This is a genomic window from Arthrobacter sp. NPDC058192 (assembly GCF_042883665.1).
In the GTDB taxonomy this organism is placed as follows: Bacteria; Actinomycetota; Actinomycetes; order Actinomycetales; family Micrococcaceae; genus Arthrobacter.
The window spans coordinates 55,838-145,208 of sequence record NZ_JBHVVJ010000014.1 but is presented as its reverse complement, the minus strand read 5'-3'; the positions used below and the strand labels follow the sequence as shown (position 1 = coordinate 145,208).

Below are 89,371 nucleotides of genomic sequence, written 5' to 3'. Positions count from 1 at the left end.
ACGCGGCGCCACTACCGTCAACCACGCCGTTACGCGGAGGTTTTCAAATGAGGCAACGTATCCGGCTACGCGGAGGTTTTCTACGAGTCAACGCGCCTCGTTGACAACGCAGCGTCCGTGCGTAGGCTTGTGGCGAGCTGAGTCGATGGCCTGATTTGGCCCCGCCCGGGCATCCCACCTGCGCGCAGCCGAATGGCAGGCAGCGTTTGCCCGGCATTGACGCCTACCGGCGTTGCCACATCACCGGTGTCGTGAAAGGCGAAGGTAATGGGATTCTGGGATGCCCTGTGGCTCATGTTTTGGTTTGTCATGTTCGTGGCGTATCTGATGGTCCTTTTTCTCGTCATCAGGGACATCTTTTCGGACAGCCTGCGGCCGGGCTGGGTAAAAGCGGTGTGGGTGCTCGGCGTCCTACTGTTTCCGCTCCTGGGCTGCATTGGTTACATGCTGTTTTACGGACAGCAAATGACCATACGTCAGTCAGCACGGCAGGATGTGGCTAAGGACGACATGGCCGATTACATCCGCCGGACCGCCAATGCCAATCCATCAGAACAGATCGCCGCGGCGAAGAAACTCCTTGACGAAGGTACGATCACCGGCGAGGAATTCCAGATGCTCAAGGCCAGGGCACTGGGGTAAGCGCCGACGGCGGCCTGCCGACGTGCCAGCGAGTTCGTCCCGGTGGTGGCGAGCGGCTAAGTCCCCCCAATACAGGTCTTATGGTCCTAATTGCGGCGGACCGGGCGAGACTACCTTGTCGTTAGGGGAATGCCAGCAGGGCTTCCTCGGAACGAAAGGATGGCTCCCGTGGAGCAATTCTGGAGTATCGTCTGGCTGTTCTTTTGGTCATTCGCGTTCATCGCGTATTTATTCGCACTGTTTGCTGTTATCGGCGACATTTTCCGCGATCATGAGCTCAACGGCTGGCTCAAGGCTGTGTGGATAATTTTCCTGATCTTCGTGCCGTTCCTTACAGTTCTTGTCTACCTGATCGCGCGCGGGCGCAGCATGGCCGAACGGCAGGCCAGGAGTGCGCAGCGGGCAGAAAAAGCAACCAACGAGTACATCCGTTCCGTTGCCTCTGCGTCGCCGACCCAGGAAATCGTCAAGGCCAAGGAGCTCCTCGATGCCGGCACTTTGACCCAGGGTGAGTTCGAGGCCATCAAGGCCAAGGCGCTGAGCCAAGCCTGACCGGTGCGTCGTTATCCGGTGGGGTAAGCCGGGGCCGAGCGCGGCCTGGAGCGACGCGTGCGGCTCGCTTCTGACGGCGCTGAGTCCCAATATCGTCGTGCTCTTCATCGGCTGGTCCGTCATTGAAGGGGCCGGGCGGTCCCGAATCTGCGGTGGTCAAGGGAGCCACGAGCACACCGACGTCATCTCGGACGCCCACTGAGCTGGCCGGACTTTTTCGGGCCAGCTCAGCGGGCAGATGCCCTCGGTTCCTGCTAGTGCGAGGCCAGTGCCTGGGGCTTGAGCTCGGTGCCGGTGATGGCGGCCAGTTCCGCATCGGACGGTGATGCGGTCTTGCGTTCCTTCAGCCAGTACACGAGCCCCGCCGCGATCGCCGAGGTTGCCGCCAGGGCGAAGAGCCCGGGGACGACGCTGCCCGTTTGCTCCTTGATGATGCCGAAGCCGAACGGGGCCACGAATCCTCCGAGGTTGCCCAAGGAGTTGATGATGGCAATGGCCGGCGCCAGCACCATGGGGTGGAGTCCCGACTGCGGAATGGTCCAGAACAGCGGCGACGCGCTCTTGAATCCCATGGCCGCGATGGCCAGGAACACGAGTGCCGCAACGGGGGAGGCGACGGCAGCGGCAAAGGTGCCTGCAGCCGCGACCAGCAGGGCAAGAGCCAACAGGGGCCGCTTGGACTTGGCCCGGTCCTGCCACTTGGCGGCGAAGTACATGGCGAAGACGGCGCACACCCAAGGGATGGAGGACAGCAGTCCCACGGTCAGATCGGTGGTGCCGGGAATGTGTTTGACGATGCTGGGCAGCCAGAAGGTGTTTGCATAGATGGAGAGCTGAACAGAGAAGTAGATGCCGCACAGAAGGAGGATCTGTGGGTTCAAGAGCATCTTCCACCGGTTGAGTTTGCCGCCGGCAGCGGTGGCATGCTCCGCGTCCTCGGCAGCAATGGCCGAGATGAGCGCCGTCTTTTCGTTCCGTGTCAGCCACTTGGCGTCCTGGATCTTGGCGTCAAGGAGGAAGAACACGATGGTGCCGACAACCACGGACAGCACGCCTTCGAAGCCGAACAGCCATTGCCAGCCGCGGAAGCCCAATGCGTCATCCAGGCTAAGGAGCAGCCCTGCGATCGGTCCGGAGAGAGCGGCGGCGACAGACGAGCCGGCGATGAAAATGGCGGTCGCTTTTCCGCGGTGGCCCGCCGGCACCCAGCGGGCGAAGTAGAAGATCACTGCCGGGAAGAAGCCGGCTTCGGCTGCTCCAAGGAGGAACCGCAGCACGTAGAACATCACGTCATTCTGGACGAAAGCCATCAGGAAGGACACGATGCCCCAACTGACCATGATCCGCGCAAGCCAGATCTTGGCTCCGTACTTTTCCATCATGACGTTGCTCGGCAGTTCGAAGATCGCGTAGGCGATAAAGAACAGGCCGGCGCCAAAGCCGTACGCTGCGGCACCGATGCCGACGTCGGCCTGCAGGTGCTCCTGGGCGTAACCGATGTTGGAGCGGTTGAGCTGGTTGCACACCAGCATGATCAGCATGATGGGCAGGACGCGTTTGAAAAACTTCTTCGTGGCTGCGGCCACGTCCGTGACAGCGGTGTCTACAGACTGCATGGATAATCCTTTGAATTGGCGAAGCGGGCCGGGGGACGGCCGGGGCGGGCGATTGTGGCCCGCGCCACTACAACTCCTCCACTGTATTCAAGCCCGGTCATGCACGTCCAACACGCATTTGGCATGACCGCATACCTTATGGGACTTACTCGGTTGCCCCGCGGACAGCGCCGGGCCTGCTGCCGGTCGTGGCGGCTCGAAGCCGCCGTCGGGAGTTCGCCAGATGTGTGCGCATGGCGGCCGACGAGGACGTCGGGTCGCCGTCAGCGATGGCCGTGACGACGGACTCGTGCTCGTGCACCACCTGGTTGAAGTGTCCAAGCGCGTAGTGCTCCGCGTCCGCGAGCAGGCGGGCGCGCGGCATGGCGATCATGGTCGGGCCCAGCGAGGCCAGACAGCTGGCATAGAAGGGATTGCCGGAGGCTGCCGCGACCGCCTGATGGAACTCGAAATCGGCCTTCAGTGCGTGTGCCGGATGCCCGGCGCTGGCGGTGAAGTCAGCCAGGGCCTTCCGCACAGCCTGCAATTGCCGGTCAGAGCGGTGGAGGGCCGCCAGTGCTGCTGCTTCGGACTCCACGCCCATGCGGAATTCGAGGAGTTGGACCCGGTCCTCCAGCGTCGTTACCGGCCGTCCGCCGGGCCCGGACGGCAGCCCCTCCGGGGGCGGGGTCAGCGCGAAGCTGCCCCGCCCCCGCTCCGTCTCCACGAGACCTTCAGCCTGCAGGCGCGTCAGGGCTGCACGCACCACGGTCCGGCTCACGCCGAACTCACTGATCAGCGCATTTTCGCTGGGCAGCTTATCGCCGGGCTGGATCACGCCGTCGACGATGCGCATGCGAAGGTCGGCGGCGAGGTCCGCGGTCAGGTTCCGGGTCATGGGCTTAAGGTTACTTGCCGAATTCGACCGAGTCGGTCGTCCAGGCGCGAGCCTGGTCGCTCAGGGTGATGCCGAGCCCGGGGCGGTCCGGAACGAGCATCCGGCCGTTCTTTGTCTCGAGGCGCTCGTTGAAGAGGGGGTCTAGCCAATCGAAGTGTTCCACCCACGGCTCGCGCGGGTACGCCGCGGCCAGGTGCAGGTGGATTTCCATGGCGAAGTGCGGGGCGAGGCCGAGCCCGCGTTCGTCGGCCAGGGCGGCCAGGCGCAGGAACTGGGTGATGCCGCCGACCCTGGGTGCGTCCGGCTGGATGATGTCGCAGCCCTCGGCGCTGATCAGGCCTTTGTGCTCCGCCACCGAGGCAAGCATTTCGCCGGTGGCGATCGGGGTGTCCAGTTCACGGGCCAGATGGGCGTGGCCCTCGAAGTCGTAGGCGTCCAGCGGCTCTTCGATCCAGACGAGGTTGAATTCCTCCAGTTGGCGGCCCATGCGCAGTGCTGTGGCGCGGTCCCACTGCTGGTTCGCGTCGACCATGAGCGGCACGTCCGGGCCGATGTGCTCCCGGATGCCGGCTACGCGGCGCAGGTCCTCGGCCGTGTCCGGCAGGCCGACCTTGATCTTGATGCCGCCGATGCCCTCCTCGACGGACTGGGTGGCGCGGGCCTTGACCTCGTCCAGGGTGGCGTTGAGGAAGCCGCCGGAGGTGTTGTAGGTCTGGACGGAGTCGCGGTAGGCGCCGAGGAACTTCGCCAGCGGCAGGCCAGCGCGCTTGGCCTTGAGGTCGTAGAGCGCGATGTCGATGGCGGCCAGGGCCTGGGTGGCCACGCCGGAACGGCCCACTGAAGCGCCGGCCCACAGGAGCTTGGTGTAGAGCTTGCCGATGTCATTGGGGTCCTCCCCGAGAAGACCGTCGGCGACTTCCTTGGCGTGGGCGTACTGGGCCGGCCCGCCGGCGCGCTTGGAGTAGCTGAAACCGATCCCGCTGTGGCCCTGCTCAGTGGTGATCTCGGCGAACAGGAAAACAACCTCCGTCATGGGCTTTTGGCGCCCAGTGAACACCTTCGCATCGCTGATTGGCACGGCGAGGGGGAGTCTTGCGGTGGAAAGCTTTACGTGGCGGATCAGATCAACGCTGGTCATGGAATTCTCCTTGGGAAGTAGGGCAACATCGCCCGCCCACTTAGGATACAAGCGGCTTACTTGTAATACAAGTGTGTTTCTGCCGGCAAGAGTGCGATTCCCGGGGACGCCTAGCCGGCGGCCCAGGCAATCACGAGGAGCGACCCGCTGCACAGGACCGTCGTGCAGAGGATGACGTCGCGGGCCACGGTCATGCCCCGGCCGTAGGGGGAGGCAAAGAGGAAGACGTTCTGCGCGGTGGGGAGGGCCGCCATGATCACGATGGCGAGCAGGTGCTGGCCCTCCAGCCCGAAAACAAAGCGGCCCAGCAGCCACACGACGGCGGGCATGCCCGCGATTTTGAGGAACGTGGCCACCAGGGTCTCAGTGCGGCCGTCGTCCTTTTGCAGTGGCGCCCTGCCGGCCATGGACAGGCCGAAGGCGAGAAGCACCATGGGCACAGCACCGCCAGCCAGCATGTCGATGGGTTTCTCCAGCAGCTCCGGTACCTGCCAGCCTGTCAATGCCACGACCGCGCCTAGCCCGGAGGCGATGATCATGGGATTGGACAGCGGTTGAAGCAGCATCCTGTTCCACGAAATTCGGGTGCCGGAAACTAGTCCCAATACGGTGAGGTAGAAAGGGGCCAAAACCAGCAGTTGCACGAGCAGTACCGGCGCCACATGCTGGGCAGTGCCGACGGCGTAGAGCGACACCGGAATCCCGATGTTGTTGGCGTTGGCATAGCTGCTGGCCATCGCGCCCACCGCGGTTTCCGCTGCGGGCCGGCGGAAGAACAGGAAGCTCAGCAGCCAATAGAGAAGCCCCACTGCCGCTGCTGAAAGCAGCGCCAGCGGGGCATCTGTTCCGAGGGCGGCCCGGATGTCAGAGCCGGCCACCACGGTGTAAAGGAGGGCGGGATTGGTGATGTAAAAGGCGGTACGGGTCAGTGCGCCCTGGACCTCAGGTCCCAGAATCCGCAACCTGGCGGCGAGGTAACCGACGGCGATGACTGCGGCAACGATGAGTATTCCTGAGACAACGCCGCCCAAAAAAATTCGCCTTTCTTTACAACAAACGGCACCGGAGGGCCGAAGGTGGTCTCCGCACGGCCGTCTCCTGTTGCGTGGGGAGGGCGGCCGTGCGGAAGAGTGGGGATCCTGTAGCGGACAAGCGAACCGGTACGTAGCGGACCGGTACTTAGCGGACCAGGCACGGCCGCTTGGGATCGAAGGACCAGTTGTCGATGTAGTACTGCATGCCGATGCTGTCGTCCCGGGCGTCCAGGCCGTGCTCAAGGTACAGCCGGTGCGCCTTGTCCAGCGCCTCGCGGTCCAGCTCGATGCCGAGGCCGGGAGCGTCCGGAACTTCGATGGCACCGCCTCGGATCTGCAGCGATTCCTTGGTCAGGCCCTGTCCGTCCTGCCAGATCCAGTGGGTGTCCAGTGCCGTGATCTCGCCCGGTGCCGCAGCGCCCGTGTGGGTGAACATGGCCAAGGAGACGTCGAAGTGGTTGTTCGAGTGCGAACCCCACGTCAGGCCGAATTCGTTGCAAAGCTGGGCTACCCGGACGGAACCGTGCATGGTCCAGAAATGCGGATCGGCCAGGGGGATGTCGACAGCGTTGCTGCGGATTGCGTGGGACATTTCGCGCCAGTCCGTGGCGATCATGTTGGTCGCGGTCTTCAGTCCGGTGGCGCGGCGGAATTCAGCCATGACCTCTCGTCCCGAGAAGCGGCCTTCGGCCCCGCAGGGGTCCTCGGCGTAGGCCACGACGCCCTGCATCCTCTTGCCCAGCCGGATAGCCTCCTCGAGCAGCCAGCCGCCGTTCGGGTCCAGCGTGACGCGGGCGTCCGGGAAGCGCGTGGCGAGGGCCGTGACCACGTCCACCTCGTCGTCGCCGGACAGCACGCCGCCCTTGAGCTTGAAGTCGCTGAAGCCGTAGCGCTCCTGCGCGGCTTCGGCCAGGGCAACGACGGCTGCGGGGGTCATGGCTTCCTGGCGGCGCAGCCGCTCCCAGCGGTCCTTCGGCGCGTCCTCCACGAGGTAGGGCAAGTCCGTGCGGCCGGGGTCGCCGATGAAGAAGAGGTAGCCGAGCATCGGCACCGAGCTGCGCTGCTGGCCGTCGCCGAGCAGTTCGGCGACGGGGACGCCGAGGAACTGTCCGTGCAGGTCCAGCAGGGCTGATTCGACGGCGGTGACGGCGTGCACCGTGGTACGGAGGTCAAACGTCTGCAGGCCGCGGCCTCCGGCGTCGCGGTCGGCGAACTCCGCCGCGACCTGGCGCAGCAGGGACCGGTAGCGTGCCACCCCCTGCCCGGCGATCAGCCGGCCCGCCTCCTCGATGGTGGCCCGGATCTTTTCCCCGCCCGGGACCTCGCCGAGGCCGGTCCGGCCCTCCGAGTCGGTGACGATGACGATGTTGCGGGTGAAGAAGGGCCCGTGGGCGCCGCTGAGGTTCATCAGCATGCTGTCGTGGCCGGCGACCGGGACAACCTCGACCCGGGCGATGGTGGGTTGCGTGCTCACGCGTTGACCTCTGCTTTCTGGAATGCTTCCGCGCTCTCGGTCACGCCGTCGATCCGGCGGAACAGGTGCCACGGGTTGGTGTCCTGCAGCGGGGCCGGCAGCAGCTCCTGGGGCAGGTTCTGGTACGCGACCGGACGGAGGAACCTGTTGATGGCCAAGGTCCCAACCGACGTGGTGCGTGTATCGGAGGTGGCCGGGAAGGGTCCGCCATGGACCATGGCGTGGCCGACTTCGACGCCCGTGGGCCAGCCGTTGACGATGATGCGCCCGACCTTCTGTTCCAGCGCCGGAATCAGATGTGCCGCCGTCGGGTAGTCCTCTTCGGTGAGCTGCAGCGAAGCGGTGAGCTGCCCCTCGATCCGGTTGGTGGCTGTGATGAGTTCCTCGGCGGAGGAGTAGCGGATCACCAGGCTGGCCGCGCCGAAGATTTCCGCATGCAGCACCTCGTTGCTGATGAAGTCGCGGATTTCCGTGCCGAAGATGGCCGGTGCCGGGGCGTTCTTGGTGGGGCCGGGGGTTCCGGTGCCGACGGCGGTCACGTTCTCGGCGGCGCCGAGCGCCTCCGTTCCCGCGTTCCAGGAACCGGCAATGCCCGCGGTCAGCATCGTCTGCCCGGCGCAGGCGGAAACAGCGCGGCCGACGGCGGCAACCAGCTTGTCGCCCGCCTCGCCGGCGGGGGCGAACAGCAGGCCGGGGGAGGTGCAGAGCTGGCCGGAGCTGCCGGTGACGGCGGCGACGTACTGCTGCGCCAGTGCGTCAATTGCTCCGGCGTTCCCGGCGAGGGCGCCGGGGAAGACGAACACCGGGTTGAGCGAGGACATCTCCGCGTATACGGGAATGGGCTCCGGCCGCGCGGCGGCGGTACGCATCAGGGCGATGCCGGCGCTCTGGGAACCGGTAAAGCCCACGGCCTTGATGGCCGGGTCCGCCACGAGGGCCTGGCCGATGCTGCTGCCCGGCCCGTAGATGAGCGAGAAAACGCCCGGGTGCAGACCGGAGTCCGCAACGGCCCTGGCGATCGCTTGGCCGACGAGTTCGCTGGTGCCGGGGTGGGCGTTGTGGGCCTTGAAGACCACCGGGCAGCCTGCGGCGAGGGCGGAGGCGGTGTCCCCGCCCGCCGTCGAGAAGGCCAGCGGGAAGTTGCTGGCACCGAAGACGGCGACCGGACCCAGCGGGATCTGGCGCTGGCGGATGTCGGCGCGGGGCAGGGGGGTGCGGTCCGGCAGTGCCGGATCGATGCGGACGCCGCGGAAGTCGCCCTGGCGGACCACGTTGGCGAAAAGCCGCAGCTGTCCGGTGGTGCGGGCCCGTTCGCCCTGCAGGCGCGCGGCCGGCAGGCCGGTCTCCTGCCCGGCGCGGACGATCAGTTCGTCGCCGATCGCTTCGATGTTGTCCGCAATCGAGTCCAGGAACGCGGAGTGGGTTTCGGGGTCAAGCGAGCTGAAGGACCTGAAGGCCTCGGCGGCCGCAGCAGTGGCGGCCTTGAGCTGCTCCTCGGTGAGCAGGGTATAGGCCGGCTCGAGCTGATCGTTGGTGGCCGGGTTGAAGGCGAAGGTCGTCTTGCCTTCGCCGGCGACGGTCTGGCCGGCGACTAGGGAGTGTCCGGTGAGGGTCACGGTTGTTCCTCCTGGGTAAAGGTTGGAGCTTTGCGGACGGGCCGACAGTTAGGAGACCTTGGCGATGAGTGCTTTGAGGTCGGCGAGGTCCTTTTCCGCCATGTTCTGCAGCGGCGGACGGACGCCGCCGGCGGAACGGCCGATCGCTTCGAGGCCACCCTTGACGATGGAGACGGCGTAGCCCTTCACGCGGTCGCGGATGTCCAGGTACGGGATGACGAACTCGTTGAGTTTCTTGTTGACGGCAACGCGGTCGTTGTTGCGGACATCTTGGTAGAAGTCGAGGGCAAACTGCGGAACGAAGTTGTACATAGCGCTGGAGTAGGTGCTCATGCCCAGCTGCAGGAGCGGCAGCGCGAAGGTCTCGGCCGTGGGCAGGCCGCCCAAGTAAAACAGGCGATCGCCCAGCTTGGCGTACACGCGGGCATCGTGCTCGAGGTCGCCCACGCCGTCCTTAAAGCCGATGAGGTTTTCGTGGCGGTCGGCCAGCGTGGCCACCGTGGTGTCCTTGTAGATGGCGTTGGCACGGTTGTAGATGATCACGCCGAGCGACGTCGCGCGGCAGACGGCGCCGACGTGATCGATCAGGCCGCCCTGGTCGGCTTCCGTCAGGTACGGCGGCAGCAGCAGGATGCCCTCGGCACCGGCGGCCTCCGCGGCCTTGGCATTCTCGATGGCCTGAGCGGTGGATCCGCCCGCAGAGGCCAGGACCGGCACTGTCGCACCGACTTCCTCGACCGCTGCCCGGACCACCCGCGCGGACTCCGAAGGTGTCAGCGAGAAGCCCTCGCCCGTGCCGCCAGCGGCAAAGAGCCCGGCGACCGGGAAGCTGGCCTGCCAGGCCAGGTGCTTGCGGTAGTTCTCTTCGTCAAACTGCAGCTCTGCATCGAATGACGTGACGGGAAAGGAGAGCAAGCCGTCTTTGAGAGTGTTGGCCAGCTCCTGGGGTGTGTATTTTGCCACGATGGTTCCTCCGGATGGGCGCCGAAATCGGCTTAGGTGGTGTGCTTCCGTCCCAGACTAGGAGCGGCCACTCATGCCTGTCCAAGTGCTTTTTTGTATGTTTTGATACCGTGCGTGCATTGCTGGCGCCGGTGCCCGTGTCTTTCACGCCCGCGCACTTATGCCCGCGCGAAATCCAGTTCCCGCAACAGCCTCCCAAGCGCCGGGTTCTCGACGTTGCGGCTCCAGATGGCGTGCAGTTCCACGGGCTCTCCGCGATCGCCTCCGAGCTGCAGGTATTCGACGCCATCGATGCCCAGGGCGGTGGCGGAGCGCGGCACGAACGCGACGCCGCGCCGCGCGGCGACGAGCGAAACCATGGTCAGGATCTGGCTCACTGTATGGACCACGTTGCCGTGCTGGACCGGCAGGGTGCGGACCACGAGGTCGTAGAAGTAGCGCGCCTGCAATGGTGAATGCATGATGAGCGGCTCGTCTTTGAGGTCTGCGTTCTCGAGGTCGCGGCCGAGCCTGGTCAACGGGTGGCCAGCCGGAACAGCCACCACCATGGCCTCCCGGTAGAGCAGGCGTGAATCGAAGATTTCGCCGTCGAAGGGCGGCCTCGCCAGCCCCAGGTCGAGTTCGCCGGTCATCAGGGCCTGGATCTGCTCGCCGGTGACCAACTCCTGAAGGTCGATGTCGACGTCGGGCAGCGCGGCGGAGATTTCCTCCAGGAGCGGGCCCAGAATGCTGAAGCCGCTGGCGGCGGTGAAGCCGATCCGGAGCACACCGGACCGGCCCGAGGCGATGCGGCGCGCGGTGGCCGGGGCGCGCTCCGCCAGCGCCAGCAGCCGTCGGGCCTCTTCCAGGAAGGCCCGTCCGGCATGGGTCAGCTGAACCCTGCGGTTGTCGCGTTCGAGCAGTTCCGCGCCGACGCTTTTCTCCAGTTTCTGGATCTGGCGGCTCAGCGGCGGCTGGGTCATGTTGAGCCGTTCCGCGGCGCGGCCGAAGTGGAGTTCCTCGGCGACGGCGATGAAGCCAGCCAGCTGGTCAAAGGTAAACATGATGCCTTCCGGGTATCACTTGATGCACATTTGGGCTTAGACATGCATCATAACCCTTCCTACACTCGATTGAGCGAACCGCAAGTGAGCCGGTTCACATCCTTCCGGGGTTCAGCCCCGCAGTGTCAACGAGGAGTTCCAATGATGCAGTTCCCTACCCGCCGAGCCGTTCTCGGAGCGGCGTCGGCCGTTACCCTGCTGGCCCTCACGGCGTGCGGCAACGTCGCCGCCGGCAGCACCAGCTCGTCGAAATTCCCCAGCGGCCCGGTTAACCTGACCGTCGGCCAGGCCGCCGGCGGCAGCACCGACCTCATCGCCCGGGCCGTCGCAGAGGGGGCTGCCAAGACCCTTGGGGCGCCTATCCCGGTAGTCAACAAGCCCGGCGCCAACGGCGCCCTCGCCACGAAAGAAGTGGCGGGCAAGCCGGCCGACGGCCAGAACCTGGTGCTGATCAACGCCTCCCTGATCACCATTACGCCGCTGGCTGTGGCCCAGGACGAGGCAGTCAACATCGATGACCTCGACATCATCGCCGGCCTGTCGCAGGACGACTATGTCCTGGTCGCCAGCAAGGGCTCCGGGTTCAAGTCCATCAAGGACCTGACCGGCGCCGGCCGCAACATCACCTTCGGCACCACCGGCGTCGGCACCGGCAGCCAGTTGGCCCAGAAGGTGCTGTTCAAGCAGGCCAACGTGCAGGGCACCGACGTTCCGTTCGACAGTGGAAAGCCCGCCCTCACCGCCGTCCTCGGCAACCAGGTGGAAGTCACCACCATCCAGCTCGGCGAAGCCATGCCCCAGATCCAGGCCGGCAAGATCGCGCCGCTGCTCGTGTTCTCCGAGCAGCGGAACTCGTTCCTGCCGGACGTCCCCACCGCCAAAGAATCCGGCTTCGACGTCCCTGTGGCCCAGTACCGCGCCGTGGCCGCGCCCAAGGGAACGCCCAAGGAAGTAAAGGACAAGCTGCTGGCCGCCTTCCAGGAGACGTTCAAGTCCGACGCCTACAAGGAGTTCAACAAGAAGAACATGCTGACCCCGAAGGAGATCCCGGGCGAGGAAGTTGTGACCCAGTGGAAGGACTACGCCGCCAAGTACAAGTCCCTGGTGGAGAAGTACAGCATCAGCCTCAGCGGGACGAAGTGATTCGAGTGCAGGAAACAAACCGGATGCCCGGCGGAGAGGACGGCATCAACACCCGTCGCTCCGCCGGGCAGTCGGCCACCGCACGCGACGCCGAGGTAGTGCTGGGCAGCGCCGAGGTGCTGACCGGCCCCGAAGATGACCTGACCCCGGAACAACTGGCCGCCCAGTGGGAAGAGGAAAAGCCGCCGGCCGCCGGTCCGCTCGCCAACGCTGCCTCGTCACTGGTGATCCTGGGTGTTGGCGTCGGGTCGCTGGTCCTGTCCGTGGCCATGGGCCTGGGCACTCCGGAGGCACCGCAGCCCGGGCTGTGGCCCTTCCTGGTCAGTTGCGTGATGGTGGCTTTGGCGCTGTTCCAGCTGGTGGCAGGCAGGCACAACCGGGACGCGGAAAAGTTCACCCGCATGTCTATAGCACCGGTGACCGGACTGGTCACTCTGGCCGCCATGGTGACCCTCATGCCCGTCATCGGCTTTGAACTTCCCGCGCTCGTCCTGTGCATCATCTGGATGCGGTTTCTCGGCGGCGAAACCTGGCGTTCAACGCTCCTGGTGAGCGCCGTCGTCGTCGCGGCCTTCTACGGCATCTTCGTGCTGGCGCTCAACACTTCCATTCCCCACCTCTTCTAGGAGACCACCGTGGATTTCCTGAATCCCGTGCTCAACGGGTTCGCAGTCGTCCTGGAGCCCATGAACCTCCTGTACTGCCTGATCGGCGTCGTCATCGGAATGCTGATCGGTGTACTGCCGGGCCTCGGACCCGCGGCAACGATCGCCATCCTGTTGCCGCTGACCTACAACGTCGAACCCGTGACCGCGATCATCATGCTGGCGGGCATCTTTTACGGGGCGCAGTACGGCGGCACCATTACGTCCGTGCTGCTGCGGCTGCCGGGCGAAGCATCCTCCGTGGTCACCGTCTTTGACGGCTACCAGATGGCCAAGCAGGGCAAGGCCGGCACCGCGCTGGGCCTGGCCTCCATCGGCTCCTTCATCGGCGGCACCGCGTCCATTGTCGGACTGACCTTCCTGGCCCCGGTAGTGGCCAGCTTTGCCCTGGACTTCGGCCCCGCCGAGTACTCGGCGCTGGCGCTGCTGGGCATCCTCCTGGTGGCAACCATCAGCAACGGCGCCAAGACCAAGGCCCTGATCGCGGCCGCCGTCGGGCTGCTGCTGGCAACAGTGGGCCGCGACATCTTCACCGGCGAGAGCCGGTTTACCTTCGGCAGCCTCGAACTGGCCGACGGCATCGACTTTGTCCCGATCGCCATGGGCATCTTCGGCCTGGGTGAGATCCTCTACAACCTGGAGGAACGGCACCGTGCGGCCAAGGCGCCGTCGACGGTCACGAACGTGTGGCCCTCGCGCAAGGATCTGTCCCAAGCGTCCGGGGCGATCGGCCGCGGCTCGGTCCTGGGGTTCTTCCTCGGGATCCTGCCCGGTGGCGGCGCCACGATAGCCTCGATGGCCTCCTACGCGATGGAGAAGAAGCGTGCCAAGCAGCCGGAGCGCTTCGGCAAGGGTGCCCCCGAGGGTGTGGCCGGACCGGAAACGGCCAACAACGCCGCCGCCACCTCTTCCTTCATCCCGCTGCTGACCTTGGGCATTCCCGCCAACGCCACAATGGCGCTGATGTTTGGCGCCCTGCTGATCCAGGGCGTGACGCCGGGCCCGCAGCTGGTGGAGCAGGACCCGGGACTCTTCTGGGGCGTCGTGAACTCCATGTACATCGGCAACATCCTGCTGTTGATCATGAGCCTGCCGCTCGTCGGGGTCTTCGTGAAGATCCTCCGGGTCCGCGCGGCGATCCTGGCCCCGGTCACGGCCCTGATCACGCTGTTGGGGGCATACACCATCAACAACAGCATGTTCGACGTCACCCTGGTGGTGGCCTTCGGCATCGTGGGTTACCTCATGAAGAAGTTCGGCTTCGAACCGGGGCCGCTGGTCCTGGCCTTCGTCCTCGGGTCCCTCCTGGAGAGCTCGCTGCGCCGCTCACTGCTGGTCTTCGGCGGCGACCCGGCAGGGTTCTTCAGCCGGCCGATTTCGGCCACGCTGCTGGCTGTCTTCGTCCTGGTCGCTGTCCTCCCCGGCCTCCGGAGCCTGCTGTCCAAACGCAGGGCCGCGACCGCGGACCCCGCCACAACGAGAATTAAGGAAACAGTATGAGCATCGTCGTCGGATTCGTCCCCACCCCAGCGGGGGAGGCTGCCCTGACGGCAGGCATCGCCGAGGCGCGGCTGCGGCAACAGGACCTGCTGATCGTCAACTCGGCCCGTGAAGGGGCTCTGGTCGACAAGTCGGTGGCCAGCAGCGCCGTCCTGGACGACGCCGCCAAGCGGGCAAGGACGGCGGGGGTGAAGGCTGAGGTGATCCAGCCTCCCTATCAGTACGACCTCGCCGATGAATTCCTCGACATCGCCCGGGAAGCCGACGCTTCCCTCATTGTCATCGGCCTGCGGCACCGGAGCCAGGTTGGCAAATTCATTCTCGGCAGCCACGCCCAGCGGATCCTCATGCAGGCCGACCGTCCGGTCCTTGCCGTGAAAGCCGACGGGCCAGGCTTCGCCTGAGCGTCCAGGTTCCTGAACGTCCAGTGGCCGCCGACCCCAATCGGGTCGGCGGCTTCTGCGTTCCCCCTCCCGCCGGTAGCCGCTGCCGCCGCGTATCGTGTTGCTCACCAACAACCGGAAGGACTCTTCGTGGCTCTGCAGTGCGCTGTAATTGACGACTACCAGGACGCGGCACGCCGTTTCGGCGATTGGAAGCAGCTGGCGGGCAACGTCGAGCTGACGGTGTTCACCGACCATCTGGACGAGGAGAACGCTGTAGCCGAGCGACTGGCCCCCTTCGACGTCGTCGTGATCATGCGTGAGAGGACGCCCTTTTCCGCAGCTTTGCTGCGACGCCTGCCCCAACTGAAGCTGCTCATCACCAGCGGGATGAGGAATGCTGCCGTCGACCTGCAAGCCGCGCGGGAACAGGGCATCACCGTCTGCGGCACGGCCAGCAACTCACAACCTCCGGCGGAGCTGACATGGGCGTTGATCCTTGGCCTGGCCCGTCACATACTTCCCGAAGCCGCTGCCTTGCGGGGGAGGGGACCGTGGCAGCACACGGTCGGCGCGGACCTGCACGGAGCCACGCTTGGCCTGATCGGACTGGGCAAGATTGGCACCCAGGTTGCCCGCGTCGGCGTCGCCTTTGGCATGGACGTGGTCGCCTGGAGCGAGAACCTCACCGCCGAGCGGACCGACGCGGCGGGTGTCCGCTTGGCGCCGTCGAAGCACGCCTTGCTCACCGAGGCCGACGTCGTCTCCGTCCACCTCGTGCTCGGCCCACAGAGCCGCGGTCTGATCGGCGCCCCGGAGTTGGCGCTGATGAAAGAGACTGCGTTACTGATCAACACCTCACGAGCCGGCATCGTGGACCAGACAGCGCTGCTGACTGCCCTGTCCCGGCACCAGATCAGGGGCGCCGGGCTGGACGTCTTCGAGGAGGAGCCCCTGCCGCACGACTCCCCGTTCCGAGACCTGCCAAATGTGCTGGCGACCCCACACCTGGGATACGTCACCGAACGCAACTACCGCGGCTACTTCCAAGAAGCGATAGAAAACATCGAGGCCTTTCTTAACGAGCGCCCTATCCGCACTCTTTGACCGGCTTCCACGCCGGCGCCACTGGCGCTTCATTCCCGGAATCGGAGACCAGATAGTTGTGGTGGGAAACCCGGTAGGCGGCCAATCGACCCTGACGTTTGACGCCTTCCAGTCCTCCAACATCAACCAGTACATCGCCTTACCGACATATCCCTGAGGGACTGTCGAACGGACGACGGCGGTGAGCAGCTGATCTGCTGGCCACTTACCTGCGAGCGCTGCGCTCACAGGCGGTCCGGTCCCGAAGGCTAGGCAACCACCTTATTCAGCAGCTCGTTCTTCTCCGGGGTGACCTCTACCGGCAGGAGGCTTGTGGGTCCGCCCCTACTGGAGCGGACAGGGAGTGGGCTCACATCACTGCGAGTGCTTCCGTCCGTATCGAGCAGGAATAGAGAAGCCCGGACCGCAGCGCTGGACGTAGGGTGAAGAGCGCGAACAATCACTATCCAGGAGGGCCTGTGCCGTACACCGTAGATTTCCAGAACGTATCCACCGTTGGCTTGGAATCGTCCCCATTGGCGGATGCGCTGGCAGGACTACGCGCCAACGAGGCGCGCTATTACAAGAACAAGTACGACCACGTCTTCACGGTCAGGCCCGCAAGTGAGGCGCCGGAAACGCTTGAGTGGGTAAACCGTGTCCTCGCCGAGCGCAACATCGTCTTCTCAGCCCGTCCGCTGGAGGTTGCTTCCTTCGAAGTCGACGGTTATCGGATGGCGTATGTGTTCTACGAGTCCGGCCTGTCGGTAAACGTGATGTACGGCATCGAGGACGGTGCGAAGCGTGCCGTGGGGTTCAAGCTCGCAGAAGGCATGGAAGTTCCCGACGAACTCGCCGCAAGCTTCAAGTTCGCGCGCCAAAAGTCGAAGCTGGCCGGGGTCATCCGTGGCTCCTACTTCGTGATCAAGGGCGAATACTGAGGCTCGGCCGGTGAAGGGCAGACACTCAGGGTCCTGCCCGCCGAGCGGACAGGACCCTGAGCAATCGATGGCGCCGCAGCTAGCGCGTGGAGATTGCTCCCGCTGCGGTGCCTCCGCGAGTGGACTGGACCAGCACGCTGGTTATCTGCCTGGCCGGTCCGGGCTTGACTTTCAGCGACCAAGCACCCAGGGTGTCCACGGTCGCTGTCCCGAGTTTGGCAACCGGGCGGCCGGCGGTCGTGTCGTAGATGACCACGGCCGTGGCCGGTGTGAGGACAGCGGTGTTCCCTTCCAATGTTGACGTGCCCTCGATTCGCATTTCCGTCCCGACCCTGTGGCGTGAACCGGTGCCAATGGCCAGGGCGTCGGTCTGGATGGCCAATTGAAGGCTGGCGGGGGCACTGCTGACGCCATTCTTGTCGGTCACGACCAACTCAAGGGTGACCGGTTCGTCTGCCTTGGCGGTCAGCGGGGCTGTGTCGGTGGTCTTGGCGTAGTAGGGGATCGAGACCGCGGGTTTTGCTGCTGTGTCGCTTGAAAGCGTCACTGCGGGCCCGCTCAGCTGGCGCCATTTGTAGCTGACCGCTCCGGTGGAGGCGCTGCCGTCCAGCTGAACAGTGCCGCCACGCGCCAGCGTGGGCGAGCTTGAGGAGGCTGTTGCGGTGACCGGTGGGGCTGAGGTGTCCGTCCCCGAGCCGTTGCCCGTGTCCACAACGGGACCCGGGTCAGGTTGCGGAGTGACAGGCTCAAGTCCTACCGTCGTAGCTGCGCCGCCGCTGATGGTGACCGGAAGGGAGGCGGAACCGCCGGAAGCCGACTTCACGGTAACAGTTGCCGGGGGCGCCTTCACCGGGAACACTTTTTCTGTGGCTGTTCCCGGGGTCGGGTTGTCGAGGGTGCCGAGATCAGTCACGGTCAACCCACCACTCTCACTGGACACGGCGGCAACGGTCAGAGCGGTTCCGTCGAACGTTGCCTTCGTGACGACAACGCTGCTTGGCTTGGTTACCTTGACGAGGCTGCTGCTGGCGGGTTTGTCGCCGATGTTGGTGACCTTGATGCTGTCCGGGGCGGTGCCGGTGAATTTGATCCGGGCGTAGTACCGCCCGCTGCCGGGATCGCTGACCAGGGGCGTTGTCTCGAAGTTTGACGCCTGTCCGTCCACTTGAAGCTGCCCGTCCGGGCCGCTGCTGGCAAAGACATCAATCATGTCCCCGTTGTGAACGGCGGCATCGGCGCTGACCCCGCGGTTCGTGGCAATCTTGCCTTGAAGTCCGAACTGGTCGGTTTCCAGGGCGAGTCCGCCGCCGGTGACCGAAAACTTGTTGTAGTTCATCGGACTGCCCGTGACGGTGTGTTCCTGGTTCGGGTCGCCGAGGTATCCCTCAGGTGCTGCCGGTCCGGTGGCCGGGTCCCACTTCAGGAAGGGCCCGATGTTGCTCTTGAGGGCGGTGGTGAAGTTGCCCGCGGCGGGTGAAATGTCTTCGACCAGTTTTCCAGCACCGGACCCGTCGGTGTCGATGGTGATGGTGCCGTACGGGTGTTTGAACTCCAGCGTGGTGTTCGCCGGGCCGCCCTTGACAACGATCCGTTGTCGGCCGAAGACCACCTGGTCACCTTCAGTGACCGAGTTCGCGAAGGCGGCTTCCAGCCCGAGGACCAGGACTGCCCGGCCGCCGTTGGGAAGATCCAGTTCGGCGCCGGCGAGCATGTAGAACGCCTCGTCCGGAAAGTTGTCCGGGAATGAGATTGGGGTGGTTTCGTCGGGTACGTCACCCGGGAGGAACCCGCACAGCGGATTCTCGGCGTCTAGGCATAGTTCGACGCGCGTTTTCGTGCTGTCCTCGTACCAGGAGGGGAAACCGTGTGCGGTGTTTACGGGGCCGACAGCTGTCAGCTTCCCGGGGTTCTTCACTGTTACCTGAGTGGCCGCTGCAGCCGAGCTCAGGCCCGCAGTGGTCAGGATCAGTGCGGCCACCGCAGCGATGCCGCGGCGGGTAACAACTCTTGGGTCCAGGCGGTTGCCTGGTCGTTCAGCTGGCTCGAGTACCATCTCTTCTCCTCAGAAAGGTGCTGATGGCTTCCAATATCGAGCAGCGGGCTTGTAGATACATTGTGCCCGGTTTGGCTCCAAGCCCGGGTGGACCGTCGACGAGCGGGTTCAGCTGACCAACTTGGAGAAACCTTGTGACACAGCGGAGCAGCGGTAACCGCAATTGTGCGTTTTCTTGGGGGAGGGGAGGGGCCCACTTATGGGACGCTGCCGCGCGCCGTTTGATTCGATGCACTCCGTCGGGAAAGAAGGGTCCTACGAGGACAATCATCATGACGGCGGCGATTGTGAACAGAATGGTTCGAGTCCAAACCCACGTACTAATCGGCGATGCTCCGGATGGTCTTCGCCGCGGGCTCAGAATTGAGCGAGGAGTGACGGCCTCGCTCCTGGCGGCCATATCTGTGAGTCGAGGTCGAAATGTCCACGCCAGCCTATGTTGTCTGTGAGGGTGGCCTGGCTGAAGTCGTTGTTGACGATTTCGTTGCGTCTGCCGGCGTCACGCTCGTGCTCCGGCACGGTTCCAAACCAGTTGCAACCGTCGATCTTTCCTATGAACTTGCAATTGACCAGGTCGGTATCGGTCGCGTTGTGCCCGTTGAATTTGCACTGGAGGAAAGTGCAGTTTTCGAAGCGCGAGGCCATCATGTTGAACCCTCCCAGTCCCTTGAACCGAACACCGTGGAACACGCAGTTTCGGTAGATGCTTGGTCGTGCCGCCAATGACCCTTGCGCGGAAGCACCGTGCTCATTAAGGACGCGGACGCCTTTCTGAGTGAAAGTGCAGTTGTCGAATTCCGACCAAGTGACCGTTAGGTGGGTCCAATCCAGCGGGATGCTTATGCCTGTCAGGTGCGCTCTGTGGAGAAAGAGGACGCGTAGCCCGGAACCTGGGTCGACCGGGGCGGCGTCCAGATCGAGACCATCAACCTTGCCGGTGAGTTGCAAAGCCCCGTAGGCCGGCAGATCGGTTGGCTTTGTCTCTCGCCACCACTTAGGCGAAGGGAGAATGCGCATCCTCCGATATAACCATGCTTGAGAAGGCCGCGCAGATATTCCACCCGCAGACTCTTGGGTTGCTTATCCAAGGCCTCGTGGCTGAGCGGGATCTCGCTGGTGGCGAGTCGTTCATGATGTTCAGTCTCCCATTCCGGCCAGCGAGTCCCTGATGGAGGAGCGACGCAGCGAGTGGATGTCCAAACCGGGGGGGAGGCCCAGGTCTTCTCAGTAGCGGCTGAAGCGGTGGTTCAGCGCTGCTTCGGAGACCACTGTGCAGCGTTCGGGAAAAAGGTCCAGACAGTCATTCATGTGCCGGATGCATGCCATCGCGGACGTTTCGAGAGATTCCGACTTTCATGTCCTGCGGCGCCGCTATCGGCGTGACGCTGAAACGTTTGCAAATTTCTTGCTGATCGTTGGTGTCACTAGTCCCCGTGAACCTTTACACGCCCGGCGCGCCGTCGGACGGCCCCGGATCCTTGGTAACGGCACGGACTTCGGCGTCCAGGCAGCCGAAACCGGGGAGTGGGTATCAGCGGCTCCCAATCTGCAAATTCTGCAACCGGATTACTTCTACTTGACATAATGTCGATTATCGGCGTTCAATGTACTGGCGTAGGAGTAGTTGCGAGATCTCCCGTTTCCAGGGCTATTTCCCCAGATCAGTCAGTCATTTGGCGGTGGATCTACTCGGGGAATCTATTGGACGACAGCTGCAACGATTCACGATTCCACTCAAAAGATCTGGCTAAAAGATGACGTGAAGCTTGGCCGCTACGAACAGCAGCCGAGTGAACCGCTCAGGCCAGCAATGAAAGCGCCGGCGATCAACAGTCTCGTTCTGAAATCCATGCGCACCCCAATCGTCGGTCTGGCATGCAGCCCACATCCGCCCGCGTAATTCACGGCGCGTTCAGCCTTTGACCTGACGCTTCGAGGATTCGCAAGAACCTGTCGCTGGTCGATGCCACCCCGTCCGAAAACTGCGTCGTACTGCTGCGCTGCAAGATCAAGAAATCTGCGAATACTGACTTGCTAAAAGCCCGCGTGGTGCCCGACGGTCCTGGCCCTCCCGTAGTTCGATTGGGTGGCGGGGGTCCTTGAGTACTGGCTCTCCCCCGACGAGCTCCCCTTGCCGTGTCACATCTCGGGCCTCGGCGGTGTCCTATGTTCAAGGCACGGTTTTTAGCGAAGGGAGTTGAAGTGTCAGCACGTTTTCGGGTCGTCATCATCGGGGCCGGGTATGCCGGGGTGATGGCGGCGAACAGGCTCGCGGGGAGTAAGCAACTTTCTGAATCCGTCCGTGTTACCGTCGTCAACCCAGTTGCCGACTTCATTGAACGCATCCGGCTTCATGAGGTTGCTGCCGGGAGCAGGACATCAGCGGCAGTGCCAATGGGGACGGTTCTGAATCAGCGTGCGGACCTCATTGAGGACACTGCCGTGAAAATCGATCCGATAAACCGCCGGGTGCACTTTTCCAGCGGCCGCGCACCGCTCAGCTATGACGCCTTGCTCTACTCCGTCGGCAGTACCCAGGCCGCCACGGCACCGGTCGGGGCCTACGGAGTGGCGAACGCCGAATCCGCAGCCCATTTACAAACCAGGCTGTCGAAACTGGAAGAGGGCGCCCGCGTAAGCATCATTGGAGGCGGCTTGACCAGCATCGAACTCTCAGCGGAAATTGCCGAAAAGTACCCAGGGCTGCAGGTCCGCCTCATTTCGCGCGGAGCCGTGGCCGACACTCTTTCCGCCTCGGGCAGACACGCGGTGCGGAGGCGGCTTGCGGCACTCGGCGTCGAAATGATGGACAATACCGGCGTGCAGACCTGCGACAAGTGGTCCATTCGAACGTCGGGCGGGGACACCCTGCCGTCCGACTGCACGATCTGGGCCGCAGGGTTCGGTGTACCGGCCCTGGCCCGTGACAGCGGATTGCCGACGGATGCAGAGGGCAGGCTCGTGGTCGATGAATCCTTGTCCTGTCCGCAATATCCCGACATCTTCGGGGCGGGCGATGCTGTTCGAATCCCGGACTCGGTAGCCGGTCATCTGCGCATGAGCTGCGCGGCGGCCCTGCCTCTGGGCGCACATGCAGCAGACAGCATCATCGCCCGCCTGCGGAACCAGGCTCCTGCTCCTGTGTCGGCGGGGTTCGTGGTGAAATGCATCAGCCTCGGACGCCACTCCGGGCTGATCCAGACGGTTACGGCCGACGACCGGCCGCGATCGTTGGTCGTTCGGGGCCGTCTTGGCGGGATGGCAAAAGAGCAGATCTGCCGAATGACGCTGGGCTGGATCAGAGGCGAGCTTCGCCGCAGCGGTTCGTACAAGTGGGCCAAGGGGCCGCTGCCGACGGCTGCAGGCTAAGACCGTGGGAGCCGCAAGCGTCTTTGAGGAACACCGTTCCCTGCTTTTCACCATCGCCTACGAAATCACCGGAACCGTCACGGACGCCGAGGATGTCGTTCAGGACAGCTACCTGAGGTGGTCGGGAGTGGATGCCGGCGCCGTAGGGAACCCGCGGGCCTATCTGGCCAAAACCGTGACCCGCCAAGCACTGAATTCCCTGCGCACGGCGCAGCGGCGCCGGGAAGACTACATCGGCCCTTGGCTTCCGGAACCCGTAGTGACAGTCCCTGACGTTGCCGAGGACGCGGTGCTGAGTGACTCACTGTCAATGGCCATGCTCGTGGTCCTTGAGACCCTCTCCCCCGATGAGCGAGCCGTGTTCGTCCTCCGCGAGGTTTTCGATTTTCCCTATGCAGAAATCGCGGAAGCCACCGACAAGTCACCCGCAGCAGTCCGCCAAATAGCCAGCAGAGCAAAGGCGCACGTCCACGCGCGGCAGCCACGCTTCGAAGTGGACGCCCACCGGCAGAAGGCGGTCACCGACCGGTTTATCGCCGCGGCCCTTGGTGGGGACGTCCAGGCACTCATGGACGTCCTTGCTCCCGGGGCCGTCCTCTTCTCGGACGGTGGCGGGAAGGTCACGGCAGCCCGCAAGCCCGTGATCGGCGCGGACAACATCACCCGATTCCTAGTGGGTATCTCCAGAACGCCCGTCCCCAACATGCGGATTGAATTGTCGTCAGTGAACGCGATGCCGGCGATCATCATCTACAGCGGAGATGTCGTTGACCTCGTAGTCATCGTGGAGTCCGGCAATGAACATGTGACCGGCCTCTACCTCGTCAGAAACCCGGACAAACTCCGGGAGGCCACCAGAACGCGACAGCTCAGCCGGACGCCTCCGCGGGCGTGAGGGGAAACGTCCTTGACACGTTGCCGATTCCCTAGTCGAATCGGTCCCAGACTGACCGCAGGGAAGAGCAGGGAAGAGCAGCGAAAAGAGAAGGCAAGTCCCGGACCGGACAAAGGAGAACCGGATATGAGCACGATCGTGGTGCAGGCGTTCATCACTCTCGACGGCGTGGTCCAGGCGGGCGGCGGCCCGGACGAGGACCGTGACAACGGCTTCGAGTACGGCGGCTGGCAGACCTGGTACAACGCCCCGGAGGTCGGGGACCTCGTCAGGGGCTGGGAGGACAGGACTGAAGCGCTGCTGCTTGGCCGCAGGACGTATGAGATCTTTGCTGGCTCCTGGGGTGTCTGGGACGAGAGCGCCGAGGGCCTGCAGGGAGAGCTGACCAGGAGGTACAACCGCATCCCCAAGTATGTTGCGTCGCGCACGCTGAACGAGCTGAGCTGGAAGAACACGCAGCTTCTCGGCCCCGACGTGCCGGCTGCGGTGGAGAAGCTGCGGGCGGAGCCGGGCGGCGAGATCCGCGTGTGGGGCAGCACCCAGCTGATCAGGACCCTGGCTGAGCACGACCTGGTCGACGAGTACAGGCTCTGTGTCTACCCGCTCGTGCTGGGCACCGGCAAGCAGCTGTTCTCCAACGGGTTCGCGCTCACCAAGCTCTCGCTGGCCGAGACCCGCGCCCTTCCCTCCGGAGTCCTGGTCAATACATACCGGCGGGCCGGCGCGGGCTGAGCCTGCTCGGCTTCCACGGCGCACCGCCCCAAGTGGCGACGCCTCCTGGCGGCACGTCTCGCTCCCCCGCCGGCCGCAAACACACAAGCCTCACTGCAACTCACAGGATTCGGTAGAGTAGTTCAAGCAAACTCACAAGATACACACCGACTCACAGGAGCTTCCTTGGACAACCCGTTCCGCCCTTCGGCCGGTGCCACTCCCCCGGAGATCCTCGGGCGAAGCGGGGTGCTCGATGAATTCGAGTATGGGTTGCGCCTCGGCGCCGGGGCTCCTGGCCTGTTGACAATCTTCACGGGGGCCCGGGGCATCGGCAAGACCGTCATGCTTGGCGCCGCCCACGACGCGGCCCGCGAGCAGGGCTGGGCGGTCATTTCCGAAACGGCCACGGAAGGCTTCATGGGCCGCATCGGCGAGTCCATGCGAGGTCTCGCCGAAGAACTAGGCACCGGTCCACAGTCCCGGCGCATCACTGCCATCTCCGCGGCAGGGTTCAGCATTACCACCCAGCTCCCACCCGAGCGCCAGGTCGCCTGGCGGACCCTCGGCGTCGAGCTCCTGCGGCTCCTCGACGAACGCAAATCAGGCTTAATCATCTCTGTGGATGAGATCCATGCGGCAGACCGCAACGAAATCGCGCAACTGGCCGCTAGCGTCCAGCACTTCATCCAGGACCGGCTACCCATCGGTTTGGTCTTTGCGGGCCTCCCGGCCGCGGTGTCGGACTTACTCAATGAGGGGGTGGCGACCTTCCTCCGGCGGGCGGACAAGATCGACCTTCATGCCGCAGCCGTCCGGGAAGTCGAAGACTCGTACACTGCAACCTTCCGCCAGGCAGGCGTGTCCGTCTCCCCCGGGCTCGTCCGCTACGCCGCCGAGGCCACCGGCGGTTACCCCTTCCTGATCCAACTTGTGGGGTATTTCCTCTGGCGGGAAGCCGAAAACAACGACGGCGCGCTCACCGCCGAGGAGGTCGATCTCGCCATCCGGGCAGCGCACCGCCGCCACGCGCGGACCGTGATCGAAGCGGCTCTTTCGGCCGCCTCCGCCCGGGACATGGACTTCTTGCGCGCCATGGCCGACGACGACGGACCCTCCACCGCAGCGGACATCGGCCGGCGCATCAAGGCCAAAACCAACCTCGTCGCCAACTACCGGTCCCGGCTCCTGGCGGCGGGCCTCATCGAAGCGGCGGGCCACGGCAAGGTCGACTTCGCCATTCCCGGCCTGCGTCAGCACCTGCGGGCCCAAACCGGAACCTAGCCGAACAAGAGTGGCGGCCAGCTCCCTGGAAGGTGCGGCCCCGGGTCCCGCGTCAGGGCCGGGAGAGCTCGTCGCGGATCCGGGCCGCGAGGGCCTCCGGGGCGTCGTCGGATGCGTCCTCCCCGCCCGGCCAGAAGTCCCCCATCCGGTCGCCCTTCCACCGGGGGACGAGGTGGTAGTGGAGGTGGAAGACCGACTGCGTGGCCGCCTCTCCGGCAGAGGTGATCAGGTTCATCCCTTCAGGCCGCAGGGCGTCCTGAAGGGCGGCACCGACTGCCCGGCAAGAGGCCGCCAGCCGCGAAGCGGCCGCGTCGGGGGCTGCCAGGAAATTGGGGATGTGGGCGACGGGGACCACCAAAGTGTGCCCGCGGCCGACTGGCTTGCGCGGAAAGAACGCGATAGCTTCCTCGCTGCGGTACACAATGTGCGCCTTTTCGGTGCCGTCAACGATCGCGCAAAAGTCACAATGCTCCATGTCCGCCTTCTTCCGCTCTCATGCCCGCCTGGCAGCGGTCCCGCCATCAGGCTCCCACATAGGCCGCAAGGTGCTCGCCGGTGAGCGTGGGGCGGCCGGCGACGAGGTCCGCCGGTGTGCCCTCGAAAACGACACGGCCGCCGTCGTGCCCTGCGCCGGGGCCGAGGTCGATGATCCAGTCGGCGTGCGCCATCACAGCCTGGTGGTGCTCGATGACGATGACCGACTTGCCGGCGTCGACGAGCCGGTCGAGCAGGCCCACCAGGTTTTGGACGTCGGCGAGGTGCAGGCCGGTGGTGGGCTCATCGAGGACATAGACGTCACCCTTCTCCGCCATCTGTGTGGCCAGCTTGACGCGCTGGCGCTCGCCGCCGGACAGGGTGGTGAGCGGCTGGCCGAGGGTCAGGTAGCCGAGCCCGACGTCCACGAGCCGGTCGAGGATCTTGTGCGCCGCCGGTGTGCGGGCCTCTCCTTCGCTAAAGAACGCCTCGGCCTCCGTCACCGACATCGCCAGCACCTCGGCGATGTTCCGGCCGTTCAGCGTGTACTCCAGGACCGACGCCTGGAACCTCTTGCCCTCGCAGTCCTCGCAGGTGGATTCAACGGTGGCCATGACGCCCAGTTCGGTGAAGATGACGCCCGCGCCGTTGCACGTGGGGCAGGCCCCTTCGGAGTTGGAGCTGAACAGCGCCGGCTTCACCCCGTTGGCCTTCGCGAACGCCTTGCGGATCGGCTCCAGAAGGCCCGTGTACGTGGCGGGGTTGCTGCGCCGCGAGCCCTTGATGGCGCCCTGGTCGATGACCACAACCCCGTCGCGGCCGGCCACAGAGCCGTGAATCAGCGAGCTCTTGCCCGAACCGGCGACACCCGTGACCACACAAAGTACGCCGAGGGGAACGTCGACGTCGACGCCCTTGAGGTTGTGCGTCGAGGCCCCCCGCACGCCGAGCCGGCTTGACGGTGTACGCACTGCTAGCTTCACCGTGGCCTTGTCGTCGAGGTGGCGTCCGGTGATGGTGCCGCTCCCGCGCAGCCCCTCCACGCTCCCCTCGAAGCAGACGCTGCCGCCCTCCGTGCCCGCGCCCGGTCCGAGGTCAACCACGTGGTCAGCGATGGCGATAGTCTCCGGCTTGTGCTCGACGACGAGCACGGTGTTGCCTTTGTCGCGCAGCTGCTGCAGCAGCTGGTTCATCCGTTCGATGTCATGCGGGTGGAGCCCGATGGTCGGTTCGTCGAAGACGTAGGTGATGTCCGTGAGGGACGAGCCCAGGTGCCGAATCATCTTGGTGCGCTGCGCCTCGCCACCGGACAGCGTCCCGGCCGGACGGTCCAGCGAGAGATAGCCCAGCCCGATGTCAGCGAACGAGTCGAGCAGGTGCTGCAGGCCTTTGAGGAGGGGTGCGACCGACGGCTCGTTGAGCCCGCGGACCCACGCGGCGAGGTCGCTGATCTGCATCTGGCACAGGTCGGCGATGTTCTTGCCCTGGATCCTCGATGACCTGGCCTCGGGGCTGAGCCTGGTGCCGTCGCACTCGGGGCAGGCCTGGAACGTGATGGCCCGTTCCACGAACGCCCGGATGTGCGGCTGCATCGCGTCGACGTCCTTGGAGAGTATGGATTTCTGGATCTTCGGGATCAGGCCCTCGTAGGTGAGGTTAATGCCCTCCACCTTGATCTTGGTCGGTTCCTTGTAGAGGAGGTCGTTCATTTCCTTTTTGGTGAACTTCGCGATCGGCTTGGCCATGTCGAAGCCCGCGCCGCTGAAGATGCGGCCGTACCAGCCGTCCATGCTGTAACCGGGAATCGTGAGCGCACCCTCGGCCAGTGACTTGGTGTCGTCGTACAGCGCGGTGAGGTCGAAATCCGAGACCGAGCCCATGCCCTCGCACCGCGGGCACATGCCGCCCAGGTAGACCGCACCGTGCACCACGCTCTTCTCAACCCTGCCGGCTTTCTCGGTGCTCATCACCCCGCTGGCCTTCCGTGTCGGAACGTTGAAGGAGAACGCCGTGGGCGGCCCCACGTGCGGTGATCCCAGCCGGCTGAAGAGGATCCGGAGCATGGCGTTGGCGTCGGTGGCAGTTCCCACCGTGGAGCGGGGGTTCGCGCCCATCCGCTCCTGGTCGACGATGATCGCCGTCGTCAGCCCCTCGAGGTGGTCCACCTCGGGCCGCGACAGGTTGGGCATGAAGCCCTGCACGAAGGCGCTGTAAGTCTCGTTAATCATGCGCTGCGATTCCGCGGCGATGGTGCCGAACACCAGTGAGCTCTTGCCCGAGCCTGAGACGCCGGTGAAGACCGTCAGCCGGCGCTTGGGGATCTCGATGCTGACGTCCTTGAGGTTGTTCTCGCGTGCGCCCTGCACGCGGATCAAATCGTGGGTGTCCGCAACGTGGTTCGCAGCCGCTTCCGTGTCCGCCGTCGTGGCCATGCTCATGGTCTCTCCATCTGTTTCGCGGGCCGCTACTGCGGCCTCCGTCAGCGTCACTTTGCTCCATCTAACCAGTTCCCGGATCAAACCAGCCTCGGGACCAGACCCATGTTGAGCCCGACGTCTGGCGTTTCCGCACCGGCGCAGGGGTTAGCTGGGTGCCTGGATGCGGATCAGGTTGCCGGCGGGATCGCGGAAGGCGCAGTCGCGCACCCCGTACGGCTGGTCCGTCGGTTCCTGGACGACCTCGGCGCCACTGGCCTGCAGCCGGTCGAAGGTGCCGTCCACGTCCTTGGTGGCCAGGAGGATACGGGCGTAAGTGCCCTTCGCCATCATCTCGGCGATGGTGAGGCGCTCGTCGTCGGTGATGCCGGGGTCGGCAGCGGGCGGTTCCAGCACGATCGAGGTGCCGGGCTGGTCCACAGGGCCGACGGTGATCCAGCGCATCCCGCCGTACCCGACGTCGTTGCGCACCTCGAAGCCGAGCGTGTCACGATAGAACGCCAGGGCGGCGTCCGGGTCGTTGTGTGGGAGGAAACTCGCGTGAATGTTGATGTTCATGGCACTCATGCTAGTTGCGGCTCCCGGGCTGGCACTTCTCGATTCCTGACCGGTCTGGTGACCTGTTTCGCCACGCAGGATGGCATCCCCGACGTTGTGCGGGCCGCCTGGCGCCGGTAGACGCTCGGCGGCACGCCGACCAGCTCGGTGAACCGGGTGCTGAAGGTACCCAGTGACGAGCAGCCAACCGCGAAGCAGACCTCGGTGACGCTGAGATCACCGCGGCGCAGCAGCGCCATCGCACGTTCGATGCGCCTTGTCATCAGGTAGCTGTAGGGTGCCTCGCCGTAGGCAAGGCGGAATTCCCGGCTGAGATGCCCGGCCGACATGTGCGCGCCGCGTGCGAGCGCCTCGACGTCCAGGGGCTGGGCGAACTCCCTGTCGATCCGGTCACGGACGCGGCGCAACAGCGCGAGATCGCGCAGGCGTTCCGCCGAGCTTGCTCTGGTGCTCACATGTGAGATGTTGCTACGGCACGGCAGCGTTGTCTAGCTGCGATGGCCCGCGCCCCGCAGCCGGCGACGAATGTCCGACCGGTGCCGTTGCCTTTTGATGCCTGTCTTTTGGATGCCATTGTCTTTGACGGCGGGCTCGCTGAGAATGAACCATGACGGTCTACCTGAGGTCCTTGGAAACAGCAGTCCCGCCGACCATCCTGATCCAGCCCGAAGCCAGGTCCGTGTTCGCGGCCCAGCCCGGCCTTACCCGGCTCGGATCCCGGCTCGTCAATACCTGCTTTGACTCCGCAGCGATTGACACCCGGCATACGGCTGTCAAAGAACTCACCACGGACAGCCGGGCGCAAGATCCCCAGTTCTTCGACCCGGACACCGGCCTGCTGCTCAGCCCGAGCACCAAGGTCCGCAACGACATCTTCGCCACCGAAGCCACGAAGCTCTTCATCGAGGCAGCCCAAAAAGCCCTGGAGGCATGTCCGGCCGTCGACCTGAAGGACGTCACCCACCTGGTCACCGTGTCCTGCACCGGATTCTTCAATCCCGGCCCCGACTACAAGATCGTCCGGGCCCTGGGCCTGAATCCCGCCGTGCAGCGGTACCACCTCGGCTTCATGGGATGCTATGCCGCCTTCCCGGCGCTGCGGGCCGCCAAATCCTTCTGCGAGGCGGACCCCGAAGCGGTGGTGCTCGTGGTCTGCGCCGAACTCTGCTCCCTCCACGTCCGGACCTCCAACGATCCAGACACCATCATGGGATCGGCTTTGTTTGCGGACGGCGCCGCGGCGGCCATCGTCACCGCCCGGGATATCCCCGGGGAACCGGCGCTGCTGCAGCTGGATCACTTTGAAACCGTCCTGACGCCGGTCGGCGAGGAATCCATGGCCTGGAACATCGGCGACGAAGGCTTCGAGATGGTGCTGGGCAACTACGTTCCGCACATCATCGACGATCACATCATCGGCGCCCTCGAACCGCTGCTCTCCCGCGACACCTCACTGCACGGACTCCCGTACCGGGATATCCAGCACTGGGCTATCCATCCAGGCGGCCGGAGCATCCTGGACAAGGTCCAGTCCAGGCTGGGCCTCAGCGATGAACAGCTGGTCCCGGCCCGCGAGACTCTCCGCAACTACGGCAACATGAGCAGCGCAACCGTCTTGTTCGTCATCAAGCACATCCTGGACCTTCCGCCGGCGGACGACGGCGGGGACGGCGGGGACGGCACCGGCGAGCGCGCCGCCGCGCCCGGTACCGAACGGATCTGCTCGATGGCCTTCGGGCCGGGCCTCACCGTGGAAACGGCGCTCTTCACCAGGCTGCCTGCCCCGAAGCCCGCCGCGGGGGAAGAAGCCGAAGCGGCCGGGGCGGAAGCGGCGCAACCCGTCCCGGTGCGGGCCTGACAGCGGCCACCCTGAAACCGCCAGGCATGCGTCCGTTCAGTTCCGAACAGCTCCGCGCGGCCGTACTGCGGGACCGCGCAACAGACGCCGTCGAGGAAATGGACCGCCCCGACTGCGACCCCGTCCGGCTGGAGCGCACTTATGCCCAGTTCGCGCCCGTCAACCGTGTGGTCGCGGGCTGGCATGGCATCTACCGGACCTGGCTGCGGCCGCGGTTGTCGGCGGACTCCCCCACCTCGCTTCTGGACATCGGCTGCGGCGGCGGGGACGTGCCTGTGCTACTGAATCGATGGGCCGCCCGGGACGGGCTGCGCCTGGACGTCACCGGCATAGACCCGGATGGGCGCGCAAGCCTGTTCGCCAACGGCCGGCACGCGGCTGCCGGCGTCGCCTTCCGCGCGGCCACAGCGGCGGAGCTGGTCGAAGAGGGCCGCCGTTTCGACGTCGTGGTGTCCAACGCCGTACTGCACCACCTTGACGGGCTTGCAACGTTCCTGGCCGAATCAGCCATGCTGTCGCGGGGCACAGTGATCCACAACGACATCCGCCGCAGCCCTGCGGCCTACGCGCTCTTCTATGCCGGCTCGTGGGTGTTCACCGGGTCCTACATCAGGCAGGACGGGCTGACTTCGATCCGGCGCAGCTACACCGCCGCCGAGCTGGCCGCGGCCGTTCCCCCGGGCTGGACGGTGGCCCGCCACGCCCCGTTCCGGAACCTGCTGCTACTCGACACCACCGCCGTCAACCACTCCGGACGGTCCGCGGCCAGTGGCTGATGTGCTGATCATCGGCGCCGGTCCGGTGGGGCTGTTCATGGCGGCGCTGCTGCTGCAGGACGGCGTGGAGGTGCAGGTCCTCGAGCAGCGCACCGTTCCGGAAGCGCACTCGCGTGCCATCGGCATCCATCCGCCGGCCCTTGCCGCCCTTGCCCGGACGGGAGTTGCAGAGGCCCTGGTGGCCGAGGGCGTCCAGATCCGCCGGGGAGTCGCCATCGCCGGCGGGAAGACCCTTGCCGAGATGTCCTTTGCGGGGGTCTCGGACCGCTTTCCGTTCGTCCTGTCCTTGCCCCAGGGGCGCACTGCGGCGCTGCTGGAACGGCGCGTCAGTGAGCTCGACGCCGGCGCCGTGCACCGCGGCGTCAGGGTCACCCGGATTTCCGACGACGGCGGTCGGGTCACCGCGGAGGCAGCATCGCAGAGGGCTGAACTGGGCAGCGGTGAACTGCACTACGCGGCGCCGCTGGTCATAGCCGCCGACGGCGTGCGGTCCACCGCGCGGGCCCTGCGGGGCGTCCCCCTGCGCGCAAAGGACTACTCGGACAACTACTTCATGGGTGACTTCGCGGACGCCACCGGGTTCGGTCCGGACGCCGCACTGTTCCTGTCCGGCGCGGGCATCGTGGAATCATTCCCCCTCCCGGGCCAACGGCGCCGCTGGGTGGCCCGGCTGGGCCGCGGCGAGCTTACTGCTGTCCGGCAGGGAGGCGACGCCCGGTGGCTGATGGATTGCGTGCGTGCACGGACGGGACTGGAGATCGACCCGGCATCCAATAGCATGCTCAGCAGTTTCGGTGTCCGGACGCGCCTGGCCCGCCGGATGGTGACCGGCCGGATGGCGCTGATCGGCGACGCGGCCCACGAGGTCAGTCCGATCGGCGGCCAGGGCATGAACCTGGGCTTGCTGGATGCGGCGGAGCTGGCACCGATCGTGACGGCGGCGGTGCGCGGCCAGGATATCGCTGCTCGTCTGCGGACTTTTGAACGGGACCGGACGAGGGCGGCGGCCAAGGCTGTACGGCAGGCGGAAATCAACATGGCCCTGGGCCGGCCCCTCGCGGACGGTTTTCTCGCGGCGCGCAACCGGGCCATCGGTGGCGTGGGCGCGGTTCCGGCGGTGAATGCCTGGATCGCCCGCCGGTTTACCATGCACTGAGGATGCTGGCCGCCCACGCGCAGCAGTTCGCACGGTAATAAAATGTGCGCATGGACGGCTTCCCCGCGACGCACCGGCACCGCATCATGGTGTGTGCCGTGGCCGCGCTGGCTGTCTTGGGCGCCGCCTCTTCCTGCAGTGCGGGTGACGGCGGAAGCACGGCTGGCACCAGCCCCACGGCGACGGCCAGTGCCACCGGACAGGTGGCTGCGCAAATCAACCAGTTCCGTGACAACTACAGCAAGCAGATCATCGAGATCCAACTGACGAACACCACCGGCAGTGCCCTGACTGTCCTCGGCGCGGACCTGACCACTCCGCTCTTTGGCGCGCCGATCACGTGGCCGGCGCGCGGGGGCGGGATCGAGCTTCCGGCCGGGCAAACGAAGAGCCTGGCGGCACAGTTGCCGGCGCCGGAGTGCGGCAGTCCGCGCCAAAGCGCGCCGCCAACCGAACCCGGGGTGGACCAAGGGCGAGCCGTTGTGTCTGTCCGGGTGGCGGTGCCCGGGGCGACGGTGCCTGGCACAGGTATTGCCACCACAGCGCCGGCTGCAGATCCCTTCGGCGTCCTGGCGCGGAACAACGCCGAAATGTGCCTGGCCCGGGCGGCCTCGGCCGTCGCCGCGATCGGACTGGCCCCGGAACTGGAGGTCGGCGCCGACGGGCGGACCGCCGTCGTGCGCCTGATGATCACGCCCCGGGCCGCCCCAGGGGCGGACGCAGGGCAAACAGATGCGGGCGGTGGCACGGCGCATGAGCTGGTCATCGACCGCGTTCAGGAAACCACGCTGCTGGCGGAGGCCCCGGCTGCGCCCTGGCCCCGGGCCCTGACAGTCCGCGCGGGCGGCTCCCCAACGGAACTGCGGATGGGAATCCGGGCCGCCCGTTGCGACCCCCATGCCGTAGCGGAGGACAAGGTGGGCACGCTCCTTCCGCTGTACATCAGCGTCGCCGGCCGGAGCGGTGTGGTGAAGGTCGGCGCCGGCGACATGCTTCGAGGCCGGATCTACGATTTTGTTACAACGGCGTGCGCCCGCCAGTAGTCTGGGGACATGTCCTTTGACGCCATCCCCACCGACTACAGCGTCGCCCGGATAGTCGAGACCGTCGAGCAGATTCTGGGCGCGGGGGTTCTTCCGCCGATTATCCAAGCCGGGCATCCGGTCCTGCGCCATGTGGCAGCGCCCTACGATGGCCAGTTGAGTGATGCGGATCTCGGTCACCTGATCGACCTCATGCGCAGCGTGATGCACAAGGCCCCGGGGGTTGGACTGGCAGCGCCGCAGCTTGGGATTCCGCTCCAGCTCGCAGTCCTCGAGGACCAGTTCGAGGTTGACCCCGAGGTGGCCGCCGTGCGCGGGCGCGAACCGCTGCCGTTCTTCGCCATGCTGAACCCGCGCTATCAGCCCCTCGGTACCGCCACTGCGGCGTTTTATGAAGGCTGCCTCTCCATTGGAGGCCTGCAGGCCGCGGTGTTGCGGCCCGAGTCGGTCCGGCTCGACTACACGACGCCGGACGGCACCCAACTCGAACGGTCCTTTACCGGCTGGCAGGCCAGGATTGTCCAGCATGAGACTGACCATGTGCATGGGGTCCTGTACCTCGACAGGGCCGAATTGCGCTCCCTCAGCAATAATGCCGAATACGCTGCCCGCTGGTCGCAGCCGGACATCAGCCGGGCCCGTAAGGAACTGGGTTTCCTGCCGGGCCCGGCGGAAGACTAGGGCAGCGGCGCCGGATTCCCGGCGGTCGGCAGGTAGCGGGCCCACCACCTCAGGATTTCGTCGAACCGCTGCTTGCGGTGGTGGGGCGTGCCCGAGCGGGAGAGCTCGTGGTTCTCGCCCGGGAAGACGAGGAAGCCCGTCTCGACGCCCAGCTGCTTGAGGGCGGTGAAGTAGCGCTGGCCCTGCTCCACCGGACACCGCAGGTCATCTTCGCTGTGGATTACCAGCGAGGGCGTCCGTACCTTGTCCACCCGCGCCATGGGGCTCTGGGCCGCCATCTGCTCGGCCGACGGGCCCGTGTATTCGCCGCCGAAGAACCAGCCGATGTCGGAGGAACCCGTGAAGCTCACAGGATCCAGGAAACCGCGCTCCACGATGGCTGCCCGGAAGCGGTGGTCGTGGCTGATGGTCCACGCGGTCAGGTAGCCGCCGTAGGACCCGCCCATGATGCCGACGTTTTCAGCGTCCAGGTCGTCGAATTTCTCCCCGGCCCCGTCCAGAAAGGCCAGGACGTCCTGCATGTCGACGGTACCCATCCGCTCCTTGATGGACCGGCCGTGGCTCTGGCCGTAGCCTGCCGATCCCCGCGGATTGCACATGAGCACGGCGTAGCCGGCCCCGGCGTAAACCTGGGCTTCGTCAAACAGGGCAGCGCTGAACTGGGCGAACGGGCCGCCATGGATGTTCAGCAGCACCGGGTGGGGTCCCGGACCGGCAGGCTTGACGAGCCAGCCGTGGACCGGGTAACCGTCAGCCGAGGGCAGGGTCAGTTCCTGCGGCTCGGTGATGCCGGCTATGTCGCGCAGCGGTGCGGAGAAATCCGTCAGGCGCCGGAGCTCACCACCGTCCAGCACTCCCACATCGCCGGCGGTCGACGGGTCGCTGAAACACACCACGAGCCACCCACCGCCGTCCGCGGCGCCGGTCACCACCCGGTTGCCGTCCAGCAGCACGCTGTGGCCGCCTGCTGCGCCGAATTCGTGCAGCTCCACGGTCCCCCGCGCGTTATTCAGCACCAGGGCGCCCGCGCCGCCGCGCAGTTCGATCCGGTCGCCCCCGGACAAGTCCAGCGTTTCGACGTCGCTAAGGGCTGTGGCATCACCCCCGGCGGCCGGCATGGCGAACAGCGCGGTGTTCCTGGCGACGAAGTCCTGGCCGGACTCGCCCAGCTCTTGGGCGAGGAAGAACAGCCACTGCCCGTCCGCGGACTGGCGGACGGCGCTCACGGTTTGCCGGCCGGTGTTCGCCGGAACGACGGGCTGCGGCTGCCCTCCGGCGGCAGGGATCGAGTAGATGCCGCTGACGAGGTCGCTGTCCCGCCCTTCGTGGAGGGCGGCGGTGAAGTAGATGGTGCCGCCGTCGGCGCTGAAGCTAGCGCCTCCATGGTCGGATGCCGCGGTGGTCAGCTGCCTGGCAGCCGGCAACAGGCCGGCGTCGGACGCTGCCGAATCGGATGCTGCTGAATCGGATTCAGCCGCACCGGACGCTCCACTACCGGATGCCGCACCCCGCGCCTTTAAGGCGCGACCGATGGGGGCGAACTTGGGTTCGGCGTCCAGCGGCGGCACATCGACGACGAACAGCTGCAGCGGCTTGTCGGCGGTGTAGCCCACACCGTTCATCCGGTATTTGAAGTCGGTGATCAGCCGGGCGTCCTCGCTGCCGGCACCGACACCGTCGATACTGCCGTACCGGCCCTCCTCCGGTGTCCTGGCGCTAAAGACGATGCTTGCCGAATCCGGTGACCAGGCAAAGGAAGCGACTCCCAGCGGCTGTGCCGTGAGGGGCTGCGGTTCACCGCCGGCGGCTTCCACCACGTACAGCTGCTGCTTCCCACCGGGGGCCGCCCGCAGGAAGGCGAGAACCTTGCCGTCCGGCGAAAAGTCAGGCGCCGTGTCACGGAAGCCGCGCGTCAGGCGGCGTGGCCGCTGGTTCGGATCCGGGTTGGCGGGACTGTGTTGTCCGTGGCCCAGCGGGACGGTCCACAACTGGCCCACATAGGCATCGGCGTCGAAGTCGGGGCGGATCACCGACACGACGGCGCGTGTGCCCTCGGGGTGCACAGCCGGGGCGGAAACGGAATTGAGCAGCGGGAGATGTTCGGATTTCACGATTGCGAGCCTAACCCGTCGTACGCAGGCTGTGAACCACCTCACGTCCTCCCGGTGCGGCGCGGCCGGCCTGCCGGGCCGGGACCATTCGTTATGTTCGATCCGCTCCGAAAAACCCGCCATGCCACGCGGCCTGCCAGTCCGCGCTTACGATGGACGCATGCCTTCCGCCCCCGACTTTCCCCTGCTGTGCCCGGTATGCCGGAGCAGCCTGAGGCCCGGCGCCGATGGTGCCCGGACCCTCGTGTGCGGCGCAGGCCACAGCTTCGATGCGGCGAAGCAGGGCTACTTCAACTTCCTCGTCGGCAAGGGCACTGCCTTTGAGGCCGATACCGCGGAGATGGTGGCGGCGCGTTTCGATTTCCTGTCCGCCGGGCACTATCGACCGCTGGCCGAGGCCGTAGCCGAGCTCGCCGCGCCTGCGCTCGCGGGTGCCGGGGAGGGCCGGCCCGCCGTATTGGACGCCGGAACGGGAACCGGCCACTATCTAAGGGCCCTGCTGGACCGTTTCGCACCGGGCCGGCTTGGATCAAACAGCACCGAATCCGAGCGCGTTGAGGGCGGCGGCGTTCGACCGGAGAGGTCCGGTCCGGAAACGGTGCCGCTGGCGGCGATCGGCCTGGACATTTCCAAGTTCGCGCTCCGCAGGGCCGCCAGGATGAACCCGGAGGCCCTGAACGTGGTCGGGGATGTCTGGCAGCCGCTTCCGGTCGCGGACAACGCCGTCGACGCCGTCACGGTCATCTTCGCCCCGCGCAACGCCCCCGAATTCGCCAGGGTGCTGAGGCCGGGCGGCCGCCTGGTGGTGGTCACGCCGCGGCCCGGGCACCTCGCGGAGATAGCCGTCCAGACCGGGATGCTCGGAATCGAGCCGGCCAAGGACGAGCGGCTCGCGGCATCGCTGGGCGGCCACTTCGCCCCCGTTGTGGCCCGCGATCTGGACCTGGCGTTGGCCCTGGGTCCGCGCGACGTGACGCGTCTTGCCTTCATGGGACCGGCCGGCCACCACCTGGATCCTTCCGCGCTCGCCGCCCTCGAGGCCGCGCTGCCGCCGTCGACTTCCGTCTCGGCCCGGTTCCGTATCAGCGTCTTTGCACCCACCGCATAGAAACGCGGTCGCCTAAACCCGGCCGGATATAGCCCGGCGCACTGCACCGGCCTTCGCGTCGCTGCGCCCTGCACCGGCCTTCGCGTCGCTGCGCCCGGCCGCGGTCGGTAAGTCACCTGTCGGGCGCCAGTGCCGCCGGTTAGGCTCAGGCTATGAAGCGCCGGAGGCTTTTTCTGATCATGTTCGGGATGCTGATTGTTGTGCTGACCGTGAATGTGGTGAGCCGCGGATCCGGCAGCACTGCCTGTCCGGCAACCGGGTACGGCTACACGGGAGATGTGGAGCTCGTCTTTGCCCAGGAGCCGGCGTCGGTGGCCGCCTGCTTCGGAGAGGGCTGCACCCCGGCCCCGGTGACCAGGAGCGCCGACGGCAGATGGCTGGTGCCCCAGTCCGCGCCGTACCTGGCGCCGGCCGTCAGTGTCACCTCCGTCTTTGTTGACGCAGTGGGCGCGTCAGGTGCCCATATCGCTCACTCGCTGCCGATCGAAACGGAACCGACCGGCGAGCAGCCGGACGGGCCCGGATGCGGCGGCCCGTTCCGGTTCAAACCGGTGCATGTACCCTGACTGGCCGCCCCGCGTCGGGGTGCTCGCATTTCCCGGCATCGCCCGCCTGCACAACGGGCCGATCACTCCCCCGGGCCGTGAGGCTCCGTACTACGGCTGCGCTTGCAGGCCGGGTTCCCCGTCCCGAGACAGGTGGCGCAACTGGGACGCGACCGCGAAGATCCAGGTCATGATCGTGACGAGGATGACGCGTTGTATCAGGCCCTTCCACTCGAACAGACCGCTCGCAGGCTGCTGGCTCACCTTGAGCAGGACGACCCCGAGGCTCAGGATAATGCCGGCGGCAAGCGTCCATCCCGCCAGGGGGCGCCAGGCCCGGTCGCTGCAGAAGCGCCGGTAGAAAACGAAGCAACTAACCGGCGCGAGCGTGAAGAAGACCGCCCCGAAGATTCCATGGACGACACCATGCACGCTGGCCTGGTCGAACATCGCCGACGGATCGGTGGCGAACAGGCCGGACACCACCAGGCTGACCCCCATGCACTGCAGGAGCACCGGGCCGGCCTGGGATTTCGGCCCGGTGCCGAAGTGAGCCGCGAGGCCGCGACCGAATATCACTACCAAGGCACCGGTCAGCACGAAGTTGAGCATCTGGACCCAGCCGTACGGGCCAAGGGACAGCTCGCTGACGAACATGCTCGTCGGGGAGTAACCACGGCACAGCCACCCATACACGGTGAAGACTGAGACAAAAAGGACTGTCCCCACCATGCCCGCTACAGAGGCCAGCCCGATGCGCCGCGATCCGGCCGCGGTGTGGCCGGGGACGGCATCCGGAATCATAGGACTCAATCTAGTGCCTGTAGCGAACCGAGTGCCCGTCGGCTGGCTAGTGGACGATTCTCATCTCGTGCGAGGTCTGGTTGAGTCGCCGTCCGCCGTCGGGAACGACCGTCACAATGTCCTCGATCCGTACGCCGAACCTGCCCGGCAGGTAGATTCCGGGTTCGATCGAGAAGCACATGCCGGGGTGGAGAACCTGGGTTTCGCCCTCGACCAGGTACGGCGGCTCATGGGTCGTCAGTCCGATCCCGTGCCCGACCCGGTGAATGAAGTAGTCGCCGTAGCCGGCTTCAGTGATCACCGCCCGGGACACGCGATCGATCTCCTGGCACTCGACGCCCGGCCGCACGGCCTCGAAGCCGGCCTGCTGTGCATGCCTGACGACGTCGTGAACCTCGCGCTCCTCGGCGGTGGGTTCGCCGACGTGCACGGTCCGCGTCGTGTCTGATCCGTAGCCGTGTTTGAGGCCGCCGAAGTCGAGCACCACCATGTCGCCGTCCCCGATGATCCGCGGGCCGATCTCGTGGTGAGGGTTGGCGCCGTTCGGACCCGAACCGACCACGGTGAAATCCACCTGCGAATGACCGAACTGGCGAAGCAGGTCCGCGAGATCAGAGCCGACGTCGGTCTCGCTGCGCCCGGCGAACCGCATCGTGACAATCTCCTCGTACGCCTGGTCTCCGGCCGCGCCGGCCGCCGCCAGCCGCTCGATCTCGTCGTCATCCTTGATCGCCCGAAGCATCGGCAGGGCGGTCGTCATCGAGACGTAGGACGACTTGGGCAGTCGATCCTGCAGGCCGAGGAGGTGCATGGCCCAGGCCGAGTCAGAGACGGCATAACGTCCGGTGCCGGCCATCAGCGTCGCAGATTCTCTGTAGGGGTCGGTCCCGTCGGTCCAGTCGGTGATCCGCAGAATCGGGGCGCCGGCTGCCGCTTCCGCGTCGGGCCTCTCGAGCCTCGGAACGATCATGGCGGGCTCCGCGTCGACAGGAATCACGAGCATGGTGATGCGTTCAGTGATGGCCACGGGGGCATACCCGGTGAGGTACAGCAGGTCCGGTCCGGGAGTGACCAGGATGCCGTCGAGCCCGGCATCCCGGGCGGCGCGGGCTGCCCGCCGCAACCGCTCGGCGAAGTCATCGGCGGTGAACGGGGCCGGTTCCGAACGGCTGCGATGATCGCTCATGGTGGCATTCTCGTGCGCGGGCCATCACGGGTCAACCCGTCGTCCGGACAGCCGCTCCAATAACTCTGAGCGGACTGGCCCCGCCGATAAATCCACCCATCACGTAACGACTTGGCCACTTTGTCCATCAATTTCCGGTCCCCGGGTCCAGCCTTTGCCCTTGAGCTTAGGATGGAAAGACAGTACTGGGGAGCTGTGCCTTCAGCTCCCGGAACTCAAGGGGGAATTGATGTCTTTATGGTTGGCCGAAAACTGGTGGGCCCTGTGGCTCACGCTCTTCCTCGTGTTCGCCGTGGTCGAGATGCTCACCCTGGACCTGTTTTTCATCATGCTCGCCGGCGGTGCCCTGGCCGGTGTGATCGCGGATTTCTCCGGCGCTGATCTGTGGTTGCAGATCATCGGCTTTTGTGTGGTGTCCCTGCTTATGATCGGCTTCGTCCGGCCGGTGGCCCTTAAGCACCTCCATAAAGGCCCGGCGGACCGGCGCACCAATATCGAAAGGCTCATCGGCGAATCCGCCGTCGTGATGGAAGCGGTGAGCGAAAGCGGCGGACTCGTCAAGATTGGCGGGGATGTCTGGAGCGCCCGGTCCGAATCGGGCCTCCTGGCGCCCGGGCAGCAGGCCGTGGTGAGCGCCATCGACGGCGCCACCGCGATCGTTGCCGCGCAACCGGAATCGGCAATCCAATAGGCGGCGGAACTTCGTAAAATTGGCAGCTGGCCGAACCGCCGGGAGCTGCCACAGCGGGACGTGAATCAAACAAACTGGGGAATAGGTGATGTATGGATATCGCAGTCGCAATTGTGCTGCTAGTACTGATTGTGTTCGTAATTATTGTGCTGGTCCGCTCGGTCCGGATCATCCCGCAGGCCCGTGCCGGCGTCGTGGAGCGGCTGGGTAAATACCAACGCACCCTCAATCCTGGCCTGACCCTGCTAATTCCGTTCGTCGACCGGCTGCTGCCGCTGCTTGATCTGCGTGAGCAGGTGGTTTCCTTCCCGCCGCAGCCCGTGATCACCGAGGACAACCTGGTGGTGTCAATCGACACAGTGGTCTACTTCCAGGTCACCGATGCCCGTGCCGCCACCTATGAGATCGCCAACTACATCCAGGCCGTCGAACAGCTCACCACCACCACACTGCGCAACGTCGTCGGCGGGCTCAACCTTGAGGAAGCGCTGACGTCGCGCGACCAGATCAATGGCCAGCTCCGCGGTGTCCTCGACGAGGCGACGGGACGCTGGGGCATTCGGGTCTCCCGGGTGGAGCTCAAAGCGATTGACCCGCCCCACTCGATCCAGGATTCGATGGAAAAGCAGATGCGTGCCGAACGTGACCGCCGGGCCGCCATCCTGACCGCGGAAGGCACGAAGCAGTCCGCTATTCTCACCGCCGAGGGCCAGCGCCAGTCGTCCATCCTGAAGGCCGAAGGCGATGCCAAAGCCGCCATCCTGCGGGCTGACGGCGAGGCTCAGGCTATCCAGAAGGTCTTCGACGCGATCCACAAGGGCAACCCGGACCCGAAGCTGCTGGCCTACCAGTACCTCCAGACCCTCCCGAAAATCGCGGATGGCTCCTCGAACAAGCTGTGGATCATCCCCAGTGAGGTCGGCGACGCCCTGAAGGGCATCGGCAGCGTCCTGGGAACGAGCGCAACGCCGGAAGCACCCTCTACTCCGGCACGGGGGGTTGATCCGCTGTCCGCGCCCGGCGCTGACGGGCCGGGCAGCCGGCCCTAGGCGCCCGGGGAGACTACGCACGATTTGTGGGCCCCGCAGCCCGGACTATTGTCCCGGTTGCGGGGCCCTGTCGGCTTAAGGACGTCCGGCGGGTACACGATACGCGGGTCGCTCCCGCCGGCTACCCGCTTTACCTCGTGTGCCCCACTCCCGTATACTTGAATATTTGTCCGGGCGGTTCAGTCGTCCGGAACAAAACCGCTTCTAACGGCGTTGAGTTAGATGACGTCACCAATCAGTTTTGTCCACTGCGGACCAGCATCTCACCCGACCACTCCGGGCCAGGTGTGGTCCAGGACAGTGGAACCAGAAGTCCGGCGCCTGACGGTCCCCGGACACCGCAGGGCTTGACCCTGCGAACCGAATAGAGGGAGAAAAGATGAGCGATCGCAGCCTGCGGGGAATGCGCCTTGGCGCACAGAGCATGGAGACCGAATCCGGCGTCGAACCGGCTCCGCGCCAGCGGGTTGAATACCGTTGCGAAGACGGCGAGCAGGTGTTCGTAACGTTTTCCTCCGAAGCCGAAATCCCCCCGGTTTGGGTCTCGAAGACGGGCAAGGAAGCCTTGCTGGTGGATGGCGAACGCCCCACCAACAGCAACGAAAAGGCAGTGCGCACGCACTGGGACATGCTGCTGGAGCGCCGCACCCTCCCCGAGCTTGAGCAGATCCTCGAAGACCGCCTGACGATCCTGCGTGAACGCCGCGGCGAACGCCGCTCGGCCTAGCCGCCAGCGCATCCGCTGAGGCCAGCTAAAAAGGACCGGGCCCGCATCACCTGATGATGCGGGCCCGGTCCTTTTTTGCTGCCTGGTGCCGTCCCGATCTGCAGACGGTCCGGTTTGCTAGGCGTCTTTCTTGCCCCTGAGCTTGTTCCAGCGGGCGGTCAGGCCCCATTTCGTGACGTTGATCATGGCCTCTACGACGATGTTGCCGCTCATTTTCGATGCGCCGAGTTCACGCTCCACAAACGTGATGGGGCGTTCGACGATCGTCAGGCCGAGCTTGGCCACGCGCCAGGCCAGGTCCACCTGGAAGCCGTAGCCGACCGAGTCCACCGCATCCAGATTCAGTTTCTCGAGAGTGGTCCGGCGGAAGGCTCGGAAGCCGCCGGTGACGTCCTTGATCTTTACGCCCAACATGATGCGGGCGTAGGTGCTGCCAACGCGGCTGATGGCCTGCCGGTACAGGGGCCAGTTGACGACGCGGCCGCCGGGAACCCAGCGTGAGCCCATGGCGAGGTCTGCGCCCTGCTCTACGGCCTCGATCAGTTGGGGCAGTTGCTCGGGCTGGTGGGAGCCGTCGGCGTCCATCTCCACGAGAATGTCGTAGCCGGCATCCAGGCCCCACTGGAAGCCGGCGATGTACGCGGCTCCCAGCCCGGCCTTTCCGGCCCGGTGCAGGACGTGGACCTGCACGTCATCGGCGGCCATGCTGTCCGCCAGCTGCCCTGTGCCGTCGGGGCTGTTGTCGTCGACAACCAGCACGTCGGAGGCCGGCACGGCAGTGCGGAGGCGACCGAGGGTCTTGGGCAACGATTCCAGCTCGTTATAGGTGGGGATGATGGTGAGGACACGCACAGCGAGGCCTTTCCTTGAAGGGAGCAGTCGGGGCGCCGGCAGAACCGTCGTGGGGTTCCGGGCGCAAGTTCCCATTATAGAGAGTCGCGCGCGGTGCCGTTCCCGCTGACCCCGGGCAGGTCCACCCGCTTCGGGCCAGTACCGGCAGGCCACGAAAATTGCGGCGCCGAACCGTTTTCTGCTGCGAAGTGGACCCGCCCCCTCGGGGTTCCCATGGTCATGACCACAAGAGCTACCGCGGTTGCGGCAACTTGGAATAGACCGGGGACTGCCGGAGCCTGCGCGAACGCAACCCTCCGTTGCCCCTCAATGCTACGGGGGCGCCAAGATCTGTCAACCAAGCGGTGACCTGCCGATTTGTCCATCGTCGCAGGTCAGGCCCGGCTGCACCGGGCCAATGTTTCGGGCCCGCCGGCCAATGCGGCCGCCGGATGACACTGTCCGGTGCCCGCGGGTCAGGCGCCGAGGGCGCCGCTGGCGTAGAGTTCCTGGCCGTCCCTGACCGTTTGGAGGCACAACGGATCGTTGCCCGTGTCCAGCGCCGGCAGGAGAGGCGTGCGTGCCCTCGGATCGGTGCTCCAGGACTGCACCCGGCCGTCGGCAACCTGGACCATGAGCTCCTCGACCTCCCAGACGGCGAAGCTCGCCGGGGCGCCGGGCACCAGCTGCCCGGCCATGGGGTTGCGGTAGCGGGCTGCTCGCCAGCCGGCCCGGGTGTGGCCCAGGAACGCGGCGCGAGCGGAGATCTGCTCTGCCGGATTGTTGTGCTGCAGGCACGCCCGCACGCTGGACCACGGGCGCAGCGGCGTCACCGGGCTGTCACTGCCGAAGCAGATCGGCACGCCCGCGGCGTAGAAACTTCCGAAGGGATTCATGCCCAGCTGGCGGGAGCCGAGGCGCTGCTGGTACAGGCTGTCCGCGCCTCCCCACAGGGCATCGAAGACGGGCTGCGCGCTGACGGTCACGGAATAGCGTGCCAGCCGGCTGATCGCGGCAGGATCCGCGAGCTCGACGTGTTCGAACCGGTGCCCCGCTGCCCGGATACGTTGCTCCCCCACGTCGGCAGCGGCCAGGTCGAGGGCATCGAGGGCCGCGTCGAGGCCGGCGTCGCCAATTACGTGGAAGCCGGCCTGGATCCCCAGGAGCGAGCAGGCCGCAAGGTGGGCCGCTGCGTCGGCGGCCGAGAGGTACCGGGTGCCCCGCTCCCCCGCCGCGTCAGCGTAGTCCGCCCGGAGGGCAGCGGTCCGTGAGCCAATCGAACCGTCAATGTTGAGGTCGCCGGCAAGGCCCAGAACCGCTACGCCCAGTCCCTCCAGGATGGACCGGGCATGGTCCGCGGACGTGGCCAGCTCGCCCCAGTACGGCAGGACTTCAGGCAACGACGCCCCGGCGCTGTTTTCACCGTTGCCGGGGGCGCCGTTCCAGGCCGCCGCGGCCCGCAGGTCCTCGACGCCTCCGATGTGCGGAGCCGCCATCTCGGCCACGGCCACGTAGCCGTTGGCGGCCGCCTCGGCGAGGGCACGCCGCTGGTAGCCGCGGCGCGTCTCGGCAGGCAGCATGCGGGCCACGCGCCGGGCCGCGGTGTGTGCGGCGCGCTTGACCTGGCTGCTGGCGTCGTGGCCGTCGAGTGCTTCCAGCCCGGCGGCGGCGGCCAACGAACTCGACACGAGGGCCGAGTGCGCATCTACCCGGGAAAGGTAGACCTGGCGGCCGCCGGCTGCGCGTTCGATTTCCTCGCGGGTAGGAAGCGCGGGATCGCTCCATGTGGTCTCGTCCCAGCCATGGCCCAGCACCGTTCCAGAAGACCCGGAGGCGGCGACGGCGTCGAGCAATTCAGCGGCCGAGCGGACGCCGGTGAGCTGGATCGAGTCCAGCGCGATGCCGGTTTCAGTGAGGTGCACGTGGGAATCGACGAAGCCCGGTGCCAGAAGCGCCCCCTGCAAATCGATCACCGCCATGGAGGAATCTGCGATGGAGGTGGCGGCCTGCTCCGAACCCACCCAGGCGACGGTGTCGCCGTCGACGAGCATGGCCGTCGCAAACGGATCGGCGGCCGTGTAGACGGAGCCGTTGCGGTACAGCGTGGCCTTGCGGGGGGTGGCCGGTGAAGCGGTCATGGGACGGGAACTCCTTAGGGCTAGTGGCCGGCTCGGGGCCGGAGACTAAAAAATAGGCACATGAAAATAACTTGGAAGACCTGGTGGGGGCGGCGCTGTGCCGGGACGGTACGGCGCCCTTATGCCACCGAGGAATAGGCGACGACGCCGCGTTTGATGAGTTTGATGGACTGCGCGCAGAGCCGTGCGATGCGGGGGTCGAGGGTCGGGATTTCGGCCAGCTGGTCCAGGAGGTCGATCACCTGTTTGACCCACCGGACAAAGTCACCAGCGGCCAGGTCCGTGCCGCTCAGCACCTCCTGGAGGTGGCGGCCCTTGGCCCATTTGAAGATGGGCCAGACGAGGCCAAGTTCAGGTTCTCCGGTGAGCGGCAGTTTGTTGGCTTCCTCCACGTCTTCCAAGGCGGACCACTCACGGACCACGGTGTCCACCGCGGACTCCAGCGAGACGCTCGGCATCTTCGGCCGCAGGCCGCGGTCCTCGCGTTTGGCCTGGTAGACCAGCGCGCTGGCCAGCGCGGCGATCTCGGCGGCGTCAAGGTCCTCAAAAGCGCCCATCCGCAGCGACTGTGAGATCAGCAGGTCCTTTTCACCGTATATCCGCCGCAGCCGCTGGCCGTCCGGGCTGATGGAAAGCACCCCGCTGTCCGAGGTGTCCAGGTAGCCATAGCTCGTCAGGACGCCGCACACGCGGTCGAAGGTTTTGGCGATGGTGTTGGTCCGGCCCTGGATTTGGCGGATCAGCCCGTCGGTTTCCTGGCGAAGCTTCCACCAGCGTTCGGACCACCGGGCATGGTCCTCACGTTCACTGCAGCCATGGCAGGGGTGGGCGCGGAGATCCCGGCGCAATTCGGCGATCCGCTTCTCCTGGTTGGTCCCGGCCGCGGACCGGCCAAAGTCCTCGTCGCGGCGCGGAGGAGCCGGCGGCCGGTTCTCGCGAATCGCGTTCCTGGCCGAGGACGCGAGGTCCCGGCGGGATTTGGGCACCTTGGCGTTGAAGGACTTGGGAATCCTGATCCGGGTGACCGGCGACAACGGCCCTTCCACGTCCTGCAGGCCGATCCTGCGGAGCTGGTTGTCCAGCGTCATGACGGCCGGACGCGGTTCCCGGGATTGATGGTCGGAGCTGAGCACCACCGCGAGTCCCGGTGACTTCCCGGAGGGAACGTCCACCACATCGCCTGGGAGCAGCCGGCTCAGGGAGTCCTCCGTTAGGGACTTCGCGGCCCGGGAGCTGCCCCTTGACGCCATCTTCTCGGCGTCTGCGAGGGCCCGCCGCAGCCGTGCGTACTCGGTGAAATCACCCAGATGGCACGTCATGGCCTTGCTGAACCCGGCGAGGGATTCCTCCCGGCTCCTGACCTGCCGGGCCAATCCGACCACCGAGCGGTCCGCCTGGAACTGGGCGAAGGACGACTCGAGGATCTCCCGGGCACGGGCCCGGCCGAACTGGGCCAGGAGGTTGATGGACATGTTGTATGTCGGGCGGAAGCTTGAATTGAGCGGGTAGGTCCGGCGTGAGGCGAGACCGGCGACCGCGGCCGGATCGGTACCCGGCTGCCACAGGACCACGGCGTGGCCCTCGACGTCGATGCCGCGGCGGCCGGCGCGGCCGGTCAGCTGGGTGTACTCCCCCGCCGTGATGTTGACATGCGCCTCACCATTGAACTTGTCCAGCTTCTCCAGCACGACGCAGCGGGCCGGCATGTTGACGCCAAGGGCCAACGTTTCAGTGGCAAAGACCGCCTTGACCAGGCCGTCCACGAACAGCTTTTCCACCACCTCCTTGAAGGTGGGCAGCATGCCGGCGTGGTGCGCGGCGAGTCCGCGCAGCAGTCCGTCGCGCCAGCTCCAGAAGCCCAGCACGTCGAGGTCATCCGAGGGGATGTCCTGCGCGGCATCGTCGACGCGCTGGGCAATGATCTGCTGTTCCCGCTCGTTGGTCAGCCAGAGCCCGGCCGAAACGCACTGGGCCACGGCCGCGTCGCAGCCTGCGCGGGAAAAGATGAACGTGATGGCCGGCAGGAGATCCTGCCGGTCCAGGCTCGCGATGACCTGGGGCCTGCTGGCCTTCCGCACCGGGCTGCGCTGGCCGGCCGGGGGCTCGTCCCGCTGGCTGCGCTGGTTGCGCTGGTTGCGTTGGTTCCGCCCGCCGTGGCCGAAGCGGCCGCGGAAATTCATTTGGCTTTCGGCCCGGGCCATGGAGAGCAGCTCCGGGTTCACCTCGAAGCCGGCCCGCCCGGGCAGCTCGGCCGGAACGGCGGCAGTGACGGCGGCGGCCACGGCGGCGGCGGCCTCACTTCCCTCTGCCTGAGCGGTTGGAGCGATTTCGTCAAACGTGGTGTCTCCGGCAAACAAGTCGACGATCTTCCGGCCCACCATCACGTGCTGCCACAGAGGCACCGGCCGGTGTTCGGAGACGATCACATCGGTCTGCCCGCGGACGGTATCGAGCCAGGCACCGAACTCCTCCGCGTTGGACACGGTGGCGCTCAGCGAGGCCACCTGGACGTCGCTGGGCAGGTGGATGATGACTTCCTCCCACACCGCGCCGCGGAACCGGTCGGCCAGATAATGGACCTCGTCCATCACCACGAAGCCGAGGTCGGCCAGGGTGTCCGAGTCCGCGTAGAGCATATTGCGGAGCACCTCGGTGGTCATCACCACCACGGGCGCGTCGCCGTTGATGCTTGTGTCCCCAGTCAGCAGGCCCACCCGGTCAGCGCCGTACTTGGCGGCCAGCTCGGAGTACTTCTGGTTGCTCAGCGCCTTGATGGGCGTGGTGTAGAAGGCCTTGAGCCCGCGCTGGAGAGCCAGATAGATGGCGAACTCCCCCACGATCGTCTTCCCGGCGCCCGTCGGCGCGGCCACCAGAACCCCACGGCCGGCCTGCAGGGACAGACACGCCTCGCGCTGGAATTCGTCGAGTTCAAATTCGAGCGAGCGGATGAACCCGCCAAGATGGGTCTTGGCTTCCGCAGCCCGCTCGACGCTGGCGCGGTAACGTTCGGACGGCGACTCCGGCCCGGGTTGTGAGGACATGCTTCCAGCCTAGTGTGCGAAGGCCTAGAGATTCTCCAGCTCGGAGCTGGGGGTCGCCTGGTCGGCTGTGGCTTCGGTCTCGGCGTCACGTCTGACGGCGCGCCGCTCGCGCCGCCGGTCGTTGAGCAGGCAGAGCCCGATGGCGGCGAAGAACAGGACCAGCATGGGGACGGCCAGGTAGAACATGCTCATGGCGTCCGCGCCGGGCGCGGCCATCGCGGCGAACAGGCACACCAGGAACACCGTGATCCGCCAGCTCTTGAAGAGCTGCTGGCCTTTGATCAGGCCGGCCATGTTCAGCCCGACCAGGACCACCGGGAGGAGGAACGCGATGCCGAAGGCCAGCAGCAGCCGCAGGACAAAGGACAAGTAGACCTGGGCGCTGATGAAGTTGGAGCCGCCCGACGGGGTGAAATCGGTCAGGACGCGCACCGCGTTCGGCAGTACGAACCAGGCCAGCAGGACGCCGCCGATGAACAGCGGCACGGCCGCGGCCACGAAGGACAGGGCTAGGCGCCGTTCCTTCTTGTGCAGTCCGGGAACGATGAAGGCCCACAGCTGGTAGAGCCAGACGGGGCTGGCGATGATCAGGCCCAGGAACACGGACACCTGGATCATGAGGTCGAAGGAACTCGCGACGCCGTCAAAATTGAGCGTGGCCTGCCGGCCCTGGTGTTGGTTCAGGTCGCGGATCGGCTTGATCAGCGCCGCCAGCAGCGGCTCGTAGACAACGAAGCCCACCACGGTGCCGAGGACGACGGCGATTGCTGCCTTGAAGAGCCGGTTGCGCAGCTCCTTCAGGTGGTCAAGGAGCGCCATCCTCCCCTCGGGGTTCGATCGACGGCTCATGGTTACTGCCATGCGGCCTTAGGCGCGGGTCGACGGCGGAACGTCGGTTCCGTCGCCGGTGCGGCTTTCCGGCGGGGTGGCCTGCGGGTGGTTGACGACCCTGCCCTCGACCGGCTCCGTGCTTTCCTTGGCGTCGGAGCCTCCGTCCTTCTTCATTTCCCGGACCTCCGACTTGAAAATGCGCATTGACTGGCCGAGGCTGCGGGCCATACCCGGAAGCTTCGGTGCAGCGAACAGCACCAATGCCAGAACGATGATGATGATGAGATGCCAACCTTCAAGCCTCATGACAGGTAGGTCCTTTCGTTTAATTTCATCCTATGTCTAACCCACTTCGATGTCCCGCAGAGCCTGGGGCTGACCGCGGTCCTTCTTGCGCTGCATGCGGCGCAGCCGGCGGGCTTCCTGCCGGGAGAACTTGGATGCGTGGTAATCATGACGCATGCGGGCGGGCGAGGCAAAAACGGCGTCGCCGGGGGCCGGCCTAAGAGCCGTACCCCCCGGAGCGCCAGCGCCGCCGGCGTCGCCGGTTGCGGACATGGCGTCGGGCCCCGCCGGTGCAGGCAGATGCGAAAACCTGTCCGCGGCCTCGCTCAGCTCACTCAGCGTGGTCGTAAATTGCCGGAATAAGCGCACGCCGAGCACGCCGTAGAACAACAGCGAAACCGCGACGAGCGCTATCCAAATCAGAATCCAAGACCACCAAGGCATGCTGTTCAGTCTATCGGCCCCGCCGTCGAGTCTCCGTATTGCGTCAGACCGGCCGCGATCCATGCGCGGGACGCGTCCGCGAGCGGGGCAGGCTGCAGGATCCGCACCATGCCGCCGTGCTGGGCTACGAGCATCGGCAGCCAGTCCGTGCTGCCGAACCGGATTTCGGCCAGCATGCCGCCGCCGGGCAGCGGCGCGGTCCGTTCGGCATAGTAGTCATCAGCCAGGCCGGTGCCGCGCGGCGCCAGTTCCACCACCACCAGCGTGTCGTCGTCGTTCGGTGTGAAGAGCTTCACCGGGAAGCTTTCCGCCGGCTTCGCCGTCCCGGCCGAGGGGCGCCCGTTGGGAGCGAGGGCCTCGATCCGGTCCAGGCGGAAGTTCCGCAGTCCCACGGCCGAGTGGCAGTACGCCTCGAGGTACCAGGTGTTGTCGAGGGAATAGAGCCGCAACGGGTCCACGTCGCGTTCGGACACGGCGTCGCGCTGCGGAGAGAAGTACAGCATGCGCAACTGCGCGCCCGAACGGATGGCGGTGCGGGCGGTTTCCAGCGTGGCGGCGTTGTCCGGCGCCACCTCGGGGCCGGAGAGCGCGGCCGCCTTGAGGCCCGCTTCCCCGGCCGCGGCCATCAGCTTGAGCGTCACCGATTCGAGCGCGCCGCCCTTGGCGAGTTCGGGCAGGCCGTTCAGGGTCTCCAAACCTGTCAGCAGCGCGCAGGCCTCGTCCACAGTGAAACGGACGGGACGGGTCAGGTCCAAGGCCTGGGTGATGAAGACATGGTCGTCGTCCCATTGGATGTCCAGCAGATCGTCCGGGTAGCCTTCCGGCAGCCCTGAGCAGATCAGGATCCGCAGGTCGTCCTCGAGGGCTTTGCGGGTGATGCCGAACCTGGTCGCGACCTCGCTGATGTGCAGTCCCTGGTTGTGCACCAGGAAGGGCACGAGTTGCAGCATCCGCTTCAGCTGGTCCTCGGACGTGCCCTTGCGGGTCCGGCCGGCGCGTCCGGCGTCCGGGAAGGCGACGTCGGGAACCGGCGCGGCCGCGAACGCGGCGGCCGCTGTGAGGCGGCGGCGGACGACGGAGGCAAGCTCGGGCGGCGACACCACGGCGACGCGCGGGCCGTAGGAGGCGAGCTCCTCCCCCAGCGTCTCGGCGTCGCGGAAAGGCACCGCGAGGCGGTCCCTGCCGGCCCCGGGGCCCCGCATTTCGGGTTGCCGTGTCCCGCCGGGCTGCTGTGCGGCGTCAGGAGCCGGCACGGCGCGTTTGCGCAGCCCCAGCAGCCTCCCGCGGTCCACGTCGACGACGGCGGTTTGTACGGGCAACTCCGGCAGGCCCGCGAGTTCGGCGCGGACGTTGAATCCCGCCGGTGGCGTGAAGCCCTCCTTGTCCAGCACGGTCACAGCGGAGGTCAGCCGGGAGAGCCGGAAGAAGCGTTTGTCCCCCCGTGCCCGGTCGTTGCCCACGAGGTACCACTGGCCGAAGCGGCTGCCCAGGCCCCACGGCTCCACCAACCGATCCTCCTCCCTGCCGGTGCTTCCGGCGAGGTAGCGGAAGCTGACCGGGTGCTGGGCGTGCATGGCGGCCACCAGGTCTTCGAAGGCCTGACCGGCAGGGCGGATCCGTGGCTGGACCCCGGTGGGGAGTTCGGCGTCGGTCAGACCGCCGGCTGCCTGCAGCTTGCGGACCGCCTCCACGGCGGCGGATCCGAGGGCGGCGTGTTCCCAAAGCTGGGCCGCGAGGATGAGGACCGTGCACTCCTCGGGAGTGAGGCTGACATCGGGAAGCCGGTTCGATTCCTTGCCGATCCGGTAGCGGGTGGTGGCCGGGTCGTCGGAGCCCCATCCCCGGTCCGTCACGGTCTCGACGTCGAAGCCGAACTGGCGCAACTCGCCCTTGTCGCGCTCAAACATGCGGCCGAAGGCGACGTCGCTGCTCGTGGTGTCGTGGTAGACCTTTTCGCGCAGCTCGCTGCGGCGCAGGCCGTACTTGGTGTTGAGCAAGGCGATGAGCAGGTTCAGGAGGCGTTCTGTACGTGAGGCGGACACCACGCAAGGGTACTAAAGCAGATCCCCGAAAAAGCCGAAAGCGCGGTAACAGCCGGAAGAAGGTTTCCGATTGTTACCGCGCTTGCGCTGCCGCAGCGGCGTGCCGGGTGGTGGGCCCACGCCCGCCGGGTGGGCGAGCCGGTGGGGACTAGCGGACGGCGACGAGGTCCACGACGAAGATCAGGGCCTCGTTCGGGCCAATCGCGCCGCCGGCGCCACGGGAACCGTAGGCGAGCTCGGAGGGGATCTCGAGGCGGCGGCGGCCGCCGACCTTCATGCCCAGCAGGCCCTGGTCCCAGCCCTGGATGACCTGGCCGACGCCGACCCGGAAGTCCAGCGGTGCGCCGCGGCCCCAGGAGGCGTCGAACTCTTCACCGGTGGACCAGGCGACGCCCACGTAGTGGGTGGAAACGGTGTCGCCGGCCTTGGCCTCGGGCCCGTCGCCTTCGATCAGGTCGGTGATGACCAGTTCGGTGGGAACGTCGCCTTCGGGGAAGTCGATCTCCGGCTTTTCGCGGTCAAGCTTGCGCTCTCCAAATGACATGGTTGCTCCTTTGGGGTGTTGTGCGGTGATTGCGGTGGATTATTTGACGCCGAGGATGTCGACGACGAAGACGAGGTCGCCCTTCGCGTCACCCTGGCCCTGATCGCCGTAGGCCAGGTTCTTGGGGACCACCAAGAGGACGCGGGATCCGACCGTCTTGCCGTTCAGGCCCTGGGTCCAGCCCTTTATGACGCCGGTGAGGGGGAAGGTGGCCTTTTTGCCACTCTCGAAGCTGGAATCAAACACCTTGCCGGTGGCGAGGGCCACGCCGACATAGTTCACGGTGATCGTGTCGGTCTCTTTGAGGGCCTGGCCCTTGCCTTTGATGAGGTCCTGGGAGACCAGCGCCTTCGGCGCGGCGACGCCTGTGACCGAGATCTGCGGCACGCCCTTGTCGTTTTCCGTGACGGTCGGCAGACCTGCGGGCGGGCTGACGGCGTCGCCTTCCGGCTTCTCCAGGACCGGCGGGGCGTCCTTGGCCGAGAGCACCTTGACGATCAGGAGCTGGGTCGGCTGGGCTTCGGCGCCCTCGGCTGCGGCCTTGCCGGGAACGGCCAGGGCAATGTGGGAGCCAATCTTGGCGCCGACGAAGGCGTTGTAGATCACTGGGCTACTGGTCTTGAGCTCGTCGTTCAGCTCCAGCGGCTCGGGATCGTTCGGGAACGTGTCTTCGAGGGTGGACCCGTCAGTGCCCTTGAAAGCCACGATCGAGATGTTGGCGATCTGGTTGGCCTTGACCCGGTCGCCGCCGCCCTCGGTGACCACCTTGATGGTGGGTTCCTTGACGTCGAGCGGCTTGGTGAACTCGACGGCCGGGGCTTTCTTGTCACCTTTCTCCGTCAGTTTGACCGAGTCCAGCTTCGCGGTCTCACCCGCGGACTGGCTGGTGGGTTCCGGGGCCGGGGGCGCTTCGCCGCCGCCGCAGGCGGTCAGCAGCAGCAGTCCGGGCAGAACAATGGCTAGTAGTCGGCGCAAATTGGAAACTTTCGTCGAGGATGGGACTCAGTGCCGTCGGTTGCCCGTGGCAAAGAAAGCGGGGGCCGCACGGCGGTCCTATCTCAGGGTAGCGTGCGAAGCTGGGTGTCAGCCCATCGAGTCCAGCAGCGCATCCACGCGCTCATCCACGCTGCGGAACGGATCCTTGCACAAAATGGTCTGGTGGGCGCGGTCGTTCAGCTTCAGGTGGACCCAGTCCACGGTGTAGTCACGGCCGAGTTCCTGGGCGCGGCGGACGAAGTCGCCACGCAGCTTAGCCCGGGTGGTCTGAGGCGGGGCGTCCACGGCGTCCTTCACCGCAGTGTCATCGACAACCCGCCGGACGGCACCTCGGGCCTGGAGGAGGTAGAAGAGGCCGCGGCCGCGGGAAATGTCGTGGTACGTCAGGTCCAGCTGCGCGATGCGGGGCGCGTCAAGCCCGAGGCCGTGCCGGTTCCGGTAGTTGTCCATGAGCTTCTTCTTGATGGCCCAGTCCACTTCGGTATCGATCGTGCTGGTGTCGCCGCTTTCGATGGCGTCCAGAGTGCGCTCCCACAGGTCCAGGATCAGCGGCACGTGCGCGTTGTGCGCACCTTGCTCGGCCACGAAAGCCGTCACCTTGCTCAGGTACTCACGCTGGATCTCCAGCGCCGTGAGCTGCCGGCCGTTCGCCAACCGCACCAGGGCCCGGCCGCTGAGATCGTGCGAGATCTCCCGGATGCTGCGGATCGGGTTTTCCATCCGCATGTCGCGCATGATCACCCCCGCCTCGATCATCCGCAGGATCAGGTCCACCGTGCCGATCTTGAGCAGCGCCGTGGTTTCGGACATGTTGGAGTCGCCCACGATCACGTGCAGCCGCCGGTAGAACTCGGCGTCCGCGTGTGGCTCATCCCGGGTGTTGATGATGGGTCGGGAGCGGGTGGTAGCCGACGAGACGCCCTCCCAGATGTGGTCGGCCCGCTGGGAGAAGGCGAAGGTTGCCCCGTGCGGGGTCTTGAGGATCTTGCCCGCCCCGGCGATCAGCTGGCGGGTTACGAGGAACGGGATCAGGATCTCTGCGAGCCGGGAAAATTCTCCGCGGCGCGGGATGAGGTAGTTTTCGTGGCTGCCGTAGGAGTTCCCGGCCGAGTCGGTGTTGTTCTTGAACAGGTACACCGTCCCGTTGAAACCCTCGGCCGCCAGCCGTTCCTGGGCTTCGTCCACGAGATCGCAGAGGATCAGTTCCCCGGCGCGGTCATGGGCGATCAGCTGGGCAAGGTCGTCGCACTCGGCCGTGGCGTACTCGGGGTGGGACCCGACGTCCAGGTATAGCCGCGAGCCGTTGGTCAGGAAAACGTTGGAAGACCGTCCCCAGCTGACCACCTTGCGGAAGAGGTAGCGGGCCACTTCCTCAGGCGCCAACGGCCGGGACTCCGGACTTGAATAGGAAATTCCGAATTCGGTTTCGATGCCGAAAATGCGCTTGTCCATCTCACTTCTCCTCAGCCAGCAATGCCACGATGTCCGCGTCCTCGAGCCGCCGGAAGGCCCGGCGCGTCCCGCGGCTGCTCTCCGAACCGCGGTCCAGGACGGCGACTTCCAGTGCGGACGCCGGCAGGGTGGTTGCTTCTTTGTCGGCCACGAGTCCGGTCAGTGCCAGCCGGATGGCTCCGGCGAAATCGAGTTCGCCCTCCCAGCCGGCTGCGACCGCCTCGGACACCCTGTCCGCCTGGCCGCCCATGACGATGAAGCCGTGTTCATCGGCAATGGACCCGTCAAAGGTCAGCCGGTAGAGGTGGTCCGCCTCCTGGGTCCGGCCGACTTCAGCCACCGCGAGTTCCACTTCGAAGGGTTTCTGCTCGGCCGTGAACACCGCGCCGAGGCTCTGGGCGTAAACACTTGCCAGGCCGCGGGCCGTGACGTCCTCGCGGTCGTAGGAGTAGCCGCGGACGTCGGCATACCGCACCCCCGCTTGCCGCAGGCTCTCAAACTCGTTGTACTTTCCGACGGCGGCAAAGGCGATTTTGTCGTAAATCTCGCCGATCTTGTGCAGCGACGGGGACGGGTTCTCCGCCACGAGGGCAATCCCCTCCCGGCAGCTGACCACCACCACCGAGCGGCCACGGGCGATGCCTTTCCGTGCGAAGTCCGCACGGTCCTTCATCAGTTGTTCGGGGGACACATAAAACTGCTGGGTCATCTCAGGCCTCCCGCTGGGCGACGGCCCGGGCTTCGACGACGCGGCCTGCCACGGCGGCGAGCTCGCCTTCTGGCACGCGGACGGCACCGGACCGGTTCACCACGTAGATCACCGGCCATAGTTGGCGGATCGGATCCGGGCCGCCCGTGGCGGAGTCGTCGTCGGCGGCGTCGTACAGTGCCTCGACGGCGACCGCCACGGCCTCCTGCTCGGAGAGGCCGGGCCGCCAGAGCTTCTTCAGCGCGCCGCGGGCGAACATCGATCCGGAGCCCACAGCGTGGTGTTCCTGCTCCTCGTAGCGGCCGCCTGTGACGTCGTAGGAGAAGAGCCTGCCGAAGCCGGCGGGCCGGTCGAACCCGGCGAACAGGGGGACGACGGCGAGGCCTTGCATGGCCATGGGCAGGTTGCCGCGGACCATGGCGCCGAGCCGGTTTGCCTTGCCGTCCAGGCTCAGGAGCGTGCCCTCGATCTTCTCGTAGTGCTCCAGTTCGACCTGGAACAGCCGGGTGATGTCGAGGGCGATTCCGGCGGTCCCGGCGATGCCCAGCACCGAGTACTGGTCCGCAGGGAAGACTTTCTCGATGTGCCGGCTCGCGATCACGTTGCCCATCGTGGCGCGGCGGTCACCGGCCATCAGTACTCCCCCGGCGTAGCTCATCGCCACGATGGTGGTTCCGTGCGGGGCCTGGAGGGGCGCTGCGGGCTGGGCGGCCTGCCCGGCCCCGGGCAGCTGGTGGAAAGGCGCCTGGCCGTAAGGCATTAAGTCAGGCCGTTCGCGCCGCAGGTGCTCGGTGAATGAGGACGTCGCATTGGCCGCTACACGGTTGGCTGTTGTTTCCTGCAATGACGCTCCCTCAACGAAAGTGGATCAACGACTCTTCCGGCCAGTAGTCCCTGGTGCCGCCTCCGTCCGGCGGCCGGCGGCGCTCCTACTGGCCGCCCTTTTGGACGAATGCGCGGACGAACTCCTCGGCATTGGACTCCAGCACGCCGTCGATCTCGTCGAGAAGATCGTCGACGCCCTGTGTTGCCGCCGAGGCCTGGGCGTCCGCCGGGGCCGGCGGGGCGGCGGGGATGTCCTCGTCAACCTCGGTGTCCCGCGACTGCGGCTGATGCTGCTCCTGGCCTGCCATTGTTCTCTCCTTCTTGTCCGTCCCCGGTTCTCATAAGGGACATCCTGTAGCAATAGTGCCACGCCAGAGGCGGCTGCGGGGGCCTTTGTTCCTAGGAACCCGGGCTGAGTCCGAGGAGTTCGGCCAGGAACGATCCTGCGTCCCGGTGCCGGGCAAAAAGGCCGCCTGTGAGGGCCTCCGTTCCGCGCAACGGCTCCCGGGTGGGGACACGCTGGAGCCTGCCGCGGCCGGGAAGATCGAAGATCACCGAGTCCCAGCTCGCGCCCGCCAGGTCTGACCCGAAGCGGCTGACACAGCGTCCCCGGAAGTATGCGCGAGTGTCCGACGGCGGTTCGGTCACCGCACGGCTGATGTCGGCGTCGTCGACCACGCGCTGCATCCTCTGGCGCGCCAGCAGCCGGTAGTAAAGCCCTTTTTCCGGCCGGATGTCGGCCCATTGCAGGTCCACGAGGCCCAGCCGCGCGCTGTCCCACTCGAGCCCGTCACGCTGGCGGTAGCCCTCCAGGAGGGACAACTTGGCGAGCCATTCCACCGAGGAGGCGGCGGCCGCCCGGTCGCTGCCGAGCTCAGTCAAAGTGCTGGACCACCGTGCCAGCACCTCGTGGGTGTGCCCGTCACCGTCCACAGCGTCCGCGACACCGGTGTCCTGCGCGTGCTTTGAAGCGGCTTCGAAGTAGATCCACTGCAGGTCCAGGGCCGTAATCCGGCGGCCGTCGCCCAGGCGGAGCATTGCCGAAAGCGAGGTGTCGTGGCTGACGGCCTGCAGCGCGGCGACGGGCTCGTGGACTTCGATGCGCGGCGCGAGGCCGGCTTCGATCAGGCTCAGGACCATGGCGGTGGTGCCGAATTTGAGGAAGTTGGACGCCTGGCTGAGGTTGGCGTCGCCGATGATGACGTGGAGCCGGCGGTATTTGTCCGCGGTGGCGTGGGGTTCGTCCCGGGTGTTGATGATGGGCCGGCGGATGGTGGTTTCCAGGCCCACCTCGGTTTCAAAGAAGTCGGCCCGCTGGCTGATCTGGTAGCCCGGCCGGCTGCTGTCCTGCCCAAGGCCCACGCGTCCGGCGCCGCAGATGATCTGCCGGGTCACGAAGAACGGCGTGAGCCCCCGGACGATCTCGCCAAAGGGCACCGCGCGGGGCATCAGGTAGTTCTCGTGCGAGCCGTAAGAGACCGACTTGTTGTCCGTGTTGTTCTTGTACAGGTTGACCGGCGGCAGTTCGGCATCTGCTGCGAGACGGCGGACGGCGGCGAGGGCCACCAGATCACCGGCGGCATCCCAGGTCACGGCCGCCCGCGGGTTGGTCACCTCCGGGCTCGAATACTCCGGATGGGCGTGGTCGACGTACAGCCGGGCGCCGTTGCCCAGCACCATGTTCATCAGCAGCGAGCCGGACTCGTCCTCGCCGTCCGCCTCCAGCTCCTGCCGCCCGTACGCAAGCGCTATCGCCTCGGCGTCCAGCACGGGAGGCTGGTCGGTGAGCTGTTCCGGGTCCGCGCTGCTGCGCTCAAGCGTCCAGCCCCGGGCGTCATGCAGGGGCTCCTCGTCGGTGTAGTCCCAGCGGGTTTCGGCGCCGCCGGCGGCGCGCTGCCGGGTCACCTGGGCATAGGCCTGGATGACCCGGGCAGACATCATGGTGGCGTTGGCGCCCGGGGCGGAGGGGGCATGGATGCCGTATTCGGTCTCCGAGCCCATCACCCTCATGGCACCGCCCACAGGGAGACCGCCGGCCGTGTCCGCCGGCCGGCCCGGGACAGGCGCCGTCACAGGTACTGGCCCGTGCTGGGCATCGTCTCGATGGACTTCCCGGGTTCCTGGCCGGCCTTGCCCTGGACAATGGTGCGGATGTACGTGATGCGTTCACCTTTCTTGCCGGAGATCCGTGCCCAGTCGTCCGGGTTCGTGGTGTTGGGCATGTCCTCGTGTTCACGGAATTCGTCCACGACCGCCCGGAGTAGGTGGTCGATCCGCAGGCCCTTCTGGCCGATCGTCAGAAGGTCCTTGATGGCATACTTCTTGGCGCGGTCCACGACGTTCTGGACCACGGCGCCGGAGTTGAAGTCTTTGAAGTAGAGCATCTCCGTGTCGCCGTTGGCGTAGGTCACCTCGAGATATTCGTTGGACTTTTCGGTGGAGTACATCGCCTCGACGGTCCGCTGGACCATGGCGTCCACGGTGCCCTGGACGTCGCCGTTGTGCTCGGCGAGGTCGGACTCGTGGAAGGGCAGGTCCGTGGTGATGTACTTGGCGAAGATGTCGGCCGCGGCCTCGGCGTCGGGGCGCTGGATCTTGACTTTGACGTCGAGCCGGCCGGGGCGCAGGATCGCGGGATCGATCATGTCCTCGCGGTTGGAGGCGCCGATGACAATGACATTGTCCAGCCGCTCGACGCCGTCAATCTCGCTGAGGAGCTGCGGAACGATGGTCGTCTCGACGTCGGAGGAAATGCCGGTGCCGCGGGTGCGGAACAGCGAATCCATTTCGTCGAAGAAGACCACGACCGGGCTGCCTTCGGAGGCCTTCTCGCGGGCGCGCGCGAAGATCAGCCGGATGTGCCGCTCGGTCTCACCGACGTACTTGTCGAGCAGCTCGGGTCCCTTGATGTTCAGGAAGTAGCTCTTCATGTCCGTCTTGCCGGCGCGCTCGGCGGCGCGGGCGGCCAGCGAGTTGGCCACGGCTTTGGCGATCAGGGTCTTGCCGCAGCCGGGCGGGCCGTACAGCAGGATGCCCTTGGGCGCCTTCAGCCCGTGCTCGCGGTACAGGTCAGGGTGCAGGAACGGCAGCTCGACGGCGTCGCGGATCTGCTCGATCTGCGGGCCCAGGCCGCCGATGTCCTGGTAGGTGATGTCCGGGACCTCTTCCAGCACGAGGTTTTCCACCTCGGAGCGCGGTATTTTCTCCAGGGCGTAGCCGGTGCGTGAGTCGATCGAAAGCGCGTCCCCCACCCGGAGCCGCTGGGCGAGCAGGGCCCCGGACAGCCGGATGACCCGTTCCTCGTCGGCGCGTCCCACCACCAGGGCGCGGTCCGGCCCCAGCATTTCCTTGAGCGTGACGAGGTCTCCGGCCCGCTCGTAGCCGAGTCCGGCAACGACCATCAGGGCTTCATTCAGCAGGACTTCCTGCCCGACCGCCAGCTGGTTGATGTTGACCAGCGGGCTGATGCCCACGCGCATCTTGCGGCCGGCGTTGAAGATGTCCACCGACTCTTCGGTGGCCGCTTGGCCGCTGTTCCCCGCCGTCGGCTGCCGCTTGGGGTTGAGCTGCAGGACCGTGCCGAAGCTGTACGGCGGCTGGCCCTCTTGGTCGAGGGCATTCTTGAGCCGCATGATCTCTGCCTTGGCCGTTTCCAGCATGCTGACCAGCTTGGAATTGTTCTGCGTCGCGGCAGCGAGCTGGCGGTCAATGTGCCGGAGCTTGTCCCGGAGAATGTTGACCTGCCGCTCTGCGACGGAAAGTTCGGCGGCGGCGTAGCGGTCGCCGTCGCCGGCTGCGGCGGTGCGTGCGGCAGCTTCGGCTGAGTCCTCGGCCGGCGTGCGGCCCGGGTCAGTGTTCGGAGTCTCCATCGTGCATCAGCCCCTTCCTGCTCTTTGTTAAGACCTTAGCCCCAACAAGGCAGGTGCCGCTGGAGGCATCCGCAATATACTGCCTAGTTCGTTATGTCCGGTGCGTCCACAACGTTTGTTCCAGCGATCGCGTCACGGGCGGCGCGGCGCAGTTTCTTGTCCGAGACCGCCCGTTCGCCGACGGCGCCCGGCGTCCAGGCATTGACGTCCTCTTCGTTGAAGTCGGTTTTGGACGGACGGCGCTTCACGGAGATTCCGGTGACGCCGTCCGCGAGCCGACGGGTCACGAGCAGGAAACCAGTGTGGGCCACCATGCGGTGGTCCGGGCGCACGGCGAGGCCCTCGAGGTGCCAGCCGCGGACCATGGATTCCCACGCGTCGGGTTCGGTGAAACGGCCGTCCGCGCGAATGGCTTCGGCTGTCCGCGAAAGCTGCGTCACAGTCGCGACATAATTGATCCAGACGCCGCCGGGGGCCAGGACGGTGGCCACGGCGTCGAGGCATTCCCAGGGGGCGAGCATGTCCAGGACCACCCGGTCCACGGAGCCCGGCTCTTCGGTGCGCACCACTTGTTCCTGGAAGTCTCCGAGGGAAATCTTCCAGGCCGGGTGCGGGCCGCCGAAAATGGTCTCGACGTTGCCGCGGGCGATGTCCGCGAACTCCTGGCGGCGTTCGAAGGAATGCAGGTAGCCGTGGTCCCCCACCGCGCGAAGCAGGGAGATCGACAGGGCGCCCGAGCCAACGCCTGCCTCAACGACGCGTGCGCCGGGGAAGATGTCTGCCATGGTGACGATCTGCCCGGCGTCCTTGGGGTACACCACGGCCGCGCCGCGGGGCATCGAGAGCACGAAGTCCGAGAGCAGCGGGCGGAGGGTCTGGTACTGCTGTCCCACGTTGTTCACGACGACGGAACCGTCCGGCTTGCCGATGATCTCGTCGTGGTTCAGGAAGCCCCGGTGGGTGTGGAAGGCCCCGCCCACCTCGAGGGTGATCGTGTTCATGCGGCCGCGCTCGTCCGTGAGCTGGACCCTCTCACCCTCGCGAAAAGGTCCGCGGCGGCGCCCCGCACCGGTCGCGCCGGTGGTGGCGGTGGTGGTGTTGGCGGCAGTGTCGCTGCTCATGAAGATGTTCCTCGCTCCTGTAAAGCCGTGTGGAAAGCTGTGTCGCCGGGGACGTGCCGGCGGGCACCGGTTCTTGCGCGTGGGGGCCGGAAATTTCACGGCCGACCAGTAACTCTACCGGTTCTGGCCCTGGTTCTGGCGTTCCGACGGGTACTTGCCCGTCATGGCGCCGAGGACTGCGGACTGGCGCAGCAGCCCGGTCACGGCGCCTTCATGGTCCACGACGGCGTACTCCTGGCCTTCAAGCTGGGCCAGGTACTGGACGAGCTCCTGGCCCTTGGACCATTCGGGAACGTACGCGCCGGCACCCAGGGCGTAGGAGACCGCCGAGACGGGGGTCGAGGAGACCAGTGAGGCCGGCACGGTGGCTGCCGCGCCGGCGTCGACGACGGCGACGGGCCGCCCGTCCCGGTCGCACAGCACCACGGCGGGCTTGCCTGCCGGCGCCCGGTCCAGGATCTCCGCGACCATGGCGGTTGACGGCAGCCCGACGGCCGGCTCGGCGAGGGCCGCGGCGTCGACGAGGTGCAGCCGGCGCCGCAGGCGGGCCTGCTGGATCGACGCCGAGGCGCCCATCCACAGGAAGCTGCCCACCAGGGCGGTGACGAGCGTGAAGGCAATGTCAGGCCGCGCGCCCCTGATGAATGGCAGGACAATGAACCACAGCGCAAGGGCGACCACGATGATCCGCCCGGCCCAGCCGGCGGCGATGGTGCCCTTTTCTTGGTTTCCGGTGGCCTTCCAGACGGCGGATTCGACCAGCCGGCCGCCGTCCAGCGGGAGCCCGGGAAGCACGTTGAAGATGCCGATCAGCAGGTTGGCCCAGACGAAGATGTTGGCGAGGATGTCGCCCACGCCCCTGAGCTCCCCATACGAGACCAGGAGCCAGCCGGCGCCGGCGAGAACGAAGTTCGCCGCCGGGCCCGCCATCGCCACCAGGACCGAGCGGCCCGGTGAGGCGGTGAAGCTTTGGAACTGGGTGTGGCCGCCCCAAAGGTTGAGGACAATTTTCTCCGTGGGCCAGTGGAACAGCTTCGCGGTCAGGGCGTGGGCGAGTTCGTGCGCCAGCACTGAAATCAGCAGCAGCAGCGCGTAGGCGAAGGCGACGAAGAACGCGGTGAGGCCCAGGCGGGGATTGTTGGTCTGCAGGACGGGCCCGTAGGCGATCACAGTGAATGCCGCGATGATGAACCAGGAGTAGGCGAGGAAGACCGGGATGCCGGCAATGCGGCCCAGCGGGATCCCTTCCCTGCGGGTGGCTGTGTTCCTGCCGGGCCGGGCCCGGCCGTCGGTGTCAGCCACGGATGTGGCCCGCTTTTGAACGGGCCGTCGCGTCTGCGGCGGCCCCGAAGGTGGCGTCCGGGAATTCGTGCCGCAGGGCCACCAGTTCTTCCAGGTCCGCCACCGCGCGGCCCTCGAGGGTGTCCCAGGTGGTCCGGCGCGGGTCATCCGGGAGGGGCAGGATGTGCGGGATGGCGACGGTGACAACGCCGGAGGCGACCGCGGCGGCGACGCCCGGCGCGGAATCCTCCAGGGCCACGCAGTGGCGGTGGCCGAGTTCGGGGTCCTGTTGTTGCAGGAGTTCAACCGCTCTGAGGTAGGCCTCCGGGTGCGGCTTGCCCTGCGAGACTGTATCCCCTGTAACCAGGAACTCGAAGTAGGGCTTGGGCAGGCTCGCCACGATTTCCCTGGCCAGCGGGGCCTCGGACATGGTGACGAGTGCGCAGCGGATGCCGGCGCTGTACAGCTCGTCGAGCAGTTCACGGGCACCGGGCCGCCAGGGAACGGATTTCCGGACCTGGCTGAGCACGTGGCCGGTGAGGGTGTCGATGATGTCGCGCCGTTCCATCGCCACCCCCGCCTCCTGCAGGATGCCGGCGGAAAATACCAGGGACTGTCCCACGAGCTGCAGGGCCTGCTCATGGGACCACCGTCCGCCGTGCGCTTCGACGAGCGCGCGTTCGGCTTCGATCCAGTACGGTTCGGTGTCCACGATGGTGCCATCCATGTCCCATAGCGCGGCTTTCAGGAGGGGCCCGGAGGCAGAGGATCGCATGCCTTCCAGTCTACGGGGAAGCCCGCGGCCGGGCGCCGGCGCTACGCCTACGGCGAATTTTGGCCGCCGGGCCGCAGGAAGCGGGCGGAGATTTGCGTACTTGCGGCGCTTCATTGCCTGCACTGGGAAGCGTCTTAGACGTAGGGTGATGGCATGAACAGCTTCGAGGCAGACCCCACCGAACCAGGCGCCGTCTCCGAGCCGGAGCGGCTGCTGCAGCCCGTCCCCGAGGGCCGGCGCATTACCGTCATGCTTGCCGCCTTTGAGGGGTGGAACGACGCCGGGGAGGCCGCCAGCGATGCCCTGAGGTACCTGAACAAACTCTGGGGCGGCAAAAAGGTCGCGTCGATTGATGCCGACGAGTACTACGATTTCCAGTTCACCCGGCCAACCATCCGCCGCACGGCGTCCGGCGAGCGGAAGATCAAATGGCCGTCCACGCGGATCTTCAAGGCCAGCGTGCCTGACTCGAACGTGGACGTGATCTTCGTCCAGGGCACCGAGCCGTCCTATAAGTGGCGCGCCTACACGGCCGAACTGCTGGTCCACGCCGAGGCCATGCGCGTTGACTACGTCATCCTGGTTGGCGCGCTGCTGGCCGACGTGCCGCACAGCCGGCCGATCCCGGTAAGCACGTCCACCGACGACAACGCCCTGCGGGAGCGGATGGACCTCGAAGCCTCGCAGTATGAGGGCCCGGTGGGGATAGTGGGCGTGCTCGGCGAGGTGTCACTCCTGGCCGGGCTGCCCACGGTCTCGCTGTGGGCAGCCGTGCCGCACTACGTGGCCCAGGCCCCGTCACCGAAGGCCCAGCTCGCGATCCTGCACCGGATCGAGGAGCTGCTGCAGGTTCCCCTGGACACCCAGGAGTTGGTGGAGGAGGCAGACGCCTGGGAGCGGGGCGTGGATGAGCTCGCCACCGAGGACCCCGAGATCGCCGCGTATGTGCGCCAGCTGGAGGAGGCCAAGGACACCGCCGAACTCCCCGAGGCCAGCGGCGAATCGATCGCCCGCGAGTTTGAGCGCTATCTCAAGCGCCGCGGCAAGGACAAGCCCTAGGGGCTCGCCTAGAGTTCCACACCGAGCAGGGCGTCGACGGCGTCGCTCACCAGGGCGGCGTCCGCCGCTGAGCCGGCAGCCCGGCTCTCCCCTGCTGTTGTAGCCAGCGCCGTTTTGGCCCAGGTGTCGACGGCGGCCAGGGCGCCGGGCGCGTTGAGATCGTTTGCGAGTTCGCTGCGCAGCTGCCCGAGGAGGGCGCCGGCGGAGCCCTGGGGTGCCACCGGAAGGGCCTCGCGCCAGGTGCGGAGCCGGTCTTTGGCTTCGGCGAACCCGGCGGCGGTCCAGGACCAGTCCGTGCGGTAGTGGTGGGCGAGGATCGCCAGGCGGATCGCGGCCGGCTCTTCCCCGTCGGCGCGGAGCCGGGACACCAGGACAAGGTTGCCCTTGGACTTGCTCATCTTTTCGCCGTCCAGGCCCACCATCCCGGCGTGTGCGAAGTGGCGGGCCAGCGGCACTCCGGCCAGTGAGTACGCGTGGCCGGCGCCCATTTCGTGGTGCGGGAAGATGAGGTCGGAGCCGCCGCCCTGCACGGTGAACGGCTTGGGCAGGTACTCCTGGGCGATCACGGTACATTCGATGTGCCAGCCCGGCCGGCCCTCCCCCAGTTCGCCACCGGCCCAGCTGGGCTCGCCGTCGCGGGCCACCCGCCACAGCAGCGGATCCAGGGCCTGGCGCTTCCCGGCCCGGCCGGGGTCGCCGCCGCGTTCGGCGAAAAGTTCCAGCATTTCGGCGTCGGAAAGCCCGGACACGGAGCCCAGGGTCCAGGCGTCAACGGCGTTAATGGAGTGCTTTCCGGCGGCCTCGACGTCGTAGTAGACGTCGCCGTCGGGCTCTGAGCCGGTGCCGGGGACCCGGTACGCGAGGCCGGTGTGCAGCAGGCGCTCGATGGCCGGAACGATCATCGGAACCGCCTCGACGGCGCCGACATAGTGGTCGGGGGCGAGGACGTTCAGGGCCGCCATGTCCGTCTGGAAAAGCTCGATCTGGTCCGCCGCGAGGTCGCGCCAGTCGACGCCGGTCGCCGTCGCCCGCTCCAGGAGGGGGTCGTCGACGTCGGTGACGTTCTGGACGTACGAGACCTGCTGGCCGCCGTCGCGCCAGGCGCGGTTAAGGAGGTCGAAGGCTACATAGCTGGCAGCGTGGCCCATGTGCGTGGCGTCGTAGGGGGTGATGCCGCAGACGTACATCGACTGCTCCCCCGAGGACTCCAGGGTGACGATCCCGCCCTTGACCGTGTCGAAGAGGCGCAGGGCAGGCATGCTGCCCGGGAGCTGGGGAACGGGGCGGGAGATCCAGGACTTCACAGCCCAAGCCTAATGCTAGGCGCTGATGACATTGAAACCGAGGAGCAGGTACAGGGCCAGGCCCAGGAGGATCCGGTACCAGACAAACAGCCGGTAGCCGCGGGTCGAGACGTACTTGAGGAACCAGCCGATGATGACGTAACCCACCACGAAGGCGATCACGGTGGCGAGGGCCGTTTCCGGGAGGCCGTACGGGCCGGTGATGCCTTCCTTGGTGAGCACTTTGTACAGCTGGTAGAGGCCGCTGCCGAAGACGGCGGGGATGGCCAGCAGGAATGAATAGCGGGCCGCCGCCTCGCGGGTGTAACCCATCAGCAGGCCGGCGCTGATCGTGCCGCCGGAGCGGGACACGCCGGGAAACAGGGCCAGGGCCTGCGCGAGTCCGTAATAGAGGCCGTGCTTGTAGGTCAGCTGCGTGAGCTCGCGGTCCTGCCGGCCGGTGGCGTCCGCGACGGCGAGGACCATGCCGAACAGGATCAGCATGGTCGCCACGCCCCAGAGGCTGCGCAGCACGGATTCGATCTGGTCCTGGAACAGCAAACCGAGGACGATGATCGGGATGCTGCCGAGGATCACGAGCCAGCCCATGCGGGCATCCGGGTCCTGCCGGGATGTTCGGCCGGTCAGCGAACCGGCCCAGGCACGGATGATCCGCAGGATGTCGCGCCAGAAGTACACGATCACGGCCGTTTCGGTGCCCAGCTGCGTGATGGCGGTGAAAGCGGCGCCGGGGTCCGACGCTTCCGGGAGGAAAGCGCCGACAATCCGCAGGTGGGCGCTCGAGGAGATCGGGAGGAACTCAGTCAGTCCCTGTACCAGGCCCAGGAAAGCCGCTTGTATCCAGTTCACGTTTATAGACCCTACGTTATGAAGCAGTCCGAATCCCCGTAAGCTAGCAGACATGCAGCAGCGTTATGTCGGCAACAGTGGGTTGCGCGTGTCCGCCCTGTCCCTTGGCACGATGTCCTGGGCCCGGGAAACTGAGGAACAGGATGCAGCCGCCCTGCTGCGGGCCTTCGTCGATGGCGGCGGGACCCTGATTGATACCGCGGCGTCCTACGCCGACGGGCAGGCGGAGGCCATGCTTGGTGGCATGCTGGGCGACGTCGTCGCCCGTTCCGAGGTGGTGATCTCGACAAAGGCAGGGTTGACGGCGTCGGACGGTCGCCGCAGCGTCGACACCTCCCGCAACGGGATGCTCTCCGGTCTGGACGCGAGCCTGGCCCGGTTGGGGACCGACTACGTGGACCTTTGGTTCGCGCACGCCTGGGACCACAACGTGCCCCTGGAGGAAACCCTGTCCGCGCTCGACTACGCCGTGCGTTCGGGCCGGGCCCGCTACGCCGGCGTGTCCAATTTCAACGGCTGGCAGACGGCCAAGGCCGCGGCCATCGCCGGTTTTCCCCTGGTGGCCAACCAGTCTGAATACTCTCTCCTGCAGCGCAACGCGGAGATTGAGCTGATTCCGGCCATTGAGGACGCCGGGCTCGGACTGATGGCCTGGGGGCCGATAGGACGGGGTGTCCTGAGCGGCAAGTACCGCGGGCACATCCCCGCGGACTCCCGCGCAGCCCAGCAGCGGCTGGCCACCTACGTGGAGCCCTACCTTGAGGGTCCGGCGTCCAGTGTGGTGGAGGCCGTTGCCATGGCGGCGAAGGGCCTGGGCCGGACGGCGCTGGACGTGTCGCTGAGCTGGGTCCTGTCCCAGCACGGCGTGGCCACGGCAGTCGTGGGCGCCCGGACACCGGTGCAGCTCAAGGAAATCCTGGATTCGGCCCTCACACCGCTGCCGCCCGAAATCGCGCAGGCGCTCGAGGACGTCTCAGACCCGGCCTGAGGCGGGGTAGCTTTCGGGCTTTTCCCGGCGAATTCCCGGCTTTCGGTTTTACTCTTGGCCGGTGAACATCCAGAACCTCGCCATCACTACCGGCGTCGTGCCTGTGGTTCTCTACGTCCTGGCGGCGGCGGCCCTAGCCTGGCTCGTTTGGGGGCGCCGGCGGCATCTGTGCCGCTCGGTACCGGCTGCGGCCGTGGCCGCCGGCATCCTGAGTATCCTGATGTGGCTGTTTTCGGAGCGGGTGTGGAACCTGTGGGGCTCCCCGCTGCCGAAACGCGTCTATGCCTATGCCGGCCTCGGCGTCCTGGCCCTGTTGCTGATCGTGCCCAAGATCCTGGACCTGCGCCGGGTGCTGGCGCGCGCCGCCGTGGTGCCCGCCGCACTCGTCGTCGTCCTGGCCTCGGCGTCGCTGCTCAACCAGAACTTCGAGTACTACCCCACCCTGGGCTCCGTCTTCGGCGACGCCGGTGTCAAAGTGGAAAGCCTGGACCAGTTCAAGAGCCAGGAACGCGCGGGTGCCCTGCCCAAGACAAAGCGGAGCGATCCTCCCACCTCGCTGGCGAACTGGACTCCGCCGGAGGGGATGCCGGACCGGGGGACGGTGGTCAGTGCGGTCATCCCGGCGCCCCTCTCGCACCAGGCCTCCTCCACAGCGTATGTGTACCTTCCCCCGGCCTACCTCGCCACGCCGCGGGCCGAGCTTCCCGTCCTGGTGCTCATCCACGGCGTCCCGGGCGGGACCACGGACTGGATCCGCAACGGCCGGATCGGGCAGTTCATGGACGACTATGCAGCCGCGCACCACGGGCTGGCGCCGGTAGTCGTGCTGCCCGACGCCGGCGGGAAGGGCGCGGCTTACCCGCCCCTTTGCATGGACACCATGCAGGGCCGGGCCGGAACCTACCTGAGCCAGGATGTGCCAAACTGGGTCAAATCGACATTCGGCGCAGGCACCCACTCCAGCAGCCAGTGGGCCATCGGTGGCTTCTCCTACGGCGGGACGTGCGCCATGCAGCTGGCCGTGAACTACCCCGCGGTCTACCCCACTTTTATCGACAGTTCGGGCGAAAACCAGCCGACCATCCGGCAGGGGCACCAGGTTCTGCTGCAGCAGTACTTCGGCGGCAACGCCGCTGAATTCCAGAGGCAGAACGCCCTCGATGTCATCAAGACCCGGAAATATCCGCACACGGCGGGAATCATTACCGTCGGCGCCGACGATCAGTTCTACCGCCCCCAGGGACTCCAGGTCTACCAGGGCATGAAAACGGCCGGCATCAACGTCCAGCTCCAGGAGGCACCCGGCGGGCACGCATGGCCGGCGTGGAAATACGGCGTGGAAAACAACATGGACTGGCTCATGACCCGTCTCGGCGTCAACGACTAGGCCCGATGTCCCCTGGCGTCGCCGGCCGCCGTGGACCCTGTGGAACAGCGGCCGAGGGGTCCGGCCGCGGCTGCGCGGATAATATTCTGCGTGACCCGGTTGGCGAAGTCTCGCGAGCGGGCCGGCACAGCTTCGTCGGTTTGGGCCGGGAGCCAACCCGTGGTGCCCATGTCCAGCACTCCCGCGCCGGACGCGGCGGTGTAGAAGGTCGAATCCGACCAGCCGTGGGGCGCGTGCCTCCCGGCTGCCGGTGAATGGGCAAAGACGAGAAGGTTTCCTGCGTGGGCAAATCCGGGCCGTTGCAGTGGCGGGTACAGCCGGTCCACTTCGCCGGCGGTGAGGCCGGCGTAGGTGGCGCCCCGGGCCGCGCCGGTGCCAGCGAAGGCGAAGAAATCGGGTTCTGTCACGGTGAACATTCCCGTGACGTCGAGGTCGCCGTAAACCGAGCCCGTCAGGGTCGACTCCGGTTCGGGGGCGGGCCCCTGGCGCCAGCGGGTGGTCGCGGCACCGGAATGGCCCAAGCCGTAAGGATCCAGCCGGGCCTCCCGGTAGCAGACCATGACACGGTCTTCCCCTGTGGGTGATGCCTCCAGGCGCGTACGCCAATAAACGTTGTTCGCGCCGAAGAAGACGACGTTGGTGCCCGTGTCTCTGGCGTCCTCGACGGTCCGGCGCAGTGCAGGCGACCAGTATTCCGAGTGGGCTGAGAAGATCACGGCTGCAGCGCCGCTCACGAGGCGCGGGTTTCCGCTGATCCTTGCCTCGGTGGTGTACGCGAGGGTGAGTCCTGTGTCTGCGATGGCCTCCGCGGCCCGGATCAGCGGAGCGTTACGACGGTCGATCTCGTCGAAGTTCAGGTAGGGCCGGTCAAAGGAGACTTTGTAGGACCGGTCGGACGGTCCGCGCTGTGGTCCGGTGTAGAGCGAATAGCCTCCCCATTTGTTGTATGCCTGCATGGTGCAGTCGTTAAAGACCAACTCTGCCTTTCCTACGACTGACGCTGACTCAACGACGAGGGGAATCATATGGTCCCGTCCCGAACCACCGGTCAGCACGAGATAGTACAACCCCTCGGGCCATCCGCTCGTGTCGATCGACGTTGTCACGCGCCAAGGGCAGGACACCATCCGTGTTCCCCGCTGGAGGGTGAAGGGCGGTTGCCGCCGGACCGGCACGGGGCCCGACGTCCACACCAGACGCTGGCCCTCCCCGTTGTAGTGCCCGATCCGGTAGGCCTTGATCCGGATGCTGTGCAGAGTGGAGTTGACGTAGACATCCACGTGGCGCCGCCGCGGGGTCGATGCATGCTGGCCCAGGAACCCTTCCAGCGTCGGGGTGACTAGCCAGTTGGATGCCACGTCCGCCCGTGGGGTGCCGGGCAGCCGGTTCTCGCCGGCAGCGCTAAACCCGGCACCGGATAGCCGCGCCGGTGACGGAGCGAATCTTGCGGTGCCGGCGCGGGCCGTGCAATCGATGGCGCCGCTGGTTGGGTTAACGGGGTGACGGGGCGCCGGCTCACCCAGCGCAGCCTCTGCGGCGACCCAAGCCAGCCCGGCGAGCACACCACGGATCACGGCTCTGCGTTCGGGACGGTAGCCACTCGCGCCCATCATCGCCTCGATTCACGCCGGCCGATCTGTGGAACCGGCCAGCTCCCCAACAGCGTAAGACCATGACCTCCCCCAGGGAATTAAAGGATAGTCCCCGGCGGCAGGAGTGGGATTGCGGCGCTCAGCCAATGACTCCGCGCAGCAGCCTGGCCGTGTGACGGATGGACATGGTGGGCATGTAGGCCTCGGCGAGGGCACGTCCGATGACCGGCAGAGCCAAAGGGTCGTGGTACATCATGTACAGCGTCCGGCGGCGCGGGTGGAATCGCTGTTTGAAGGCGGCCAGGGACCGGAATCCGTAGACCGGCTCCAGGGCCGCACCCAGCCAGTCCAGGAAGCGGCCGACCGCTGCGCCGTCTGGGGGCCCGCTCGCCGCGTCGCCGTCCTGAACCGGCGCCAGCGGAGACCCGGAGAGGGAAATTTCCTCCGCCGTTCCGTCAAAGTGGAGCACCGCGGAGGCAATCAGGAATTCCATCACGCCTTTGAAGCCGTCCGGGCTTCGCCGCATGAAATCAAGCGTGCGCCCTGTGACGGCACCCTGCGTGAAGACCGGGAGCCAGCTGGTCACGCCGTGGACCTTTCCCGCCGAATCCACTGCCAGGCACAGCAGCACGCTGTCGTCCTTGAGTTCCTCCATGCCGCCCAGTGTGAATCCCATTTCCGGCAGGGTCTTTTCGGAGACCCACTCTTCGGAGATTTCGTGGACCTGGGTTCGCAGGGTCCCCGTGAGTTCTCCGTAGGTGGACCACCGTGCCTCGACGGACAGTTTTCGGGCCTTGTTGAGGGCGGTGCGCACTCCCTGCCATTCCTTGCCCTTGAACTCGATGCTGCCCGGCGGCAGCAGGGTCTCCTCGGCCACCCTCGCGCGCCGGAATCCAAGGTCCCGCAAGAGGGGCCAGTGCCGATCGGTGACTGAGTACCAGCATGGGGAGAGCGACTGCTCGGCGCAGAAGGCCGTGAACGCCTCGATGGCTCTCTCGTAGTCCCCGGGTTCGCCGAAGGGTCCGCCGACCGTCAGCGCCACATTGTAGTGGATCTGATAGCCGACGCCCACGGTCTCGGCGTCGTTGAACCAATACCGGTTGTTGGGCCAGAGGGCCATCCAGGACAGCGAGCCGCCGCCTTGGCGCACCAGCCGCCGCGCCAGGGAGAGGCCGCTGTCCCCCCGGAGCTCCCGAAGTTGGCGGCTCACGAACATAGCCAGGATGCTGATGAGGCAGATTAGCCAGAACACGGCGCCGCCGTAACTGAAGATGAGGGGCGACCACACGCCGTGCGGGTACACCGACACCGAGTACCTGAAGGAAAACGGATACGGCAGGAACATCCGTGGAAGGGTGGCCACGAGCGCAAGCAGGCCGGCCCGGTGGTGGTAGTTGTCCTCGGCGAACCATGCCACCACGTAACCAGTGACGAACACCGCGAAGACGGCGGCCATCAGGATCAATGAGCGGCGGCCCAGGACTGGATCGGCGTCCACGTTGAAGTGCCGGCGGGCGGCAAACAGCGCAGCCGCTATGAGCAGCGGCACCAGAACCACCGGGAGAACCTCCGCAATTCCCGAGTCCACGGAGAGTACCCGCGACCCGCTCCGCAGGGAGGTTCCGAACTGGGCGAAGAGTTGAAGGTAAATGGCAGAAAGAACACCGATTACCAGTTGGACGGAAATCGCCGCCCACAGGGCAGCCCGGTTTCCCCGGCGGAGTCCTTCCGCGCAGACCAGTAGCAGGACCAGTGGAACGAGCGACAGGGCTTCGCCGCCAGGCCCGCGCAGCCCGGGACTATGAATGACCTGAAGGCAGGAAAGGTCCACGGCCGCTGGGCAGCTCGCCTGCAGGTCGTTGATCGTGGGGATGGGGTTGACAACCAGGTTCCTGAGCACCGCGAGCGGCCCGGAGGGTGCCTTCGCCAGGGTGGCCATCACCGGGCCCGCGGCAAAGACCGCCACCACCATTGACAGCAGCGCCCTGATCTCCCGGCTGGTGGAATGGGTGAAGTGACCGCCCCCGTGCCGGCCGCCCATCATGGCGCCGATGCCGAGCCCACACGCCACCCCGAGCAGGCTGTTAAGGTTCTGCGGATGCCCGATGTACAGCAGCAGCATCACCGTCACGGAGATGCCCATGGACCGGATCCTCCGGCGCCAGAGAGCGCTGATCCGCGGGCTGGCCGCCATGACAGCGGCAAGAGACGCGGCGTAGGGCCCCAGCGGGGCGGGGTGGCGGAGCGCGGCCAGCCATTCGCTGCCCATGGCCGCGCCGGCCCCCACCACCGCAAAATACAGGACCAGTGCACCGAGGTGCCCGCCCACGAACGCGACGGCGGTCCGGCGAGTTCCCATGGTGACTTCCGCCAAGCCGACGCAGCCCAGGATCACGGCGGTTGCCAGCACGTAGGAGGCGAGCGGTCCGGGGAACAGCAAGGCGGTCAGGGGCGACCACCACTGGCCGCGCATTAGCAGAGCGGGGTCGACGGACAGAGCAGACCCCGCCGCGGACGCGGGCCCCAGAATCAAGGAGCCGGTGATGGCTCCCACCGTCCACATCAGCAAGGTAAGGCACAATGCCAACGGCATCCTCGTGATCCCCCGAGCTAGCCGCGCCGGTAGCCGGCCCCGCCGGTTCCCCCGGGCTGGCTTCCCTGTGGTCAGGGACCCGGACTCAGGGGCGAAAGCGACGGCCCGGTTCACCGAGGGGCCTCGTCAGCGGGGGCCGCAGGCAACCCCGCATTGCGGCTTGGTGCAGGCAACGACAACCTCCGACATCAGACAGACCCGGGACATGGACCGTCCACCAACTGTTTTGCAGCCCACCGTTATACGGGCAGCGTCCCGTCGGGAAACGTCGACAGAATACGCCCTCAAGCTGGGCACTTCCGGGGAACACGGCTGGCCCGACGCCGTCAAATATCCGGACGGGAAAGGTCGAACCTAAAGTCCGGACCGAAGTCGTCCCGTATCGGTCCGAGCCCTAGTTCTCTGAATTCTGCAGGATCTCGAGGTCCTCTTCGTCGTCGACGTCCTCGTCGTCTTCGTCCTCGTCGTCGCCGTCGATCACCTCAAGGGGCGTCACTTCCCCATACGCTTCGTACAGTGCGTCGTCGTAGACTTCAAAGGCATCAGCAACGGCGAAGAAGGCCGCTTCGACCGCGGGGTCCCCGTCGCTTCTGCGGGCGGAAGCGGCCGCGAGGTGTTCTTCCAGGGCAGAGGTCAAGGACTGAAGCGCGACACGCGGATCGATGCTCATGACTTCACGTTAGTCGGAAAAAGACGAAAATGGAGAGCAATGAAAGAACATTTTCTGAGCAGCTCGGTCCGGCGGGAACGGGACTATGTGAAGCAGTACGAGTACCTCGTCCTGACGGTCGGTCCTGAGGATTCCTTGCCTGAGGCCCGCCGCCGGCTCGTGGAGCATTCCGAGTACGGCAAGTGGGAGCTGGAACGCAGCCGCCTCTATGTGGGCGGCGGACGCCGCTTCTGGTTGCGCCGGAAAGTCATCCAGGTCCAGCGCACCGTCTAGACTTCCGGGGACTCAATGCCAGGGCTTAAGGCCGCCGGATGCGGCGGCCGCCGGCTTAGTGCCGAGCAGGCTGCGGCAAGGCCAGGCGGCCAGAGCCCGGGCTGCCAGGTCGGGGCGGACTCCGGGGCGGCCCGGGTGGGTATGTCCTATTGCACACGGCGTCCGGCCACGCGGGCTGTGCCGCGTCCTGGGACGCAGAGCCGGCTTGGCCTGGTGGCCCGATGGGCGTAACCAGGGCACAGGTTCGGCGCGGGGCTGTGCGCGCGTCTGTGATTGTGTGGCCCGTTCCTCGATTGACGACTGACCACTCTTGAGGCATCCACCAGTGCCGGTGTCTTCGGGCGGGCACCACCCAAAAATGTCGGTGCTTCGTAGGATGCCGTGGGTATGGAAGGCGCAGCAGCATTTAGCACGGGACACTGCAGTGCAGAGAACCGGAGCGCGGAAGCCAGGGAGGCCGTGGCGGCCGACGCCGCGTTCGCTGCCGCGCGGGCTGGCTGCGCCGGAGCGCTGTTTGCTTCCCTAGGTTCCGGGGATGGCCGCCCTGGTTCGTCCGGCGCGGGGTCTGACCGCCCTGATGCGCCGGGCGCCGGCCCCGGCCCGCTGCGGGATGCCGATCCGTTGCGGGCGCTGGCGGAAAGGTGCCTGGACGGGCTGGCCGGGGTCGCCCGGCTGGAGGCCACCACCGCCGCGCTGAAGGTCCGGCTGGCCGCCGGATACCTCGACGCGGCCCGGGCCCTCGCTCAGCCCGCGGCGTCCCCGCACGATGCCACCTGCCAGGAGATGGCGGTAGTCGCCGAAGTCGCCTGTGTGCTCACGGTCAGCGAACGCGCTGCCGGGGCCCTGCTCGCCGACGCCCGGACACTGACCACGGCGCTGCCGCGGACCCTGGCGGCCCTGCAGGCCGGCACGATCTCCTGGCAGCACGCCCGGATCCTCATCGACGACCGGCCTGGACGCGGTCGGGACGGCCGGCCTGGAGGCGCACTTCCTGGACCCCGGCGCCCCGGACCCGGCCCGCGGCTGCGCCGCCGGGGATCTGGTCCCGTCCCGGTTCCGGGCCAAGGCCCGCACCTGGCGCGAACGCCACCACCCGGCCAGCATCGAGACACGCCACACCCGCAGTACCGCGGACCGCCGGGTCGAATACGCCCCGGACCGGGACGGCATGGCCTGGCTCTCCTCCTGCCTCCCGGCCGGCACCGCCGCGGGAATCTGGGACCGGGCCACCGCCGCGGCCCGCGCCCTGCAGGGCCCGGCCGAGGCCCGGACCCTCAGCCAGCTCCGCGCCGACGTCACCGCCACCTGGCTCCTCACCAACAACACCACAGGACCCGGTACCAACGGCGGGAGTGTTCACGGAACCGGCGACGGAATACCCGGCGGCGGAACCCGCCCGGGTGGCACCGGTCCGTGTGGAACCGGCACGGGCGGGGGTTTGGGTGGGTGTGTGGTCGGGGGTGTGCCGGCCCCGCGGGCGCAGGTCTTGCTGACCGTCCCGGTGCTGTCCCTGCTGGGAGCCACCGAGGAACCCGCGGTCCTGGACGGCTACGGGCCGATTCCGCCCTCGATGGCCCGGCGCCTGATCGCCGACGGGGCCGATTCCTTCTACCGGGTCCTGACCGACCCCCGCGACGGCGCACCGCTGGAAATCGGCCGGACCAGCTACCGCCTGACCAAGGCCATGCGCCACTGGCTCCGGCTCCGCGACGGCAAATGCCCGTTCCCCGGCTGCAGCAACCACTCCCTGGACAACGAAGCGGACCACCTGCTGGCCTGGGCCGACGGCGGCACCACCGGGATCACCAACCTGGGCCAGCCCTGCCCGAAACATCACCGGCTCAAACACGGCACCGTCTGGACACCCACCGCAGCCGGCAAAGACCACCCGCCGGGCTGGACCTCACCCACCGGGCGGAACTACGCCGCCGAACACCAGGACTGGGAACCACCCCACTGGCCCGAGCCCTGGCCCGAGTATCGGCCCGGACACATCCCGGCTGCCGAGGCACAAAGTCGAGATCCCGTGTCGGAGCTGGAGCTGCCGCCACCGCCGGACCAACCCGGCCGCGATCCCGAACAGGAGCTGCCCCCGGATCCAGGACCGGAGATGCCCCCGGATCCCCTCCCAGACTGGTATCAATTCACGGCCGCGCATCCGATCCCTGCCGCGGACACGGACACAGACAATCCGGGCTGGCAAGCCCTCGATGATTTCTTCCCCGAAGACCTCCCGCTCCAACATGCCTGAACCAAAATGTGCCTGAACGGGACGTACTCACCTAGGGGGTTTCGAGTGGTCCCAGCCAGGCGTTCGCCACGGTGTTGTGCGCGGATTCGTCGTCCGAGGGGTGGAACATGCCGGCCAGCACGTCCCGGTAGAGCCGCTCCAGCTCGGAGCCGCGGAAGTAACTGGAGCCCCCGGATACCCGAATGGCGAGATCCACCACGGTACGGGCAGTTTCCGTCGCCCGCACCTTCAGGCCCACCAGCCGGGGGAACCACTGGCCGCCGTGGTCCACGAGGTCGTCGACGTCGGCCGCCACGCTGGACAGCTGCGGATAGATAGCATCCATCGCCATCGCCGCTTCGGCCACCTTCCAGCGGATATCAGGGTCCTGGGCGTAGCTGCGGCCGCCGTTCTTGAAGGACGTGCGGCGCTTCACCGCGTCCACGCCGAGCATGAGGGCCCGCTCCCCGATGCCCGTGTACACCGCCGCGAGCAAGGTCTCGAAGCACGCGAAGATCGCGAAAATCAGGGGGTCGGCGTTCGGGCCCACCGGCAGTTTCCTGAAGATCCGCTCCCCCGGCACCACGGCGCCGTCCAGGACGGTCGTATTCGACTGGCTGGCCCGCATGCCGAGCGTGTCCCAGTCCGGCAGGATCGTGTACCCGGGGGTTTCCCTTGTGATGAACCCGTGGACGAGCTCTCCCTCGCCGTCTGCGGCGGTCGCGTCCTTCCCGAAGATCCCCAGCCGCGTCCAGGCCGGTGACAGGCTGGTGAAGATCTTGCGGCCGGTAAAGCTGTAGCCGCCGCCGGGCAAAGGGACGGCCTCGGTGCGCGAATCGAAGAGCACGGAGTCGTTGCCGGCCTCCGAATTGCCGAAGGCGAAAACCTCCCCTTGCGCTGTTTCCCTTAGGACGAAATCCAGCGAGCTGTCACCCCGGGCGCCGAGCACGTGCGCGACGCCGGTCCACACCAGGTGCATGTTGACCGCCAAGGCGGTGGCCGGCGCCGCCGTCGCGAGCCTGCGTTGCAGCTGGGCTGTCTCCGCCAGCCCCAGCCCGCCCCCGCCGTCGGCCGCGGGCACAAAGGCCTTCAGGTAACCGGCGGCCTTCAGCTCCGCGAGGTCCTCGTGGAAAAAAGCGTTGTCGCGGTCATAACCCGCGGCCCGGCCGCGGATCCGTTCGAGCAGCGGTTCGGGAAGGATGTCCTCGGGCGTCATGCCTGCTTGTCCGCTCTCAGTAGTTGGTGAGCAGGGTGTCCAGCACGCGGGCGCCGAATTTGAGGGAGTCTGCCGGGACCCGCTCGTCGACGCCGTGGAACATGCCGGTGAAGTCGAGTTCATCCGGCAGCATCAACGGGGCGAAGCCGTAGCCTGTGATGCCGAGCCTGCTCAGGGACTTGTTGTCGGTTCCGCCGGAGAGCGTGTAGGGCAGGACCTTGGCGCCGGGGTCTTCGGCGTGAAGGGCATCGATCATCGCGTCGACGAGGTTCCCGGCGAAAGGCACCTCGAGCGAGACGTCGTTGTGCACGTAGCTGATGTCCACGCCGGTCCCGGCCAGCTCCCGGACGATTTCCAGCACCTGCTCCTCCTGTCCGGGCAGGGTGCGGCAGTCGACCAGGGCCTCGGCCGATTCCGGAATGACGTTGTGCTTGTAGCCGCCCTTGAGCAGGGTGGGGTTGGTGGTGTTCTGCAGTGTGGCGCCGACGAAGCGGGCCACCGTGCCGAGTTCCTTGAGGAGCTTGTCCGGATCATCCGGGTCGAATTCGACGCCGGTGAGTTCGGTGACTCCGTCGAGGAATTGCCGGGTGGTGGGCGTGAGCTCGATTGGCCAGTTGTAGGCGCCGATCCTGGAGACCGCGCCGGCGAGCCGCGTCACGGCGTTGTCCGTGTTGATCTGGGAGCCGTGGCCTGCCCGGCCGTGGGCGACGAGGCGGAGCCAGGAGAGGCCCTTCTCGGCCGTCTGGAGCAGGTACGTGCGCTGGCCGCCGATGTTGGCGGAAAAGCCGCCGACCTCGGAAATCGCCTCGGTGGCACCCTCAAAAAGCTCGGGCCGCTTGTCGACGGCGTAGCGGGCGCCGTAGGTTCCGCCGGCTTCCTCGTCGGCGAAGAACGCGAAGATGAGGTCCCGTTTGGGTTTGCGGCCCGTGCGGGCAAAGTTGCGCAACACGGAGAGGATCATGGCGTCCATGTCCTTCATGTCCACGGCGCCGCGTCCCCAGATGAGGCCGTCTTTGAGTTCGGCGCCGAACGGATCCACCGACCACTGCTCGCGCAGGGCCGGAACAACGTCCAGGTGGCCATGGACCACCAGGGCGCTGGCGGAGGGGTCCTCCCCCGCCAGCCGGGTGACCACGCTGGCGCGACCCGGGGCCGACTCGAAGATTTCGGCGTCCAGCCCGACTTCCGCCATGAGCCCGGCGGTGTACTCGGCGGCTGCGCGTTCCCCGGGGCCGGAGCCGTCACCGTAGTTGGACGTGTCGATCCGGATCAGCTCCTGGCAGATCCTGACGACCTCGTCCTCGGCCCTGATCTCAGTCCGGTTATCACTCATTGCGGCTCCTCGTGGCGGGTGGCTCATTGCTTGCATCAGCCTACCCACACACCCCCCGCGAGCCCCGATTATTTGTTTCCGGAAAAGTCGTGCTAGAGTCTTTCTCGCTGCTTCCGAGAAAAGCAAAACGCTGAAAGGCGAAAACGATCCCGGAATTACCACCTGCGCGGGTGGCGGAATGGCAGACGCGCTAGCTTGAGGTGCTAGTCCTCGAAAGGGGGTGGGGGTTCAAGTCCCCCTCCGCGCACAAGGGAAAACCCCTGGAATCCAACGGATTCCAGGGGTTTTTTTATGTTTCCCGGCAGGTGCGCGCCAGTTATGGGCCACGGGTCCCCAGCAGTCCGGTGCATGCATCGCCCACAGTGCCGCTACCCGGGAAGTCGGAACTCCTCGGCTTTCAGCTTCCAGGAGGTGCCCGTGGTGCTGATGATGAGCTTGTATGTTCCCGGCGGCAAGGTGACGTTGATTGCCCCGGGGCGGGCCCTGACCTGGGAAAGAACGGTGATGGCAGGTCCCTTCGGCGGCTGGAGGTAGACAACGGTCGGCCCGGTGAACGTGTACTCCATATGGAGCCTGCCGGTGACCGTCACGACCGGCTTTGGAGGTTTAGCGCCGGAGGCCTCCGCGACGGTGACCCACTCTTTTACCGGTGGGGGCGGGGCCGGGTTCAGCAGAGCGTTCAGGGCCGTCACGGTGGCTGTGACGGTTCCGGTGACGGGTGTTGCCAGGGCGTAGATCGCAATGCCCGCGAGGGCAACAACCAGGACGGCAGAGGCCAGGCGCAGTCCGCGACGAAGTGAGTCAGTCCCGGACAACGGCATGGAAGCACCGTCTGCGGCGTATTCTTTGGTGATCCGGAACAGGTCAATCAGCCACCAGATGCCGGCGCCCCCGAGGGTCAGCGTCTTGAGGATGCCGGTGACGGGCCGGCGCAGGTAAAACCGGTCCGCGCCCGTGAAGCCAAGGAAAAAGGCCAGCACCCACGCGGTGCGCAGGGATCGCTGCGGCGGCAGGTCGCCGTCGAAGAACAGCCCACGTTGCTCGGCTACGGGCATAGTCCGATTGTCGAACAGCTGCGCTGGCATGTCCATGCTTCGGGATAGGCCCGGGCAGGTTACTCGAGGGCCTCGCCAGCAGGGAACTCTGGGCCGGGCAGGGGTTCGGGGCCTGGCAGCGGATCTCGGCCGGTCCAGGTCTTGAGGACAGTCCATCCCACGGCGGTGATCGGCACGGCCAGCAGCGCGCCGACGATGCCGGCGACGATGGTGCCGGCGGCCAGGACGAGCAGGATGGCGAGCCCATGGATGCTGAGCACTTTGCCCATGAGGACGGGCTGCAGGAAATGGTGTTCGAGCTGGTTCACGCCGATAACGACGGCGACAACGATCAGCGCCTGGACGAGGCCGTTGGAGATCAGCGCGACGACGATGGCGAGGGTGCCGGCGACCGTGGCACCGACGATCGGGATGAATCCGCCCATGAAGATAAACACTCCGAGCGGGAGGGCCAGCGGTACTCCCATGATGGCAAGGACGATCCCGACGGTGAGGCCGTCGATCGCGGCAACGATGGCGGTACCGCGGACATACCCGCCCAGGACGGCGGTGCTGCGGTCCGCGGCCAGGCGTGCCTTGGCGCGGTGGCCGGCAGGAAGGAACCCGATGAGAAAGGTCCGGATCTCGGGCCCGTCCTTGAGGAAGAAGAACAAGGTCACGGCTGTCAGCACCACGCCCGCGAAGATGTCCCCCACGGTGCGCGCCCCGGTGAGGGCCTCTGCGCCGAAAGTGCTGGACGTGAAGAACTCCCGTGCGGAATCGACGGCGGCGGTGATCTGCCTGTCGCTGACGGGAAAAGGCCCGTTGTTCAGGAAGGTGTGCAGCTGGTCAACCCCGCTAGCGGCGCGGGCCGAGAGCTCGGACCACTGGTTGTAGACCAGGACCACGATGCCTGCGATGATGCCGCCAACGACGGCGAGGATGGCCACAAACGCGGCGACGACGGCGAGGGCACGCGGCCAGGCGTGCCTAGTGAGCCAGCGGACCAGCGGGGAGATCGCGGCGGCAAGGATGGCGGCGATCAGGACCGGGATGATGACGAGCGGGACCCGGGTGGCGGCCCAGATGATCGCCGACGCGAGTGCGGCCACCGCCAGGGCCTGGACGGACCGGATGCTGGCACGACCGAGTCCGTCCGACCAGATAGCCGGCATGCGGGCGCGGGGTTCGGTCATAGGGGTTCTCCCTATAGTCGGGGCACGGCGGTTGATTCCGGCGCAGCCGTTGCCCCCGCCGGCCGCGGCCTGCGCCGCCAGTATTCATTGTAGGAACGTCCGCGCCCGCTCGGCCTGTGCCCAAAGCCCCTTTCTTGCAGGCCATGGCCGCACGCGCCGCAGCCCGCGGCCCACGTGGCGAAGCTCCGGCCAAATAGCGGTTGGCCGGAGCTTCGGGACCATTATGGGCACCGCTTTCTGTGCGTCGGCCGGGAGGATCCGGGCCGTTGTCTGGAACCGCTAATTGAGCAGTTCGCGCATCACCGGGGCATCGCGGTCGTTGTCGGTCAGGGGCGGCAGGCCCCATGCCTCCTCGATGGTGTGCAGCAATGAGTAGTGCGAGTACGCGGCATTGGAGGTGAAGCCTTTCCGGGCGGCCGGCCCCGCAAAAATCGTGGCCACCCGGTTGTCGTCGTCGCTTCCCTCATCCCAGGTGACTACCAGCAGCGAGTTCTGCGTAGTGAAGGCGGGCGACCCGAGGATCTTCGGCACCTGTCGCGACAGCCAGTCGTCTCCAGTGCTGATCGGACAGTTGTGCGTATCGTGGCACATGTTGGGGCTGATGAAGGCGTAATCCGGGAGGGAGGAGGCCGACTGCAGATCCTGCTCCAGCCGGTCGAACGGCACGACGTGGTCCGCACACGAGGCCTTGTCGCCGGTAACCGATGGGTAGTACATGAATGGGTTGTGCTTTACCGCGTAAGCCCCGTAGTCCCGCGCAACACAGGGGCCGGGCATGGTCTCGGCGTACATTTTCCATGTCCGCCCGGACTGCGTGATCTCATCGGCGATGGACCGCACATCCGCCGTGCAGGACCTGGGATTGCAGTCGCTGGTAATCCCCGCGTTGGTTCCGCTGGTCAGGGCGAGATAGTTCGGCAGGCTCGGGTGCATGATCGCTTGGTAGTTGGTTGCGAGTGCATATTCTGCCGCCAGCTGGTTGAAGTAGCCCGCTTCGCTGGCACCGAGGATTTCCGATGCCGCCTTGTTTTCCAGGACGATGACGACGACGTGCCGGATTCCGCCTTTGCCGGGCTGTTCCGGCTGCCCCGGCGCGACCGGAGCCGGGTGCGGTGCCGGCTGGGCGAAGTACGGGGACGACGGCGGTGCCGAGGCGGCGGGGGCCGTGCCGGGCTCGGAAGGCGCTGATTCGGAAGGCGCTGATTCGGGGGGTGCGGACTCCGTAGCCGGCGCAGGGTTGCCGGGCCCAGACGGCAACCCCGGCGTGCAGCCCGCCAGCAGCATCACCAGCGCCAAACCGGCGGCCAAAGAGCGTCGGCCCATCCTGTTCATCGAATCATGCTAGCGGCGTGCTGCACCTTGGCCAATGGCTTCCGAACGCTCGGCAACGGCGGGATCACAGGCCCGGCTCAGGTTGCAGGCTCCCGTCCCGACGTCTGTCCCAAAACCGGAACCGGAACCGCTTCAGGTCCCGGGCTGGAGGGCGCTGCGGACGGTGCCCGCGAGGGAAAGGAACCGCTCGTTGGCGGGCAGGTCATCGATCAGGACCACGCCGCCGGGACCGGCCAGCGGGATGCGCCAGTTGGGGTACTCCGTGCTCGTGCCGGGCTGGTTTTGGGTCCGGTACTCCCCCACCGCGTCCACCAGCGCAACGCCCAGCAGTGAGGACGGGGCCAGCGCCGTGTAGGCATAGAGCGCCTCGACCGTCGCCCGGACGTCAGTGCGGCCAGTGACGTCCCTGTCGCCGGCGCCGCCCAGCAGTCCACGCCCCCGGACCTGGGACAGCACGGCCTCCTGCTCGGCCACTGCTTCCGCCCGTTCTTCCTCCACGGGGCGTCCCAGCAGGCCCAGCGATTCGCGCAAGGTGACGTGCTCCCCGGCGAGGTAGCCCGCCGTCGGGGGCAAATCGTGGGTGTTGACGCTGGTCAGGCACTGCTCGCGGTAGCGTTCCGGCGGGATCGGGCCGTCCGCGTCGTGTTCGAACCAGAGGATCGATGTGCCGAAAATGCCCCGCTCGGCCAGATAATCCCGAACCCACGGCTCGAACACGCCCAGATCCTCGCCGATCACGATCGCCCCGGCCCGTTGAGCCTCGAGCGCCAGGATGCCGATGAAAGCCTCGTGGTCGTAATAAACGTACGTGCCGCCGCCCGGGCCGGCGCCCTCAGGGATCCACCAGAGCCGGAACAGGCCGAGGATATGGTCCACCCGGATGCCCCCGGCATGCCGCAGCACGTTGCGGAGCATGTCCCGGTAGGCGGCGTAGCCGGATTCGGCGAGCCGCCCCGGGTGCCACGGCGGCTGGGACCAGTTCTGGCCCTGCTGGTTGAACATGTCCGGCGGCGCGCCGACGCTTACGCCCTTGGCCAGGACGTCCGCCAGGGTCCAGGCGTCGGCGCCGCCAGGTTTCACGCCGACCGCGAGGTCATGAACGACCCCGATGTCCATCCCCGAATGGCGTGCGGAGCGCTGTGCCGCCTCAAGCTGCTCGTCGCAGAGCCACTGGAGCCAGCGGTGGAATTCGATCCGGGCGGCGAGCTTTGAGCGCTGCTCGGCACAGTACGGCGTCGCCGGGTTAGCCGCCGCTCCCGCCCACTCCGCGGCCGACGGCGGCAGCTGTTCGGCGAGCGCGCACCACAGGGCAAAGTCTTCGAGTCCCTGCCCCTGCCCGGCGCAGAAGACTGCGAACTGTCTGCTGCGGGCCGGGCCGCGGCGGACCGCGAAGACGAGTTCCAGTGCAGCGAGCTTCGCCGCGTAGCTGGCGTTGCGGTCCAGCAGGTCCCCCGCCCGGTTGGCCGCCGCCAGGCCTTCGGCCAGGCGGGATACCTCGGCGCGACCGGCCGCGTCGAGGTAGCTGTACTCGGTGATTTCCTCGACCCGCAGGTACAGGGGATTGAAAAAGCGCCGGGTGGCGGGCAGGTACGGGGAGTCTTCCACGGGCGGTGCCGGCTCGGCGGCATGGAGCGGATTGACCAGCACAAAGCCCGCCCCCTGCTCGCCAGAGACAGCGGCGAGGTCGGTGAGGTCCGCAAAGTCGCCGATCCCCCAGGACCGGGAGGACCGCACGGAGTAAAGCTGGGCCGTCAGCCCCCAGATGCGCCGCCCGGCGAGCCGCGCCGGGGTCTGCAGCCGCGCGGGCGTCACAACCAACGGACATTGCGCCGTGGTGCCGTCGGCGTCAGCCACCAGGGTGTGCCAGCCGAGGCCAAGCCGGGGTGGGAGGGCAAACGTCGCACGGCCCGTGAGCACACCGTCGACGTCGACCGGTTCTTCCCAGTTTTCCTGTTGCTCGGCCTCGTACCTCCCGCCGTCTTCGGCCTCGACCCAGACCCTCACGCCTGTTCCGTGCGGGACGTGGGCGTTCACGTGGGCCTCTTCACCCTCCCTGATGACAAGGACCGGCGGGAGGAGGCGCCGCCACGGCGCCAGCCGCGTCTCCGCAAGGGAGCGCTGCTGCTCTGCAGGCCCGTTGGCCGGTACTCCCAAGGCCGCCAGGACGCTGCGGAGGGTATCCGCAGACACGGCGTGCTCCGCTCCGTCCCAGCCCCAGTAGCTGGTGCCGACACCATGGGCTGCGGCAAGTTCGCGCAATAGGCCGATATCGGGTCCAGCGGTGTCAGTGTTCCCGGGACGCCCGGCGCCCCCGGTCGTCGAGGAAAGGTCGGGGTTCTCTTGATCCGTAAGGTCCGCCATCCGCCCACTCTAGACGCTGCCCCCGAGCCCCGCGCCCCCTCCGTGGAGATGGGATTTGCCTCCCAGTTCCTCCGTTACCTCCGCGGCCGGGGCGCGGCCGGCTCTTTCGGCCCGCCCCTTGTTTGGACGCCGTTTAGACGCCGCTACAGTGCCCGCGCTAGCCTTGCATCCTATGGTTGACGTCGAACGGTTCCGGATCCTCCTGCAGGAGGAACGCGACCGGAAGCTTGCCCTCTTACCGGCCCTCCGCGGGGACATCACCGCGGTGAGTGCCGCCCGCCGGGACTCCAACGTCGACGACGAGCACGACCCCGAGGGTTCCACGATTGCTTTCGAACTCTCCCAGGCGTCCGCACTCCTGGAGCAAAGCAGGGCAGGGCTGGCGCAAATCGACGCTGCCCTCGGCCGGATGGAACAAGGGACCTACGGGATCTGCGAAGTGTGCGGTGCGGTGATCCCCGAGGGCCGGCTGGAGGCCAGGCCCTGGACCCCGTACTGCATCCAGCATGCCGCGGGCAGGGCATGACCGCGCTCGGTCTGGCCGGGGAACCCAACCTTGCCCAGACGTGGTGGGAGCGGATCCTTGCCGGTTTCACCCACGCCCCCAGCCCCCATGTGACCAGCACCGAGCTCGCCGTCGTGATCCTGCTGGCCGTCGCCGTGTCGCTGCCCCGCCTCACTTGGCGCTACTTTGGCCTGGTCGCCACCGTGACCCACGAACTGGGCCACGCCTTCGCCGCCCTCACCACGGGCCAGCGCCTGGGCGGCATCCATCTACGCCTGGACCATTCGGGCACCACCACCACGTACAGCAGGAGCCGCCTCTCCGCCGTCTGGTCGACCTTTTGGGGTTACCCGGTGCCCGCCGTCGTTGGCGCCGCGATGGTCTGGTGCGGCTTCAACGGCTGGGGTCCGGCGGCGATGTCAGTGGGCACGCTGATCCTTCTGGCATCATTCTTGTTCCTTCGCAACGGTGTGGGCCTCCTCATCACGGCCGGCGCCGTGCTGGCCTCGGCGCTTCTGGTGCTGCTGGTGCCGCCGGTGTTCAACGGGCACGTCATGATCGTGCTGGGCCTGGCGCTCCTGGTGGCTGCCCTCAGGGACCTGGGGAAACTCGCCAACGTGCATCTGCGGCACCGCGAGAGGCTCCCGACGTCGGACGCGTACCTGCTGGCCCGGGCCACGTCGGTCCCCGCAGCGGTGTGGATCGCCCTCTTCGCTGCCGTGGTGGCAGGCGCCTGGTGGTTTGCCTGGCAGCCCATGGCGCCGGTGTTTGCCGCCTTGCTGGGCGAGTTCAATTCTGTCCGGGCAGTGCAATTCCGGCCTTAGGCTGGGACCATGAGCAAAATCAGCCACCCCAACGACCCTGGATTCAGCACCAAAGGCGCCTACGTGACCGGCGGGGCGGAATTCACCCGCGACACGAACTACATTGAGGACCGGATCACCCGGGACGGCGCCCCCGGCAACGACGGCGAACCCGGCTGGCCCGTGGAGCCTGGCCGGTACCGGCTCATCGCAGCGCGGGCCTGCCCGTGGGCCAACCGCACGGTGATCGTGCGGCGGCTACTCGGCCTCGAGAACGTCATCTCGCTTGGCCAGCCCGGTCCCACCCATGACGCCCGGTCCTGGACCTTCGACCTGGACCCGGATCGCAAGGATCCGGTGCTTGGGATCGAGCGCATCCAGGACGCCTACTTCCGCCGTTTCCCGGACTACCCTCGCGGGATTACCGTTCCGGCGATTGTGGACGTTCCCACCGGGCAGGTGGTGACCAACAACTTCCCTCAGATCACGCTTGACTTCTCCACCGAGTGGGCGCAGTACCACCGGACCGGCGCGCCGGAGCTGTACCCGGAGCACCTGCGGGAGGAAATCGACGCCGTCAGCAGGCGCGTCTTCACGGAGGTGAACAACGGCGTCTACCGGTGCGGCTTCGCCGGTTCCCAAGAGGCCTACGACGCCGCGTACGACCGGCTGTGGACGGCCCTGGACTGGCTCGAGGAGCGCCTTGCCGGGCAGCGGTACCTCGTCGGCGACACCATCACCGAGGCGGATGTCCGCCTCTTCACCACCCTGGTGCGCTTCGACGCCGTCTACCACGGGCACTTTAAGTGCAACCGGCAGAAACTCAGCGAGATGCCGGTGCTTTGGGCCTACGCACGCGACCTCTTCCAGACCCCCGGGTTCGGCGACACCGTCGACTTCGTGCAGATCAAGCAGCACTATTACATCGTCCATGAGGACATCAATCCCACCGGAGTGGTCCCCCGCGGGCCGGAGTTGGGAACCTGGCTCACCGCACACGGCCGCGAGGCGCTAGGCGGGCGGCCGTTCGGCATCGGCACCCCGCCGGGACCGGTCCGGGCCGGCGAAGAGGTCACCCCGGGTCACGGCGCGGCCTGAGGACATTTATCTGGGGATCCGGGTTTTTCCATTTGTCGCAGCAATGACCCGGTCCTAGGGTGGCGGGGATGGCCATTCCAGAAAAGACAGACGGCACTCCGCCCTCCGCACCGCGCAGATGGGCCCGAAAACTGTCGAGCGCGCTGTCCGCCGCGGTGCTGTGGCCCCGGCTCCATCTGGCCGTCAAGGCCGGCCTGGCCGCAGGCATCGCCTTCGCGGTCGCCCCCTTCATGCCCGGCTCCGCCGCCGAGTACCCCTACTACGCTCCGCTGGGCGCCCTCGTGGCCATGTATGAGAACGTTGCCGGGTCCATGCGCCAGGGCCTGCAGACGCTCGTCGGCCTGGCGATTGGGGTCGGGCTCGCGTTCATGCTGTTCAGCCTCGGCGAGCCGTCGCCGCTGACCGTCGCCGTGGTCATGGGTCTCGGCGTCATCCTGGCCGGACTTCCGCGGATCGGCTCGGGCCGGGACTGGATCCCCACGGCGGCGCTTCTGGTCCTGCTGGTCGGCGGACACAACCCGGACACATTCTCCTTCGGCTACCTCTTCCAGATGGGCGTCGGCGTCACGGTGGGTATCGTCGTGAACCTTCTCGTCTTCCCGCCGCTGCACTTCCGGGCGGCGGCCCTGAGTATCGCGGAGCTGCGCCAGGCCCTCGCCCAGCAACTGTGGGACATGGGCCAGGCGCTGAAGGAAAGCTGGCCGCCGGAACACGAAGACTGGTCCCGGCGATCCGAAGCGCTTGCGGCGCATGCCCGTTCCGTCCGTCTCGCCGTCGAGAAGGCCGACGCCAGCCGCCAGGCCAATCCCCGCCGCCGCCTGCATCCGCGCAACCTGGAGCTCGACTACCAGAACCTGCGGGAGCTGGAGCGGCTCACCTTCCATATCCAGGACGTGACGCAGGTCCTCTCGGATGTCATCTGGGCCGAGGAAACCCCCTTCGTGATCCCTGACGCCTGCACGGAGCCGCTCGGGGACGCCGTGACCGCAGTCGGCGATGTGCTGCGCGATCTGGAGGACGCCGATCGGGAGCGCCGGGCCGAGCTTCTCAGCTCCGCGGAGGCGGCGATCAGCGCGCTCACCACCACGCTCGGCTCCGAAGTCCACACTCAGGACGCCCCCAGTGCTGTGGAATCCATCCTTGTGAGCCTCCACCGCATGCTGCGGGTGGTCAGGTCCGCCCATCCCGAAGCGCCGCAGGCTAGGGCAGCGACGCCACGGAACCGCTGAAGTGCCGGCGGCCCGAAAGCGGGTTCCACGCCACGTAATCGGAGCGCTGCCACGCGCCGCCGTCGGCCTGCACCGTGCTGATATCCAGCGCCACCCGGGCGGGCAGGAACACCGGCGCCTCAAAGGCCACGTCCCACCTGAACGAGTCACCCTTGGCGGCGCCGACGTCGGCCAGCGCCCGGGACGCCAGGTACATGCCGTGGGCAAGGGACCGGCGCAGCCCCAGGGCCTTGGCCGTCAGGACGCTCAGGTGGATGGGATTGAAGTCCCCGGACACGGCGGCGTAGGCGCGGCCGGTGTCGACGCCGAGCTGCCAGAGGGCCGTGGGATCCGGTGCCGAGAACGGCGGCGGCGAAGCCGGCACCGAGGGTTTGTCGATCCCGGGAAGGAACACACCCTTGGCCAGGTACGTCGACACCCCGTGCCAGCGGATTTCTTTTTGCCCGGCGGCGGCTTTCCCGGCGGCGCGGACCTCCGCCACCACGTCGAACTGGGTGCCGGCCCGGTGGCCCCGCAGGTTCTCCACCCGGGAGCGGATGTCCAGTGCCTCGGTGAACAGAATCGGCGCGGACTGCACCACCTTGTTGCCCAGGTGGATCATGCCCAGCAGAGGCAGCGGAAAGTCGTCCCGGTTCAGCACGCTCATGGCCAGCGGGAAGGCCAGCGCATGGATAAACCCGGCAGGCAGGACGTCGCTCGCGGTCTCGCCGATCAGGTGCTGGTAGGCAGTCAGGTTGGTGACGTCGGCTTTCACACCCCGGACTTCGTGGGTGTAGGCCGGCAGTTCCGTGCCGCCGTGGGCGCCCAGGATCCGGCGCCGTGCGGCCGCGGCCGCGGCGTTGACGTAGAGCTTCGAGAGGGCCGGCAGCTCCGCGAGGATGACGGTCTGCGAACTGCTCATGCGCCCACCAGGTTTTGCCCGCAGACACGCAGGACCTCGCCGGTGAT

At 66.7% G+C, this 89,371-nt stretch carries 77 protein-coding genes, 1 tRNA gene and 2 pseudogenes (1 of these 80 only partly in view); 32 read left to right on the top strand and 48 right to left on the bottom strand.

What is annotated here, in order from left to right:
- Positions 1-267 precede the first annotated feature (267 nt).
- On the top strand, positions 268-642 hold the full coding sequence (locus ACFVVK_RS15040) for a PLDc N-terminal domain-containing protein (RefSeq protein ID WP_390268431.1): 375 nt from the start codon (positions 268-270) through the stop codon (positions 640-642).
- Positions 643-810: 168 nt separating this feature from the next.
- Positions 811-1,194: a PLDc N-terminal domain-containing protein gene (locus ACFVVK_RS15035; protein WP_390268428.1), complete on the top strand. Its 384-nt coding sequence runs from the start codon at positions 811-813 to the stop codon at positions 1,192-1,194.
- Positions 1,195-1,448: 254 nt separating this feature from the next.
- On the opposite strand, the gene ACFVVK_RS15030 is transcribed toward ACFVVK_RS15035, so the two are convergent.
- The 8 genes from ACFVVK_RS15030 to ACFVVK_RS14995 all read right to left on the bottom strand — a co-directional run bounded on the left by ACFVVK_RS15030 (position 1,449) and on the right by ACFVVK_RS14995 (position 10,955).
- On the bottom strand, positions 1,449-2,810 hold the full coding sequence (locus ACFVVK_RS15030; protein ID WP_390268425.1) for an MFS transporter: 1,362 nt from the start codon (positions 2,808-2,810) through the stop codon (positions 1,449-1,451).
- Positions 2,811-2,955: 145 nt separating this feature from the next.
- Positions 2,956-3,687, bottom strand: a complete 732-nt coding sequence (locus ACFVVK_RS15025) for a FadR/GntR family transcriptional regulator (protein WP_390268422.1) — start codon at positions 3,685-3,687, stop codon at positions 2,956-2,958.
- Between the two features lie 10 nt (positions 3,688-3,697).
- The gene (locus tag ACFVVK_RS15020; RefSeq protein WP_390268419.1) at positions 3,698-4,825 is read right to left on the bottom strand and encodes a mandelate racemase/muconate lactonizing enzyme family protein; all 1,128 of its coding nucleotides are present in this window, start codon (positions 4,823-4,825) and stop codon (positions 3,698-3,700) included.
- 110 nt (positions 4,826-4,935) lie between these two features.
- A complete protein-coding gene (locus ACFVVK_RS15015; protein ID WP_390268416.1) occupies positions 4,936-5,856 on the bottom strand; it encodes an AEC family transporter in 921 nt (306 codons plus the stop codon).
- A gap of 148 nt (positions 5,857-6,004) precedes the next feature.
- Positions 6,005-7,333, bottom strand: a complete 1,329-nt coding sequence (locus tag ACFVVK_RS15010) for an enolase C-terminal domain-like protein (protein ID WP_390268413.1) — start codon at positions 7,331-7,333, stop codon at positions 6,005-6,007.
- Positions 7,330-8,949, bottom strand: coding sequence for an aldehyde dehydrogenase (NADP(+)) (locus ACFVVK_RS15005; protein WP_390268410.1), 1,620 nt, complete (start codon positions 8,947-8,949; stop codon positions 7,330-7,332). The genes ACFVVK_RS15010 and ACFVVK_RS15005 overlap by 4 nt, the downstream gene beginning before the upstream one ends.
- A gap of 48 nt (positions 8,950-8,997) precedes the next feature.
- Complete coding sequence (kdgD, locus tag ACFVVK_RS15000; RefSeq protein WP_390268407.1) at positions 8,998-9,912, bottom strand: 5-dehydro-4-deoxyglucarate dehydratase; 915 nt, start codon at positions 9,910-9,912, stop codon at positions 8,998-9,000.
- 158 nt (positions 9,913-10,070) lie between these two features.
- Complete coding sequence (locus tag ACFVVK_RS14995) at positions 10,071-10,955, bottom strand: LysR family transcriptional regulator (protein ID WP_390268404.1); 885 nt, start codon at positions 10,953-10,955, stop codon at positions 10,071-10,073.
- Between the two features lie 141 nt (positions 10,956-11,096).
- Here ACFVVK_RS14995 and ACFVVK_RS14990 point away from each other — a divergent pair, with 141 nt between their 5' ends.
- The 6 genes from ACFVVK_RS14990 to ACFVVK_RS14965 all read left to right on the top strand — a co-directional run bounded on the left by ACFVVK_RS14990 (position 11,097) and on the right by ACFVVK_RS14965 (position 16,673).
- On the top strand, positions 11,097-12,098 hold the full coding sequence (locus ACFVVK_RS14990; protein WP_390268401.1) for a Bug family tripartite tricarboxylate transporter substrate binding protein: 1,002 nt from the start codon (positions 11,097-11,099) through the stop codon (positions 12,096-12,098).
- Positions 12,099-12,103: 5 nt separating this feature from the next.
- Positions 12,104-12,724, top strand: a complete 621-nt coding sequence (locus ACFVVK_RS14985) for a tripartite tricarboxylate transporter TctB family protein (protein WP_390268398.1) — start codon at positions 12,104-12,106, stop codon at positions 12,722-12,724.
- A 9-nt stretch (positions 12,725-12,733) separates the two neighbouring features.
- A complete protein-coding gene (locus ACFVVK_RS14980) occupies positions 12,734-14,263 on the top strand; it encodes a tripartite tricarboxylate transporter permease (RefSeq protein ID WP_390268395.1) in 1,530 nt (509 codons plus the stop codon).
- Positions 14,260-14,667 (top strand): universal stress protein, encoded by a 408-nt coding sequence (locus tag ACFVVK_RS14975; protein ID WP_390268392.1) that lies wholly within the window; start codon positions 14,260-14,262, stop codon positions 14,665-14,667. The genes ACFVVK_RS14980 and ACFVVK_RS14975 overlap by 4 nt, the downstream gene beginning before the upstream one ends.
- A 129-nt stretch (positions 14,668-14,796) precedes the next feature.
- Entirely contained in the window at positions 14,797-15,753 is a 957-nt protein-coding gene (locus tag ACFVVK_RS14970) for a D-2-hydroxyacid dehydrogenase family protein (RefSeq protein ID WP_390268389.1), read from the top strand.
- Positions 15,754-16,211: 458 nt separating this feature from the next.
- Positions 16,212-16,673 (top strand): phage tail protein, encoded by a 462-nt coding sequence (locus ACFVVK_RS14965; RefSeq protein WP_390268386.1) that lies wholly within the window; start codon positions 16,212-16,214, stop codon positions 16,671-16,673.
- 79 nt (positions 16,674-16,752) lie between these two features.
- Here the strand turns inward: ACFVVK_RS14965 and ACFVVK_RS14960 are convergent, their stop codons facing one another.
- The gene (locus ACFVVK_RS14960; RefSeq protein WP_390268383.1) at positions 16,753-18,726 is read right to left on the bottom strand and encodes a hypothetical protein; all 1,974 of its coding nucleotides are present in this window, start codon (positions 18,724-18,726) and stop codon (positions 16,753-16,755) included.
- Between the two features lie 357 nt (positions 18,727-19,083).
- Positions 19,084-19,743 (bottom strand): hypothetical protein, encoded by a 660-nt coding sequence (locus ACFVVK_RS14955; protein WP_390268380.1) that lies wholly within the window; start codon positions 19,741-19,743, stop codon positions 19,084-19,086.
- 1,185 nt (positions 19,744-20,928) lie between these two features.
- Between ACFVVK_RS14955 and ACFVVK_RS14950 the strand changes: the two genes are divergently transcribed.
- The 4 genes from ACFVVK_RS14950 (at position 20,929) to ACFVVK_RS14935 (ending at position 24,985) form a co-directional block, all read left to right on the top strand.
- Positions 20,929-22,095 carry an NAD(P)/FAD-dependent oxidoreductase gene (locus tag ACFVVK_RS14950; protein ID WP_390268377.1) on the top strand — a complete coding sequence of 389 codons (1,167 nt, stop codon included), beginning with the start codon at positions 20,929-20,931 and terminating at the stop codon, positions 22,093-22,095.
- Positions 22,096-22,099: 4 nt separating this feature from the next.
- Positions 22,100-22,990, top strand: coding sequence for an RNA polymerase sigma-70 factor (locus ACFVVK_RS14945; RefSeq protein ID WP_390268374.1), 891 nt, complete (start codon positions 22,100-22,102; stop codon positions 22,988-22,990).
- Positions 22,991-23,116: 126 nt separating this feature from the next.
- Positions 23,117-23,722 carry a dihydrofolate reductase family protein gene (locus ACFVVK_RS14940; protein WP_390268371.1) on the top strand — a complete coding sequence of 202 codons (606 nt, stop codon included), beginning with the start codon at positions 23,117-23,119 and terminating at the stop codon, positions 23,720-23,722.
- A 165-nt stretch (positions 23,723-23,887) separates the two neighbouring features.
- Complete coding sequence (locus ACFVVK_RS14935) at positions 23,888-24,985, top strand: ATP-binding protein (RefSeq protein ID WP_390268368.1); 1,098 nt, start codon at positions 23,888-23,890, stop codon at positions 24,983-24,985.
- 52 nt (positions 24,986-25,037) lie between these two features.
- On the opposite strand, the pseudogene ACFVVK_RS14930 reads toward ACFVVK_RS14935, so the two are convergent.
- The 4 genes and pseudogenes from ACFVVK_RS14930 to ACFVVK_RS14915 all read right to left on the bottom strand — a co-directional run.
- Positions 25,038-25,463 (bottom strand): annotated as a pseudogene (locus ACFVVK_RS14930) (HIT family protein); the annotation flags it as partial.
- Between the two features lie 43 nt (positions 25,464-25,506).
- Positions 25,507-27,897 carry an ATP-binding cassette domain-containing protein gene (locus ACFVVK_RS14925; RefSeq protein ID WP_390268365.1) on the bottom strand — a complete coding sequence of 797 codons (2,391 nt, stop codon included), beginning with the start codon at positions 27,895-27,897 and terminating at the stop codon, positions 25,507-25,509.
- A 144-nt stretch (positions 27,898-28,041) separates the two neighbouring features.
- Positions 28,042-28,461, bottom strand: coding sequence for a VOC family protein (locus tag ACFVVK_RS14920; protein ID WP_390268362.1), 420 nt, complete (start codon positions 28,459-28,461; stop codon positions 28,042-28,044).
- Positions 28,458-28,907 carry a helix-turn-helix transcriptional regulator gene (locus ACFVVK_RS14915; protein ID WP_390268360.1) on the bottom strand — a complete coding sequence of 150 codons (450 nt, stop codon included), beginning with the start codon at positions 28,905-28,907 and terminating at the stop codon, positions 28,458-28,460. The genes ACFVVK_RS14920 and ACFVVK_RS14915 overlap by 4 nt, the downstream gene beginning before the upstream one ends.
- 152 nt (positions 28,908-29,059) lie before the next feature.
- On the opposite strand from ACFVVK_RS14915, the gene ACFVVK_RS14910 reads away from it, so the two are divergent.
- The 5 genes from ACFVVK_RS14910 to ACFVVK_RS14890 are packed head-to-tail and all read left to right on the top strand — an operon-like array spanning position 29,060 to position 33,966.
- Positions 29,060-30,310, top strand: coding sequence for a type III polyketide synthase (locus ACFVVK_RS14910; protein ID WP_390268357.1), 1,251 nt, complete (start codon positions 29,060-29,062; stop codon positions 30,308-30,310).
- A gap of 26 nt (positions 30,311-30,336) precedes the next feature.
- On the top strand, positions 30,337-31,086 hold the full coding sequence (locus ACFVVK_RS14905) for a class I SAM-dependent methyltransferase (RefSeq protein ID WP_390268354.1): 750 nt from the start codon (positions 30,337-30,339) through the stop codon (positions 31,084-31,086).
- Entirely contained in the window at positions 31,079-32,242 is a 1,164-nt protein-coding gene (locus ACFVVK_RS14900) for an FAD-dependent oxidoreductase (RefSeq protein ID WP_390268351.1), read from the top strand. The genes ACFVVK_RS14905 and ACFVVK_RS14900 overlap by 8 nt, the downstream gene beginning before the upstream one ends.
- Before the next feature lie 50 nt (positions 32,243-32,292).
- Positions 32,293-33,285, top strand: coding sequence for a hypothetical protein (locus ACFVVK_RS14895; RefSeq protein ID WP_390268348.1), 993 nt, complete (start codon positions 32,293-32,295; stop codon positions 33,283-33,285).
- Positions 33,286-33,294: 9 nt separating this feature from the next.
- Positions 33,295-33,966, top strand: a complete 672-nt coding sequence (locus ACFVVK_RS14890; RefSeq protein WP_390268345.1) for a peptide deformylase — start codon at positions 33,295-33,297, stop codon at positions 33,964-33,966.
- Here the strand turns inward: ACFVVK_RS14890 and ACFVVK_RS14885 are convergent.
- Positions 33,963-36,077, bottom strand: a complete 2,115-nt coding sequence (locus ACFVVK_RS14885) for a S9 family peptidase (RefSeq protein ID WP_390268342.1) — start codon at positions 36,075-36,077, stop codon at positions 33,963-33,965. The two genes, ACFVVK_RS14890 and ACFVVK_RS14885, sit on opposite strands and share 4 nt — an antisense overlap.
- A gap of 160 nt (positions 36,078-36,237) precedes the next feature.
- Between ACFVVK_RS14885 and ACFVVK_RS14880 the strand changes: the two genes are divergently transcribed.
- Together ACFVVK_RS14880 and ACFVVK_RS14875 are read left to right on the top strand one after the other, a co-directional pair.
- Positions 36,238-37,185: a putative RNA methyltransferase gene (locus ACFVVK_RS14880; RefSeq protein WP_390268339.1), complete on the top strand. Its 948-nt coding sequence runs from the start codon at positions 36,238-36,240 to the stop codon at positions 37,183-37,185.
- 152 nt (positions 37,186-37,337) lie between these two features.
- A complete protein-coding gene (locus ACFVVK_RS14875) occupies positions 37,338-37,751 on the top strand; it encodes a hypothetical protein (protein WP_390268336.1) in 414 nt (137 codons plus the stop codon).
- Between the two features lie 90 nt (positions 37,752-37,841).
- On the opposite strand, the gene ACFVVK_RS14870 is transcribed toward ACFVVK_RS14875, so the two are convergent.
- Positions 37,842-38,534 (bottom strand): DUF998 domain-containing protein, encoded by a 693-nt coding sequence (locus tag ACFVVK_RS14870; RefSeq protein ID WP_390268333.1) that lies wholly within the window; start codon positions 38,532-38,534, stop codon positions 37,842-37,844.
- Between the two features lie 46 nt (positions 38,535-38,580).
- Positions 38,581-39,720: an aminopeptidase P family protein gene (locus ACFVVK_RS14865; protein WP_390268330.1), complete on the bottom strand. Its 1,140-nt coding sequence runs from the start codon at positions 39,718-39,720 to the stop codon at positions 38,581-38,583.
- A 229-nt stretch (positions 39,721-39,949) separates the two neighbouring features.
- Here ACFVVK_RS14865 and ACFVVK_RS14860 point away from each other — a divergent pair, with 229 nt between their 5' ends.
- The 3 genes from ACFVVK_RS14860 to ACFVVK_RS14850 all read left to right on the top strand — a co-directional run bounded on the left by ACFVVK_RS14860 (position 39,950) and on the right by ACFVVK_RS14850 (position 42,187).
- Positions 39,950-40,411, top strand: coding sequence for an NfeD family protein (locus ACFVVK_RS14860; RefSeq protein WP_390268327.1), 462 nt, complete (start codon positions 39,950-39,952; stop codon positions 40,409-40,411).
- Positions 40,412-40,503: 92 nt separating this feature from the next.
- On the top strand, positions 40,504-41,460 hold the full coding sequence (locus ACFVVK_RS14855; protein WP_390268324.1) for an SPFH domain-containing protein: 957 nt from the start codon (positions 40,504-40,506) through the stop codon (positions 41,458-41,460).
- A gap of 379 nt (positions 41,461-41,839) precedes the next feature.
- Positions 41,840-42,187 carry an RNA polymerase-binding protein RbpA gene (locus ACFVVK_RS14850; RefSeq protein ID WP_390268321.1) on the top strand — a complete coding sequence of 116 codons (348 nt, stop codon included), beginning with the start codon at positions 41,840-41,842 and terminating at the stop codon, positions 42,185-42,187.
- Between the two features lie 117 nt (positions 42,188-42,304).
- On the opposite strand, the gene ACFVVK_RS14845 is transcribed toward ACFVVK_RS14850, so the two are convergent.
- The 18 genes from ACFVVK_RS14845 to ACFVVK_RS14760 all read right to left on the bottom strand — a co-directional run bounded on the left by ACFVVK_RS14845 (position 42,305) and on the right by ACFVVK_RS14760 (position 63,371).
- Entirely contained in the window at positions 42,305-43,039 is a 735-nt protein-coding gene (locus tag ACFVVK_RS14845; RefSeq protein ID WP_390268318.1) for a polyprenol monophosphomannose synthase, read from the bottom strand.
- A gap of 455 nt (positions 43,040-43,494) precedes the next feature.
- Positions 43,495-45,156 (bottom strand): amidohydrolase, encoded by a 1,662-nt coding sequence (locus tag ACFVVK_RS14840; protein ID WP_390268316.1) that lies wholly within the window; start codon positions 45,154-45,156, stop codon positions 43,495-43,497.
- Between the two features lie 119 nt (positions 45,157-45,275).
- The gene (locus tag ACFVVK_RS14835) at positions 45,276-48,197 is read right to left on the bottom strand and encodes a DEAD/DEAH box helicase (RefSeq protein WP_390268313.1); all 2,922 of its coding nucleotides are present in this window, start codon (positions 48,195-48,197) and stop codon (positions 45,276-45,278) included.
- A gap of 24 nt (positions 48,198-48,221) precedes the next feature.
- Positions 48,222-49,016 (bottom strand): twin-arginine translocase subunit TatC, encoded by a 795-nt coding sequence (gene tatC / locus ACFVVK_RS14830; RefSeq protein ID WP_390268433.1) that lies wholly within the window; start codon positions 49,014-49,016, stop codon positions 48,222-48,224.
- Positions 49,017-49,064: 48 nt separating this feature from the next.
- The gene (tatA, locus tag ACFVVK_RS14825) at positions 49,065-49,334 is read right to left on the bottom strand and encodes a Sec-independent protein translocase subunit TatA (protein WP_390268310.1); all 270 of its coding nucleotides are present in this window, start codon (positions 49,332-49,334) and stop codon (positions 49,065-49,067) included.
- Positions 49,335-49,370: 36 nt separating this feature from the next.
- Positions 49,371-49,757 (bottom strand): hypothetical protein, encoded by a 387-nt coding sequence (locus ACFVVK_RS14820; protein WP_390268307.1) that lies wholly within the window; start codon positions 49,755-49,757, stop codon positions 49,371-49,373.
- Positions 49,758-49,762: 5 nt separating this feature from the next.
- Complete coding sequence (locus ACFVVK_RS14815; RefSeq protein WP_390268304.1) at positions 49,763-51,799, bottom strand: helix-turn-helix transcriptional regulator; 2,037 nt, start codon at positions 51,797-51,799, stop codon at positions 49,763-49,765.
- 148 nt (positions 51,800-51,947) lie between these two features.
- The gene (locus ACFVVK_RS14810; RefSeq protein WP_090956012.1) at positions 51,948-52,343 is read right to left on the bottom strand and encodes an FKBP-type peptidyl-prolyl cis-trans isomerase; all 396 of its coding nucleotides are present in this window, start codon (positions 52,341-52,343) and stop codon (positions 51,948-51,950) included.
- Positions 52,344-52,382: 39 nt separating this feature from the next.
- Positions 52,383-53,318: an FKBP-type peptidyl-prolyl cis-trans isomerase gene (locus ACFVVK_RS14805; RefSeq protein ID WP_390268301.1), complete on the bottom strand. Its 936-nt coding sequence runs from the start codon at positions 53,316-53,318 to the stop codon at positions 52,383-52,385.
- Positions 53,319-53,426: 108 nt separating this feature from the next.
- Positions 53,427-54,791 carry a Pup--protein ligase gene (gene pafA / locus ACFVVK_RS14800; RefSeq protein ID WP_390268298.1) on the bottom strand — a complete coding sequence of 455 codons (1,365 nt, stop codon included), beginning with the start codon at positions 54,789-54,791 and terminating at the stop codon, positions 53,427-53,429.
- A gap of 1 nt (position 54,792) precedes the next feature.
- Positions 54,793-55,500, bottom strand: a complete 708-nt coding sequence (prcA, locus tag ACFVVK_RS14795) for a proteasome subunit alpha (RefSeq protein ID WP_390268295.1) — start codon at positions 55,498-55,500, stop codon at positions 54,793-54,795.
- Between the two features lies 1 nt (position 55,501).
- Positions 55,502-56,344: a proteasome subunit beta gene (gene prcB / locus ACFVVK_RS14790; protein ID WP_390268292.1), complete on the bottom strand. Its 843-nt coding sequence runs from the start codon at positions 56,342-56,344 to the stop codon at positions 55,502-55,504.
- Between the two features lie 85 nt (positions 56,345-56,429).
- Positions 56,430-56,633 carry a ubiquitin-like protein Pup gene (locus ACFVVK_RS14785; RefSeq protein ID WP_390268289.1) on the bottom strand — a complete coding sequence of 68 codons (204 nt, stop codon included), beginning with the start codon at positions 56,631-56,633 and terminating at the stop codon, positions 56,430-56,432.
- A gap of 91 nt (positions 56,634-56,724) precedes the next feature.
- Entirely contained in the window at positions 56,725-58,335 is a 1,611-nt protein-coding gene (gene dop / locus ACFVVK_RS14780) for a depupylase/deamidase Dop (protein ID WP_390268286.1), read from the bottom strand.
- Positions 58,336-58,394: 59 nt separating this feature from the next.
- On the bottom strand, positions 58,395-60,194 hold the full coding sequence (gene arc / locus ACFVVK_RS14775; RefSeq protein WP_390268283.1) for a proteasome ATPase: 1,800 nt from the start codon (positions 60,192-60,194) through the stop codon (positions 58,395-58,397).
- An 83-nt stretch (positions 60,195-60,277) separates the two neighbouring features.
- The gene (locus tag ACFVVK_RS14770; protein ID WP_390268280.1) at positions 60,278-61,315 is read right to left on the bottom strand and encodes a tRNA (adenine-N1)-methyltransferase; all 1,038 of its coding nucleotides are present in this window, start codon (positions 61,313-61,315) and stop codon (positions 60,278-60,280) included.
- A 114-nt stretch (positions 61,316-61,429) separates the two neighbouring features.
- Positions 61,430-62,617, bottom strand: a complete 1,188-nt coding sequence (locus ACFVVK_RS14765) for a site-2 protease family protein (protein ID WP_390268277.1) — start codon at positions 62,615-62,617, stop codon at positions 61,430-61,432.
- A complete protein-coding gene (locus ACFVVK_RS14760; protein ID WP_390268274.1) occupies positions 62,610-63,371 on the bottom strand; it encodes an HAD family hydrolase in 762 nt (253 codons plus the stop codon). Before ACFVVK_RS14760 ends, ACFVVK_RS14765 begins: the two co-directional genes overlap by 8 nt.
- A 153-nt stretch (positions 63,372-63,524) precedes the next feature.
- On the opposite strand from ACFVVK_RS14760, the gene ACFVVK_RS14755 reads away from it, so the two are divergent.
- Positions 63,525-64,430 (top strand): PAC2 family protein, encoded by a 906-nt coding sequence (locus ACFVVK_RS14755; RefSeq protein WP_390268271.1) that lies wholly within the window; start codon positions 63,525-63,527, stop codon positions 64,428-64,430.
- Positions 64,431-64,438: 8 nt separating this feature from the next.
- Here the strand turns inward: ACFVVK_RS14755 and mshC are convergent, their stop codons facing one another.
- The gene (gene mshC, locus ACFVVK_RS14750; protein ID WP_390268268.1) at positions 64,439-65,734 is read right to left on the bottom strand and encodes a cysteine--1-D-myo-inosityl 2-amino-2-deoxy-alpha-D-glucopyranoside ligase; all 1,296 of its coding nucleotides are present in this window, start codon (positions 65,732-65,734) and stop codon (positions 64,439-64,441) included.
- Between the two features lie 15 nt (positions 65,735-65,749).
- Positions 65,750-66,583 carry an undecaprenyl-diphosphate phosphatase gene (locus tag ACFVVK_RS14745; RefSeq protein WP_390268266.1) on the bottom strand — a complete coding sequence of 278 codons (834 nt, stop codon included), beginning with the start codon at positions 66,581-66,583 and terminating at the stop codon, positions 65,750-65,752.
- A 52-nt stretch (positions 66,584-66,635) separates the two neighbouring features.
- On the opposite strand from ACFVVK_RS14745, the gene ACFVVK_RS14740 reads away from it, so the two are divergent.
- Positions 66,636-67,571 carry an aldo/keto reductase gene (locus tag ACFVVK_RS14740; RefSeq protein WP_390268263.1) on the top strand — a complete coding sequence of 312 codons (936 nt, stop codon included), beginning with the start codon at positions 66,636-66,638 and terminating at the stop codon, positions 67,569-67,571.
- 61 nt (positions 67,572-67,632) lie between these two features.
- The gene (locus tag ACFVVK_RS14735) at positions 67,633-68,958 is read left to right on the top strand and encodes an alpha/beta hydrolase (RefSeq protein WP_390268260.1); all 1,326 of its coding nucleotides are present in this window, start codon (positions 67,633-67,635) and stop codon (positions 68,956-68,958) included.
- On the opposite strand, the gene ACFVVK_RS14730 is transcribed toward ACFVVK_RS14735, so the two are convergent.
- The 3 genes from ACFVVK_RS14730 to ACFVVK_RS14720 all read right to left on the bottom strand — a co-directional run bounded on the left by ACFVVK_RS14730 (position 68,955) and on the right by ACFVVK_RS14720 (position 73,813).
- Positions 68,955-70,571 (bottom strand): N,N-dimethylformamidase beta subunit family domain-containing protein, encoded by a 1,617-nt coding sequence (locus ACFVVK_RS14730; RefSeq protein ID WP_390268257.1) that lies wholly within the window; start codon positions 70,569-70,571, stop codon positions 68,955-68,957. The two genes, ACFVVK_RS14735 and ACFVVK_RS14730, sit on opposite strands and share 4 nt — an antisense overlap.
- A gap of 118 nt (positions 70,572-70,689) precedes the next feature.
- Positions 70,690-73,137 (bottom strand): phosphatidylglycerol lysyltransferase domain-containing protein, encoded by a 2,448-nt coding sequence (locus tag ACFVVK_RS14725; RefSeq protein WP_390268254.1) that lies wholly within the window; start codon positions 73,135-73,137, stop codon positions 70,690-70,692.
- A 400-nt stretch (positions 73,138-73,537) separates the two neighbouring features.
- Positions 73,538-73,813 carry a hypothetical protein gene (locus ACFVVK_RS14720; RefSeq protein ID WP_390268252.1) on the bottom strand — a complete coding sequence of 92 codons (276 nt, stop codon included), beginning with the start codon at positions 73,811-73,813 and terminating at the stop codon, positions 73,538-73,540.
- A 39-nt stretch (positions 73,814-73,852) separates the two neighbouring features.
- Here ACFVVK_RS14720 and ACFVVK_RS14715 point away from each other — a divergent pair, with 39 nt between their 5' ends.
- On the top strand, positions 73,853-74,086 hold the full coding sequence (locus tag ACFVVK_RS14715) for a DUF5703 family protein (RefSeq protein ID WP_018772920.1): 234 nt from the start codon (positions 73,853-73,855) through the stop codon (positions 74,084-74,086).
- Positions 74,087-74,473: 387 nt separating this feature from the next.
- Positions 74,474-76,337, top strand: a pseudogene (locus tag ACFVVK_RS14710) (DUF222 domain-containing protein).
- Positions 76,338-76,368: 31 nt separating this feature from the next.
- Here ACFVVK_RS14710 and ACFVVK_RS14705 read toward each other — a convergent pair.
- Positions 76,369-77,532 carry an acyl-CoA dehydrogenase family protein gene (locus ACFVVK_RS14705; protein ID WP_390268249.1) on the bottom strand — a complete coding sequence of 388 codons (1,164 nt, stop codon included), beginning with the start codon at positions 77,530-77,532 and terminating at the stop codon, positions 76,369-76,371.
- Positions 77,533-77,548: 16 nt separating this feature from the next.
- On the bottom strand, positions 77,549-78,865 hold the full coding sequence (locus ACFVVK_RS14700) for a M20/M25/M40 family metallo-hydrolase (RefSeq protein WP_390268246.1): 1,317 nt from the start codon (positions 78,863-78,865) through the stop codon (positions 77,549-77,551).
- Positions 78,866-79,029: 164 nt separating this feature from the next.
- Here ACFVVK_RS14700 and ACFVVK_RS14695 point away from each other — a divergent pair.
- Positions 79,030-79,112 (top strand) — tRNA-Leu (locus ACFVVK_RS14695).
- A gap of 121 nt (positions 79,113-79,233) precedes the next feature.
- On the opposite strand, the gene ACFVVK_RS14690 is transcribed toward ACFVVK_RS14695, so the two are convergent.
- From ACFVVK_RS14690 to malQ, 4 genes are all read right to left on the bottom strand, one after another.
- Complete coding sequence (locus ACFVVK_RS14690; RefSeq protein WP_390268243.1) at positions 79,234-79,920, bottom strand: TM2 domain-containing protein; 687 nt, start codon at positions 79,918-79,920, stop codon at positions 79,234-79,236.
- Between the two features lie 59 nt (positions 79,921-79,979).
- On the bottom strand, positions 79,980-81,095 hold the full coding sequence (locus ACFVVK_RS14685) for an AI-2E family transporter (RefSeq protein WP_390268240.1): 1,116 nt from the start codon (positions 81,093-81,095) through the stop codon (positions 79,980-79,982).
- A gap of 279 nt (positions 81,096-81,374) precedes the next feature.
- The gene (locus ACFVVK_RS14680) at positions 81,375-82,427 is read right to left on the bottom strand and encodes an alkaline phosphatase family protein (RefSeq protein WP_390268237.1); all 1,053 of its coding nucleotides are present in this window, start codon (positions 82,425-82,427) and stop codon (positions 81,375-81,377) included.
- Positions 82,428-82,559: 132 nt separating this feature from the next.
- Positions 82,560-84,788, bottom strand: a complete 2,229-nt coding sequence (gene malQ / locus ACFVVK_RS14675) for a 4-alpha-glucanotransferase (protein WP_390268234.1) — start codon at positions 84,786-84,788, stop codon at positions 82,560-82,562.
- Between the two features lie 172 nt (positions 84,789-84,960).
- Here malQ and ACFVVK_RS14670 point away from each other — a divergent pair, with 172 nt between their 5' ends.
- The 4 genes from ACFVVK_RS14670 (at position 84,961) to ACFVVK_RS14655 (ending at position 88,423) form a co-directional block, all read left to right on the top strand.
- Positions 84,961-85,314, top strand: coding sequence for a TraR/DksA family transcriptional regulator (locus tag ACFVVK_RS14670; protein ID WP_390268231.1), 354 nt, complete (start codon positions 84,961-84,963; stop codon positions 85,312-85,314).
- The gene (locus ACFVVK_RS14665; RefSeq protein ID WP_390268228.1) at positions 85,311-86,117 is read left to right on the top strand and encodes a M50 family metallopeptidase; all 807 of its coding nucleotides are present in this window, start codon (positions 85,311-85,313) and stop codon (positions 86,115-86,117) included. Before ACFVVK_RS14670 ends, ACFVVK_RS14665 begins: the two co-directional genes overlap by 4 nt.
- Positions 86,118-86,126: 9 nt before the next feature.
- On the top strand, positions 86,127-87,194 hold the full coding sequence (locus ACFVVK_RS14660) for a glutathione S-transferase family protein (protein ID WP_390268225.1): 1,068 nt from the start codon (positions 86,127-86,129) through the stop codon (positions 87,192-87,194).
- Positions 87,195-87,262: 68 nt separating this feature from the next.
- Entirely contained in the window at positions 87,263-88,423 is a 1,161-nt protein-coding gene (locus ACFVVK_RS14655) for an aromatic acid exporter family protein (RefSeq protein WP_390268222.1), read from the top strand.
- On the opposite strand, the gene ACFVVK_RS14650 is transcribed toward ACFVVK_RS14655, so the two are convergent.
- Together ACFVVK_RS14650 and ACFVVK_RS14645 are read right to left on the bottom strand one after the other, a co-directional pair.
- A complete protein-coding gene (locus ACFVVK_RS14650; protein ID WP_390268219.1) occupies positions 88,395-89,324 on the bottom strand; it encodes a MaoC/PaaZ C-terminal domain-containing protein in 930 nt (309 codons plus the stop codon). The two genes, ACFVVK_RS14655 and ACFVVK_RS14650, sit on opposite strands and share 29 nt — an antisense overlap.
- Positions 89,321-89,371 carry the 3' portion of a 3-oxoacyl-ACP reductase gene (locus ACFVVK_RS14645; protein WP_390268216.1) on the bottom strand. It continues 1,290 nt past the right edge of the window, so 51 of the gene's 1,341 nt are visible here — the last part of the coding sequence; its start codon lies off the right edge, out of view; it ends in the stop codon at positions 89,321-89,323. Before ACFVVK_RS14645 ends, ACFVVK_RS14650 begins: the two co-directional genes overlap by 4 nt.

Coding starts and splice junctions, on each gene's coding strand:
- ACFVVK_RS14865 (WP_390268330.1), bottom strand. CDS start 39,720: ATGAGCGATCATCGCAGCCGTTCGGAACCGGCCCCGTTCACCGCCGAT.
- dop (WP_390268286.1), bottom strand. CDS start 58,335: ATGAGGGTGATGGGCTCGGAGACCGAATACGGCATCCATGCCCCCTCC.
- ACFVVK_RS14660 (WP_390268225.1), top strand. CDS start 86,127: ATGAGCAAAATCAGCCACCCCAACGACCCTGGATTCAGCACCAAAGGC.
- ACFVVK_RS14665 (WP_390268228.1), top strand. CDS start 85,311: ATGACCGCGCTCGGTCTGGCCGGGGAACCCAACCTTGCCCAGACGTGG.
- ACFVVK_RS14835 (WP_390268313.1), bottom strand. CDS start 48,197: ATGTCCTCACAACCCGGGCCGGAGTCGCCGTCCGAACGTTACCGCGCC.
- ACFVVK_RS14975 (WP_390268392.1), top strand. CDS start 14,260: ATGAGCATCGTCGTCGGATTCGTCCCCACCCCAGCGGGGGAGGCTGCC.
- ACFVVK_RS14650 (WP_390268219.1), bottom strand. CDS start 89,324: ATGAGCAGTTCGCAGACCGTCATCCTCGCGGAGCTGCCGGCCCTCTCG.
- ACFVVK_RS14760 (WP_390268274.1), bottom strand. CDS start 63,371: ATGCGATCCTCTGCCTCCGGGCCCCTCCTGAAAGCCGCGCTATGGGAC.
- ACFVVK_RS14785 (WP_390268289.1), bottom strand. CDS start 56,633: ATGGCAGGCCAGGAGCAGCATCAGCCGCAGTCGCGGGACACCGAGGTT.
- ACFVVK_RS15030 (WP_390268425.1), bottom strand. CDS start 2,810: ATGCAGTCTGTAGACACCGCTGTCACGGACGTGGCCGCAGCCACGAAG.
- ACFVVK_RS14890 (WP_390268345.1), top strand. CDS start 33,295: ATGTCCTTTGACGCCATCCCCACCGACTACAGCGTCGCCCGGATAGTC.
- ACFVVK_RS14700 (WP_390268246.1), bottom strand. CDS start 78,865: ATGAGTGATAACCGGACTGAGATCAGGGCCGAGGACGAGGTCGTCAGG.
- ACFVVK_RS14995 (WP_390268404.1), bottom strand. CDS start 10,955: ATGTTTACCTTTGACCAGCTGGCTGGCTTCATCGCCGTCGCCGAGGAA.
- ACFVVK_RS14670 (WP_390268231.1), top strand. CDS start 84,961: ATGGTTGACGTCGAACGGTTCCGGATCCTCCTGCAGGAGGAACGCGAC.
- ACFVVK_RS15025 (WP_390268422.1), bottom strand. CDS start 3,687: ATGACCCGGAACCTGACCGCGGACCTCGCCGCCGACCTTCGCATGCGC.
- malQ (WP_390268234.1), bottom strand. CDS start 84,788: ATGGCGGACCTTACGGATCAAGAGAACCCCGACCTTTCCTCGACGACC.
- ACFVVK_RS14680 (WP_390268237.1), bottom strand. CDS start 82,427: ATGAACAGGATGGGCCGACGCTCTTTGGCCGCCGGTTTGGCGCTGGTG.
- ACFVVK_RS14880 (WP_390268339.1), top strand. CDS start 36,238: ATGCCTTCCGCCCCCGACTTTCCCCTGCTGTGCCCGGTATGCCGGAGC.
- ACFVVK_RS14720 (WP_390268252.1), bottom strand. CDS start 73,813: ATGAGCATCGATCCGCGTGTCGCGCTTCAGTCCTTGACCTCTGCCCTG.
- pafA (WP_390268298.1), bottom strand. CDS start 54,791: ATGGACAAGCGCATTTTCGGCATCGAAACCGAATTCGGAATTTCCTAT.
- ACFVVK_RS14705 (WP_390268249.1), bottom strand. CDS start 77,532: ATGACGCCCGAGGACATCCTTCCCGAACCGCTGCTCGAACGGATCCGC.
- ACFVVK_RS14840 (WP_390268316.1), bottom strand. CDS start 45,156: ATGACCGCTTCACCGGCCACCCCCCGCAAGGCCACGCTGTACCGCAAC.
- ACFVVK_RS14905 (WP_390268354.1), top strand. CDS start 30,337: ATGCGTCCGTTCAGTTCCGAACAGCTCCGCGCGGCCGTACTGCGGGAC.
- ACFVVK_RS14855 (WP_390268324.1), top strand. CDS start 40,504: ATGGATATCGCAGTCGCAATTGTGCTGCTAGTACTGATTGTGTTCGTA.
- ACFVVK_RS14895 (WP_390268348.1), top strand. CDS start 32,293: ATGGACGGCTTCCCCGCGACGCACCGGCACCGCATCATGGTGTGTGCC.
- prcA (WP_390268295.1), bottom strand. CDS start 55,500: ATGACCCAGCAGTTTTATGTGTCCCCCGAACAACTGATGAAGGACCGT.
- ACFVVK_RS14960 (WP_390268383.1), bottom strand. CDS start 18,726: ATGGTACTCGAGCCAGCTGAACGACCAGGCAACCGCCTGGACCCAAGA.
- arc (WP_390268283.1), bottom strand. CDS start 60,194: ATGGAGACTCCGAACACTGACCCGGGCCGCACGCCGGCCGAGGACTCA.
- ACFVVK_RS14740 (WP_390268263.1), top strand. CDS start 66,636: ATGCAGCAGCGTTATGTCGGCAACAGTGGGTTGCGCGTGTCCGCCCTG.
- ACFVVK_RS14955 (WP_390268380.1), bottom strand. CDS start 19,743: ATGCGCATTCTCCCTTCGCCTAAGTGGTGGCGAGAGACAAAGCCAACC.
- ACFVVK_RS14870 (WP_390268333.1), bottom strand. CDS start 38,534: ATGATTCCGGATGCCGTCCCCGGCCACACCGCGGCCGGATCGCGGCGC.
- tatA (WP_390268310.1), bottom strand. CDS start 49,334: ATGAGGCTTGAAGGTTGGCATCTCATCATCATCATCGTTCTGGCATTG.
- tatC (WP_390268433.1), bottom strand. CDS start 49,016: ATGGCGCTCCTTGACCACCTGAAGGAGCTGCGCAACCGGCTCTTCAAG.
- ACFVVK_RS14920 (WP_390268362.1), bottom strand. CDS start 28,461: ATGAGTGCCATGAACATCAACATTCACGCGAGTTTCCTCCCACACAAC.
- ACFVVK_RS15040 (WP_390268431.1), top strand. CDS start 268: ATGGGATTCTGGGATGCCCTGTGGCTCATGTTTTGGTTTGTCATGTTC.
- ACFVVK_RS14770 (WP_390268280.1), bottom strand. CDS start 61,315: ATGAGCAGCGACACTGCCGCCAACACCACCACCGCCACCACCGGCGCG.
- ACFVVK_RS15020 (WP_390268419.1), bottom strand. CDS start 4,825: ATGACCAGCGTTGATCTGATCCGCCACGTAAAGCTTTCCACCGCAAGA.
- ACFVVK_RS14990 (WP_390268401.1), top strand. CDS start 11,097: ATGATGCAGTTCCCTACCCGCCGAGCCGTTCTCGGAGCGGCGTCGGCC.
- ACFVVK_RS14715 (WP_018772920.1), top strand. CDS start 73,853: ATGAAAGAACATTTTCTGAGCAGCTCGGTCCGGCGGGAACGGGACTAT.
- ACFVVK_RS14910 (WP_390268357.1), top strand. CDS start 29,060: ATGACGGTCTACCTGAGGTCCTTGGAAACAGCAGTCCCGCCGACCATC.
- ACFVVK_RS14940 (WP_390268371.1), top strand. CDS start 23,117: ATGAGCACGATCGTGGTGCAGGCGTTCATCACTCTCGACGGCGTGGTC.
- ACFVVK_RS14755 (WP_390268271.1), top strand. CDS start 63,525: ATGAACAGCTTCGAGGCAGACCCCACCGAACCAGGCGCCGTCTCCGAG.
- ACFVVK_RS14860 (WP_390268327.1), top strand. CDS start 39,950: ATGTCTTTATGGTTGGCCGAAAACTGGTGGGCCCTGTGGCTCACGCTC.
- ACFVVK_RS14685 (WP_390268240.1), bottom strand. CDS start 81,095: ATGACCGAACCCCGCGCCCGCATGCCGGCTATCTGGTCGGACGGACTC.
- ACFVVK_RS14810 (WP_090956012.1), bottom strand. CDS start 52,343: ATGTCATTTGGAGAGCGCAAGCTTGACCGCGAAAAGCCGGAGATCGAC.
- ACFVVK_RS14655 (WP_390268222.1), top strand. CDS start 87,263: ATGGCCATTCCAGAAAAGACAGACGGCACTCCGCCCTCCGCACCGCGC.
- ACFVVK_RS14875 (WP_390268336.1), top strand. CDS start 37,338: ATGAAGCGCCGGAGGCTTTTTCTGATCATGTTCGGGATGCTGATTGTT.
- ACFVVK_RS14820 (WP_390268307.1), bottom strand. CDS start 49,757: ATGCCTTGGTGGTCTTGGATTCTGATTTGGATAGCGCTCGTCGCGGTT.
- ACFVVK_RS14690 (WP_390268243.1), bottom strand. CDS start 79,920: ATGCCCGTAGCCGAGCAACGTGGGCTGTTCTTCGACGGCGACCTGCCG.
- ACFVVK_RS14850 (WP_390268321.1), top strand. CDS start 41,840: ATGAGCGATCGCAGCCTGCGGGGAATGCGCCTTGGCGCACAGAGCATG.
- ACFVVK_RS14925 (WP_390268365.1), bottom strand. CDS start 27,897: ATGAGCATGGCCACGACGGCGGACACGGAAGCGGCTGCGAACCACGTT.
- ACFVVK_RS14730 (WP_390268257.1), bottom strand. CDS start 70,571: ATGATGGGCGCGAGTGGCTACCGTCCCGAACGCAGAGCCGTGATCCGT.